This window comes from Streptomyces sp. NPDC002676 (assembly GCF_053592455.1).
In genome coordinates this window covers 1,004,688-1,116,050 of record NZ_JBSFVT010000001.1, presented here as the reverse complement: position 1 = coordinate 1,116,050, position 111,363 = coordinate 1,004,688, and the positions used below count along the sequence as shown (strand labels likewise).

Sequence of the window (111,363 nt, the reverse complement as noted above, 5' to 3'; positions counted from 1 at the left end):
TTCAGCGGCCCTCCGATGGCGACCTTCATCGTTCCGTACAACACCCGCGTGCCTCCTGTTTCCGTCGATCAGACCTTAACCCGGAGCACTGTCAATGACGCCGACGCCCCTGGTCGGTGTCAGTGCGGTCGCGTACGGTGAAGCACATGCCACTTCTCCCCGGAGCCGAGCCGTACCGCCACGAGGGCGGGGAGGTGGGGGTCCTCCTCTGTCACGGCTTCACCGGCTCACCCCAGTCGCTGCGCCCCTGGGCGGAGCACCACGCGGCCCGCGGCCTGACCGTGTCGCTGCCCCTGCTGCCCGGACACGGCACCCGCTGGGAGGACATGCAGCTCACCGGCTGGCAGGACTGGTACGCGGAGGTGGACCGCGAGCTGCGCCTGCTCACCGAGCGCTGCTCCCGGGTCTTCGTGGCGGGCCTGTCGATGGGCGGGGCCCTCGCCCTCAGGCTGGCCGCCCGGCACGGCGAGCGGGTCGCCGGCGCGATGGTCGTCAACCCGGCGAACAGGGTGCACGGCCTGTCGGCGTACGCCCTTCCGGTGGCCCGGCATCTCGTGCGGACGACGAAGGGCATCGCCAGCGACATCGCCAAGGGCGGCGCGGCGGAGCTGGGCTACGACCGGGTGCCGTTGCACGCGGCGCACTCCCTGCGGGTGTTCCTGCGCAGGCTGGACGGGGAGCTGCCCCAGGTGACCCAGCCCCTGCTGGTGCTGCGCAGCGCCCAGGACCACGTCGTGCCGCCGTCCGACCCGATGCGTGTGCTGAGCCGGGTGTCGTCCACGGACGTGACCGAGATAGTGCTGGAACAGAGCTACCACGTTGCGACGTTGGACTATGACGCGGACCGGATCTTCGAGGAGAGCCTTGCCTTCGTCGGCCGGCTCGTACCCAGTGTCGGCAAGGGCAAGGAAGGGACGGCGGCAGTTGGCTGAGCACGAGTCCGATCGCGAGGACCGCGAGCCGGACGAGCAGGGGGTGCCCTTCGACGAGGACGCCGCGTGGCGGGCCATCGTCGCCGGGTACGGCGAGGAGCCGCCGGATCCGCCGGGCGCCCGGCCGTTCAGGCCGGTGGAGGATCTCGCGCTGCCGGAGATGGTCACGGACGACTCCGCGGAGGAGCAGCCCGCCCGGCCGCTGGGCAGCTCGGTCTCGTTCGCGCCCGGCGTCGGCCCGCGCGACTACACGGCGCCCGAGCCGTCCGACGACGACTTCGACGAGGACGACGAGGGGCACTTCGTACCGCCCGAGCCGCCGCCGCTGCCGACCGCCGACACCACCGCCAGGTTCGCCTGGCTGGGCGTCATCGGCGGGCCGATCCTGCTCCTGCTGGCCGTGCTGTTCGGCTGGGAGATGACCTGGTGGCTTGCGACCCTCGGCATCGGCGGCTTCCTCGGCGGCTTCGTGACGCTGGTGGCGCGGATGCGGACGGACGAGGACGGGGACGACGATCCGGGTCGGGGTGCGGTTGTCTGAGCGCCGCTCATGCCGGTGAGATTCTGAGGGCGGCCAGGACCGGGAGGTGGTCCGTGGCCGCCCTCAGATCTGTCTCCGTGATGCCGGGGTGGCCGATCGGCACCCCGCAGCCCAGGACCTCGATGTCCTTGGTGGCGAAGATCGCGTCGATACGGCCGTGGGGCTCGGTATGCGTCCAGGTGTGCTCGCCGCCCCAGGGAGCCGTGGCCCGGCAGTCCTGGAGTTGTTCGGCGAGGCGGCGGAAGGTACGGCCGTCGGGGGGCTCGTTGAGGTCGCCGCCCGCGATCGCGTGCTCCACGCCCATTGCGGCGAGCCGGTCGAGGAGCATGCCGCCCTGCGCGTACCGCTCGTCCTTCTGGAGGCTGAGATGACAGCTGAGGACGCCGAGGCGGGCGCCGCCGATCCGGATCACCGCCGTGGCGAAGCCGCGCCGGTGGAGTCCGGGGGTGAGCGGGAGGAGGACGTCTTCCGTGCGCTCGACAGTGACGCGGAGGTTGCACAGGAGCGCCGGTCCCGCGGCTGTGGCGCCCCCGGTGAGGATGACCAGGCCCGAGGCCGCTGCCAGCCGCCCCAGTTTCTTGCGCCAGCGGAAGAAGCGGGGGGCTTCCTGGACGAGGACCAGGTCGGGGGCGCAGGCGGTGATGACTCTGGCCAGGGCGTCCGTGTCGTCGCGCATCGAGCGGACGTTGTAGCTCAGGACCCGGATGACGGCTGAACCGTCCGGTTCCGTACGGGAGTTGGGCAGCAGCATGACGGTCAACATACGACGGTGCCCGCCGTTCCGGGACCGGACGCGGCGGGCACCGTCAAAACGGGCTCACTACATGATCGGGTCGGGCTCCCGGGCCAGGTCCGCCGCTCCGACGAGGCCGGCCTTGTTGCCCAGCTCGGCCGCGATCACGTCGGCGACCGGGCGCCAGTTGCCGCCGACCAGCCAGCGCTTGTAGGACTTGCGGATCGGGTCGAGGACCAGTTCGCCCTCGTCGGAGAGGCCGCCGCCGATGATGAATGTGGACGGGTCGAAGAGCGAGGCAAGGTCGGCCAGGCCCGCACCGACCCAGCGGGCCAGCTCGCGGTACGAGTCCACGGCGACCGGGTCGCCCTGGCGGGCGGCGATGGAGATGTGCTTGCCCTCGATGCCGTCGGGGGTGCCGTCGCCGAGGGCGAGCAGGGTCTCGGCCAGGTCGGGGGTGGCGTTGGCGCGCTGCTTGGCGTAGCGGACCAGGGCGCGGCCGGAGGCGTACTGCTCCCAGCAGCCCTGCGAGCCGCAGCCGCACAGCAGGCCGTCCGGGACCATGCGGATGTGGCCGAACTCGGCGGCCACGCCGAAGTGGCCGCGGCGCAGCTTGTTGCCGATGATGATGCCGCCGCCGAGGCCGGTGCCGAGGGTGATGCAGATGACGTTGCGGTGGCCCTTGCCTGCACCGAACTTGTACTCGCCCCACGCAGCGGCGTTGGCGTCGTTCTCGACCACGACCGGGAGGCCCACGCGGGCCTCGACCTTCTCCTTGAGCGGCTCCTGACGCCAGAGGATGTTGGGCGCGAAGTAGACGGTGGAGCGCTGCCGGTTGACGTAACCGGCCGCACCGATGCCCACGCCGACGATCTCGTGCCCGGCGCGCGCGCCCTCGACGGCGGAGGCGATGGCGTCCACGATCGCCTCGGGCGTGCCCGGGGTCGGCACCTTGTGCGTCGAGAGGATGTTGCCTTCCTCGTCGACCACGCCGGCCGCGATCTTGGTACCGCCGATGTCGACGCCGATGGTGAGTCCCATGAATCCCTCAGTTCGGTCGAGCCCCGCTACGGCCAACCGTACCCGAGGCCCTGGCCGGGAAAGGGCTTCAGTCCAAGTCGATGCGTTGCCCCGGACCGGTGTCCTCGCCGGGGTCGCGGCGCTCGCTCCGGTCGCCCTTGAGGTCGGCCGCACCGGTGGTCCAGCGGGTCTCCTGGGTCTGGACGGCGGAGCGGTAGGCGGCGAGCAGCTCTGTGCCGGCCGCGGCCAGATGGTCGAAGACGTCCGGGTTGCGCTCTATGACGGGCTCCACGGCGGCCTTGGCCTGCTGGACGACCTGCCGTACGACCTGCTGGGCGGCGGGTCCGGCGAGGGTTCCGAGGAGCGGGGACCGGAGGCCGGACAGCTTGTCGGCGACCGTGTCCACGAGCTTCTTCAGCTCCTCGGCGGCGGAGCCGGGGGGCGGGCCGTTCTCGGCGCGGCGGCGGGCCTTCTCGGCGGCGAGGTCCTCGGCGCAGGCCTTGGCCCAGGCGTCGGCGTCGGTCGCCCGCGGCTGCTCCTCGAGGGGGTCGGGTGCGGGACGCTCTTCGCTCATGGCGGACTCCTGACTACGGTTCGCACCTTCGACGTTACCCGAACGGGCGTACGTGGTTCACCGTCCGGGCGCGGGCCACAGGCCGGGATCGGGGGCGAACCGGATGCGCAGCACGCCCTCGCGCAGGGCGGCTCCGGCGACCGTGCAGCGGCGCAGCGCGGACGGCAGCGGAACGATCCGGCGGAACGGGCCCGCCGTGATCACGAGTTCGTCGCCGCGCCGGATCAGGTCGAGCTGCTCGCGTATCGCGCCGGGCAGCGGGAGGTTCCAGACCAGCACGCCGTCCTCGGCGGTGGGGGTCCCCCCGCTCGGGCGAAGCCGGGAGTGGGGGAGGCCGGTGACGGGCCACTCGACCGGGTCGGGCACGGAGTTGACGCCGGGCACGGCGAGCGCGCCGAGGTCCTCCGTACCCTGCGGGTCGCGGCCCAGGTGGGGGACGGTGTGGACGTCGTACGACTGCTCCCAGTCGGCGACCGCCTTGCGCTGCTGGGCGAGGAGCCCCGCAAGCCAGGTGTCCGGCGCGGTCTCGGGCAGGACGCGGTTGGCGAGCAGGGCCTCGACGGGCAGGGCGCGCAGGGCGAGGCCGAGGGTGGCGGTGCGGACGGCGTCGGCGCCGGCCGGGCCGGGTTCGGCGACGAGCCGTACGGCGGTGTTCCGGTCGGTGAGGACGGCCTCGACGGCGGCGAGTTCGACGTCCCAGCGGGCCGCCGTCTCGTACAGCCAGTCGGCGGGCATGGGGACGCCGGCCAGCCGGCCGAGGACGGGGCGCAGGGCGCGGGCCGCCTGCCGCTCGGGCGGGAGCAGGCGGCGCAGATAGCGGCGCAGTTCCTCGGGGAGGGCGAGCAGGGCGAGGGCCTGCGACAGGGGCGGGAGGTCGACGACGAGGAGGTCGTAGCGCTCGGAGAGGACGGCGTCACGCAGCGCGCGCAGGAGGGACAGCTCCTCGGCGCCGGGCAGCGGGGTGACCTCCTCGGCGTCCAGCCGGGCCGCGCCGAGCAGGTCGAGGACGTTCTGGGCGCGGGTCTGGAAGGCGGTGAGGTCCTCGCGGAAGCGGTCGGCCGCGTCGGGCCGCCAGGTGGTGAGGTGCTCGGTGACCTCGGCGGGACGCGCTCCTGTCGCGGCGCCCAGGGCCGCGCCGAGGGTGTCGGTGCGGTCCGCGGTGAGGACGAGGGTGCGGACGCCCTCGCGGGCGGCGCGCAGCGCGGTGGCGGCGGCGACGGTCGTACGGCCGCTGCCGCCCGGGCCCGTGATCAGGATGGTGCGCATGAGGCTGAACGGTAACGGAGGGCGGCGGTGACCGGTGCTGCGCTTCCCGCTACTTCTCGCCCGACTCCACCCTCTTCTTCAGTCCCGCCAGCGCCCGGTCGATGATGACCTTCTCCGCCTTGCGCTTGATCATGCCGAGCATGGGGATCTTGACGTCGACGGTGAGCTGGTAGGTGACCTCGGTGGCCTGGGAGCCCGCCGGCTTGAGGAGGTAGGAGCCGTCCAGGGAGCGCAGCATCTGGGACTTCACCAGGGTCCAGGAGACCGCGTGCTCGCCGGTCCAGGTGTAGGCGAGGGTCTGGTCGTCCTTGATGGCACCGGCATCCATGACGAGACGCACCTGCTCGGCGCGGCCCCGGCCGTCGGTGGCGAGGACCTCCGCCTCCTTCACCTCGCCGGTCCAGTCCGGGTAGCGGGCGAAGTCGGCGATGACCGCCATGACCTCGGCCGGAGCCGCCTCGATCGTGATGCTCGAACTGGTGTGTTCCGCCATCGCCGTGGCTCCTCCAGATGCGGACCTAAGAGTGTGCAGCGTGAAGGCTACCGCGCGCCCGACCTGCCGCCTTCACCGCGTCCGCATCGTTGCTCCCTCACCATTCCAGCGCCCAGGGCCGGCCCGTCCCGGCGAAGTGCCCCACGTTCACGCACTCGGTCGCACCGATCCGCATCCGCCGGGCGAGCGGCTGGTGGACGTGGCCGAAGAGGGAGTAGCGGGGGCGGGTGCGCCGGATCGCGGCCAGCAGGGCGCGGCTGCCGCGCTCGAAGCGGCGCGCGACCGTGTCGTAGACCAGCTCGGGGACCTCCGGCGGGATGTGCGTGCACAGCACGTCGACCTCGCCGACCGCCTCGATCTTCGCCGCGTACTCCTCGTCGTCGATCTCGTACGGCGTCCGCATCGGGGTGCGCAGTCCGCCGCCGACGAAGCCGAAGGTCCAGCCGCCGATCTCCACCCGCTCGCCGTCCAGCACCGTGGTGCCCGGCCCGGCGTACTCGCTCCACAAAGGCGGCATGTCGACATTTCCGTAGGTGGCGTACGTCGGGGTCGGGAACGCCGCGAACATCTCGGTGTACTGCTTGCGCACGGCCTTCTCGATGGCGACGGCCCGGTCCGCGCCGAGGCCGCCCCACAGCCGGGCGCCGAAGTCGCGGGCCTCCTCGAAGCGGCGCGCGGTGCGCAGCTCGACGATGCGGTCGGCGTTCTCCTTGCCGAACAGGTCGGGGAAGATGCCGCGCGAGTGGTCGGCGTAGTCGAGGAAGAGCACGAGGTCGCCGAGGCAGATCAGGGCGTCGGCACCCTCGCCTGCGCGGGCCAGGTCACGGGCGTTGCCGTGCACGTCGCTGACCACGTGGACGCGTGTCCTTCGGTTCCCTGAGCGTGTGGATGCCATGGCGATCAAGCGTAGGCGTGTGCGATGTGCGTGAACAGTGGCGACCAGGCCTGCGGTTACTCGCCGGTCGGGAAAGGGGTGGACTACTGTGCGCAAAGGAACGCCAACCCGTGTGACGCAGCGAACATCTCGCCGGGACCCCCTGTCGGGGAAGCCATACCGACCGGTAACGTCCGGGCCGTCCAGTCGTGCTCTGGTTTTCAACATGTGAACGCCGCATGTGTTGACGGGAGCACCGCCCGAGCCTTGGACCGCACCGTCGCATCACACAGTGTCGTGGCGCCGGCGCCCTATGAGGAGCAGCAGTCTTGCGCGAGTTCAGCCTTCCGGCTTTGTACGAGGTCCCTGCGGACGGCAATCTGACCGACATCGTCCGCAGAAACGCCGCGCAGCATCCCGACGTCGCCGTCATCGCTCGTAAGGCGGGCGGCGCCTGGCAGGACGTGACGGCGCGCAAGTTCCTGGCCGAGGTGCACGCCGCCGCCAAGGGCCTGATCGCGGCCGGCGTGCAGCCGGGCGACCGGGTCGGCCTGATGTCCCGCACCCGCTACGAGTGGACGTTGCTGGACTTCGCGATCTGGAGCGCGGGCGCGGTCACCGTGCCGGTGTACGAGACCAGCTCGCCGGAGCAGGTGCAGTGGATCCTGTCCGACTCGGGCGCCACGGCCTGCATCGTGGAGCTGGACAACCACGCGGCGGCCGTGGAGTCGGTGCGCGACACGCTGCCCGCCCTCAAGCACGTCTGGCAGATCGAGGCCGGCGGCGTGGAGGAGCTGGGGCGGCTCGGGCAGGACGTCTCGGACGAGACCGTCGAGGAGCGCAGCTCGATCGCGAAGGCCGACGACCCGGCGACCATCGTCTACACGAGCGGTACGACCGGACGCCCCAAGGGCTGTGTGCTGACCCACCGCAGCTTCTTCGCGGAGTGCGGCAACATCGTGGAGCGGCTGCGCCCCCTGTTCCGCACCGGCGAGTGCTCGGTGCTGCTCTTCCTGCCGCTCGCGCACGTCTTCGGCCGGCTGGTGCAGATCGCCCCGATGATGGCGCCGATCAAGCTGGGCTGCGTTCCGGACATCAAGCACCTCACCGACGAGCTGGCCGCCTTCCGGCCGACGCTGGTCCTCGGCGTCCCGCGCGTCTTCGAGAAGGTCTACAACTCGGCGCGTGCCAAGGCGCAGGCGGACGGCAAGGGCGCGATCTTCGACAAGGCGGCGGACACCGCGATCGCCTACAGCAAGGCGCTGGACAGCGCCTCCGGCCCGTCGTTCGGCCTGAAGGTCAAGCACAAGGTCTTCGACCGGCTGGTCTACAGCAAGCTGCGCGCGGTCCTCGGCGGCCGGGGCGAGTACGCCATCTCCGGCGGCGCCCCGCTGGGCGAGCGGCTCGGCCACTTCTTCCGGGGCATCGGCTTCACGGTGCTGGAGGGCTACGGCCTGACCGAGTCCTGCGCGGCGACCGCGTTCAACCCCTGGGACCGGCAGAAGATCGGCACGGTCGGTCAGCCGCTGCCCGGCTCGGTGGTGCGGATAGCGGACGACGGCGAGGTGCTGCTGCACGGCGAGCACCTGTTCAAGGAGTACTGGAACAACCCGGGCGCGACGGCGGAGGCGCTGGCCGACGGCTGGTTCCACACCGGTGACATCGGCACCCTGGACGAGGACGGCTACCTCAGGATCACCGGCCGGAAGAAGGAGATCATCGTCACCGCGGGCGGCAAGAACGTGGCCCCGGCGGTGATCGAGGACCGGATCCGGGCGCACGCGCTGGTCGCGGAGTGCATGGTGGTCGGTGACGGGCGGCCGTTCGTGGGCGCGCTGGTCACCGTCGACGAGGAGTTCCTGGGCCGTTGGGCCGCCGAGCACGGCAAGCCGGCGGGCTCCACCGCGGCGTCGCTGCGCGAGGACCCGGATCTCATCGCTGCGATCCAGACGGCCGTCGACGACGGCAACGCCGCGGTGTCGAAGGCGGAATCGGTGCGGAAGTTCCGCATTCTGTCCTCCCAGTTCACGGAGGATTCGGGCCACCTCACCCCGTCGCTGAAGCTCAAGCGGAACGTGGTGGCGAAGGACTACGCGGACGAGATCGAGGCGATCTACGCGAAGTAGTACGGGTAGTACGCCTGTTGACGGTGTGTCATGGCGCGGTGTCCTCGACGAGGACCCGCGCCATGGTGCGTTCGGCGAGCGCGGTGATGGTGACGAAGGGGTTCACGCCGATCGAGCCGGGCACGAGCGAGCCGTCGGTGACGTACAGCCTCGAATACCCCTTCACGCGGCCGTAGTCGTCGGTCGCCCGGCCCAGCACGCAGCCGCCCAGCGGGTGGTAGGTGAAGTCGTCGGCGAAGATCTTGCTGGTCGAACCGAAGAGGTCGTACCTGTAGATCGTCGCGTTGGCCAGGTTGATCCGGTCGAAGAGCCTCTTGGCCATGCCCACCGACACCGCGCTCTGGGCGGGCGTCCAGCCGAGCTTCACCCTGCCGGACGCGGAGTCGTACGTGAACGAGGCCCGCTCCGGGTTCTTGGTGATCGCCAGATAGAGGCTGACCCAGTGCTCGAACCCCATGGGCAGCGGGGCGATCTCGGCGAAGACCGGGTTGTCGGCGTTGGCCCAGTCGTCGATGCCCATCACCGGCATGGTGGCCTGGTTCGCGCCGACGGTGTCCCACATGTGGTTGGCGCGGCCGAGCATGGTGTTGCCGTTGGTGCCCCAGCCGGCGCCCACGCTCGGGTCCAGGTCCGGCAGGGTGCCGGTGTCCCGGGCGCGGACGAGGAGTTCGGTGGTGCCGAGGCTGCCGCCGCCGAGGAACAGGTACGTGCAGCTGTACTGCTTGGTCTCGACGACGGTGCCGGTGTTGTCGATGCGGTCGGCGGTCAGGACGTACGACCCGTCGCCGGCCCGCGTGATCGCCCTGACCTTCTCCAGGGTGTGGAAGGTGACGTTGCCGGTGCCGAGGGCGGCGGCGAGGTAGGTCTTGTCGAGGCTGCGCTTGCCGTAGTTGTTGCCGTAGATGACCTCGCCGGCGAGCGCGGACTTCGTGGCCGTGCCGGCGGCCTCGCGCTGCATGTAGTCGAAGTCGTAGACGTTGGGCACGAAGGTGGTCTTCAGACCGGCGTTGGCGGCGGCCTTGCGGGAGGTGCGGGTGAACCTGTACCACTCGGTCGACTCGAACCAGGCCGGGTCGACGGTGTTGACGCCGAGCATGGCGCGGGCGCGCGGGAAGTGGTTGACGTACATGTCGTCGGCGTCGACGGTCGGGAACTGCTCGGCGAAGTAGGACCTGAGCGGGGTGACCGCCATGCCGCCGTTGACGAGGGAGCCGCCGCCGACGCCGCGGCCGACGTACACGGACATGTTGTCGTAGTGCACGCGGTCCAGGGCGCCGGGGTAGGGGTTGATGGCCTTGTTGACGACGTCCAGCCACAGGAAGGTGGCGAGGGGGGCCTCGGTGCGGGTGCGGAACCACATGGAGCGCTGGTCGGGGGCGCTGGTGGAGCAGAACACCTTGCCGTCGGTGCCGGTGGTGTTCCACAACCGCCCCATCTCCAGGACGAGGGTGCGGATGCCGGCCTGGCCGAGCCGGAGTGCGGCGACCGCGCCGCCGTAGCCCGAACCGACCACGATGGCCGGGGAGTTGTCGACGGCGGCCGGTTCGACGGCGTGGGCGGACTGGAGACCGATACGGGTGAGGCCGGCCGTGGCGGCGGCCTGGAGGGCGATCATGCCCAGGATGTGACGTCTGGTCAGCTGATGCTGCGTCAGTTTTGCTGTCATGCGCGCAGCATCGGCGGATTATCTCCTTCCGGCTAGAGGAGTTCCTTCAACTTCTCCGCCAAGAGGTCCCAGCGCCACTTTTCCTCGACCCAGCGCCTGCCCCGCTCCCCCATCCGGCGCCGTAGTTCCGCATCCTGGAGCAGGACGACGATGCGCTCGGCGGTGTCGTCCACGCAGTCGCCGCGTACGACCCAGCCGGTCTCGCCGTCCAGGACCGCGTCCGGCGCGCCGCCGGAGTCGCCCGCGACGACCGGGAGGCCGGTGGCGGAGGCTTCCAGGTAGACGATGCCGAGGCCCTCGACGTCGAGGCCGCCGCGGCGGGTGCGGCAGGGCATGGCGAAGACGTCCCCGGCGCCGTAGTGCGCGGGCAGCTCGGACCAGGGCACGGCGCCGGTGAAGCGGACCGAGGCCTCGACGCCGGTCTCGCGGGCCAGCCGGCGCAGGTCCCGCTCGTACGGGCCGCCGCCGACGATGAGCAGGACCGCGTCCGGCTCGGCGGCGAGGATGCGGGGCATGGCCTTGATCAGGGTGTCCTGGCCCTTGCGCGGGACCAGACGGGAGACGCACACCACGACGGGCCGGTCGGTGAGGCCGAGCCGCGCGCGCACCTCCTCGCCGCCGGAGGCGGGGTGGAAGGTCTTCTCGTCGACCCCGGGCGGCAGCTGCACCATCCGGCCGGCCGCGTGCGGGGTGAGCGCGGTGGCGATGCGGGAGCGGGTGTACTCGCCCAGATAGGTGATCGCGTCCGTCGACTCCCCGATCCGGCGCAGCAGTTGGCGCGCGGCGGGCAGCTGGGCCCAGCCGGCCTCGTGCCCGTGGGTGGTCGCCACCAGCCGCTTCGCCCCGGCCGCCCGCAGTGCCGGCGCCATCAGCCCGAGCGGCGCGGCGGCCCCGAACCACACCGAGGTGCAGCCGTGCTCACGCAGCAGCCCGACCGCCCGCCGGGTGGCCTGCGGGGTGGGCAGCAGCATGGTCGTACGGTCGCGTACGACGGTGAAGGGCTGCTCGGCGTCGAAGGCGGAGGTGGCCTCGACACCCTCCCGGCTCCGCTTCCAGGTGGAGGCGTACACGACGAGCCGCCCCGGGTCCAGCCGGAGGGCCATGTTGTGCAGGAAGGCCTGGATGCCGCCCGGCCGGGGCGGGAAGTCGTTGGTGACGATCAGGGTCTTGTGCATTGCTGCCGACCCTACCCAATCGCCGTTGCGCCGCACCCGGCCGCCGGGTCTGTGGCACGCGCACAGGCGGGCACGACATCATGTTCCCTCGACGCGGGAATCGAAGCGCGAATCGAACGTAGGGGGATCACGTGGAGACGAGGGGCACCGGTCGGTCCCTGCCATGGCTGCTCGCGACCTGGGGCGTCACCCGCGTGGTGCTGCTGCTGTTCGTCTTCCGGGTGTTCGTCTTCCCGGGCGCGGACGTCACTTTGGACGTGTCGGTGATCTATCAGGGCTGGTACGAGGTCCTGCGCCAGGGAACGTTTCCGCTGGACGACGTGACCTGGCAGTACCCGCCCGCCGCCGCCCTCGCGATCCTGTCCCCCGCCGCCCTGCCGTTCCTCTCCTACCCGCACGCCTTCTTCGTCCTGGCCTTCCTCGCCGACATGGCCGTCCTGTGCCTGCTCGGGTGTGCGGGCACCCATCCCGACCGCTCCACGCGCGGCGTCTGGATCTGGGTCGTGGGCCTGCCGCTGCTCGGCCCGACGGTGTACGCCCGCTACGACGTGATGGTGACCGCGCTCGCCGTGGCGGCGCTGCTCGCGGGCATCCGCCGGCCGCGTGTGCTGGGCGCGCTGGCCGGGCTCGGGGCGCTGCTGAAGGTGTGGCCGGCGCTGCTGCTGGTGGGTGCCGCGGGGCGCCGGGTGTGGGCGTCGGCGCTGGTCACCGCCACCGGGCTCGCGGCCCTGTTCTCGGTGTCCATGCCGGGCGCGTTCGCCTTCCTCGGCTTCCAGCGGGACCGGGGCACCGAGGTGGAGTCGCTGGGCGCCCTGGTCTTCCACGTGGCCCGGCACTTCGGCTGGAAGGGACAGGTGCTGCTCAACTACGGGTCGGTCGAGTTCCTCGGCCCGCACGTCGAGCTGGTCAGCTCTGTCGCGCTGGTGCTGACCGGGGCCGCCTTCGGCTGGCTGCTGCTGTGGCGGCTGCGCGCGACCCGGTTCACCGGGCAGTCCCTCGCGGACGCGGCGTTCACGGCGGTGCTGCTGTTCACGGTCACCAGCCGGGTGATCAGCCCGCAGTACCTGGTGTGGCTGGTCGGCCTGGCCGCGGTCTGCCTCTGTTTCCGGCCGAGCCGCATGACCGCGCCCGCGCTCATGGTGGTCGTGGCGTCCTTCGTGACGCTCCTGGAGTTCCCGATCGGCTTCTCGCACGTGGTGATGAGCGACTGGTACGGCATCACCCTGCTCCTCGTCCGCAACGGCCTGCTGCTCATCGCCGCCCTCACGGCGGCCCGCTCCCTGTGGCGCTCCACCGTCCTGCCCCTCCCGGACGCCCCGTTCCCGCCTCAGGCGACCCGTACGAGGGAGACCTCGACCTCCACCTGACGCCGCCCGCGCCACAGCAGTACGGCCACGGCCCCGCTCTGCACGGCCATGGCGAGGGCCGGCGCCAGGCAGATGCCGGGCAGGCCGAGGCCGGACAGGGCGTAGGCCAGCGGGACCTGGACGGCGGTGCCGAGCAGGGTCACCCGCAGCAGCGCGGGCGCCGACCCGCTGCCCTCGAAGACGCCGCCGAGCGCGATGAAGCACGCCATCAGCAGCAGGTAGGGGCCGATGCAGCGCAGGAACAGCACGCCCTGGTGGGCGACGGCGGGCCCGGCTCCGAAGGCGGCCATGATCCAGGGGGCGCAGGCGGCGAAGAGGGCCGCCGCCACGAGACCCAGCGTCCCGGAGACGAGCACCGCCTGCCGTCCGATGTCCCGGCGCGCGTCCACACCGGCGCCCCGGGTGTGGGCGGTGTGGATCGCGGCGGCCTGCCGTACCGAGTAGAAGGCCATGGTGGCGACGTACATGACCTTGTAGGCGATCGCGTAGGCGGCCACCGCGGCCACTCCGAGCCGCGCCACGATCGCCACCAGCACCAGGGCCCCGCCCTGGCGCACGGTGAAGTCGGCGGACATGGGCAGCCCGGTGCGCAGGGTCCGCCGCAGGGCCGCGCCGGCGGACTCCGCCGGCCGCGCGTCGGCGGCCCACCGCAGCGAGGCGTTCCGGCGCAGCACCCGCAGCCCGACCGCGAGGGCCGCACCGCGGCACAGCACGGTGGAGGCGGCGGCGCCCCGGACGCCGTAGAGGTGGATCAGGAGGGGGTCGCACAGCAGGATCAGCCCGTTGGCCAGCAGCGCGAGCCGCATCGGGGTCCGGGTGTCGCCGGTGCCTTTGAGGATGCCGTCGACGAGCTGCTGGGCGAAGAAGACGGCCATGCCCGGCAGGGAGATCGCGAAGTAGGCGGTGGCGAGGCGCAGGGCCGCCGGGTCGTCGCCCCCGAGCACCAGCCCGGCCAGTGGCTCACGCAGCAGCAGGCCGGCGGCCACGACCGCCGGGGCGACCAGCCCGAACAGGGCCCAGCCGCCGCGCACGGCGGCCCGTACGGCCCCGGGATCGCGGGCTCCCCTGGCGTGCGCGACGAGCACGGTCGTACCGGAGGCGAAGACCAGGGCGACGCCGAGGAGCACGTTCTCGGTGTTGGTCGTGACGGCCACGGCGGCGACGGCGGGACCACCGAGCCGGGAGACCCAGACGGTGTTGATGATCCCGGAGGCGACCGAAGCCAGGAGCGAGAAGTAGACGGGCCGGGCGAGCGAGACGAGTTGCCTGCGGTGAGTGTTCATCGAGACCCCCTCTTATCGAGCTACATCGTTTAGAGGTAGCTCGATAAGAGGTAGCATGGTCGTCACGTCCGCTGCAAGGAGGAGTCCGCGTGCTGGAGCTGTCGATCCTCGGCTTTCTCGCCGACGAGCCGCTGCACGGGTACGAGCTGAAGGAGCGCATCAAGGCGCTGAGCGGTCATGTCCGCCCGGTCAGCGACGGTGCCCTCTATCCGGCCATCAACCGGCTGGTCGCCGCCGGCAAGCTGGAGCAGCGCACCGAGGAAGGCGCGAGCGCCGCCCCTCGCCGGGTGCTGTCCCTGACCGAGAAGGGCCGCACGGAGCTGCTGGAGCGGCTGCGCAACCCCAAGCCGGCCGAGATCACCGACCACGTCCGCTTCAACACCGTGCTCGCTTTCCTGCACCACCTGCCCGAGCGCGCGGAACAGGCCGCGGTGCTGCGCCGGCGGCTGACGTTCCTGGAGACCCCGGCGAGCTTCTTCTACCGGGACGGTGCGCCGGTGCGTGCGGAGGAAGCCGGGGACCTGTTCCGCGAGGGCATGCTGCGGGTGGCCCGCGCCACCGGGGAGGCCGAGCGGGCCTGGCTGCGCGAGGCCATCGGCACGCTCAGCCGAGCTGAGCCCTGACGTACTGCCGCCAGCGCGCGGTGAACGCCTCCGGCGTGAGGCCGAGCTCCTTCTTCAGTGCCCCGGCAACCGCGCCCGCCCGCTCCTTGTGGGCGCCGACGGCCCGGTAGAAGGCGCCGAGCCGGGGCGGGCCCCACTGGTCGGCGATCATCCGGCAGGCCAGCCAGCCGCCCTCGTAGGCCTCGGCCAGCCGGGTCGGGGCCCCGCTGAAGCCGAAGTCCTCGTCGCCGGGGAGGGCCGACGGCAGGTGGCCGTCCTCGACCGCGTGGGCGAGTTCCGGCGCGATCTCGGTGGGCGAGCGGGAGGTGTCCAGGTAGCCGATCCAGTCGGCGTACCCCTCGGAGAGCCACAGCGGGGTGGCGGCGGTGGTCTGCGCCCGGGTGGCCACATGGGTCGTCTCGTGGGTGATGACGACCTGCCTGCCGAGGGAGCCGAGACCGCCGTACGCGTCCGGGTTGACGATCACCCGGTCCGCGGGGGCCCTGCCGGAGCCGCCCCCCTCGCCCGTGGTGACCGCGGCGATCCCCCGGTAGTTGGCGGCGGGCGCGCCGAGCAGGCCGGCCATGCCCTCCAGCGAGCGGGGCACGAGGAGGACGACCCGCCGGGTCCAGCCGGTGCCCCACCGCCGGGACACGGCCGGCACCGCGCGGTCGGCGAGCCGCACGAAATCCCTCAGGTCACCGACGCGCTGCCCGGTACCGAGGACCAGGCTGTGCGCGCCCCGGACGGCGGTCACCGTGCCCTGGTCCCACAGCTGCTGCCCGGCCCGCCGCGCGGGCCGGTCGGCGGTGACGTACCACTTGCCGTCGGCGGTGCGGCTCAGAGTGAGGGTGCGGCGGGCGCTGACCGGAGCCTGGTCGTAGCCCGCGACGCGATAGCGCAGCTCGGCCTCGGCGGTGGCGCCGGAGCCGGTGCCGCGCAGCCCGGTGACGCGGTAGGTCCAGGAGGTCAGCGGGAGGGCGCGCAGCCGGGTGTACTCGGTCCGGATGCCGGTCGCGGCGTACGCCGTCTCGTCGTGGTCCAGCAGCGCGGCCGACCTGCGGTCCAGCACCCGCTGCACCTGGGCCTGCGCCGAAGCGTCCGCCCGCTGCCCGGCGCAGCCGGCCAGGGGCGGCACGAGCAGCAGACAGAGCCCCGCCGCCGCGGTACGCCACGCCCGCCGGGCCCGTCTGCGAACAGCCATTTCCCGATCGTACGGCGCGCGGGCCCGGCTCAGGGACGGGTGACCGAGGAGACGGGCATCATCCCGACCGGGTCGTAGCGCACCGGAGCCCCCGGGTAGGGCGCGTGGATGACCTGGCCGTTGCCGACGTACATCGCCACGTGGCTGGCGTCGGATCGGTAGACGACCAGGTCGCCGGGGCGTGCCTGGGAGAGCGGGATCCGGTGGCCGGCGTAGCGCTGCTCCTGCGAGGTGCGCGGCAGGTGGATGCCGGCGTGTGCGTACGCCCACTGCATCAGGCCCGAGCAGTCGAAGCCGGAGGGGCCGTTGGCGCCCCACACGTAGGGGCGGCCGAGGGCGGAGCGGGCGGCGGCCAGCGCGGCGGCGGCGCGGGCGTCGGGGGTGCCGGCACCGCCGAGGTCGGGCAGGCCGTCGCGGCTGCCGCGGGAGGCGCGGTCCCAGGCGGCGCGGTCGGCGGCGGTCATCGCGTCGAGCAGCTGCCGGGCCCTGGCGAGCTTCTTCTCCACGGTCCGCTTGTGCGCGGCGACGGCCTTGCGGCTGCGCTCCAGCGCGGCGAGTTTCCCTGCGGCCTCGTTGCGCTCCTGGGCGAGTTCGCGCATCGCGGACTGCAACTCCCGGAGCTGCCCGGCCTGGTGGGCGCCGATGCGGTCGAGGGTGGTCGCCTTGTCGAGGTAGTCGGCGGGGTCGCCGCTGAGCAGCAGGGCGACGGCCGGGTCGATGCCGCCGGCGCGGTACTGGGCGCCGGCCAGCGAACCGAGCTGGTCCCGCATGGTGTTGATGCGCTGCTGCTGGCGGGCGATGTGGTCCTGGTCGTAGCCCACCTCGCGGCGCAGCGTGCCGGCCCGCTCGGCGGCCTTGTCGTAGGCCTCGGTCGCCTGCTCGGCCTGCTCGTAGAGGCGGTCCACCTCGGCCCGGGCGTCCGCGTGCGGCGCGGCGGTCGCCGGTACGGCGCCGAGTGCGCCGGCGGCTGCCGTCAGCACGCACAGGGCGGCGGCGCCCCGGTCGAACCCGGAGGGTGCACGGCGGCGATGAGAGCCCACGGGAAGCCAACGTCCTTCCGCTGACAACAGGTACCGCTCCCCCGGCGCCTGGGGACGGGGAGGCCCCGGCGCCGGGGAAACGCGGCAGACAGTAGCCGTGCGGAAGGGCCTCGGCCAAAGACCTCGGTGGCCACGCAAACGTGACGCCCCGCCTATGACGCAGGTCATGGGCGGGGCGTGGAGTCAGTTTCGCTTGTCAGGATTCGCCCGTTCGGGCGCCCCCTGTCAGCGTTTCACTGGATGCGGACGCCGAACTCGAACGTCATGTCGCTCATCGCCTCGTAGCGCACCACGGCACCGGTGTGCGGGGCGTGCAGCACCTGGCCGTTGCCCGCGTACAGGCCGACGTGGTGGTAGTCGCCGAAGAAGATGACCAGGTCGCCGACCTTGAGGTCGGACTGGTTGTAGATCCTCGTGCCCGCGTTGGCCTGGGCCTGGGAGGTGCGCGGGAGGGAGACGCCGGCCTGGGCGTAGGCCCAGGAGGTCAGGCCCGAGCAGTCGAAGGCGTTGGGGCCCGTGGCGCCGTAGACGTACGGCTTGCCTATCTGGCTCTGGGCGGCGGCGAACGCGGCGGCGGCGCGGCCGGAGGAGGGCGGGGCGTCACCGAGGTTCACCCGCTGGGTGGAGGAGCGGTTGGCGCGCTCCTGCTCGGCGGCGAGCTGCGCCTTCTCCTTGGCGGTCAGGGAGTTGAGCAGCTTCTGCGCCTCGGCGAGCTTGGCCTGGACTTCCGTCTTCTTCTTGCCCAGCTCGGTGCGGGTGGCCGCGAGGTCCTTGAGCTTCTCGGTGGCCTCGGCCCGCTCCTGGGCGAGTTCGCGCTGTTTGTCCTGAATCTTCTTCAGGGCCTCGACCTGCTGGCTGCTCAACTGGTCGAGCGTGGAGGCCTTGTCGAGGTAGTCGTCCGGGTTGGAGGACAGGAAGAGCTGCACCGAGGGGTCGATGCCGCCGGAACGGTACTGGGCGGTGGCCAGCGAACCCAGGCCGTCGCGCAGCTTGTTGAGGTCTTCCTGACCGCGGGCGACGTTGTCCTGGATCGTGGAGATTTCCTTCTGCAGCTTCTGCTGCTTCTCCTTGGCCCCGTCGTACTTCTCGGTGGCCTGCTCCGCCTGCTCGTAGAGCTTGTCGACCTTCGCCTTCACCTCGTCCTTGCTGAGCTTCTCGCTCGGCGCGGCATTGGCGGCGTTCGCGCTGAGAACGACGGCAGCGGCGGCTGCGGTGGTCAGCACGGTGACGCGCGTACGGCTCGGCTGCTTGGGTCGACGGTGGGACGCCACGGAGGCGAACTCCTTCTTGTGAGTGATCACCCGTTCGGAGGTTCGAGCCCCGACCCTAGTGACCCCCTCCTGATCAGATCAAATCCCCGCCGCAAAAAACCACGTGACGCAATGCATTCTTTGCACTCAACACACGTGCAGTGATGCTCGATTGACCCTATGTTGCGTACGAGGTCGGTCAATTCGGGCATTACGCATGTCCATTGGACCTTCAGGACAGTCGCTTCAGAAGTACCGCAGAGGCGACGGGCCGGGCACCGGCGCGCGCGACGCCGTCGGCCACCTCGCGGTCGGTGGAGGCGACGATGACCGGACGGCCGGGCGGCTCGGCGCGCACCAGCTGCCGGATCAGCTCGTCCGCGGTGACCCCCGGCTTGGAGAACAGCACGCGCACTCCGCGCGGCGGCGCGAGCAGCACCGGCGCGGCCAGTTCGGCGCCGTCGAAGACACAGGTCACCTCGGCGCCGGTCTGGGCGGCGAGCGCCGAGAGCTGGCCGAGGAGCCTGAGCCGCTGCTTCTCCAGCGGCATCTGCGGATAGCCGGTCTTGGTGACGTTGTAGCCGTCGACCACCAGATGCGCCTGAGGCAGCGCGAGCAACTGGTCAAGGATCGCGGGGTCGTTCTCGGACAGGGCCCGCGTCGCGATGTCCTTCGGGGTCATCCGCCCCGGCTCGACCGCGTCGACCGTCTCGGCCGGGCGCACGGAGACCGGCGGCAGGGCCAGCTCCCGGCGCAGGCCCTGGGTGGCGTCCAGCAGGGTGTCCAGCAGCAGCCGCACCCGCATGTCCTCCACGCTGCGGCCCTCGCGGGCCGCCTTGCGGGTCGCCTCCAGAGCGGCTTCCGCCTCGCCGAGGCGGCCCTTGAGCCGCCGGGTCTCGCTCTCGGCGGCCGAGATCTGCGCCTGTCCCTCGGCCCGTGCGGCCTCGGTCTCGCCCTGCAGCTTGCGCAGCGCGGCCTCCCCGCGCTTGACGTCGCTGAGCGCGGCGCGCAGCTTGCGGTGAAGCGATTCGGCTTCCTTCTTCGCCGACTCCAGCTCGGCGCGCAGCCGTTCGGTCTCCGTCCGCGTCTGCTCGCGGGCGTGCGCCAGTTCCTCGCGCAGCCGCTCCAGCTCGGCCCGGCTCTCCTCGTCGGCCCGCTCGGCGTCCGCGCGCTGGGCCTCCTCGCCGGCCGCGGTCACGAGCTTCACCCAGCCCGTGGGGCGCAGCACATAGGCCGCAGCCGCCACGTCGAGCGGGTCCGCGGCCGGGGGCGGGGAGCCGGAGTCGAGGGCGCCGGCGAGTTCCGGCTGCGCCTCTCTGAACTTCTCGCCGATCCGCTGCCGGAACAGCGGGTCGGTCTCCAGCGCCGCCGCCATCGCGTTCCCGGCGAACTTGGCCCGCCGGTTCGGGGCGAAACGGGCGTACTGCCTGAGCTGGGCGGGCAGTTCCGTCACCGTCAGACCGCCGAAGCCGTCCGAGACGATCTGCACGACCCGGCGGCGCACACCGTCGGGCAGCGGACGGTCAAGCACCTCAGCGGTGCCGTCGCCCGGCCCCCCGCCTGCGGTCTCCACCATCCGTCACACCCCAATACCTGTACGGGGCCGCCTCCCTCTCAGGAGTCGGCACCCGGCCGATCCACGAGTTCCACCTGATCCACCGCGTTGCACCAGCGGCAGCGCACCGACTCGATGGTCTCACTGACCACCTCGCGCTCCTCCACCGTCGGCTCACCGGCCAGATCGAGGTGGACGTACTCGACGACCTTCGACGAGCGGGTCACGTCGAACCGGGTGAGGTTGCCACAGAGGACGCAGCGCCATCGCGTCGTGGCGGTCGGCAGGGGAACCGTCATCGTGCCTGTTCGCTTCCTTCTCGTGCTGGTGCTCGTCTCGCTCCGCGCCGGTGCCCGACGCGTGTGGCTCGTAACCCTACGGCCTGGCGGGTACTCGTCGCCCGTCCGATCGCGGCGGCGAGGCAGTCTGCCAGCTTGCGTCCCGTTACGTCATGCTCTGTGTTCATGATCAGCAACCGGAGCACGGCGGCCGGCCGGACCCTCAGGGCCGTCCGGGGCGCCTCGGCACCCATGACGTACGGCCTCATCGCCCTGTGCGGCCTGATCTTCATACTGGGACCGGCCTCCGGGCTCACCGGGGCGTACGGCACAGGGGACGCGCTGTTCGCCGCGCAACGGGCGTACTTCCGGCACTGGGGCGTGGTCCCCTCCGACCTGTTCGAGGGGCCCGCCCGGGAGGCCCTCACCCCGGCCACGGCACTGTTCGTGCACGGCAGCTGGGTGCATCTGCTCGGCAACATGCTGTTCCTCTTCGTCTTCGGCGCACTGACCGAGGAGCGCATGGGCCGCGTCGAGTTCACCCTGTTCTACGTCGGCTGCGGCTACCTGGCGCTGCTCGGGTACGCCGCCGCCAACGCCACCTCCGGACAGTCGCTGGTCGGCGCCTCCGGAGCGATCTCGGCGGTCCTCGGAGCGTTTCTGTACCTGTTCCCGCGCGCCCGCGTCACCAGTCTGCTCCCTTTCCTGTTCTTCCTGCCGATGCGGTTCCCCGCGTGGATCGTGCTGCCGTTCTGGGCGGCGCTGCAGTGGGCGGCGGCGGGGCACTCCACGCAGGGGCCGGGGGTGGCGTACCTGGCGCACCTGGTCGGCTTCGGTCTGGGGTTCGTCTATGCGTGGGTGCGCTACGGACGTGGGACTAGAGTGAAAGCCACCCCAGCTCCGGTCACCGAGGGAGAGAAACAACCGTGATCACCGCGATCGTTCTGATCAAGACCAGCGTGGACCGGATCCCGGAGATCGCGGAGCAGGTCGCTTCGCTGGATTCGGTGAGCGAGGTGTTCTCCGTCACCGGTACGTACGATCTCATCGCCATGGTGCGGGTGCGGGAGCACGAGGATCTGGCCGAGGTGATTCCCGGGCGGATCAGCAAGATTCCGGGGGTCGAGGCCACGGACACGCACGTTGCGTTCCGGACGTATTCGCAGCACGACCTTGAGGCGGCGTTCTCGATCGGACTGGAGTCCTGACCGTCTGAACACCGCCTCACCAGGCACTGGGAAACTCACACCGCCGGTACGCAGCGGCCCTCCTGGGTCCGGTACGTCCACTGCGCGCCCTCGGTGATCAGTTCCTTCACCGCGGTGACGAAGCGCTCGACGTGTTCGTCGGGGGTGCCCGCGCCGAAGCTGACACGGATGGCGTTGAGGGACTTCTCGCCGGGTGCGGCTTCCGGCGCGCCGCACTCGCCCTGGGTCTGCGGGTCGCTGCCCAGCAGGGTGCGGACGAGCGGGTGGGCGCAGAAGAGGCCGTCGCGGACGCCGATGCCGTACTCGGCGGAGAGCGCGGCGGCGAAGTGGGAGCTGTTCCAGCCGTCGACGACGAAGGAGAGCACGCCCACGCGCGGGGCGTCGTCACCGAAGAGGGACAGCACCCTCACCTGCGGGACCTCCGCGAGGCCCGCACGGACCCGGGCGATCAGGTCCTGCTCACGGGCGACCAGGGTGTCCCAGCCGGCCTCGGTGAGCGCCTTGCAGGCCGACGCGATGGAGTAGGCACCGATGACGTTCGGGGAGCCCGCCTCGTGCCGGGCGGCGCTCTCGTGCCACTCCACGTCCACACCGCCGTCCTGGCGCCGGGTGACCTTGCGGCTGGCGCCCCCGCCCGCGAGGTACGGCTCGGCGGCCCGGAGCCAGTCGGCGCGGCCGGCCAGGACGCCGGAGCCGAAGGGGGCGTACAGCTTGTGGCCGGAGAAGGCGACCCAGTCGACGTCCAGGTCACGGACGCTCAGCGGGTGGTGGGGGGCCAGCTGGGCGGCGTCCAGGACGATCCGGGCGCCGTGGGTGTGGGCGGCGGCGGCCAGCTCGCGCACCGGCCACAGCTCGCCGGTGACGTTGGAGGCGCCGGTGACGCATACCAGGGCCGGGCCGTAGGGGTCCCGGTCGGCCAGGGCCCGCTCCAGGGTCTCGACGGCCTGCCGCGGGGTGCGCGGGGCGTTGAGGTAGGTGACCTGCGCGTCCTGCCAGGGCAGCAGGGAGGCGTGGTGCTCGGTCTCGAAGACGAAGACCTGGCAGTCGGCGGGGAGCGTGCGGGCCAGGAGGTTCAGGGAGTCCGTGGTCGAACGGGTGAAGATCACCTGGTCGGTCTCGCGGCAGTCGAGGAACTCGGCGACGGTCTTGCGGGCGTTCTCGAACAGGTCCGTGGAGAGCTGGGAGAGGTAGCCGGCGCCGCGGTGGACACTGCCGTAGTAGGGCGCGTAGGCCGCCACGTCGTCCCAGACGCGCTGGAGGGCGGGGGCGCTGGCCGCGTAGTCGAGCGCCGCGTAGGTGACTTCGCCGCCCGTGACGAGCGGGACGGTGACATCCCGGCCCAGAACAGGCAGAGGGGCACAAACAGACTGGTCGGCGGCAGCGGTGGAGACGGACATGGCGAACTCCCGTGAGAGGCAGGCGAGAAGAGCCCGTGAGAGACGGGCCGGAAAGAGAAAAAGGGGATGCGGAGGCGGGGCTCGGCGGCCCTATCGCATTCGCTTGCTCACGGAAGGCTCCCTCGATGACCAGGACCCCTGGCCCCACACTTGTCGAAAGCGTGCGAGGGGTCCGCGCTTGCCGTAGACCTCACTGCCTACGACCTGGTCTTCACCCGGGGCACCCCGCCACGGACGGAGGGTTGCCGGACAGTCGGCCGGGGCCTCATGACTGTCACTCATGACCTGGTACAGGAACGTACGGGAAATGATCGTCGTCCCGCAACCCGTGTCCGGATCGCGGGACGACATATGGAACTCGGTGGACGACCGGGCCTAGGCGTTGCTGGCGGACACCCAGCGCTCCAGCACCCGCTTGGCCGCCCCGGAGTCGATCGACTCCGCCGCCTTGTCCATGCCGGCCCGGAGCTGCTCGGCCAGCGGGGCGTCCGTCGGGTTCAGGGCGACCAGGGCCGCCGCCGAGTTCAGCAGGACGGCGTCGCGTACGGGGCCCCGCTCGCCGTCCAGCAGCCGGCGGGCGACGTCGGCGTTGTACGCCGGGTCGCCGCCCTGGAGCGCGGACACGGGGACCAGCTCGATGCCGACGTCCCGCGGGTCGAAGGACTGCTCGGAGACCTTGCCGTCCCGGACGACCCAGACGTGCGAGGTGGAGGTGGTGGTCAGCTCGTCGAGGCCGTCGTCGCCGCGGAAGACCAGGGAGGAGTTGCCGCGCTCGGCGAGCACCCCCGCGACGATCGGTGCCTCACGGGCGACGGCGACCCCCACCGCCTGTGCCTTCACCTTCGCCGGATTGGTCAGCGGACCGAGCAGGTTGAACACGGTCCGGATGCCCAACTGTCCGCGCGCCGCGCCCACATGACGCAGTGCCGGGTGGAACTTCACCGCGAAGCAGAAGGTGATGCCGGCCGCCTCGGCGACCTCCGCCACCCGCTTCGGGGTCAGGTCGAGGTTGACGCCCAGCCGCTCCAGGACGTCGGACGACCCCGATGCCGAGGACGCGGCCCGATTGCCGTGCTTGACGACCTTCGCGCCCGTGCCGGCGACGACGAGGGCGGACATCGTGGAGATGTTCACCGTCTTGGCTCCGTCGCCGCCCGTGCCGACGATGTCGACCGTCCGGCCGGGCACCTCGATCACGTTCGCGTGCGCATACATCGTCCGGACCAGGCCGGTGATCTCCTGCACCGTCTGTCCCTTGGCCCGCAGTGCCACGGCGAACCCGGCGATCTGCGCGTCGGTCGCCTCACCGCGCATGATCCGGTCCATCGCCCACGCGGTGTCGTCGGCACTCAGGTCCCGGCCGTCGAGCAGGCCGTTCAGCAGGGCGGGCCAGGAACGGCCCGCCGCGGTGTCGCCTCCAGCGGGGGTCACAGCGCTCATCAGCCGCTCCTAGTGAGTACCAGTACAGGGTCGTACAAAGTTGTACTCCCACCCTATCGATCCTCGAGCACAGCGAAGGGCCCCGTCCGTGTTGCGGACGGGGCCCTTCACCGTGGCGTGGCGACGCGGGGATCAGTGGTGGCCGTGACCGGCCGTGATCTCCTTGTATTCCTCGACAGTCGGCTTCTCGATCTGGTTGTCCTCGCCGTAGTAGGCGTTGCTGAGCTTGACGCGCAGCTTCTCGGACCCCTTCACCTTCCGCTCGACACCGTTCTTGTCGACCGTCGGGCCGAGCGCGAGCGGCTTGTACTGCTCGTGCGCCGTGAGCGTGTGCAGCTGCTCCTGGCTGAGCGGCTCGTGCACCTCGATGAACTCACCGTGCGGCAGGCGCTTGATGATGCCGGTCTCGCGGCCGTGCAGCACCTTCTCGCGGTCGCGGCGCTGCAGACCGAGGCAGATCCGCTTGGTGAGGAGGAACGCGATGACCGGTCCGACGAAGAAGCCGATCCGGACGAACCAGGTGACGGCGTTGATCGACAGGTCGAGGTGGGTGGCCCACAGGTCGTTGCCACCGCCGACCAGCGTGATCATGTAGATCGTGACCCAGGCGACACCGAAGGCGGTGCGCGTCGGCGCGTTGCGCGGGCGGTCCAGGATGTGGTGCTCGCGCTTGTCGCCGGTGAGCCAGGACTCGATGAACGGGTAGACCGCGATCGCCGCCAGGACCAGCGGGAAGAGGACCAGCGGGATGAACACGCCCAGGACGAGCGTGTGGCCCCACAGGTTGATCTCCCAGCCCGGCATGAAGCGGATCAGACCCTCGGCGAAGCCCATGTACCAGTCGGGCTGGGCGCCGGTGGACACCTGGTCCGGACGGTAGGGGCCCATGGCCCAGATCGGGTTGATCTGCGCGACCGCGGCGATGCCCGCGATGACACCGAAGACCAGGAAGAAGAAGCCTCCGGCCTTGGCCGTGTAGACCGGCAGCAGCGGCATGCCGACGACGTTCTTCTCGCTGCGGCCCGGACCCGCGTACTGCGTGTGCTTGTGGTAGAAGACCAGGATCAGGTGCGCCGCCACGAGGCCGAGCATGATGCCCGGCAGCAGCAGGATGTGGATCGAGTAGAACCGCCCCACGAAGTCGTGGCCCGGGAACTCGCCGCCGTAGAGGAAGTACGACAGGTACGTGCCGACGATCGGCACGGACAGGATCGCGCCCTCCATGAAGCGGACACCGGTGCCGGAGAGCAGGTCGTCCGGGAGCGAGTAACCGGTGAAGCCGGTGAACATGCCGCAGACGAACAGCGTGAAGCCGAACAGCCAGTTGACCTCACGCGGCTTGCGGAACGCGCCGGTGAAGAAGACGCGCATCATGTGCACGAACATGCCGGCGAGGAAGATCAGCGCGGACCAGTGGTGGATCTGCCGGACGAGCAGACCACCGCGCACATCGAAGGAGATGTGCAGCGTCGAGCTGAACGCCTCCGACATCAGCTGACCCTGCAGCGGCACGTACGAGCCGTGGTAGACCACCTCGTTCATCGACGGGTGGAAGAACAGGGTCAGGTAGACGCCCGTGAGGATGATGATGGTGAAGCTGTAGAGGCAGACCTCACCCAACATGAACGACCAGTGGTCGGGGAAGACCTTCCGCATGTTGCTGCGGGCCAGGGTGTAGAGCCCGACGCGGCCGTCGACCCAGTCGGCGACGCGCTGGCCGCCCGAGGCCTTCCCGCGCGAAGACTCAGTGGTGGTAGTACTCATCCGCGCTCCCAGAATGCAGGACCGACCGGCTCCTCGAAGTCGCCGAGCGCCTGGAGGTAACCCTCGTCGTTCACGCCGATGCGCAGCTGCGGCAGGGCGTGACCGGCGGGACCGAAGATGACTCGGGCCCCGTCGGAAAGGTCGAAGGTGGACTGGTGGCACGGGCACAGCACGTGGTGCGTCTGCTGCTCGTACAGCGAGATCGGGCAGCCGACGTGGGTGCAGATCTTCGAGAAGGCGACGATGCCCTCGTGCGACCAGTCGAGTTCCCGCTTGTCCTTGATGTTCTCCGGCTGCAGCCGGACGATCATCAGGGCCGCCTTCGCGATCTGGTTCTGGAAGTCCTCGTCGGTCTCCTCCAGGCCCTCGGGCTTGGCGAAGGTCAGCGAACCGACGGCGACGTCCTCGGGACGCAGCGGCTCGTTGGTGTTCATGTTGACGAGGAGCTTGCCCTTCGCCCACAGCGTGTGGCGCAGGGAGGTGCCGGGCAGCGGACCGAGGTCGCGCAGCAGCACGACACCGGCGAGCGGAACCACGGACAGCGCGCCGATCATCGTGTTGCGGATCAGCTTGCGCCGGCCGAGACCCGACTCCTGGGTGCCCAGCTGGAAGTCCTCGATGATCTTGGCCCGCGTCTCGGGATCGGCCTCGATCGCGTGCCGCTGGTCGGTGATCTCCACGTCGGACATCAGCGTGCGGGCCCAGTGGACCGCAGCCGCGCCGGTGCAGAACAGCGACAGGCCCAGGGTCAGACCCAGCGCGAAGTTCATCGCGCTGAGGTGACCGATCGGGAACACGAAGATCGACTTGTCCTTCGGGATCCCCACGTACGCGGCGATGAAGCCGACCGTGCCGATCATCGCCAGCGTGAACAGCATGGCGACCGTGCGCTCGGACCGCTTGGCGGCCCGCTCGTCGATGTCCTGGATCCGGTGCTCGTGCGGCGGCAGGCCCGGGTCCGCGAACGGGTTCTCCTCGTCCGCGACGGTTACCGCAGCGTGCGCGTGGTCCTGCTCAGCGGGCAGGTTCTCTTCTGGAATGTCTTTGCTACTCATGACTTCTTGGCCTTTGCGGTCCGAGCGGCGATCCACACGGCGACCGCGATCAGCGCGCCGAGACCGAAGATCCAGGCGAACAGACCCTCGCTGACCGGCCCGATGCCGCCCAGCTCCAGACCGCCAGGGTTCTCCGTCTTGTCGCCGTTGACCGCGTTCAGGTACGCGATGATGTCCTTCTTGTTCTTCGAGGACAGCGTGGTGTCCGGGAAGGACGGCATGTTCTGCGGGCCCGTCTGCATGGCCTCGTAGATGTGCTTCGGGTCGACGCCCTCAAGGCTCGGCGCGAACTTGCCCTTGGTGAGGGCACCACCCTTGCCGGTGAAGTTGTGGCACTGCGCGCAGTTGGTGCGGAACAGTTCGCCACCCTTGCCGATGTCCGCGCCGTCCGGGCCGTACTGCGCCTTCGTCGGCACGCTCGGGCCGGCGCCCAGCGACGCGATGTACGCGGCGAGCTGGTCGATCTGGGCCTGCGTGTACACGGGCTTCTTGCGCGGGATCTGGGCGCCCTGCGAGGTGGCCGCGGGCATACGGCCGGTGCCGACCTGGAAGTCGACCGCCGCAGCACCCACACCGACCAGGCTCGGCCCGTCGGAGGAGCCCTGGCCACCGGTGCCGTGGCAGCTGGCGCAGCCGACCTGGTAGAGCTTCTTGCCCTCCTTGATCGTCAGGGACTGGGCGGTTTCATCGGCCTGCGCCTTGCCCGCGGGTGCGAACGCGGCGTACAGCCCCCCAGTGGCCGCCAGCGCGAAGAGTAGGACGACGACCGCCGCCAGCGGATGGCGTCGTCGTGCGGAGAGCTTTTTCACGGATTACCCCGGTGTCAGGATCTTCTGCGTCGATGCTTCTGGAATGGATCGGTGGCCGTCTGCGGCCCGCCGACTTACTTGATCAGGTAGATCGTGGCGAAGAGGCCGATCCAGACCACGTCGACGAAGTGCCAGTAGTAGGACACGACGATGGCGGCGGTCGCCTGCTCGTGCGTGAACCTCTTGGCCATGTAGGTGCGGCCGAGGACCAGCAGGAAGGCGATCAGACCGCCCGTCACGTGCAGGCCGTGGAAGCCGGTGGTCAGGTAGAACACCGAGCCGTACGGGTCGGAGGACAGGGAGATCCCGTCCTTCTTCACCAGCTCCGTGTACTCGTAGATCTGACCGCCGACGAAGATGGCACCCATGACGAAGGTGAGGATGAACCAGCCACGGAGCTTCTTCACGTCACCGCGCTCGGCCGCGAACACGCCGAGCTGGCAGGTGAGGGAGGAGAGCACCAGGATCGTGGTGTTCGTCGCGGAGAAGGGCACGTTGAGCGCGTGCGCCATCTCCTTCCAGTGATCCGGTCCGGTCACCGATCGGAGGGTGAAGTACATCGCGAAGAGGGCCGCGAAGAACATCAGCTCGGAACTCAGCCAGATGATGGTTCCGACGCTGGTGAGGTTCGGCCTGTTGACCGACGGGTGCGCGTGCCCGGTTTCTACTGTCGTTGCTGTCGCCACGACCGACATTATGTCGGTCGCTTATCTCGCGCTCACTCCGGGGGGTGCCGTTCGGAGTGTTGCTGCCGTCCGAACCGGTGTTGACGTGGTGTTCATGGGAGTAACATCCGCCCCAAACGGCCCTGTCCGTACGACGCTGACGTCTCGGAGGAACAATGCAGCCGACCGCCACTGTGCTGGTCTACAGCGACGACTCCAACACCCGCGAACAGGTACGGCTGGCCACCGGGCGCAGGCCCGCACCGGACGTGCCCCAGGTCGAGTTCGTGGAGTGCGCGACTCCGGGCGCCGTCGTCAGGGAGCTGGAGAAGGGCGGCATCGACGTCTGCGTCCTGGACGGCGAGGCCGTGCCCATGGGGGGCATGGGGGTGTGCCGGCAGATCAAGGACGAGGTGTTCAACTGCCCGCCGGTGCTTCTGCTCATCGGCCGGCCGCAGGATGCCTGGCTCGCCACGTGGAGCCGGGCCGACGCGGCGGTCACCCTGCCGGTGGATCCGGTCGAGTTCGCCTCTGCGCTGGCTTCCCTGCTGCGTCAGCAGCGGTTGCTGAGCGCCTGACAGCTCGGGGCGCGGGGGTTCGTTCCTCGCGCCCCTCAGCCTGCTACAGCGCTGCCGGCTGGAGGCGCAGCGCGTCCGTCGAGGCCGAGCCGTCCGGTTGGCCGTTGACGAGGGCCGAGCCGGAGCGCCACTTCTTCCAGTCGACGTTCCAGTCGCCGAAGCCGTTGCCGAAGGGCTCCATGGGGTCGCCGTTGGAGTTGACGACCTTGACGATGTCACCCTCATGGATGGTGTTGAAGAACCATCTGGCGTTCTCGGTGCTCATGCCCGTGCAGCCGTGGCTGACGTTCGCGTAGCCCTGGGCGCCGGTGGACCAGGGGGCGGCGTGCACGAACTCGCCGGACCAGGTGACCCGGCTGGCGTAGTAGACCGGCAGGTCGTAGGAGTCGGAGCTGCCCTCCGCAATGCCGATCGTGGTGCTGCGCATGCGTACGAAGTACTGCTTGGCCAGGACCACCTTGACGCCGTTGCGGGTCTCGAAGCCGGGCTTGCCGGTGGTGACGGGGAGCTGCCTGATCGCCTCGTCGTCCTTGTAGACCGTCATCTTGTGCGCCGAGGCGTCCGTGACGGCCACGATCTTGTCGCCCGTGGTGAGCTTCAGCGGCTTGGAGGCGCCGCCCCACAGCCGGTCGCTGATTTTGATGCCGTCCAGGTTGCTGTGCACCTGGATGGTCGCGTGGGTGGGCCAGTACTCCTGGGGCCGGTAGTGGAGTTCCTTGTCGCTCACCCAGTACCAGGAGCCCTCCACGGCCGGCGTCGAGTCCACCCTCAGGGCGCGTTCCACGACGGCCCGCTGCGCCTTGCCCTTGATTTCCTGGTCCAGTTGGGCGGTGATGGGCTGTCCGACGCCGTACTGGCCCGCGTCCGGCCCGAACGTGACGTTCAGGCGCTTCTTGGCGGTCGGCATGCTGGTGTCGAAGCTGAGGACCTCACGGCCGGGGGCACCATCGTCGTCCTCCGTGCTCACCCGGACCGTGTAATGGGCGTTGGCGGCCAGCGGGGAGGTGCTGTGCCACTGGCTGCCGTCGGCGGAGAGTTCGCCCGCCACATAGCGCCCTGTGGCGTCCTGGGCGGTGACGTCCGTGATACGGCCGTCACCGTCGGAGGTGATCTCCAGGGGCTTGTCCGGGTCGGCCCGCTTCCCCGCACCGGTGGGGCCGTTGAACGAGATCTGGCCCGCTGCGTCGTACGGCTTGGCCGACAGGGGATTGCCGTCCGAACCGCAGGCGGTGACGCCCGCGCCGAGGGCGGTCACCAGCAGGGTGCAGCTGACGACGGTGCGGGTCCGCGGAGAGTGGTTCATATGATCACGCTATGAGCCGCTGACATTATGAGCGCGTCATGTAACCCGAACGAGGGACGGGCGCTGCGGCAAAGGGCTGGCGACGGCAGAGGCTGGAAGCGGCAAGAGCCCGGAAACGGCAAGAGCCCGGACGCTCCCTCAGGAGAGTCCGGGCTCTTGGTGCGCTCGGCGCGTGTCACCCGCTGCCGGATGTGCTACTGGGTGCGGTTCTCACCGTGGTAGTACTCGAACACCCAGCCGAACAGGCCCATCACGATGAACGGGGCGGAGAAGTAGATCAGCCACCAGCCGACCGCGACGCTGAGGAAGGCGATCGCACCGCCGAAGCCCAGCATGAGCGGCTGCCAGCTGTGCGGGCTGAAGAAGCCCAGCTCGCCCGCGTCGTCCGCGACGTCGGCCTCCTTGTCGTCCTGTGCACCCGCGTCGACCCGCCGGGCCGTGAAGCCCAGGTAGAAGCCGATCATGATGGACAGGCCGAAGGCCAGGAAGAGCGCAGTGGTACCGGCCGGCTCCTTCGACCACACGCCGTACACGACGGCCATGATCAGGATGAAGGCGCTCAGCCACATGAACATCCGGCCCTGGATCTTCACTTGCCGGCCTCCTTGCCGCCCGTAAGTGCGTCACCGGCGAAGGCCTGCTGCTCAAGCACAGCCAGCTGCGGGTGGTGCAGGTCGAACGCCGGGGATTCGCTGCGGATCCGCGGCAGGGTGAGGAAGTTGTGCCGCGGCGGCGGGCAAGAGGTCGCCCACTCCAGCGAGCGGCCGTAGCCCCACGGGTCGTCCACGCCGACCGGCTTGCCGTACTTGGCCGTCTTCCACACGTTGTAGAGGAACGGCAGGATCGACATGCCGAGCACGAACGAGCTGATCGAGGAGACCGTGTTCAGGGCGGTGAAGCCGTCGGCCGCCAGGTAGTCGGCGTAACGACGCGGCATGCCCTCGGCACCCAGCCAGTGCTGGACCAGGAAGGTGCCGTGGAAACCGAAGAACAGCGTCCAGAACGTGATCTTGCCGAGGCGCTCGTCGAGCATCTTGCCGGTCATCTTCGGCCACCAGAAGTGGAAGCCGGAGAACATCGCGAACACGACCGTACCGAACACCACGTAGTGGAAGTGGGCCACCACGAAGTACGAGTCGGAGACGTGGAAGTCCATCGGCGGCGAGGCCAGGATGACACCGGTCAGACCACCGAAGGTGAAGGTGATGAGGAAGCCCATCGCCCACAGCATCGGCGTCTCGAAGGACAGCGAGCCCTTCCACATGGTGCCGATCCAGTTGAAGATCTTCACACCGGTCGGGACCGCGATCAGGAACGTCATGAAGGAGAAGAACGGCAGCAGCACGCCACCGGTGACGTACATGTGGTGCGCCCACACGGTCACCGACAGACCCGCGATCGCGATGGTGGCCGCGATCAGGTTCATGTAACCGAAGATCGGGCGGCGGCTGAAGACCGGGATGACTTCACTGATGATGCCGAAGAACGGCAGGGCGATGATGTACACCTCTGGATGGCCGAAGAACCAGAAGAGGTGTTGCCACAGCAGTGAGCCGCCGTTGGCCGGGTCGAACACATGGGCACCGAACTTGCGGTCCGCCTCCAGGGCGAACAGCGCGGCGGCCAGCACCGGGAAGGCGAGCAGGACCAGCACACCGGTCAGCAGCACGTTCCAGGTGAAGATCGGCATGCGGAACATGGTCATGCCCGGCGCGCGCATGCAGATGATCGTGGTGATGAAGTTGACCGAGCCGAGGATCGTGCCGAAGCCGGAGAAGGCCAGACCCATGATCCACATGTCGGAGCCGATACCCGGGCTGCGGACCGCGTCCGACAGCGGGGAGTAGGCGAACCAGCCGAAGTCGGCCGCACCCTGCGGGGTGACGAAGCCGCCCACCGCGATCGTCGAGCCGAACAGGTAGAGCCAGTAGGCGAACATGTTCAGCCGCGGGAACGCCACGTCCGGCGCACCGATCTGAAGCGGCATGATCCAGTTCGCGAAGCCGGCGAACAGCGGCGTCGCGAACATCAGCAGCATCACGGTGCCGTGCATCGTGAACGCCTGGTTGAACTGCTCGTTCGACATGATCTGCAGGCCCGGCCGGGCCAGCTCGGCGCGCATGAGGAGCGCCATCACGCCGCCGATCAGGAAGAACGCGAACGACGTGACGAGGTACAGCGTTCCGATCGTCTTGTGGTCGGTGGTCGTCAGCCACTTCACCACGACGTTGCCGGGCTGCTTGCGCCTGACCGGCAGCTCGTTCTCGTACGAGGCCTCAGCTGCCGCGGCACCCTGGGGTTCGTTGAGGATGCTCACAGGTTGTTCGTCTCCCGGTTCTTCTCGTGGCTCGTCTGCGCGATGCCGGCGGGAATGTAACCGGTCTGCCCCTTCTTGGCGAGGTCCTTGAGGTGCTGCTCGTACCGCTTCGGGGAGACGACCTTCACGTTGAACAGCATCCGGGAGTGGTCGACACCGCAGAGCTCCGCGCACTTGCCGAGGAAGGTGCCCTCACGGTTGGGGGTCACCTGGAAGGCGTTGGTGTGGCCCGGGATGACGTCCTGCTTCATCAGGAACGGCACCACCCAGAAGGAGTGGATGACGTCACGCGAGGTGAGGATGAAGCGGACGGTCTTGCCCTTGGGGAGCCACAGGGTCGGACCGGGGTTGCCGGTCTGCGGGTTCCGCGTGCCCGGCGTGCCGACGTCGTAGACGCCACCGGCGTTCGCCGGGAACTCCTTCAGGAACCGGTCCGGAATGGCGGCCAGGTTCTTGTCGGTCTTGGCGTCACCCGTGGAACCGGGGACGTTCTCGACGTAGTTGAAGCCCCAGCTCCACTGGAAGCCGACCACGTTGACCGTGACGTCGGGCTTCTTGTCGGTGAGGCTGAGGAGCTTCGATTCGTCCCGGGCCGTGAAGTAGAAGAGCACCGAGATGATGATGATCGGGACCACTGTGTAGAGGGCCTCGATCGGCATGTTGTACCGGGTCTGCCGGGGGACCTCGACCTTGGTACGGCTGCGCCGGTGGAAGATGACGCTCCACAGGATCAGGCCCCACACCAGCACGCCGGTGGCGAGCGCGGCAGCCCAGGAGCCCTGCCACAGGGAGAGGATCCGCGGAGCCTCTTCCGTGGTCGGGGTGGGCATGCCAAGGCGGGGGAAGTCCTTGTATGTGCAACCGGTTGCGGTCGCCAGGACCAGGCCCGCGGTCAGTGCCTGCAGCAGCTTCCGCCGCATCGGGCGCCGCGGCGAGCGGTCGGAGCCGTTGGGACTCACGTAGCGCCTTCCCGAGAGTCTCGCCCGCGCGGTTGGCTGCGGCCTGCCTTCTCGCTGGTCGGTCGCCGCCCTGCGTCGGGCAGGGGTTTGGATGTTTATGCGGACCAAACCCTAGCCGACGCTCTCCGGGGGTTCGCGGGGAGGGGGGCATACGCGCCGCGTCTCACTCCGTAGGAGTGGGAATGGGCGCCTAATAGCTCGGGTTGTCGCAGTTTGCGCTGCGGGTGCGGGTGGGTTGTGGCTGGTCGCGCCCACGCGGCGGAGCCGCATGTCGGACACGGCCCCGCGCCCCTTGGGGAGTTGCAGGGCGGGCACGTTCTACCGTTGTTGTGTGTCCTACTTCGACGCTGCCTCCGCCGCTCCCCTTCACCCTGTCGCCCGTCAGGCGCTGTTGGCCTCTCTGGATGACGGGTGGGCCGATCCCGCTCGGCTGTACCGGGAGGGACGCAAGGCGCGGATGCTGCTGGATGCGGCTCGTGAGGCGGCTGCTGAGGCTGTGGGGTGCCGGGCGGACGAGGTGGTGTTCACCTCCTCCGGGACCCGGGCCGTGCACACGGGGATCGCGGGGGCGTTGGCGGGGCGGCGGCGGGTCGGGCGTCACCTGATCGTGTCAGCCGTCGAGCACTCCTCCGTACTCCATTGCGCCGAAACGCACGAGGCGGCCGGCGGCACGGTCACCCGAGTGGGCGTCAACCGGGCGGGAGCGGTGGATCCCTCGGCCTACGCCGCCGAGCTCCGGCAGGACACCGCGCTGGCCTGTCTGCAGTCGGCCAACCACGAGGTGGGCACCGTGCAGCCGGTGGCCGAGGTGGCCGAGGCGTGCCGGGCGGCCGGGGTGCCGCTGCTGGTGGACGCGGCGCAGTCGCTGGGGTGGGGGCCGGTCGAGGGTGACTGGTCGTTGCTCACGGGCAGTGCGCACAAGTGGGGCGGGCCGTCCGGGGTCGGGCTGCTCGTCGTACGCAAGGGCGTGCGGTTCGCGGCCCAAGGGCCGGTGGACGAACGGGAGTCGGGGCGGGCCCCCGGGTTCGAGAACCTTCCGGCCATCGTGGCCGCCGTGGCGTCGCTGCGGGCGGTGCGCGCCGAGGCGGCCCAGGAGGCGGTACGGCTGCGGGAGCTGACGGCGCGGATCCGGGCGCGGGTGCCGGAGCTGGTGGCGGACGTGGAGGTCGTGGGCGACCCCGAGCGCCGGCTGCCCGGGATCGTCACCTTCTCCTGTCTCTATGTCGACGGAGAGGCGCTGCTGCACGAGCTGGACCGGGAGGGCTTCTCCGTCTCGTCCGGCTCGTCCTGCACGAGCAGCACGCTGACGCCCAGCCATGTGCTGAAGGCGATGGGGGTGCTGAGCGAGGGCAATGTCCGGGTGTCGCTGCCGGCCGGGGTGGCCGGGGAGGACGTGGAGCGGTTCCTGGAGGTGCTGCCGGGGACGGTGGCAGGGGTCCGGGAGAAGCTGGGGGCACCGGCTCCCGCGACGCAGGTGCGGGCGCGGGAGCTGGTCGTCGACTCGCTCGGCAAGCGCTGCCCGATCCCGGTCATCGAGCTGGCCAAGGTGATCGGGGACGTGCCGGTGGGCGGCACGGTCCGGGTCCTCTCCGACGACGAGGCGGCCCGCCTGGACATCCCGGCGTGGTGCGAGATGCGGGGGCAGGAGTACGTCGGAGAGGAACCGGCGCAACGGGGTACGGCGTACGTGGTACGCCGGGTGAGCTGACTCAGCCGAGGTGCGCCCGGACCTCCCGGGCCGCGTCGTCCCCGTACGCCTTCGTGAACCGGTCCATGAAGTGCGCCCGGCGCAGCTGGTACTCCTGCGTGCCCACGGTCTCGATGACGAGCGTCGCCAGCATGCAGCCGACCTGCGCGGCGCGCTCCAGCGAGACGCCCCACGCCAGGCCCGAGAGGAACCCCGCGCGGAAGGCGTCGCCGACGCCCGTGGGGTCGGCCTTGCGCTCCTCGTCCGGGCAGCCGACCTCGATCGGGTCCTCGCCGACCCGCTCGATGCGCACGCCCCGCGCGCCGAGGGTGGTGACGCGGTGGCCGACCTTGGCGAGGATCTCGCCGTCGCTCAGGCCGGTCTTGGTCTCGATGAGGCCCTTCTCGTACTCGTTGGAGAAGAGGTAGGTCGCGCCCTCCAGCAGTATCCGGATCTCCTCGCCCTCCATGCGGGCGATCTGCTGGGAGAAGTCCGCGGCGAAGGAGATGTTCCGGGAGCGGCACTCCTCCGTGTGGCGGAGCATCGCCTCGGGGTCGTCGGCGCCGATGAGGACCAGGTCGAGACCGCCCACGCGGTCGGCGACGGTCTTCAGCTCGATCTGCCGGGCCTCGCTCATGGCGCCGGTGTAGAAGGAGCCGATCTGGTTGTGGTCGGAGTCGGTGGTGCACACGAAGCGGGCGGTGTGCAGGGTCTCCGAGATGCGGACCGACTCGGTGTCCACGCCATGCCGGTCGAGCCAGGCGCGGTACTCGTCGAAGTCGAAGCCGGCGGCGCCGACCAGGATCGGCCGCGTGCCGAGCTGGCCCATGCCGAAGGCGATGTTCGCGCCTACGCCGCCCCGGCGCACGTCCAGATTGTCGACCAGGAACGAGAGCGAGACCGTGTGCAGCTGGTCCGCGACGAACTGGTCGGCGAAGCGGCCGGGGAAGGTCATCAGGTGGTCGGTTGCGATGGAGCCGGTGACTGCGATGCGCACGGCGGACATTCTCCTGCGGGGAGGCGGGATTGACAGTTCACGCTACCCGCTCGGCGCGGGCTGCTGAAGCCGACAAAACTACCCGATAGTAGATCTTTCTTCGCGCACCCCGGCGTGTCTACGGTTCCGTCATGACGAACCTCAAGGTCGACTCCACCGCTCCGGCCGGCTTCGCCGGCGACCTCGCCGGCGACTTCGAGGGCGATCTCGCCTCGCTGCGCTGCGACTGTGCCCGGATGGCTCCGCACTGGAGGGTGCCCGAGCACGCCCAGGCCCGGCCGGTGCCTCCGTCGCTGATCCATGGCGTGTCCGTGCCGGCGCGCTCCGCCCGGCTGCTGGACGCCATGTCGGACTACGGCGACTGACGCGGGAGCGCGTCCGCCGGGAACCGTGCGCTCCCCTGCCGCGTCCCATCGCCGTCCCCCGTGACGGGGAGGCGGGACACGACCAGCGAGGAGCGAAGCTGTGAACACCGAGCGACCCGAGAATGACGATGCTGCCGGGGCGGCCAAGAGCGCGGCCCCGGCGGACGGCGACCCGGGCGAGGACGCGGGTCGGCGGTCCCGGCGCCACTCCGCCCTGGTCGTCGTCTCCGTCGCGGCGGCCGTACTGCTGATCGGTGGCAGCGGCGCGTACCTCGCCGCGAGGGGTGGCGGGCACGGCCGTACGAACCGCTCGGCGCCGGGGGACGGCGGCACTCCCCCGCCGCTCACCCTGGACGGCTGGGTGCCCGGGGCGCCGTACGGCGTGAAGTACGTGGCCTCGGGTGAGCTGCCGACCGGTCCGGGTTCGGCGGCCGTCTACGCGCCCGCCGGTGAAGTCGGCAAGGACGCGGTGGCCCGGCTGGCCAGGGCGCTCGGCGTCGAGGGGGCTCCGGTGGCCGAGGGCGGGCACTGGCGGGTCGGACACCCCGGGGACGGGCCGAGCCTCCAGGTGAACCGGGACGCACCCGGGAGCTGGACGTTCAGCCGGTACGCCCCCGGCACCGACGACTGCCGCAAGATCACCGTCTGCACGCACGACCCGGCCAACCCGGCCGGCCGCACCGTGAGCGTGGCGGCGGCGAAGAAGTCCGCGGTGCCCGTGCTGAAGGCGCTGGGGCAGGACGACGCGAAGATCGACGCGAGCCAGGTCATGGGCGCCCAGCGCGTGGTCGACGCCGATCCGGTGGTGGAGGGGCTCCCCACGTACGGCTGGACGACCGGGCTGATGGTGGACCGGCAGGGCGAGGTGGTCGGCGGCCACGGTCTGCTGAAGGCGCCGGTGAAGGGGGACACGTACCCGGTCCTGGGCGCGAAGAAGACGCTCGAGCTGATGAACGCGGCCCCGAAGGGCGACCACCGGATGGGCATCGGCGGCTGCGCCGCCCCCGTGCCGCTGAAGGACCGGCTGGAGAAGCCGTGCGGCGCGTCCAAGGCGGGTACGGCCTCCACGGTCACGGTCGGCAGGGCGGTGTTCGGGCTGGCCGCGCACTCGGTCCACGGGCGGCAGACGCTGGTGCCGTCCTGGCTGTTCGACGTACGGGGGTCACAGTCCGGGGCGCTGGACGCCTCCACGGTGACGTATCCGGCCGTGGACCCGAAGTACCTGGCGACGCCGAAGTCCAGGCCCGTACCCGGGCCGACATCGGACCCGAAGCACCGGAAGGTGCGGCGGGACGTGAGGGCGGACAGCTACCGCGCCGTCGGCCGGGAGCTGAGCGTGAACTTCTCGGGCGGGGTGTGCGCCGACTACAAGGCCTCGGTGAAGGAGAGCGACGGCAAGGTGACCGTCCGGGTCGTCGAGACCTCCCGGACGAACACGATCTGCGCAGCGGTCGCCGTGCTCTACGGGCAGACCCTGCGGCTGCACGCACCGCTCGACGGGCGGCAGGTGGTCGGTACGGACGGCAAGCCGGTCCCGAAGGCGGACCCGAGGTCGCCGCGACCGCACGCCCCGCGGGCGGCGCGCTAGCGGCCGATCCATACGCGAGAGGCGGCGGCCCCCTTCACAGGGACCGCCGCCTCTTGCGTCAGGCCTTGGCCGACTCAGCTCTTGGCCGACTCAGCTGAAGGAGTCGCCGCAGGCGCAGGAGCCGGTCGCGTTCGGGTTGTCGATCGTGAAGCCCTGCTTCTCGATGGTGTCCACGAAGTCGACGGTGGCGCCGCCCAGGTACGGAGCGCTCATGCGGTCGGTGACGACCTTGACCCCGCCGAAGTCCTTCTCCACGTCGCCGTCGAGCGAGCGCTCGTCGAAGAAGAGCTGGTAGCGCAGGCCGGAGCAGCCGCCGGGCTGAACGGCGACGCGCAGCGCGAGGTCGTCACGGCCTTCCTGGTCGAGCAGGGCCTTGACCTTGGCCGCGGCGGCGTCGGTCAGGATGATGCCGTCGGTGACGGTGCTGGTCTCGTCCGATACGGACATCTACATCTCTCCCGGGTTGTACGGAGACTGCTTGCCGACGAGTGCAACCGGCACTTCCGCGGATTCATTCCGGGCCGGGGCCATCGCGTGGGCGCGTTCTTGCTTCTTTCTTCATGCTCGCACATGCCGGACCAGGGGCACAGTGACCCCAGGGGCGCCATCGACGGAAGGGCGGCGGGATTCATGTCACATCGACGCTATGGCCGTCGTCAAACTGACGTGAAGCAGATATGATAGATAGCGTCAGTTAGACGAAAAGTAGAAAGGGTGCGTGTCGTGACGACCACCGCCCAGAGCCAGGACCTCGACGTTCAGCCGACTCCCCTCGCCCTGCTGCTGCTCGGCCGCGAGGCCGACCCGAAGAGCGAGCGGGGCGTCGAGTGTCCCGGCGACCTGCCCTCGCCGTCCGACCCGGACCTGGTCGCGCGCGCCCGTGCCGCCAAGGAAAAGCTCGGCGACAAGGTCTTCGTGCTCGGCCACCACTACCAGCGCGACGAGGTCATCCAGTTCGCCGATGTCACGGGCGACTCCTTCAAGCTGGCCCGGGACGCGGCGGCGCGCCCGGAGGCCGAGTACATCGTCTTCTGCGGTGTGCACTTCATGGCCGAGTCGGCGGACATCCTGACGTCCGACGACCAGAAGGTCGTGCTGCCCGACCTCGCCGCCGGCTGCTCGATGGCCGACATGGCGACGGCCGAGCAGGTCGCGGAGTGCTGGGACGTGCTCACCGAGGCGGGCGTCGCCGACCAGGTGGTCCCGGTCTCGTACATGAACTCCTCCGCCGACATCAAGGCGTTCACCGGCAAGCACGGCGGCACCATCTGCACCTCGTCCAACGCCAAGCGCGCCCTGGACTGGGCCTTCGAGCAGGGCGAGAAGGTCCTGTTCCTGCCCGACCAGCACCTGGGCCGCAACACCGCCGTCCGTGACATGGGGATGTCCCTGGACGACTGCGTGGTCTACAACCCGCACAAGCCGAACGGCGGGCTGACCGCCGAGGAGCTGCGGGCCGCGAAGATGATCCTGTGGCGCGGGCACTGCTCGGTCCACGGCCGCTTCAGCCTGGACTCGGTCAACGACGTGCGCGAGCGCATCCCCGGCGTGAACGTCCTCGTCCACCCCGAGTGCAAGCACGAGGTCGTGGCCGCGGCGGACTACGTCGGCTCGACCGAGTACATCATCAAGGCCCTGGAGGCCGCCCCGGCCGGCTCGAAGTGGGCCATCGGCACGGAGCTGAACCTGGTCCGCCGCCTGGCGAACCGTTTCGCGCCCGAGGGCAAGGAGATCGTCTTCCTCGACAAGACGGTCTGCTTCTGCTCCACCATGAACCGCATCGACCTCCCCCACCTGGTCTGGGCCCTGGAGTCCCTGGCCGAGGGCAAGCTCGTCAACCGCATCGAGGTCGACAAGGAGACCGAGGCGTTCGCGAAGCTCGCGCTGGAGCGGATGCTGGCGCTGCCGTAGCCTGCGGCGCCTTCGACGAAAGAGGCCCGGTCCGCATCCACCCGCGGACCGGGCCTTTCGTGCCGACGGCCGCGCTCAGTCCACCCGCGGGCGCACCAGCCCCGACTCGTACGCGATCACGACCAGCTGCGCCCGGTCCCGCGCGCCCAGCTTGCCCATGGCCCGGTTGACGTGCGTCTTCACCGTCAGCGGGCTGACCTCCAGGCGCTCGGCGATCTCGTCGTTGGAGTGACCGCCGGCGACCTGGACGAGGACCTCGCGCTCGCGGCCGGTCAGCGCCTCCAGCCGCGCCGAGCGGGCGGTGTCGTGGCCGTCGCCGTCGTCGCCCCGGGCGAGGAAGCGGGCGATCAGGCCCTTGGTGGCGACCGGGGAGAGCAGGGCCTCGCCCGCCGCGGCGACCCGGATGGCGCTGAGCAGCTCCTCCGGTTCACTGCCCTTGCCGAGAAAACCGGAGGCGCCCGCGCGCAGCGCCTCGACGACGTAGTCGTCGACCTCGAAGGTGGTCAGGATGACCACGCGGACCTGGCCCAGGGACGGGTCGGCGCTGATCAGGCGGGTGGCGGCTAAGCCGTCGGTGCCGGGCATCCGGATGTCCATGAGGACGACGTCCGCGCCCTGCTCCTTGGCCAGGCGGACCGCCTCGGCGCCGTCGCAGGCCTCCCCGACCACCTCCATGTCCGGCTCGGAGTCGACGAGCACCCGGAACGCGCTGCGCAGCAGTGCCTGATCGTCGGCGAGCAGGACACGGATCGTCATGCGGGCTCCCCCTGGGCCGTCGTACGGGTCGTGACCGGCAGGATCGCATGGACGCGGAAACCGCCGCCGAACCGGGGCCCCGTGGTCAGGGTGCCGCCGAGGGCCGCGACCCGCTCCCGCATGCCGAGCAGCCCGTGCCCGCCGCCGGCCTCCGGTTCACCGCCCGCGCCCGAGCCGTCGTCCAGGACCGTGACCTCGATGTCCGGTCCGACGCGTACGACGCTGACCTCGGCCTTCGCCTCCGGGCCCGCGTGCTTGCGCACATTGGTCAGGGCCTCCTGGATGATCCGGTAGGCGGCCAGGTCGGCGGCGGCCGGGAGTACGGTGCCCTGGTCGGCGCGGGCCACCTCGACGGGCAGGCCCGCGCTGCGGAAGGTGCCGACGAGTTCCTCCAGACGGGCGAGGCCCGGGGCGGGTTCGGTGGGGGCCGCGGGGTCGCCGGACTGGCGGAGCAGGCCGACGGTGGCCCGCAGTTCGTTCAGCGCGGAGCGGCTGGCCTCGCGGACGTGCGCGAGGGCCTCCTTGGCCTGGTCGGGCCGCTTGTCCATGACGTGGGCGGCGACCCCGGCCTGCACGTTGACCAGGGCGATGTGGTGGGCGACGACGTCGTGCAGATCACGGGCGATGCGCAGCCGCTCCTCGGCGACCCGGCGGCGCGCCTCCTCCTCGCGGGTGCGCTCGGCGCGTTCGGCGCGCTCCCGCATGGCCTGGACGACCGCGCGGCGGCTGCGCACGGCGTCCCCGGCGGTGGCGCCGATGCCGGTCCAGGCGAGCACGCCGAGGTTCTCCTGGGCGTACCAGGGCAGCGGACCGCCGAGCATGGCGGCGGCGGTCAGCACGGTCATGGTGAGCAGCCCGACCCAGAAGGTGGTGGTGCGGTCGGTGGCCGAGGCGACCGTGTACAGGGCGATGACGGCCGACATCGCGACCGGGGCGCGTGGATCGCCGGTGACGCACTCGACCAAGGAGACGGTGCCGGTGACGGCGAGGACGGCCATGCAGGCACGGCGGCGCAGGACGAGCGCCGCGGCGCCGACGGCCATCAGCAGGATGCTGAGCGGGGCCGGGGTGCGCATGACCCAGGTGGCACCGTTCTCGCCCCGGGGATCCACGAAGGACCCGGCGACCATGCACACCAGGACGCCCGCGGCGACGGCCGCGTCCAGCGCGAGCGGGTGGGCCTTCAGACCGCACCGGGCGCGTTCGAGAGTGCTCACGCAGGGAACAGTACGGGGCGGCGGCGGTTGCCGGAATCGGCCGAGCCGGACCTCACCGGCCGCCGGCCGTGGAGCGCTGTTCGCGGGCGGGGCGGCTGATCCCGGGCTGACCCGCACCACCCGGTCCACCCGGGCCGAGCGGGCTCAGCCCGGGATCAGTCCGTCGTCGCTGAGCATCTCCCGGACCTCCGCCAGGGAGGCGTCAGAGGCCGGGAGGATCAGTTCCGAGGGTTCCAGCGCGTCGTCCGGCAGCGGGGTGCCGAGCCGCCGGACGGCGTCCAGGAGGGTACCGAGCGTGCGCCGGAAGCCTGCCTCGTCGCCGCCCTCCATCTCCACCAGCAGCTCGTCGTCCAGCTTGTTCAGCTCGGCGAAGTGGGCGTCGTCCAGCCTCACCTGGCCTTCGCCCATGATCCGTACGATCACGTCGGCCTCCTCGGCTCGGGTCCCGGCGCCGGGCTACTGCTTGTCGAAGCGCGGGGTGTCCTGCGGCTGCTGCTGGGACTGCGCCTGGCCGGTGCCGCCCTCGATGGCCTGCTGCGGGGCGCCTCCGGCCAGCTCGGCCTTCATGCGCTGCAGCTCCAGCTCTACATCCGTACCACCGGAGATCCGGTCCAGCTCGGCGGCGATGTCGTCCTTGGCCATGCCGGAGGGATCGTCCAGGGCGCCGGAGGCGAGCAGCTCGTCGATGGCGCCGGCCCGGGCCTGGAGCTGGGCGGTCTTGTCCTCGGCGCGCTGGATGGCGAGGCCGACGTCGCCCATCTCCTCGGAGATGCCGGAGAAGGCCTCGCCGATACGGGTCTGGGCCTGGGCGGCGGTGTAGGTGGCCTTGATGGTCTCCTTCTTCGTGCGGAAGGCGTCCACCTTGGCCTGGAGGCGCTGGGCGGCCAGGGTGAGCTTCTCCTCCTCGCCCTGGAGCGTCGCGTGCTGCGTCTCCAGGTCCGTGACCTGCTGCTGGAGGGCGGCACGGCGGGACAGCGCCTCACGGGCCAGGTCCTCGCGGCCCAGCGCGAGCGCCTTGCGGCCCTGGTCCTCCAGCTTGGAGGACTGCTGCTGCAACTGGTTGAGCTGGAGTTCCAGGCGCTTGCGGGAGGTGGCCACGTCGGCCACTCCGCGGCGCACCTTCTGGAGCAGCTCCAGCTGCTTCTGGTACGAGTAATCCAGGGTCTCGCGCGGGTCCTCGGCCCGGTCAAGGGCCTTGTTCGCCTTCGCGCGGAAGATCATCCCCATACGCTTCATGACACCGCTCATGGGCTTCGCGCGCCCCCTTCTGACGGACTCCAGCTCACAGATCCTGCGACAGAACCCACAGTACGGGCCCTGCCTCCATTACCGCACTGTTCGGGGAGTGATGCGCTCATCCCCTAGGACGACTACGGACGGTGCGGCTCCGGCCCAGGGAGTAGGTGATCCCCTGCCGGAACGTCCCCTCTGTCCCCCTCCGGACGTCTGTACAGACGCCCGGTGTTGCCGGATCGTTCCCCGGTCGGCTGGGGTCCATGCCGGTGCAGCCCGTACCCTTGGGTTTTGTGTTCCGTAGCCGTGCCAAGGAAGAGAAGGCCCCCGCCGACAAGGCGCAGGTGACCGACTCCAAGCAGCCCCGTGACCCGCAGGCCAAGAAGGGCAGGCCCACGCCCAAGCGCAGTGAGGCCCAGGCCCAGCGCCGCAGCGTCGCCAGCACCCCGACGAACCGCAAGGACGCCGCCAAGCGCCAGCGCGAGGAGCGCCGCCAGGCGCTGGCCCGCCAGCGCGAGGCGCTGGCCAGCGGCGACGAGCGGTACCTGCCGGCCCGTGACAAGGGCCCGGTCCGCCGGTTCGCCCGGGACTGGGTCGACTCGCGGTTCAACGTGGCGGAGTTCTTCCTGCCGCTCGCCGTGGTGATCCTCGTGCTGACCGTCGTGCGGGTCCCCGCCATCCAGACGGTCGCGCTGCTGATGTGGCTGATCGTGATCGTGCTGATCGTGCTCGACGCGGCCTTCAGCGGCTTCCGGCTGAAGAAGCGGCTGGCCGAGCGCTTCCCGGGCCAGAACACCAAGGGCGCGGTCGCCTACGCCCTGATGCGCTCCCTCCAGATGCGCCGGCTCCGGCTGCCGAAGCCGCAGGTCAAGCGCGGAGAGCGGCCCTGAGCGCAGACGCTTTCACGGGCGGCGCGGCCGAGTCGTGGCTGAAGATGCTGGGCGGGCTGCGTGAGGTCGTACGGCAGGAGCTGGTGGCCCGGCAGCTGGACGAGCAGATAGCCGGGCGCTTCCCGGTCGGGCAGCGACTGCGCGTGCTCGACGTGGGCATGGGCCAGGGCACGCAGGCCCTGCGGCTGGCCCGGCTCGGCCACCAGGTGACGGGTGTCGAGCAGGACGCGACGATGGTCGCCGCCGCGCGCGAGGCCCTGGCCGCCGAGCCGGAGGGCATCCGCGAGCGGGTACGGCTGGTGCAGGGCGACGGCCGGGACACCGGCGTGCACTTCCTGCCCGGCAGCTTCGACGTGGTGCTGTGCCACGGCGTCCTGATGTACGTCGAGGATCCCGACCTGCTGGTGGGCGGGCTGGCCCGGATGCTCGCCCCGGGCGGGCTGCTGTCCCTCCTCGTGCGCAACGGCGACGCGCTCGCCATGCGGCCCGGCCTGTCCGGGGACTGGGCGGGCGCCCTGGCCGCCTTCGACACCACTGCTTATCGCAATCGCCTGGGCCTGGACGTACGCGCCGACCGGCTGGCCACCCTCACCGCCACGCTCGCCGGGATCGGGGCGCCGCTGCACGCCTGGTACGGCGTACGGGTCTTCACCGACACGGCGGCGGACGACGCGCCGATCCCCGCCGACCTGGACACCCTGCTGGCCGCCGAGGAGCGGGCCGGACGCACGGACCCCTACCGCCGGGTGGCCGCGCTGCTGCATCTGTGCGGGGTACGCGGCTGAGCCCGCTGGGCGAGCAGTGAGGAGGGGAGTGGGAGGGTGCCCCTCCTCACCTCGGTCAGCCCAGGGGCCTACGCGTCGGCGTGCAGGCTCATCGGGCCATAGATCTCGGTGCCGTCCTCGTACAGCCGCACCTGGTCCGCGCCGCCCTCCAGCAGCGCCTTCCACTGCTCCCCGATCCAGGACTCGGCGTCCCCCTGCGTGGTGAACTCCTCCGGCTCCACCGCGGGCTGGACCTCCGTCCCGTCGGCCTTCTCGAACCGCCACGTCCATGCCGCCATGTAGGCCTCCTTGTGATCCAACTCCTGCTGAGAGCCTAGTCGGATGCGCAAGACCTGCAGGGACTGTTGAAAGGGAGGGAAAATCAGTTCGTGGAAATCACTCTGCTCGGTACCGGAGCCCCCGCGGGACTGCCTCGCCCCGACTGTCCCTGTGCCGTCTGCGCGACGACGCTCGGGCCGAACGCGCGGGCGGCCACCGCGGTGTTGGTGGACGGGGCGCTGCTGCTCGACCTGACGCCCGGGGCGGCGTTCGCGGCGGCGCGGGCCGGGCATTCGCTGGGCGGGGTGGCACAGGTGCTGCTGTCGCATCCGCACGAGGGGCCGGTGGTGGACGTGCCGGCCGGGCTGCCGCAGCCGGGCCGGGTGCCGGACGGGCGGGAGTTGGCGCTGCTGACGGGGCATCGGGTGCGGGCCGTGGCGATGGACGCCGGCGGTACCGGGTACGCGGTGACCGGCCCGGACGGGCAGCGGCTGCTGTATCTGCCGCCGGGCGGGGCGCCGGCCGGTCTGGAGGAGGCGCGCGCGGAGACGTACCACATGATCCTCGCCGACGTCGTGGACCGCCCGGACGCGCTGGCCCGGCTGCGCGAGGTCGGCTCCCTCACGCCGACCACGGACGTCGTGGCCGTCCACCTCGACCACGACGTGCCGCAGGGCACGGAGCTGAGGCGGCGGCTGGCGGCGGCCGGGGCGCGGGCGGTGCCGGACGGTACGACGCTGGTGGTGGGCGCGTACGAGGAGGTGCCGGACGTGCCGCGCCGGACGCTGGTGCTGGGCGGAGCGCGCTCGGGGAAGTCGGTGGAGGCCGAGCGGCGCCTGGAGGCCTTCCCGGACGTGCTGTACGCGGCGACCGGCGGGACGCGCGGCGGAGACGGCGAGTGGGCGGAGCGGGTGGCCGCGCACCGGGAGCGGCGGCCGGGGTCGTGGCGTACGGCGGAGACGACCGACCTGGTGCCGCTGCTGGCCGAGGACGGACCGCCGCTGCTGGTCGACTGCCTGTCGCTGTGGCTGACGGACGCCATGGACGCGGTGGGGGCGTGGGACGACGCGGAGTGGGCGGGCGGCGGGGAGAAGGCGCTGCGGGAGCGGGTGCGGGAGCTGACGGAGGCGGTACGGGCCACCCGGCGGACCGTGGTCGCGGTGTCCAACGAGGTCGGCTCGGGCATCGTCCCCGCCACACCCTCGGGACGGCGCTACCGGGACGAACTCGGGCGGCTGAACGCGGCGTTCGCGGCGGAGTGCGAGCAGGTGCTGCTGGTGGTCGCCGGACAGGCGCTGGTGCTGCGGGGCTGAGAAGTCGCCGGCGGCGGCGTTACCGGGCGCCCTTGCGGGCGATGATGCGGGAGCTGACGGAGGCGGTACGGGCCACCCGGCGGACCGTGGTCGCGGTGTCCAACGAGGTCGGCTCGGGCATCGTCCCCGCCACACCCTCGGGACGGCGCTACCGGGACGAACTCGGAAGGCTGAACGCGGCGTTCGCGGCGGAGTGCGAGCAGGTGCTGCTGGTGGTCGCCGGACAGGCGCTGGTCCTGCGGGGCTGAGAAGTCGCCGGCGGCGGCGTTACCGGGCGCCCTTGCGGGCGATGATGCGGTACGCGTTCGAGAAGCGGGTGCGGCGGAGGACGGGGGCCAGGATGTGGTCCACGGCCGTGGCCGCGGCGAGGACCGGGGGTGTCGCCCAGCGCAGCGGGCCGTGGGCCAGGGCCAGGGAGACGGCCGCCGAGAAGTCGTAGGGGATGTGCGGGGCCCTGCGGTCGGTGGTGACGATCGTGCAGCCCTGGGTCTCCAGTTCCGTGTGGAGGTTGCCCAGGGGCATCAGGTGCAGGTGGCTCGGCTGGCCGTAGGGCAGCCACCACTTGCCCAGCAGGGTCGCGAACGCGCTGTGCGGGTCCGGGACTTCGACAAGGAGGTGGCCGCCGGGCCGGAGCGCGCCGAGGGCCGCGTGGAGTTCGGCGCGCGGGTCGGGGGTGTGCTCCAGGTGGTGGAACATGCTCACGACGTCGTAGCGGGAGCGCAGCCGGGCCCGCACCCGGGGATCGGTGAGCCGGCCCTGGTGGGCCTCCTCGACGCGGCCTGCGAGCCGGGCCCTCTCGACGCGGGGGGTGAGGTCGAGGCCGTCGAAGGAGGTGTAGACGAAGACCTCTTTCGCCGTCTCGGGAAAGCGGGCGTGCCCGGTGCCGACGTCCAGCCAGCTCTCCGGCTCGCACAGCGGCAGGATCGCGCGAGCCGCGGCCCGGTGCCGGCGGCGCACCGCCCGGGTGGAGAGGATGCGTTCGGCGAAGTCCTCCAGGTGGCCCTCGTAGAAGTCGCGGTGGTGGAAGGCGAGTCCCTCCGCCGTGAGCCGGGGGTTCTGGAAGGCGTGCCCGCAGTCGCGGCACTCGTCCACGACGAAGGTGCCGGGATTGCGCCGGCCGGGGGCCGGGCCGCGCAGCCGGGTGCGCAGCTGCCCGGAGCCGCACCAGGGGCAGTCCTCGCGGCGCGGCTCGTGGAACGGGCCGGCGGCCTGCGGGACAGAGGGTGTGGGGGGCGAGGTCGGCATGGGCGGCTCCCTGTGCGACATTCCGCTGTAAAGCGGAACGTATGGGATACCGATCTTGGGTGCAAAGACGTGGTGGGTGTGTGGTGGAGATGTGGCGCGGAGGCGCCGGTCCGCTGCCGGTACTGTTCGGCGAATGAGCAGCCTTAATCTGGACGACTTCACCGATCTGATCGAGCGCCCGGACGGCGGCGTGCGCCGTGACGCCGAGTCCCGGCGTGAGCGCCAGATCGTGCCGCCCGGGTCGCTCGGGCGCCTCGACGAACTCGGCGAGTGGCTCTGCGCCGCGCAGGGCACCGTACCGGTACGACCCGTCGAACGGCCGCGCGTGGTCCTCTTCGCCGGTGACCACGGCATCGCCTCCCTCGACGTCTCCGCGCGCCCCGCGGGCAGCGCCGGGGAGCTGGTGCGGGCGGTACTGGAGGGCGGCAGCCCGGTGGCGGTGCTCGCGCGGCGGCTCGGCGTGCCCGTGCGGGTCGTGGACATGGCTCTGGACTGCGCGCCGGACGCCTTCCCGGAGGAGGTCGTACGGCACCGGGTGCGGCGCGGCAGCGGTCGTATCGACATCGAGGACGCGCTGACGCTGGAGGAGGCCGAGGCGGCGTTCCGGGCGGGTGTCGCGGTCGCCGACGAGGAGGCCGACTCGGGGACCGACCTCGTGGTGCTCGGCGACGTGAGCGTGGGCGGGACGACGGCGGCTGCGGTGCTGGTCGCGGGGCTGTGCGGGACCGACGCGTCCGTGGTGACCGGGCGGGGCGGACTCGCGATCGACGACCTGGCGTGGATGCGCAAGTGTGCGGCGATCCGGGACGCGCTGCGGCGGGCCCGGCCGGTGCTCGGGGACCAGTTGCAGTTGCTGGCGACGGTCGGCGGGGCGGATCTGGCCGCGATGACCGGGTTCCTGCTGCAGTGTGCGGTACGGAAGCTGCCGGTGGTCCTCGACGGGGTCGTGGCCGCCGCGTGCGCGCTGGTCGGGCAGCGGATCGCGTTCCGGGCGCCGGACTGGTGGCTGGCGGGGCACGACAGCGGGGAGCCGGGGCAGGCGAAGGCGCTGGACCGGATGGCTCTGGAGCCGCTGCTGGACCAGGGCGTGAAGGTCGGCGAGGGCGTCGGCGCGCTGCTGGCGCTGCCGCTGGTCCAGGCCGCCGCCGCGCTGGCGGCCGAGCTGCCGGAGAAGCCGGAGGCCGGGAACGAGCCCGAGGACGAGAAGGAGCCCGAGGACGAGAAGGAACCGGAGGGGCAGGAGCAGCCGGAGGGGCAGGAGTAGAGGACAGGAGCAGCCGGAGGGGCGGGCGCAGCCGGCGGGGACCCGAGCCCGGCAAGGCCCGCCGGGCGATTAACGCGGCTCACAACCGGGGCGCCCATATGATCCTCCCTCATGGGAGATGCCCGAATTGCCGTTGTGCAGCAAGCCGAGCCGGAGCGGTCCAGTGAGCAGGGGCGGCCGGGCGGCGGGGCCTCTCGGCGTGCCGCCGCCTTCGCCGTCTGGTACTTGCGGGCCGTCGCCTTCGTCAACTTCCTCAGTGCGGCCTGGGTCTCGCTGGGCCAGGACGTGCGCCGGCACAACCAGGAGAACTACTTCACGCCGTACCTGCTGACGGCCGGCTTCGCCTCCGGGGTGTTCACCGCGTTCCTGGCGATCACCATGCGGCGCAGGAAGCGGGCCGCGTGGATTCTCAACCTCGTGCTCAGCGGGGCCTTCCTCGCGCTGTTCGCGTTCGCCATGGCGTTCCCGGAGATCCGGCAGTACGCGCAGAACTGGATCTCGCTGGTGCTGACGGCCGTCTTCGTCGGCGCGCTGCTCGTCGGCCGCCGGGAGTTCTACGCCAAGGGCGACCGGTCCAACCCGCGGCTCGCCGCGTCCGTCGCCGTCGGCGGCGGGCTGCTCGCCTCGCTGCTGGCCGGGCTGCTGGTGACGGTCACCAACCAGGCGCCGGACGCGGGCCGTTCGACCTTCCTGGAGCGCTGGCACTACGGCACCCTGCGGCTGGTGTCGGTGGCCGCCGACGAGAACCACTTCCCCGGCATCGCCCCGCCCAACTGGGTCAACGTGGCGATCAACGTGCTCAGCACGGTCCTCGTCCTCGCCGTGCTGTACGCCGCCTTCCGCTCCCGGCGGGCCGTCGACCCGCTCACCGAGGACGACGAGAAGCGGCTGCGGGCCCTGCTGGAGCGGCACGGCGACCGGGACTCGCTCGGCTACTTCGCGCTGCGCCGGGAAAAGAGCGTGGTGTGGTCGCCGACCGGGAAGGCGGCGGTCGCCTATCGCGTCGTCGGCGGGGTCAGCCTCGCCTCCGGGGATCCGATCGGGGATCCGGAGGCCTGGCCGGGGGCGATCACACCGTGGCTCGACCAGGCGCGGGCGCACGGGTGGATCCCGGCGGTGATGGGGGCGAGCGAGGAGGCGGGGACGATCTACGCCCGGCACGGTCTCGACGCCCTGGAGCTCGGGGACGAGGCGATCGTGGAGGTCGCCGAGTTCACGCTGGAGGGACGGGCGATGCGCACCGTCCGGCAGGCCTACAACCGGGTCAAGCGGGCCGGGTACGAGGTGCGGATCCGGCGGCACGAGGACATCCCGGTCAGCCCGGCGGACGAGATGGCGTACCTCGTCAGACGCGCGGACGACTGGCGGGACGGGGCGACCGAGCGGGGCTTCAGCATGGCGCTGGGGCGGCTCGGGGAACCCGAGGACGGGCAGTGCGTGATGCTGGAGTGCTCGGACGCCGAGGGCCGGCTGCGCGCGCTGCTCTCCTTCGTGCCGTGGGGGCCGCACGGGCTCTCGCTCGACCTCATGCGGCGCGACCGGGACTCCGACAACGGGCTGATGGAGTTCATGGTCATCGAGCTGCTGCGCCGGGCCCCGGAGCTCGGGATCACGCAGGTCTCGCTCAACTTCGCGATGTTCAGGTCGGTCTTCGAACGCGGCGCGCGCCTCGGCGCCGGTCCGGTGCTCAGGCTGTGGCGGTCGCTGCTCAGCTTCTTCTCCCGGTGGTGGCAGATCGAGTCGCTGTACCGTGCCAATGCCAAGTACCGGCCGATCTGGGAACCGCGGTTCCTGCTCTTCGAGAAGAGCGCGGACCTGCCACGCATCGGCCTCGCCTCGGCCCGCGCGGAGGGCTTTCTGGGGGGCCTGTCGCCGGAGTCGCGTCGTCCGCCCGCAGGGCGGGCCCCGCGGCGTCTGGTGCGTGCGATCGCAAGGCGCCGGAGCGGCCGCGATGGGGGTCCCCCCGCGCGAGCGTGTTCGAGCGTGGGGGAGGAGTCACGTGGACGCTCCGGCAACGCGGCTGGGGGTGCCCCCTCTGGGGGAGTGCGTGCCAGGCGTCGCGGGGCAGACGGGAATCCGGCGGCAGGCTCCGCGGCGCCGGGCCTGCCGAAGTGGCTGCACCGCAGGCATCTGGACACGCACCGATGAGGAACTCCCGATGAACACGCTCGCCCGGTGGGCCAGGGCCGAGTGGGAGCTGTTGTACGTCACGGCACGCGAGCCCCTGGCGAAGCGGGGTCTGCAGGCGCTGCCGATGACCGTCGGGGCGGTGTGCCTGACGGCGCTGCTGCAGGTCGTGCAGAACCAGCCGTGGGGCTACCGGCCCGTGCAGGGCCTGGGCGCAGTACGGGCCGCGGACCCACTGGTGCTGGCCCTGCTGCGCACTCCCCTGTCGCTGTTCGTGCCGGCGCTGGACCTGCCGGTGTGGGGCGCGCTGGCGCAGGTCCTGGTCGTGTTCGGGATCGCCGAGCTGTGCCTGGGCTGGTGGCGGACTCTGGTCATCGCGTACGTCGCCACGCTCGCCGGGACGCTGTACGCGCGCGTGGGCATCGCCCTCGGCCCGCACGCGCCGTTCGGACTGCCCGCCACGGACGCGCAGGTGGTGGACACCGGCCCGTCGGCGGCCGTCGTGGGGCTCGCGGTGTTCCTGGCCTGGCGGTACGGCGCCTATGTCACGGCGGGTGCGGTGACCCTGTCGATAGTGGTCGAGGTGCTGGTCAAGGAGAACCTGGCGGGCAAGGAGCACCTGGCCGCGCTGACCGCCGTGGGCGCGCTGTGCCTGGCGGCCGCGTTGCGGCACCGCCACCCGCACCGGTTCCGGCACCGGCTGCGGTCCGGTCACCGTCGGTGGGGCAGACGCACCGGGCGCGGGTCGGGCTTGCCGCCGATCCAGTCCTGAAGGGCGCGCCGTGGCCGTGCCCAGCGGCGGTCGTGGCGGTAGGCGCGCAGGGACGCCTTGGCGCGGGCGCGCGGGCGGTTGCCGTAGAAGCGGCGGGCCCACACGGAGCCGGGGCGGGCCAGCCGGACGGCGCCGAAGAGGGCGACGAGGGGCACGACCACCCCGAAGACGGCGAGGCGGGCCTTGCCCTTGCTCAGCGCGACGACCGAGAAGAGGAAGTTCCCGGCGATGTTGCTGATGACCGTGCCCCGGCTCTGGAGTTCCTCCTGGGACAGGTCGTTGACGCCGAACGGTGAGAACCCGGCGAGCAGCAGCCCGACCAGGGCCGCGGTGAGCACGACCACCTCGACGCTCTTGCGGCCCTCCTCGGTCCAGTAGACGTCGTGCAGGTGCAGGATCAGCGCGAACTCGTCCAGGACGAGGCCCGCGCCCATGCCGAAGAGGACGGCCGAGACGGCCCCTCCCACGCCCTGCCGGCCGGCGGCGACGGCCCCGAAGCCGCCGATGAGGGTGAGCAGGACCCCGGGGACGACATGGTGGATGTGCAGCCCGCCCGCCTTGACGTTGCCGAACGGGCCCTTTCCGGCCCGGATCAGCCGGGTGATGACCCGGGTGACCACGAAGGTGAGCACGAACGCGGTGAGGGCGAGCAGCAGCGGGAGCTTGCCCGGCTCGATGATGTTCCGCTGCAACCAATGCCCCATATGCGCACTGTATCCCGGCCCTTGGGGAGGGGCCCCGTGACTCCCGGGTACCCTGCGCCGGTGACCGAGACCCCTTCGACCTCGCGTTCGACCTCGCGCTTCGACGGCCTGCGCTTCGCATTCGGCACGCTCACCGTGCTGCCCGTCCCGGTGTACCGCTGGGACCGGCGGGCCGCACGCGGGGGCATGCTGGCCGCGCCGGTGGCCGGGCTGGTCGTGGGCGGCTGTGCGGCCGGGCTCGGGCTGCTGCTGCTCTACCTGGGTGCCGGCCCGCTGCTCGCCGCCGTCGCCTCCGCCGCCGTACCGGCCGCGCTCACCCGGGGCCTGCACCTGGACGGGCTCGCCGACACCGCGGACGGGCTGGGCAGCGGCAAGCCCGCTGAGGACGCGCTGCGGATCATGAAGCAGTCGGACATCGGCCCGTTCGGCGTGATCACCCTCGTCTTCGTGCTGCTGGCCCAGGTGGCCGCGCTGGCGCGGGCGTACGACGGCTCGTGGGCCGAGGGCGCGCTGGCCGCCGTCGTCTCGGCGAGCGCCGCCCGGCTCGCGCTGACCCTGGCCGCCCGCACCGGAGTGCCGCCCGCCCGCCCGGAGGGGCTGGGCGCGGCGGTCGCCGGGGTGGTGCCCCGGGGCACGGCGGTGGCCGTGGCGGCCGGGGTGGTCGCGGCGGCCGGGGCGGCGGGCGCCTGCCTCGGCGGGTACGAGAGCGCGCGCGCCGCGTTCGCCGTGATCGGCGCGGTGTTCGTGGCCGAACTCCTCCTCGGGCACTGCACGCGCCGCTTCGGCGGGGTCACCGGCGATGTCTTCGGTGCCCTCGCGGAGACGGCCGCGACCACCGCGTTGGTGGTGCTCTCCTTCGGCCGTTAGGATCTTCGCCCGTACACGGACAAGACGGGTGTGATCGGGGGATTTTCCGTGCTGAAGCTGCGCCGTGCCGTGGCCTGGTTCATCGACTTCGGGCTGGTGGTGGCAGCGGCCTCGCTGCTCGCCGTGCTCACCTTCCACCGGATCACCGCCCTCGTCACCGACGTGCCGGAGCTGGCCACGCGGGGCGGCTTCGACCTGCTGACCTCGCGCGGCGACGTCGTGGACGCCTCGCGGACGCTCGGTCTGTCGCTGTGGGACAAGGCGGTGCTGGACGTGGAGGAGGCCTTCGCGGCGCTGGTCGTCGTCACGTTCCTCTACCAGTGGGCCTGTCTCGGCCTGCTCGGCCGCACCCTCGGCAAGGGCCTGCTCGGTCTGCGGGTCAGCCCGCGCGTGTCCCGCCGCGCCGCGCGCCGGGCCGCCGTCACCACCGCCGCCGACGTCGCCGTGTACGCCCTGGCCTGCGTGCTGCTGATCGAGGGCCAGTTCATGCTCTCGGCGCTGGTGTGGGCGGCGGCGGTGCTGCTGTTCCTCGGCAACGCGCTGTCGGTCCTGCTGCCCAGCCGCCGCTCCCTCGCCGACCGGCTGGCCGGCACCTCGGTCGAGGGCGCGTTTCAGCGGGCCGGGGCCACTCCGTAGGGCAGCGTGCCCCAGGGGTGAGCGCCCGCGCCGGGCACCGCGCAGTGCACGGCGGCGCCCCAGGCACGGGCCGGCCCGGCCACATCGGCGCCGGGCGGAACGCCGTACACCAGGTGGCAGAGCCGGGTGCCCGGGTAGTTCCGGGGCTGGGCGGGGAGCCGGAGGTACGTCGTCCACAGGCCCTCGAAGGTGACCAGGAGCTCGGCGAGCGCCGCGTACGCGGGATGCGGCGGGGTGCCGTGGTTGAGGGCGATGGTGGCACAGCCCAGGGCCCGGGCCACCAGGGACAGCCGCTCGTAGTGCGGGAACTCGCCGGTGCCCGAGGCCACTTGGTCGTAGAAGCAGCCCTGGGTGCCGTACCAGGCGCGGTGGCGGGCCAGGTCGCGTACGACGTCGCCGTACGGCCGGTGGCCGTAGCCGGTGTCGACGTAGCCGAACAGCGTCACGCCCGCCGTCCGTAGTTGGTCGGCCGTCTCGGCGAAGGCCGGGTCGGGGCGGTCGCCGGGGCCGCTGGCCGGGTTGAGAACGACGCCGTACAGGCGGGGCGCGGCGTCACGGATCGCCGCCCATTCGGCGGGGCGGACGGACGGGTGCTCGTAGTACGGGACCAGCAGGGTGCTCATCGGTGCGCGGTCGCCCTTCCCAACAGTCCCCGGACGAGGGCGGCCTGGGCGAGCGCCGCGGCGCCGTACACGGCGAGGGCGACCACGTGCGGACCGGCCGCGTGGGTGAGCAGGGCGAGGGTCTGGGCGAGGGCCGCCGCGCAGCACACGGCGCTCGCGCCGAGGAGCGCGCCGAAGGACTGGAGCACCAGCCCCGTCCACAGCACCACACCGAGCGCGAGCAGCCCGGCGAGGCGTACGCCGGAGGGGGCGGGGGTGTGCGGCCACAGGGCGATGGTGGCGAGGGCGAGGGCGAGCAGGACGGCCAGGTAGCCGGAGAGGCAGCGGGCCAGGGTGGCGCCCGTGGCCCGCCGGAAGGCCCGCGCGCTGCCGCTGGCCCGCAGGGCGGCCAGACCGCCGCTGCGGAAGCGGTACAGCAGCCATTCGGCGGGTCCCATGCTGAGCGTGAGCGACACGGTCGCGGGGGCCGCGACACCGCTGCGCCCGGCTCCGGCCAGGATGTCGCCGAGGGCCGCGTAGACGACCAGGACGCCGCTGGCGAGGCCGAACACGGCGTAGGGCAGGGACGCCAGGAGACGGGGACCGCTCCCCTTCAGGGCGCTCGTCTTCAGGGCGCTGGTCTTCAGGGCGTTCGCCTTCGGGGCGCTGCCGTCCCGAGCCACCTCGAGGAAACCGAGCACAGCCACTGCGGTGAGCGAGGTAAGGAGGAGGAGCAGGCGCGCGGGCATCGGGATCGGGTGGGTCAGGGCCAACAGCGCGCCCAGTGTCATCGGGAGCAGAGCCGCCAGCAGGGCCCGGTCCCGGCCCATCACCAGCAAGGTCCCGGACGCGCCCAGGTAGCAGGACTGCCCGGCGGCGAACGCGACGGCCGCCGGGTGCCCGGTGCCCGCCGCGGCGAAGGCGGCCAGCGTGCCGAGGAGCATGCCCGCCGGGGTGCCGAACAGCAGGCAGCGGCGGGCGGCCGGGCGGTCGCCCAGGCCCAGCCAGGAGTAGGCGCGGTGGGCGAGCCCCTGGTTCCAGGCCCAGTCGCACAGGGCGCCGGCCAGCAGGGTGCGGGTGCCGGGCGGGAGACCGGAGACGTCGTGCGGGCCGGCGAGCAGCGGGGCGCCGAGGACGTAGGCGAAGCCGGGCAGGGCGAAGACCAGCCCGCGCAGCAGGCAGCCGGGCAGACCGATCCGCCAGGGGTCCGGGGGCGGGCCCTCCGGCTCGGGGTGGCGGCGCGGGGTGCGTGCGTACAACTCCTCGGCGAGCGCGAAGGAGTTGGCGACGCCGTAGCGTTCGCGGATCTGCTCGTCGGACAGGCCGTCGGACTCCAGCAGGGCCGCGATCTCGTCGGGGTGGACGGCGGCCGAGACGAACTCCTCAAGGTCCCGGGAGAGTTCGCCGATCGGGTCGGACTGGGCCCCGCCGGGTCTGCTGCGCCGGGGGACCGCGGGCAGCGTGCGGACTGCTTGGCTCACCAGGCGGTCCCGTCCGTGGCGACGGCCGCGTACCAGGGGTCGTGCAGTTCCGCGGTCCAGTCGGCGACCGTCTCGACGCTGGGCTCGTACCGCTCGGGGAGCCCGGCGAGTTCCTGGTAGATGGTGCGGAAGTTGTCCACCGAGCGGCGCAGGGTGAACCGGTCGACCACCCGCTGCCGGGCCGACTCCCCCAGCCGCAGCCGCCGTTCGTCGTCGCGCAGCAGGGTGAGCGCGGCGGCGGCCATCTTCTCGGGCTCGCGGGGCGGGACGACGAGGCCGGTGTCGCCGACGGCCTCGCGCACCCCGCCGACGTCCGTCGAGACCGTCGTACGGCCGCAGGACATGGCCTCGATGATGGAGAACGGGAAGCCCTCCGAGACGGAGGACAGCATCACGATGTGCCCGGCCGCGTAGGCGCGCCAGACCTCGCTGATGCGGCCCTCGAAGGTGAGGCCGTCGGTGACGCCGAGTTCGGCGGCGAGCTTCTCCAGACGGGTGTGGTAGGCCTCGCCGCCGGGCGGGACCGGGCCGAACAGGCGCAGCCGGGTCTCGGGAAGTTCGGCGCGGACCAGGGCGTAGGCGCGCAGCAGGGTCTCCAGGTCCTTGATGGGGTCGACCCGGCCGCACCAGGTGAGGGTGGGGGTGTCGGGTTCGGGTCCGGCGTGCGGGAAGGCGTACGGGTCGACGCCGTTGTAGACCGTGCGGATCCGGTCGGCGTCGGCGCCGCCGCGCTCCTCCCAGCGGCGGTTGTACTGGTTGCACGGTGTGATCAGATCGGCCGCGCGGTAGCCGTGTGAATTCAGTTCACGGTAGAAGCCGAGCATGAACGCCTTCACGGGCCAGCGCTGCTGGTCACGGCCGTAACCGAGGTAGCGCTCGCGCAGATAGATCCCGTGCTCGGTGAGCAGGAACGGCACGCCGTCGAAGTGACGGGCGGCGAGCGCGGGCAGGGTCGCCAGGCCGCTGCTGACGGCGTGCGCCACAGAGTCCTCGGGGATCCGCACCCCCAGCGGGCGCAGGGCGTGTTCCAGCAGGTCGGTGGCGGTCAGGGCGTCGTGCACGGTGGGCCGGGCCGCCGCCGTCGGCAGATGCGGCATCGTCCAGATCCATTGCAGCGAGCGCAGCGCGGACTCGCTGCTCAGGGCCGCCGCGAGGCGCCCCGCGCGGGCGAGTTCGGCCAGCTCGTACAGCGCCTCGCCGAAGTCGCAGCCCGCGGCCGGGTCGAGGAAGGACATGAGGAAGCGCTCGTAGGCGTCGGTGAAGCGGCGCCGGGCACTGCCGTACGGGGCGCGGGCCCGGCCGGGGCGGGGGCCCCAGGTGGGCACGTTGGTGTGCCGGTAGACGTTGGGCGGCAGCTCCCAGCTCACGGGTTCCCGGCCGCTGCCGGTGAGCGAGACGAGATGGAAGCGGACTTCCGGCATGCCCTTGACGAGTTGGTCGCACCAGGTGCTGACCCCGCCGTGGACGTGCGGGTAGGTGCCCTCGGTGAGCATGGTGATGTGACGGCCGTTGCGCATCGCGCAATCCCCCCTGTGCTGCTTCCCCCTGGCCTACGGCAGTTGCAGCGTGAGAGCGGACTGGAGCAGGCCCGGTGTCGCCCACGCCGAGCGCTCGCCGGCGTACGCCGTGCCGAACGTCGTCGTGCCCAGCAGCAGTTGCTGCTCGGTGCCCTCCGGTGCCGTCACCGGGATCTGGGTCCCGGCGGGTGCGGTGACCGTCACCGTGTCGCCGATCCGGTAGGCGGTGACCTTGCCGTTGGCCAGCACGGTCTGCCACTTGGCCCGGTTGCTCAGCTCGGTGCCGATCGCGCTCTCCCGCAGGTTCACGATCGGGGTGTTGGCGGCGAACAGCGCCTGGTAGTCGGCGAGGACGCGGTCGAGGACCGGGTAGAGGATGCGGTCCTCGGCCAGGTTGGACTGGTGGGCGTAGTGCGGGCGCGGGTCGTTGCTCAGCACGTGCCCGAGATCGGTGTGCGCCTCGGCGGGCACGATGTGGTCGGTGTAGCCGGTGGCGGTGTCCAGCGGACGGTCCAGGCAGGTGGAGGTCGGGTTGTTCTCGCACAGCCCGCTGCCGCCGTCCGCCCTGGACGTGTAGACCCAGTTGTACTCGTCGGCCATCTCGGCCCTGGTGCCGGCGTTGTAGTACACGTTCATCGGATAGCGCGGCACGGTGAGCGTGCCGCTGCCCACGGCCCGCTGCTCGGGTTCGCGGGAGTTGTCCGAGCCGGTCCACTTCACGCCGTTCGCGGCCAGGGCGGGCGCGAGGTTCGGGTTGTCGTCGGGCTGCTGCGGCAGGGTCTTCAGGCCCGAGTGCTCGCCGGTGACGAGTTCGCTGCGGTCCACGGAGAGGCCGTGCCGGAGGGCCCAGCTGTAGTTGTCGTAGACCTCGGCCGAGATGTCGGAGCGGCTCACCCAGCGCGTCGAGCCGTCCGCGTTCTTCGCGCAGCTCCACGGGACGGTCGAGGTGTCCTGCACGCAGCCGAGGAACTCGTGCGTGTAGGTGTGGTTCACCCAGCGGTACGCGGCCCGGTCCGCGAGCAGCTGGTCGGTCAGGGCGTCGGTGCCGCCGTGCTCGCTCTTCCACTCCTCCCCGGCGCCCGCGTTGAAGAGCAGGTCCAGGGTGAAGCCGTGGCTGCGTTCCCAGGAGGCCGCGTACCGGGCGTCGGCCGCGGTCATACGGATCTCGGTGGTCGTGTCGGTGCCGCCGGCGGAGCAGTCGAGGTCGCCGGGCGTGCACTTGCGCACGGTGTCCCAGCGGGCGTCGGGCGCGAAGACGTCGTCCACGTGCACGGCGAAGTAGTTGCGGGCCTGGCCCAGGTGCACGCCCTGGGTCAGCCACTCGACCATGCCGCGGGCCAGCACCCGGAACTGCTGCTGGTACTGGTTGTAGGCGAAGGTCACCACCAGCTCGCGGCGCCCGTCGTGGGCGTACTCGCCGAGCAGGCTGCCGGTGCCGGTGCCGCCGGGGACCGGGGTGTCCACATAGCTGGTGAAGCCGGTGCGGGACCGGGCGACATAGCCGTAACTCTCCTGCACCGAGGACGAGTTGTCCTCGAAGGAGAAAGCGCCGGCGAGATACCCGAAGGGCCCCGCCTGGCCCGCGGCGGTGACGGTCGCCGTCCGCCCGTCGAGGCCGCCCGCGTAGCCGCCCGCGTCGGTGTAGTCGAGGCCGACCTCGGGGTGGGCCCAGGTGTAGGCGTCGAGCTGCGGGATGCCGTACGTCCGCTCGTACGACTCCAGGGCGGTCTGCTCGGCGGAGCCCGCGCCGAACGGGGCCTCGTCCGGCAGGACCACGCCCTGGAACTTCGCTCGGGGCCGGCCGCCCACGGTGTCGCTCAGGAAGGCGTCGGTGAGGGTGGGCCGGCCGCTGTCGCCCAGGTCGACGGTGGTGTACGGGACGCCCTCGTTCCTCAGCTGTGCCGTGATCGCGGCGACCTGGCTGCCGCCGTCGTCGACCACCAGCACCCTCAGGTCGATGCGCGGCTCGGCCGCCGCCCCCGCCCCGGGCGCGGCGAGCCCCAGGGTGATCAGTCCCGCCGCCGAAGCGGTGACGGTCGCGGTTCTCCAGCGGCGCGCGCGGTGTGCCATGACGGGTTCCTCCCCCAGCGGGTCCCCGGGGCCGAACCCGCGCGGGACCGTGAAATCAAGCGAAACGGCGGCCGAACGGCCCACCGGAACGCGACGAGTGTGGCTCAGGGCACCGGTGTGCCGGGGGCGGAAGTTGCGACGACGCCACGGACAGGTGAACGGCCGTAGGAATGAGCGAACGGGCGTACGCGCGTAGTCTCGTCCCGGGTGTTCGCCGACAGGGTGAAGGCCCCGGTGCCACGTATCCCCAGGCCTGGACCTAGGGTCGGCTCTCGGGCCCGGTCGACCCACCCCACATCGGCCACAGCAACTTCACATCGGAAGCGAGAATTCACCACCGTGACTGCTCTGACTCTCAGCACCGCCGCGGCGCCCGGCCTCCGGGCCGACGCGATCGTCATCGGCGTCGCCAAGGGCGCCAAGGGTCCCGTCGTCGCCCCGGGCGCCGAAGCCGTGGACAGCGCGTACGACGGCAAGCTGGCCGGTCTCCTGGAGACCCTCGGCGCCTCGGGTGCCGAGGGCGAGCTGACGAAGCTGCCCGCCCCGGCCGGCTTCAAGGCGCCGCTCGTGCTGGCGGTGGGCCTGGGCGCGCAGCCCGAGAAGGACGCCGAGTACGAAGCCGAGGCGCTGCGCAAGGCCGCCGGTGTGGCCGCCCGTGCCCTCGCCGGCGCCAAGAAGGCCGCGTTCGCCCTGCCCGTCGACGGCCCCGACGCCATCGGCGCGATCAGCGAAGGCGTGCTGCTCGGCGCGTACTCCTTCGACGCCTACAAGGAGAACGGCAAGGACGGCAAGGCCAAGAACGGCAAGGCGCCGCTCGCCGAGGCCGCGCTGCTCGGCGGCAAGCCGCGCGACGCGGCCCACAAGGCGGCCGTCGCCCGCGCGCTCGCGGTCGGCGAGGAGCTGAACCGCGCCCGTGACCTGATCAACATGCCGCCGAACGACCTCACCCCGGAGGCCTTCGCCGCCGTCGCCCAGACCGCGGGCAAGGAGCACGGCATCAAGGTGCAGGTGCTCGACGAGAAGGCCCTGACCAAGGGCGGCTACGGCGGCATCCTCGGCGTCGGCGGCGGCTCGGTCGCGGCCCCGCGCCTGGTCAAGCTGTCGTACACGCACCCGGCGGCGGAGAAGCACCTGGCCTTCGTCGGCAAGGGCATCACCTACGACTCGGGCGGCATCTCCCTGAAGCCCGCCGGGCACAACGAGACGATGAAGTGCGACATGAGCGGCGCCGCCGCCGTGTTCGCCGCGGTCGTCGCCGCCGCGCGGCTCGGCCTGGAGGTCAACGTCACCGGCTGGCTGGCGCTGGCCGAGAACATGCCCTCCGGCAGCGCCACCCGTCCCGGTGACGTGCTGCGCATGTACAGCGGCAAGACCGTCGAGGTGCTCAACACCGACGCCGAGGGCCGGCTGGTCCTGGCCGACGCGCTGTGGGCGGCCTCGCTGGAGAAGCCGGACGCGATCGTGGACGTCGCCACGCTGACCGGCGCGATGATGCTGGCGCTGGGCAGCCGGACGTTCGGTGTCATGGCCAACGACGACGCCTTCCGCACCGCGGTGTACGAGGCGGCGGAGGAGGTCGGCGAGCCGGCCTGGCCGATGCCGCTGCCGGAGCACCTGCGCAAGGGCATGGACTCCGCGGTCGCCGACATCGCCAACATGGGCGAGCGGATGGGCGGCGGCCTGGTCGCCGGCCTCTTCCTGCGCGAGTTCATCGGCGAGGGCATCACCTGGGCGCACCTGGACATCGCCGGGCCGGCCTTCAACGAGGGCGGCGTGTTCGGTTACACGCCGAAGGGTGGTACGGGCAGCGCGGTGCGGACGCTGGTGCGGCTCGCGGAACTCACCGCGGCCGGTGACCTCGGCTGAGGTTGATTGCTTTGCCGTAACGGCTCCGGGGTGTTCTTCACTCCGGAGCCGTTTTGTCCGGTTGCCCTCTCCCAGTGCGATGTGTCACACCCTGGCCCCGCGTCTCGTCCGCCTCGAACAAGTGCAAAGATGGAGCCCGGCAGGACAGGGCCCCCACCGAAGGGCCGAAGCATCAAGCGGCCGGACACCAGCCGCCTGTCGGTCATCGAAGACCGGCTCACGGCGCACATGCATGGAGGACGTGACGTGGCGAACGACGCCAGCACCGTTTTCGACCTAGTGATCCTCGGCGGTGGTAGCGGTGGTTACGCCGCGGCCCTGCGCGGGGCGCAGCTGGGCCTGGACGTCGCCCTGATCGAGAAGGACAAGGTCGGCGGCACCTGCCTGCACCGGGGTTGCATCCCCACCAAGGCCCTGCTGCACGCGGGCGAGATCGCCGACCAGGCCCGCGAGAGCGAGCAGTTCGGTGTCAAGGCGACCTTCGAGGGCATCGACGTCCCGGCCGTCCACAAGTACAAGGACGACGTGATCTCGGGCCTCTACAAGGGTCTGCAGGGCCTCATCGCGTCCCGGAAGGTGACGTACATCGAGGGTGAGGGCCGCCTGTCCTCCCCCACCTCCGTGGACGTGAACGGCCAGCGCATCCAGGGCCGCCACGTGCTGCTGGCGACCGGCTCCGTGCCGAAGTCGCTGCCCGGCCTGGAGATCGACGGCAACCGGATCATCTCCTCCGACCACGCCCTCGTCCTGGACCGCGTGCCGAAGTCCGCGATCATCCTCGGCGGCGGTGTCATCGGCGTCGAGTTCGCCTCGGCGTGGAAGTCCTTCGGTTCCGACGTCACGGTCATCGAGGGTCTGAAGCACCTCGTCCCGGTCGAGGACGAGAACAGCTCGAAGCTTCTCGAGCGCGCGTTCCGCAAGCGCGGGATCAAGTTCAACCTCGGCACCTTCTTCCAGAAGGCCGAGTACACCCAGGACGGCGTGAAGGTCACCCTGGCGGACGGCAAGGAGTTCGAGGCGGAGGTCCTCCTCGTCGCCGTCGGCCGCGGGCCGGTCTCCCAGGGCCTGGGCTACGAGGAGGCCGGGGTCGCGACGGACCGCGGCTACGTCCTCGTCGACGAGTACATGCGGACCAACGTTCCGACCATCTCCGCCGTCGGTGACCTCGTCCCGACCCTCCAGCTCGCGCACGTCGGCTTCGCCGAGGGCATCCTGGTGGCGGAGCGTCTGGCCGGTCTGAAGGTCGTTCCGATCGACTACGACGGTGTCCCGCGGGTGACGTACTGCCACCCGGAGGTCGCCTCCGTCGGTATCACCGAGGCCAAGGCCAAGGAGATCTACGGCGCGGACAAGGTCGTCGCTCTGAAGTACAACCTGGCGGGCAACGGAAAGAGCAAGATCCTCAAGACCGCGGGCGAGATCAAGCTCGTCCAGGTCAAGGACGGTGCCGTCGTCGGCGTCCACATGGTCGGCGACCGCATGGGTGAGCAGGTCGGCGAGGCCCAGCTGATCTACAACTGGGAGGCGCTGCCGGCCGAGGTCGCTCAGCTCATCCACGCCCACCCGACTCAGAACGAGGCGCTCGGCGAGGCCCACCTGGCGCTCGCCGGCAAGCCGCTGCACTCCCACGACTGAGCCTTCGGTCAACGGGCGCGACGACACAGACTTCCGTAATTCGTAAGGAGCAACCGAAACCATGGCGGTTTCCGTAACCCTTCCGGCGCTCGGTGAGAGCGTCACCGAGGGCACTGTCACCCGCTGGCTGAAGGCCGAGGGCGAGCGCGTCGAGGCCGACGAGCCGCTGCTGGAGGTGTCGACCGACAAGGTCGACACCGAGATCCCCTCGCCCGTCTCCGGTGTCCTGTCCTCCATCAAGGTCGCCGAGGACGAGACCGTCGAGGTCGGCGCCGAGCTGGCCGTGATCGACGACGGCACGGGCGCGCCTGCTGCCGCCCCGGCCCCCGCCGCTGCCGAGGCCCCGGCTCCGGCCGCCGAGCCCGCCCCGGCCCCGGTCGCCGAGGCCCCCGCGGCTCCGGCCCCCGCTGCCGCCCCCGCCGCGGCCCCGGCCGGTGCCGCCGTCGGCACCGACGTGGTCCTGCCCGCGCTCGGTGAGTCCGTCACCGAGGGCACCGTCACCCGCTGGCTGAAGGCCGTCGGCGAGACCGTCGAGGCCGACGAGCCGCTGCTCGAGGTCTCCACGGACAAGGTCGACACCGAGATCCCGGCGCCCGCCTCCGGCGTGCTCCTGGAGATCGTGGTCGGCGAGGACGAGACCGCCGAGGTCGGCGCCAAGCTCGCCGTCATCGGCGCCCCGGGTGCCGCTCCGGCCGCTGCCCCTGCCCCGGCCGCCCCGGCTCCCGCCGCCGCTGCCCCGGCCGCTCCGGCCCCGGCTCCGGCCGCCCCCGCGGCTCCGGCTGCCCCGGCCCCCGCCGCCCCGGCTCCGGCGCCCGCCGCCGCTGCCCCGGCTCCGGTGGCCCCGGCCGCTCCGGCTCCGGTCACCCCGGCCCCCGCCGCCGCTCCGGCCGCCGCCCAGGCGACCGACGAGGGCGCGTACGTCACCCCGCTGGTGCGCAAGCTCGCCGCCGAGAACGGCGTCGACCTGGCCACCGTCACGGGCACCGGCGTCGGCGGCCGTATCCGCAAGCAGGACGTCATCGCCGCCGCCGAGGCCGCGAAGGCCGCCGCCGCCGCTCCGGCTCCCGCCGCTGCCGCTCCGGCCGCTGCCGCCGCGAAGAAGGCCCCGGCGCTGGAGGTCTCCCCGCTGCGCGGCCAGACCGTCAAGATGCCTCGCATCCGCAAGGTCATCGGCGACAACATGGTCAAGGCGCTGCACGAGCAGGCGCAGCTGTCGTCGGTCGTCGAGGTCGACGTCACCCGCCTGATGCGCCTGCGCGCCCAGGCCAAGGACTCCTTCGCCGCGCGCGAGGGCGTCAAGCTCTCCCCGATGCCGTTCTTCGTCAAGGCCGCCGCGCAGGCGCTGAAGGCCCACCCGGTCATCAACGCCAAGATCAACGAGGCCGAGGGGACCATCACCTACTTCGACTCCGAGAACATCGGGATCGCGGTGGACTCCGAGAAGGGCCTGATGACCCCGGTCATCAAGCACGCCGGCGACCTCAACATCGCGGGCATCGCCAAGGCCACGGCGGAGCTGGCCGGCAAGGTCCGCGCCAACAAGATCACCCCGGACGAGCTGTCCGGCGCGACCTTCACCATCTCCAACACCGGTTCGCGTGGCGCGCTGTTCGACACGATCATCGTGCCGCCGGGCCAGGTCGCGATCCTCGGTATCGGTGCCACGGTCAAGCGTCCGGCCGTCATCGAGACCGAGGAGGGCACGGTCATCGGCGTCCGCGACATGACCTACCTGACCCTCTCCTACGACCACCGCCTGGTCGACGGCGCCGACGCGGCCCGTTACCTGACGGCGGTCAAGGCGATCCTGGAGGCGGGCGAGTTCGAGGTCGAGCTCGGCCTGTGACGGGGTCGAGGATCTCAACGAAGTAGAGCTCGGCTGTAACCCCCTGGCACCCTGTGCCTTGTACGACGCCCCGTCCGGAGCCACTCCGGGCGGGGCGTTCGTGTTTGCCGGCACACGTTGCGTGTAAGTCTCGTCTCACCTGCAGAAAAGCACCCCCGTCGGCCCTACCCGCGGAGCGAACCGGCCTTATTGTCTAAACGTCAAAGCCCTCCCTAAGGAGCCCTCATGACCGCGCCCGTCGTCCACTCGCTGCGCGAACAGATCCGCGAGCACATCGTGGAAGGAATCGTCAGCGGGCGCTGGCAGCCGGGCGAGCGCATCGTGGAGCGGCGTATCGCCACCGAGCTGGAGGTCAGCCAGACCCCGGTCCGCGAGGCACTGCGCGAGCTGGAGTCCCTCCGCCTGATCGAGTCCGCCCCCAACAAGGGCGTCCGCGTACGCAATCTGACCGCGGCCGACCTGGAGGAGAGCTACCCCGTCCGAGCCGGCCTGGAGGCCATCGCGGCGGAGCTGGCGGCCGACCGCCTCGCCGAGGACTGCTCGGCCCTGGAACCGCACGTCCTCGCCCTGTACGAGGCCGACCGCAAGGCCGACGGCACGGCCCAGGTCCGCCACACCGTCGGCTTCCACCGCGAGCTCGTGCGCGCCGCGCACAACTCGGTGCTGCTGCACACCTGGGAGGGCCTCGGCATCGAGGTCTTCACGGCGCTGTCCATCCGCTGGCTGGGCACGGTGCAGCAGTCGTACGCGGAGGAGCACGAGGAGCTGGTGCAGGCGTTCAAGCGACGGGATCCCCGTATCGCCGAGCTGGTGAAGGCACACGTCCTGGGCTGTGCCCCGCGGGCTTGATTCAGTCGAGCATCCTCACGCTCACCTGCGAAAACCTCCCCAAAACACGGCACCGGGTGCCCATATCGAAGGCACTCGGTGCCCACTTTCTCCAAATCGAGAGGTTTTCCCCCTCAACCCTTTGATCGATCATCGATCAGGGAGTTACAGTCGCCGACGGACTTCCACCGAAGTCCGCTGCCCTGTCCTGCCAAAGACCAAGGGCACCCCGAAACCCTCACAGGGAACCCCCTTCGACTGAGGAAGGCGGCGACATGACCGACCCCAACGCCATCCAGCCGAGCGCGCTCGACCAGCTCCCGGACCGCGACCCGGAGGAGACCGCCGAATGGCAGGCCTCCCTGGACGCCGTGGCCAGGGAGGCCGGGCCGCACCGTGCCGCGTACCTGATGCGCCGCACGCTGGAGCGTGCCGAGGCGGGCGGCATCGCGCTGCCGAAGCTTCTGGAGACGGACTACGTCAACACCATCCCCACCTCCGCCGAGCCGGGCCTGCCCGGTGACCCGGAGATGGAGGCCCGCATCACCGCGTGGAACCGGTGGAACGCCGCCGCGATGGTGACCCGGGGCAGCAAGTACGGCGTCGGCGGCCACATCGCCACCTTCGCCTCCGCCGCCTGGCTGTACGAGACCGGCTTCAACCACTTCTTCAAGGGCAAGGAAGCCCAGGATGCCGCCGGCTCCGGCGACCAGCTGTACATCCAGGGCCACGCCTCCCCCGGCATCTACGCCCGCGCCTTCCTCGACGGCCGCCTGAACGAGGCGCACCTCGACAACTTCCGCCAGGAGGCCGGCGGCAACGGCCTGCCCTCCTACCCGCACCCGCGCCGCCTGCCCTGGCTGTGGGAGTTCCCGACGGTGTCGATGGGCCTCGGCCCGCTCTCCGCGATCTACCAGGCGCGCTTCAACCGCTACCTGACCAACCGCGGCATCAAGGACGTCTCCGCCTCGCACGTGTGGGCGTTCCTCGGCGACGGCGAGATGGACGAGCCGGAGTCGACGGCGGCCCTCGCGCTCGCCGCCCGTGAGGAGCTGGACAACCTCACCTTCGTCATCAACTGCAACCTGCAGCGCCTCGACGGCCCGGTCCGCGCCAACTTCAAGATCGTGCAGGAGCTGGAGGCCCAGTTCCGCGGCGCCGGCTGGAACGTCATCAAGACGCTGTGGGGCTCCGCCTGGGACGAGCTGTTCGCCCTCGACACCACGGGCGCGCTCGTACGCCGCCTGCGCGAGGTGCCGGACGCGCAGATCCAGACGTACCAGACCCGCGACGCCGCCTACATCCGCGCCGACTTCTTCGGCAAGGACCCGGCCCTCGCCGAGATGGCGAAGCTGCTGAGCGACGACAAGATCCTCGAGTGCTTCCACCTCTCGCGCGGCGGCCACGAGGCCCGCAAGGTCTACGCCGCGTACAAGGCCGCCGTCGAGCACAAGGGCGCGCCGACCGTGATCCTGGCCCAGACGGTCAAGGGCCACACCCTCGGCGAGGGCTTCGCGTCGAAGAACGCCAACCACCAGATGAAGAAGCTGACGGTGGACGAGTTCAAGACGATGCGGGACCTGCTCGGCCTGCCGATCAAGGACAGCGACTTCGCCGACGGCGTGGTCCCCTACGGCCACCCGGGCGCCGACTCCCCCGAGGTCCGCTACCTCCAGGAGCGCCGCGCGGCCCTGGGCGGCCCCGCCCCGGCCCGCCGTACGCACGCGCTGGCCCCGCTGCCCGCCCCCGCCGACAAGGCCTTCGCCTCCTTCGACAAGGGCTCCGGCTCCCAGAACGTGGCCACCACCATGGCCTTCGTCCGTCTGGTCAAGGACCTGGTCCGCGACAAGGAGACGGGCAAGCGCTGGGTGCCGATCGTCCCCGACGAGGCGCGCACCTTCGGTATGGAGTCGCTCTTCCCCTCCCTCGGCATCTACTCGCCCAAGGGCCAGACGTACGAGCCGGTCGACCGCGACCAGCTGATGTACTACAAGGAGGCCAAGAACGGCCAGATCCTCAACGAGGGGATCACCGAGGCCGGTTCGATGGCCGACTTCATCGCCGCGTCGACCGCGTACGCGACGCACGGCGAGGCGATGATCCCCTTCTACATCTTCTACTCGATGTTCGGCTGGCAGCGCACCGCCGACCAGATGTGGCAGCTCGGCGACCAGCTCGGCCGCGGCTTCCTCGTCGGCGCGACCGCGGGCCGTACGACCCTGACGGGCGAGGGCCTCCAGCACGCCGACGGCCACTCCCCGGTCATCGCCGCGACCAACCCGGCCGCGCTGACGTACGACCCCGCGTTCGCCTACGAGATCGCGGTCATCGTCAAGGACGGTCTGCGCCGCATGTACGGCGAGGCGGCCCCGGGTGAGGACCCGAACGTCTTCTACTACCTGACGGTCTACAACGAGCCGCTGCCGCAGCCCGCCAAGCCGGCCGGTCTCGGCATCGACGAGGGCATCGTCAAGGGCCTGTACCGCTTCAACACGGCGGAGTCCGCGGGCGTCACCGTCCCGGCCAACGCCCCGCGCATCCAGCTGCTGGGCTCCGGTACGGCGATCCACTGGGCCCTTCAGGCACAGCAGCTGCTGGCCGAGGAGTGGGGCGTGGCCGCCGACGTGTGGTCCGCGACCTCCTGGTCGGAGCTGCGCCGGGACGCCATGGAGGCCGACGCGGCCCTGCTGCGCGGCGAGGAGCGCGTGCCGTTCGTCCGCCAGGCCCTGCAGGGCGCCGAGGGCCCGGTCCTCGCGGTGTCCGACTACATGCGCCAGGTCCCGGACCAGATCGCGCAGTGGGTCGAGCAGGACTACTCCTCGCTGGGTGCCGACGGCTTCGGCCTCTCGGACACCCGCGAGGCCGCCCGCCGCCACTTCGGCGTCGACGCCCAGTCGATCGTCGTGGCGGCCCTGGCCCAGCTCGCCAAGCGCGGCGAGGCCAAGGCCACGGCGGTGAAGGAAGCCCGCGAGAAGTACGGGCTGTAAGAGCAGACCAGTGAGGCCCCCGCTCCGGCGGGGGCCTCACTGCATGATGGCGGTATGCGCGCAGCCCGCCTCATCAAGATGGTGCTCCTCCTCCAGTCCCGCCCCGCCATGACCGCCGCCGAACTCGCGCGGGAGCTGGAGGTTTCGGAGCGGACCGTCACGCGCGACGCGCAGGCGCTGTCGGAGGCCGGGGTGCCGGTGTACGCCGACCGGGGGCGGGCCGGGGGGTACCGGCTGGTCGGCGGGTACCGGACGCGGCTGACGGGGCTGGCGCGGAGCGAGGCGGAGGCGCTGTTCCTGAGCGGGGTGCCGGGGGCGCTCAGGGAGATGGGGCTGGAGGATGCCGCCTCCGCGGCCCGGCTGAAGGTCTCCGCCGCGCTGCTGCCCTCCCTGCGGGACGCCCCGGACAGCGCCGCTCAGCGCTTCCACCTGGACGCTCCGGCCTGGTTCCGGGAGCCGGAGACGCCCGCACTGCTGCCCGTGATCGCGGAGGCGGTGTGGGACGACCGGCGAGTGCGCGCCGCCTATCGGCGCGGGGACGCGGAGGTCGAGCGGGAGTTGGAGCCGTACGGGCTCGTGCTCAAGGCGGGCGTCTGGTACCTGTGCGCCCGGGCGGCCGGAGGTGACTCCTTCCCGACCTTCCGCACCTACCGGATCGACCGCTTCACCTCCGCCGACGCCCTCGCCGACCGCTTCACCCGCGACCCGGAGTTCGACCTGCCCGGCCACTGGGCGGCGCAGGCCGAGCGGTTCGCCCGGTCGATCCTGCGCGCCGAGGTCGTCGTGCGGCTCTCCCCCGAGGGCGTGCGCAGGCTGCCGTACGCGGTCGATCCCCTGGCCGCACGCGAGGCGCTCAGGGCTGCGGGCGAGCCGGACGCCGAGGGGTGGGTGACGCTGACCCTGCCCGTGGAGTCCGAGGAGGTGGCGCACACGCAGCTCACCGCGCTGGGGCCGGAGGCCGAGGTGCTGGCGCCGGCGGGACTGCGGGAGCGGTTCGCGGCGGATGCGGCCCGGATCGCGGAGCTGTACCGCCGGCAACGATCTGTCGATAACGATCCGCCGCACGAAGCCGTACTTCGCGGTACTCCACGTGCGCCCCACCCGCTCAGGACCGATGCTTGACCCGTGATGGAAGAGTCGGAGTTCTGGGAGCTGGTGGACGGCGCCCGCGAGGCCGCCGAGGGCGACCCCGAGGAGCAGGCCGACGTGCTCGTGGAGCGGCTGCTCCAGCTGGACCCCGAGTCGGTCCTGGACTTCGCCCGTCACTTCGAGTCCCGGTACAACCGCGCCTACCGCTGGGACCTGTGGGGCGCCGCCTGGGTGCTGCTGGACGGGGCGAGCGACGACGCGTTCGACTTCTTCCGGTGCTGGCTGATCGGGCAGGGCCGGGAGGTCTTCGAGGGCGCCCTGCACGAACCGGACGCGCTCGCCGACCTGCTCGGCGACTTCGACGAGGAGATCGACGGCGACGGCGAGGAGCTGGGGTACGCGGCCGACGAGGCGTACGAGCAGCTGACCGGCACGGTCGCCCCCGACCTCGGCATCGCGCCGGGGCCCGCCGAGCCGGAGGGCACCCCGATCGACTTCGAGAAAGAGGCGGTCCTCGCCGAGCTCTATCCCAGACTCTGGGAACGGTTCAAGGACTGAATCCGCCGCTGAATCCGTCACGGAAATCGACCTCCAGGCAACGACCTCCGGGCAACGACCTCCGGGCAACGACCTCCGGCTATGACTTCGCGGCGGGCGCGCGGCCCTGGAGACGGGCTGCCGTCTCCCTGATCTCCGGGAGGCGTGCGGTCAGGGCGGCGCCGGGGCAGGTGGTCATGTAGCCGTCGTTGTGGCCGGCCACGGCGGGCAGGATGGCGGCGGTGCCCGCCGGGAAACGGCTCAGGCTGTTGCTGGAGAGCAGACGGGCGTAGCCGCGCGGGTCCACGTCGGCGAGGCCGAGCTTCCAGGCGGCGAGGGCGGCGATCGCGTCGGTCATGGCCTGCGGCACGGTCTCCCCTTCGGTGAAGGTGCCGAGGGCGGCGATGCCGGCGGTGCGGTGGTTGAAGCCCTGGGTGTGGGCGCCGATGACGGGCCGCTCGACGCCTCCGGCGCGGCCCTCGTAGATGGTGCCGCAGCGGTCGACGAGGAAGTTGTAGCCGATGTCGTCCCACTGGCGGGCGCCGGTCTGGCCCGTGTACAGGTGGCGGATGATGTCGGGCACGTCGGCGCAGTCGTAGAGGTTCGGCGAGTCGGTGTGGTGGATGAAGACGGCGACCACGCGGTCGTCGTAGCGCGGGGGCGGCTGGACCCGCCGGGTGGTGCTGTCCAGCCAGACGGAGCGGGGCACGATGTGCGGCTGGGCGGCGCGGTGGGCCGCCGGCTGGGCGGCAGGGGCCCGGACCGTGTCGGCGGGGCGGTCGAGGTCGACCGCGGCGACCTCTTCGACACCGCGGGCGCACAGGGCCAGCGCGACGACGGCGGTCAGGGCGGGCAGACAGCCGAGCACCACCAGCACGGGGCGGGGTATGCGGCGGGTTCTTCGAGCAAGAGGCATGGTCCCACTGTCGGACTGTCCCGCCGTGCCCGCGATGTGCACTGTGCCACCTGGCGGAACCATCATCCGGGTTCAGGACGTTTCTGGTGATACATGCTCGACACAGATGGATACAGGCTCGCGCGACTGATCGTCGGGCCCGTCCCGCCCGTATGAGGGGGCCCGAGAGGAAGGCGGCTCCGTGGACCTGCTCGACCTGTTGCTCGTCCTGGTGATGCTCGGCTACGCGGTGTCCGGTTACCTGCGCGGACTGGTGGCCGGCTGCGTGTCGCTGGCCGGGTTCGTCGGCGGCGCGGCGGTCGGTGTGTGGGTGCTGCCGTGGGTGACGGGCCTGGTGGCGCGCGGGTCGACGGCGGCGATCGTGCTCGCGGTGCTGACGGTCCTGGTGCCGGCGGTGGTGGGGCACGAGCTGGCGGGCCGGCTGGCGCTGCGGCTGCGCGGGGAGCTGGACCAGGGCCCGCTGCGGGTGGCGGACGGGCTGGGCGGGGCGGTGGCCAACTCGGTCGCGGTACTGATCGTGGCCTGGGTGGCGGCGAGCGTGCTGGGCGCGTCCGCGTCGCCGATGCTGACGACGGCGATCCGGAACTCGACGCTGCTGGGCGCGGTGCAGCAGGCGATGCCGGAGACCACGCCCGGGTGGTTCTCGCGGGCCACGTCCGCGCTGACGGAGGCGGGGTTCCCGCAGGTCTTCAACCCGTTCGAGAACGAGTCGACGGCCCGGGTGGCCCGGCCCTCCGGCGACAGCGTCACGCCCGCCGCGACGGACGCCGCCCGGCTGAGCACGGTGAAGATCGAGGGCGCAGCCGGGAACGAGGGCCGGGAGGGCAGCGGCTTCGTGTACTCCACGGGGCATGTGATGACCAACGCGCACGTGGTGGCGGGCATCGACCGCCCGAGCGTGCGGGTGGGCGGGACCGGCCCGTCGTACGCGGCCCGGGTGGTGCTCTTCGACCCGGACCGGGACGTGGCGGTGCTGTATGTGCCGGGGCTGCAGGCGCCGGTGCTGCGCTTCGACACGAGCGCGGTGCGCGGGGACGCGGCGGTGGTCGCGGGCTATCCGCAGGACGGGGGCCTGAACCTGCAGGCGGCGACCGTGGCGAACCGGGTGCGGGCGAGCGGCCGGAACATCTACGGCGACCGCACGGTCATCCGGGAGATCTACTCGATCCGTTCGACGGTCCGGCCGGGCAACTCGGGCGGACCGCTGCTGACCACCGACGGCCGGGTGTTCGGCGTGGTCTTCGCTCGGTCCACCTCGGACGCCGAGACGGGGTACGTGCTGACGGCGGACGAGGTGGCGGGCGACGCGTCGCTCGCGGCATCGGCGACGGTGCCGGTGGACACGGGCGAGCTGGTCAGTTCATAGCGGTCGTCAGCTCGTGGGGGTCACAGGGCACGACCCATGAAGATGTCGTCCACGTACGCGCCCTGGAGCAGGAACTCCTCCGGCAGCACGCCCTCCACCACGAAGCCCTCGGACTCGTAGAGCCTGCGCGCCGGGGTGTTGTGCCCGAGCACGCGCAGGGTGAGGCGCCGCGCGCCGCGCCTGCGCGCCTCCTCGACCGCGGCCCTCAGCAGCGCGCGGCCGACGCCCTTGCCGCGGGCGTCGTCGGCGACGGCCAGGCCCTGGATCTGGCGCACGTGCGCGTTGGAGGCGAGCCGGGTCGGGTGGCCGAGGCGGGTGTAGCCGACGAGGCGCCCGTGGAGTTCGGCGACCAGGAAGTCGTCCGGGGTGTGGCGCTCGTCGAAGATCGGGCTGTACGGCGGCTGCGGTTCGGGGGACACCGCGTGCAGGGTCGACCAGGTGGCCCGGTCGAGGGCGGACAGTTCCTCTTCGTCGTCGGCGACGGCGATGCGGGTGGAGAGCTGTTCGGACATGGCGGTCACCCTATGACGGCCGTTCGGGAAACCCGCCGGGATTTACGGGGATCCGGCTCGCCGGACGGCATGCTGGGCTCATGCCACTTTCACGAATCGCGGTGGCCGGGGCGTCCGGTCTGATCGGCAGCGCGCTGGTGCGGTCCCTGACCGCGGACGGGCACGAGGTGGTGCGCCTGGTCCGCCGTGCCGCGCGGGGAACGGACGAGGTCTGCTGGGACCCGGAGGGGCGGTACGTGGACGCGGCCGGGCTGGCGGGCTGCGACGTGGTGGTCGATCTGGCGGGGGCCGGGGTGGGCGACCGGCGCTGGACGGCGGAGTACAAGCGGCGGATCCGGGACAGCCGGGTGCTGGGCACGGCGGCGCTGGCCGAGGCGGTGGCCGCGCTGCCCGAGCCGCCGCGGGTCTTCGTGAGCGGCAGCGCGATCGGCTTCTACGGCGACACCGGGGACCGGGCCGTGGACGAGGACGCGCCCGCGGGCGAGGGTTTCCTGCCCTCGCTCTGCGTGGAGTGGGAGGCGGCTGCGGCACCCGCGCAGGAGGCCGGCGTACGGACGGTGTTCGCGCGGACGGGTCTGGTGGTGGCCCGCAGCGGCGGGGCCTGGGGGCGACTGTTCCCGCTGTTCAGGGCGGGGCTCGGGGGGCAGTTGGGCAACGGGCGGCAGTACTGGTCGTACATCGCGCTGCACGACGAGGTCGCCGCGCTCCGGCATCTGATCGACAACGAGGCGCTGTCCGGGCCGTTCAACCTGACCGCGCCCGAGCCGCTGACGAACCGCCAGATCACCGAGGCGATGGGGCGGGTGCTGCACCGGCCGACGCTGTGCGCGGTGCCCGCGCCGGTGCTGCGGGTGGTGCTGGGCGAGATGGCCGGGGACGTGCTGGGCAGTCAGCGGGTGCTGCCGAGGCGGCTCTTGGAGTCGGGGTTCGGGTTCGCGTTTCCGGGGATCGACGACGCCATTCGCGCCGCGAGTTGAGCGTGTGACCGTATGCGACCGCCATGCGACCGTGCTCTGTCGATGCGCGACTGATTATGACCGAGCACAGGCCTAACCTCGACGCGAACTGGAGTATCGCTGGAGCTCGTTGGGGGCATGACGTCTCCACCGGCCAGCGCAACCACAGGAGGGCCTCGTGCTTGAGCCCGCGAACCAGGTGGACGTCGTCATCGTGGGAGCCGGCACCGCCGGTCTCTCGGCGGCTCACCGGCTGACCAGCGCAGGAGTCACGACCGCGGTCCTGGAGGCCGCCTCCTGCCCGGGCGGACGCATGTCGACCGAGAAGATCGACGGCTTCCGGCTCGACCGCGTCGGACAACTGCTGTCGACGTCCCATCCCGAACTCCGCCGCGCTCCGGGCCTCGACGGCCTGGTGCTGCGCCGTTTCGCTCCCGGGGTCCTGCTGCACCGCGACGGCCGCCGGCAGCACGCGGGCGCTCCGGCGGGCGCAGGGAGCACACGGGGCGCACTCCATGTGGTGCGCGCCCTCGCGAGCGCCCCCAGGGGTACGGCGGTCTCGCCCGGCCGGTCCGCGGCCCCGCTGGGCGGCGCGGTCGACCAGGCCCGGCTCGGCGCCGCGCTGGGGAGGATCGCCGGCACGCCCGTGGAACGCCTCCTGGCCCGCCCCGAACTGCCCGCCGCGCAGGCCCTCGCGGCCCGCGGGGTGCCCGCCCGCACGGTCGACGGCTTCCTGCGCCCGCTGCTCGCCGCCCTGTTGTGCGACCCGGAGCTGACCACGTCCAGCAGGTGCGCCGACCTCGCGCTGCGCGCCTTCGCGAGCGGCCGGCTGTGCGTGCCGGAGGGCGGTGCGGAGGCGCTGCCGGAGCTGCTGGCCCGCGCGCTGCCGCCCGGCACCGTGCACACCGGGGTGCGGGTCACCTCCGTGTCCACCACGTCGGTGACCACCGCCGAGCACGGGGAGATCCGCTGCCGGGCGGTGCTGCTGGCGACCGACGCGCGCGCCGCGGCCGAGCTGCTGCCGGGCCTGCGCGTGCCGGACTTCCACCCGGTGACCGTGGTCCACCACACCACGGACGAGCCGGCGGCGGCCTTCTCGACGGGCACCTCGCTGCTGCTGGACGCGGACCGCGGCGGGCCGGTCGCGCACACGGCGGTGCTGAGCAACGTGGACCCGAGCCGGGCGCCCGCCGGCCGGGTGCTGATCTCCTCGACCGTGCTGGGCCCGCCGCAGGACGGGATCGACACCGCGGTACGCATCCACCTCTCCCGGCTCTACGGCGTCTCGACGCGCCGCTGGGAGACGCTGGCGGTGCATCACACCCCGGAGGCCGTACCGGCGATGCGCCCCCCGCACGACCTGCGCCGCCCGGTCCGCCTGCTGGCCGGCCTGTACGTCTGCGGCGACCACCGCGACACCAGCACGGTCCAGGGCGCCCTGCACTCCGCCCACCGCGCCGCGTCGGCCGTTCTGGCGGACCTGGGCGCGGCGGGCTCGATGCACACCGCGGACCCGGCCCCGACCCTGCCGAGGGCGGCATGACCCACCCGAACCCTGCTCAGCCCAGCGCCGCCACCTTCTCCCGGTAGCCCCGGGCCGGGGCCGCGTCCTTGTACGGCTCCAGGCGGCGCTCGAAGTCCCTGACGTACTCGATCGCTCGGGCGGACCGCATCTCGGCGGCCTGCCCGGCGGCTTCCGCGGCCAGCACGCAGGCCTGGTCGAGTTCGCCGAGGCCGAGCCGGGCGGTGGCGAGGACGACCCGGCAGAACAGGCGGCTGCGGGCGTAGGCCGGGGCGCGCAGCTGGAGGGAGCGTTCGGCGTGCTGGGCGGCTGCGCGGAACTGCTGAAGGTCGCGGTGGCAGTGGCCGAGCTCGTCGGCCAGCTGGGCCTCGTCGAAGAACGTGGCCCAGTACGGCACCTCGTCCCCGGGCCGGGCCGCCTCCAGGGCGCGCTCGGCCCGCACCAGTGCGCCGGTGCACGCCCGCACCTCGCCCAGGACACCGTGCGCCCGCGCTTCGCAGGCGTGCAGCAGCGCCTGCACTACCGGCGGGGCGCCGGTGCCGACCCCCTGCTGGGCGACCCGCGCGAGCTGGACCGCCTCCCTGCCGTGCCCGAGGTAGACGGCCTGGCGGCTCATGGTGACCAGGACGTAGGAGCCGTAGGCCCGGTCGCCGGCCGCCTGGGCGAGCCGCAGGGCCTGGACGAAGTAGCGCTGGGCGAGCCCGTGCGCGGCGATGTCGTACGACGTCCAGCCTGCGAGCCGGGTGAGGTCGGCCGCGGCGGCGAACAGGCGGCGGCCGGTCTGCTCGGCGTAGCTGCCGCGCAGCATCGGCTCGCACTCGTGCTCCAGGTAGCGCACGAGGGCCTGCCGGGCGTGGCCGCCGCCGAACTGGTCGTCGAGGGTGCGGAACAGCCCGCCGACCGAGCGCAGCGCCGAGATGTCGCCGGCGCTGACCCGGTGGCCGGGGGCCCGCTCGGCGTGCGGGCGCGGCCGGGGCGTGAGCATCACGGGCTGCGGCAGGGTCCTGAGGATGCCGGTGCGGCCCTGGGCGGGCACCCGGGGTGCCGGCTCGCGGGCCACCTTGTCGTCGGCCTTGCCGATCAGCCAGTCCCGGCTGGGCACGACGAGCCCCGCCGGGGTGAACGCGATCTTGCGCAGCTCGGCATGGCTGCCGGAGTCCTTGCGCCACAGCCCGCTGACGATGTCCACGGCCTCCTCGGGGGTGGCCGCGAACTCCAGCCCGGCGTACACCGGCGCACAGGCGTCCAGGCCGAGATCCTGGGCCGTGAGCCGGCGCCCGAGCCGGCGTGTGAAGACCTCGGCGATCAGGGCGGGGGTCGTGCCGCGGGGCTGCTGGCCGCGCAGCCACCGGGTGACCGAGGTCTTGTCGTATCTGAGGTCCAGCCCGTGTTCCAGGCCGAGCTGGTCGACGCGACGGGCCAGACCCGCGTTGGAGAACCCCGCTTCTGCGATGAGCGCGGCGAGCTGGCGGTTGGGGGTGCGCTGCGCGGGTCGTTCCGTCATCTGCTGTGCGGTCTCCTGCCTTCCAGGCCTCTGAGGTGCCGGGATTGCCTGTGAGCAGCCCTTTCGGCCTCACGAACGGCGCGAATGTAGCGGAGAGTGAGCAGGCGGTCGCACGCTTCGACGTGTATTCATCCGATCGTGTGAGGATTGCCCACAGGGCTGACGTACCCCGACCGGACGTACAGTGGCGTGGGCGCTTTACGTGCCTGACACACCCATCCCCGTCGCCGGGGAAGCCGAGGGAGGCGCTTGCCGTGAGTGAGTTGCGGTTCGTCCGCATGGGGTTCGGCGCGGATGCCGTGGAGTACCAGGAGGCCTGGGACGAGCAGCGCCGGGTGCACGCGGCCCGGTTCGCCGACGAGGCCCCCGACACCGTGCTGCTGCTGGAGCACCCCCCGGTGTACACCGCCGGCCGCCGCACCGCGGACAACGAGCGCCCGCTGGACGGCACCCCGGTCGTCGACGTGGACCGCGGCGGCAAGATCACCTGGCACGGCCCCGGCCAGCTGGTGGGCTACCCGATCCAGAAGCTGCCCCGCCCGGTGGACGTCGTCGCGCACGTCCGGCGCCTGGAGGAGGCACTGATCCGCACCTGTGCCGAGTTCGGCCTGGAGACCACCCGGGTCGAGGGCCGCAGCGGCGTCTGGGTGCTCGGCGACCCTCTCGAACAGCGCCCCGGGCTCGGCGGACTCTCCCTCGACTTCGACCCGCGGCTCACCGACGAGGAGTTCGACCCCCGGCTGAACGGCCCCGAGTACGCCCCCTCCAACGCGGGCCAGCGGCGCGAGGACCGCAAGATCGCCGCGATCGGCATCCGGGTCGCCAAGGGCGTCACGATGCACGGCTTCGCCCTCAACGTGAACCCGGACAACGCCTGGTTCGACCGGATCATCCCGTGCGGCATCCGCGACGCCGGCGTCACCTCGCTGGCCAACGAGCTGGGCCGGGACATCTCGATCGAGGATGTCCTGCCGGTGGCCGAGCGCCACCTGAAGGACATCCTGGAGAACGCGGACCTCAAGCCGCGTGTGATCGAGAAGGCAACTGCCTGATCTGGGGAATGTGCCCTGCGGGTACGAGGTTGGCCTCACAAGCAGGGCTCAGTTAACACGGGCGTACGCTGGTGTACGCCGAAGAATCGAAGATTACTCAAGCAATCAGCAGGGAGCCGGTCGTGTCCGCAGTCGCACCCGACGGACGCAAGATGCTGCGCCTGGAGGTCCGCAACAGCCAGACCCCCATCGAGCGCAAGCCCGAGTGGATCAAGACCCGGGCGAAAATGGGTCCCGAGTACACGGAGATGCAGAAGCTCGTGAAGAGCGAGGGTCTGCACACGGTCTGCCAGGAAGCCGGCTGTCCGAACATCTACGAGTGCTGGGAGGACCGCGAGGCGACCTTCCTCATCGGCGGTGACCAGTGCACCCGGCGCTGTGACTTCTGCCAGATCGACACCGGCAAGCCCGAGGCGCTCGACCGTGACGAGCCGCGCCGCGTCGGCGAGTCCGTGGTCACCATGGACCTGAACTACGCCACCATCACCGGCGTCGCCCGCGACGACCTGGAGGACGGCGGCGCCTGGCTGTACGCCGAGACCGTGCGCCAGATCCACCAGCAGACCGCGGAGCGGGAGAGCGGCCGTACCAAGGTCGAGCTGCTGGCCCCCGACTTCAACGCGGTCCCGGAGCAGCTGGCGGAGGTCTTCGCCTCCCGCCCCGAGGTCTTCGCGCACAACGTGGAGACCGTGCCCCGGATCTTCAAGCGCATCCGCCCCGGCTTCCGCTACGAGCGCTCCCTGAAGGTCATCACCGAGGCCCGCGACTTCGGCCTGGTCACCAAGTCCAACCTGATCCTCGGCATGGGCGAGACCCGCGAGGAGGTCAGCGAGGCGCTGAAGCAGCTGCACGACGCGGGCTGCGAGCTGGTCACCATCACCCAGTACCTGCGCCCGTCCGTGCGCCACCACCCGGTGGAGCGCTGGGTGAAGCCGCAGGAGTTCGTGGAGCTGAAGGAGGAGGCCGAGCAGATCGGCTTCTCCGGTGTGATGTCGGGCCCGCTGGTCCGCTCCTCGTACCGGGCCGGCCGCCTCTACCAGATGGCGATCGAGAAGCGGGGCACGTACGTCGCCACGCAGGCTGTGTGAATTCGCGCACAAGTAATTACCGGCCAGTAATGGCCGAGTCGACGCGGTCCTGACCGTCCTCGCTGATGAGGGCGTACGTCAGGGCCGCGTCAGTGTTTCAAGGCTCCGCCAAGGCTCGGCGTCAAGGTTTCATTGGTGTTTGACCGGTCGGACACGCCCTGGTAACACCAATCAGTGACCCTGACATCACAGGACGTACACCCGTACCGAGGGGGGACCTCGATCATGCAGGCCGCGCACGTTCGCGCCACCGCCATCCCGTCCTTCACCGACGCGCTCCGCGCCGTCGAGTCCCTGCTCATGAGCGGCGGTCAGCGCACCGCCCGCCGCAACGCCTGGACCTCCGTCCTGGAGGACCGCCGCCGTGCGAAGGACCGGGTCGAGACGCAGCGCGTCCTGGACCAGGCCGCCGCCCGCTCCTGACCTCGCAGGCCCGGGGACTCGCGGGCACTGGCGTCGTCGGCACTCCCGAGGCCACGTAGACTTCGTGGCATGGCGAGGAAGGAACCCGCGGCGGACGCCGCGAACGCAGGGCGACTGAAGCAGATCGCTCTCACGTACAAGATGACCCGCAAGGCCGACAAGACGATCGGTCTTGTACTCGCGGCCGTCGGCATCGGCACGCTCGGTGTCTTCCTCGCGATCGGATTCCTGATCGGTCACCCGGTCTATCTGGGCATCTTCGGCCTGCTGGTCGCCCTGCTGACGACGGCGATCGTGTTCGGCCGCCGTGCCGAGCGGGCCGCCTTCGGTCAGATGGAGGGCCAGCCGGGCGCCGCCGCGGCCGTGCTGGACAACATCGGCCGGGGCTGGACGACGACGCCGGCGGTGGCGATGAACCGCAGCCAGGACGTGGTGCACCGCGCGGTCGGCAAGGCCGGCATCGTGCTGGTCGCCGAGGGCAACCCGAACCGGGTGAAGAGCCTGCTGGCCGCCGAGAAGAAGAAGATGAACCGCATCGTGGCGGACGTGCCGGTGCACGACGTGATCGTGGGCGACGGCGAGGGCATGGTCGAGCTGAAGAAGCTGCGCACGACCATGCTGAAGTTCCCGCGCGTGCTGACCGGCGCCCAGGTGACGGCCACCAACGACCGGCTGCGCGCCCTGGGTGACCTGATGAGCAACATGCCGCTGCCCAAGGGGCCCATGCCCAAGGGCATGCGGATGCCGAAGGGCCGCTGAGGCGTCACCGACGTCAAAGCGGACGTCGGAACCGATTTCAGAGACGGCGGAACTGGGGGCCGTAGTGGCCCGGTGCGTCGGGGATCTTGATCTCCATCAGCTCCACGGCAGGGGCCTCCAGTCCGCGCATGGCGTGGATCGCCGCGCCCAGTGAGCGCCCGCCGCCGTCGCCCCAGGCCGCGTCGAGCGCGTCCAGCACGGCGTTGTACGTGCTGTCGAACTGGTCCAGCAGCCGCTGGACCCGCGCCGGCGGGTGGGGCCAGCCGCCGGCCGGAACCCGGGCCATGGGGTGCGCGGCGGGGAAGGGCACGGCCGGGCCGGTGAAGCGCCAGCCGCCGCCACCCTCGCGCAGCCGCCGCCCGTGGTAGATCTCGCCGAAGGCGTAGTAGTGCGCCGGGTGGTCGTCCTTGAAGGCATCGTCCGGGGAGCTGTCGGTGCCCTCGCCCTGCTCCTTGATGATCTCCAGTGAGTGCTCGACGTCGTCGAGACTCCGGACCGGCTGCAGTACGTCAGAGCCGATCCGGCTGGACAGCTGACCCCGCGTCGACAGTTGCGGAGCCACGACCTTGAACGCCCGCAGCAGGTGGCCGTAGAAGTCGCCGATGCTGGGCGCGTCGCGTGTCGCGTCCGACTCGCGGGTGAGCGGGATGTCGGGGGCCTCGATGGCCATCATCACGTCGTGCACGAAGGACCTGGTGAGGCCCGACAGGTACACGTTCACCCCGCGGTGCACACCGCCGGGCAGCGGTCCGGGATAGGCGAGCGCCGCGTCCTTGATCCGCGGCCGGCCGCCCACGGCCACGAGCAGGTTGCAGACGACACCCAGGTGGTACATCTCGTCGAGGACGACGCGCCGGATCAGCCGCGCGGCTTCGCAGCCGGGATCCTTGACCGACCACAGGGCGCACAAGTACGGCGGGATGGTGGACAGTTCGAGCGCCACGGCGACCTGCAGGGCCTTCCTGAGCCAGTCGACTCCCCGGTGGGTCTCGAGTACGGCCAGCAGGTGTGCCACGGAATGGCAGCCGGGCGGGTCGGGCGGCCCGCCGGCCGGCAGCGCGGCGGCCTGCGCGGGCTCGGCGGCGGCCACCGGCGCGGTGGCCGCCAGGGCTGCCGACGCCAGGAAGCTCCTGCGTCTGAACGGGGCGGGTGCCAGGCCGTCCGAACCGTCCGCCGCTGCCCTCGTACCGGTCACCGCCGCCTCCGCTCCCAGCCTTGTCCCCGCCCCGGTCCGAGACGTCCGGGAACCTTCGACAGCGGGCGAAACTAGCAGCCGGGGCCGCCGTTCCCGGGGTGCACAGGCCGGGGGCTGGAGGACACGCCGCCGAATGGCGCATCCGGCTGGTCATCGGCTCATGCACTCCTAGCCTTCAGAGTGTGACAAAACGCCATATCACATACCTCACATGCACCACGGCGCTTCTCACCGTGGCCTGCGGCAGCACCGCGGCCTCGGCCGCCCACCGGACCCATGTGGTGCATCCGGGTCAGTCGATCCAGAAGGCAGTGAACGCCGCCGAGCCCGGCGACACGGTGCTCGTGCTCGGCGGCACGTACCACGAGAGCGTCACGGTGAACACGCCGGGAGTGACCCTGCGGGGCGTGGGCCCCGGTACGGTGATCATGCCGACGGCCGCCCAGACGGCCGCGGCGGCCACGGCGAGCGCAAGCGCGACCGCGACCGCGACCGCGACCCCGAAGGCCACGCGAAGCGCCGTGCAGGCCTCCGTCAGCTGTCCCGACGGCGGCAACGGCATCTGTGTCGTCGGGACGAAGGGCACCACCCTCAAGGACGTCACCGTCACCGACCTGACCCTGAAGGGCTTCCCCCGGATCGGCCTGTGGTCCATGGGGACCGACCATCTGACCGTGAGGCGGGTCGTCGCCGACAAGAACGGGCAGTGGGGCATCGCCCAGGAACACTCCACGCGCGCCGTGTTCCAGCAGAACGTCGCCCGGAACAACGGTGACGCGGGCCTGTTCCTCGCCAACGACGTGAAGGCCGAGCAAGGTGCCATGGACACCCAGGGCACGGTGGTCGACCGGAACAACCTGGAGGGCAACCGGGTCGGCATCACGGTCCGCCGACTGCGCAACGTCACCGTCAAGCGCAACTCCATGACCGGCAACTGCACGGGTGTGTTCGTCGTCGGCGACGAGAACAAGCCGAAGACGTCCGCCGTGACCGTCATCGACAACCGCGCCAACCAGAACAACAAGTACTGCAAGAAGACCGCCCGGCTGCCCTTCCTGCAGGGCTCCGGCATCGTCCTGACCGGCGTCGACGACACCCTGGTGACGCGGAACGTGGTCCACGGGAACTCCGGCACCTCTCCCCTCTCGGGCGGCATCGTCCTGTTCAAGAGCATGGTGGGCGTCACGAGCGAGCGGAACCGGATCACCGGCAACCAGCTGGCGGCCAACACCCCGGCGGACCTCGTCAACCAGGAGGCCACCAAGAGCGCCAACACCTTCCAGGGCAACTCCTGCCGGGCTTCCAAGCCCGCGGGTCTGTGCTGACCGGACGGCCGTAACCCACCCACGCAAGGAAAGAAGGCGGCACATGACCGCGCCAACTGCCCCTCCGCCGTCGATGCGGCTGAGAGAGCTCGTGTTCGGGGCGGCCTGTGCCGCCGCCGTCCGTACGGCCGCCCGGCTGGGCGTCGCCGACGCACTCGGGGACGCCCCCATGACCGTGGAGTACCTCGCCGCCGCGGTGAAGACCGAGCCGAAGCCGCTGCGCCGGCTGCTGCGCGCTCTGTCCTGCTACGGCGTCTTCGCCGAGCGGCCTGACGGAACGTTCACTCACACCGACATGTCCCGGCTGCTGCGCGAGGACGACCCCAACAGCCTGCGCTACATCTCCCTGTGGTGCACCGAGCCCTGGACCTGGGACGCCTGGCCGAAGCTGGACGAGGCGGTGCGCACCGGGAAGAACGTCGTCGAGGACCTCTACGGCAAGGAGTTCTTCGTCTACCTGAACGAGGACGCCCCGGAGTCGGCCGACGTCTTCAACCGCGCGATGACGACGTCCAGCGAGCAGTCGGCGCGCGAGGTCGCCGCGCTCCTGGACCTGTCCGGCAGCAGGTCCGTCGCGGACCTCGGCGGCGGGCAGGGGCACGTGGTGGCGAGCCTGCTGGACAAGTACCCGGCGATGCAGGGCTATCTGCTGGATCTGCCGAGGGTCGTGGAGAATGCCCTGCCCCGGCTGCGCACGGGCGGCGATCTCGCGGACCGGGCGCACATCGTGCCCGGCGACGTGCGCGTGTCCGTCCCGGTCAAGGCCGACGTCTACATCATCAAGAACATCCTGGAGTGGGACGACCGGTCCACCGCCCGGCTGCTGCGCAACGTCGTCGAGGCGGGCGGTCCCGGAACTCGGGTCGTGGTCATCGAGAACCTCGTCGACGACACCCCGTCGATGCGCTTCAGCACCGCCATGGACCTGCTGCTCCTGCTGAACGTCGGCGGGGCCAAGCACACCACCGACAGCATGACGGCGCGGCTGACGGACGCGGGCCTGACCATCGACGGCATCCGGCCGGTCAACCCCTATCTGCACGCGTTCGACTGCACGGTTGCACAGTGAGCCGACTCCCTGCGGAACACACCGGTGCCGGGCCCGCGTCCGTCGCGGGCCCGGCACCGGTGTGTTCCGGCCTCGGCTCAGGCGCCGGCGTCGCGCTCCCAGAGGTAGAAGCGCTGGGCCATCGCGTCCTTCGGGGACCGCCAGGTCTCCGGGTCGTACGCGCTGACGTAGGCCGAGAGGCGGTCGCTGACATCCTTGAACTCGGGGTGCGAGGTGACCTTGGCGATGGCCGGTCCGGGCTCGCGCTCGGACTCGATGAGGTGCATGTACACATCGCCGAACTGGAAGAGGCTGCGCCGCACGATTCCGACGAGGTGCGGCAGCTCTCCCCGGTCGGAGTCCGCGAACACCTTGGCGATGTCGGGGGCGGAGCCCGGGGCCATGCGGGCGACGATCAGGGCCTGGTGCACGTGTGTCTCCTCCGTCCGGCTCAGTCGGCCAGGACCGAGGCGGGCCGCTGACCGGCCGCCGCCCGCTCGATCTTGTCCCGGATCAGACCCATCTGGATCTTGGAGTTCTTGTTGATGTTGTCGGTCATCCAGGCGTCGTCGACGGGCGCGTCCGGCTTCATCTCGAAGTCCTGCGTCCAGACCATCCGGGTGCCGGCCGGTACCTCCTCGTACTGCCAGTGGATGTTCATGTAGGCGAAGGGGCCCGTCTCCACGCGGCGGGCCTTGACGGCGAGGTGGGCGCGGTCCGTCTCCCGCTCCGAGACCCAGCTCCACACCTTGCCGTTGTCGTCGGGGTGCATGGTGAGCCGGAAGGTGGTCTTGTTCCCCTCCACGGCGAGGATCTCGGCGGTGGCGTACTCGGTGAACAGCTGCGGCCAGTTCGCCACGTCGTTGGTCATGTCCCAGACCAGGTCGACGGGCGCGGCGATGGTGATCTCGTTCTGGGTGTGTCCGGACATGTCAGGCTCCCGCGGGCAGTGCGCTGTTGACGAGGTCGAGGAACTGGCGGGGCGTCTTGCAACGCTCCGCGTCGGGGGGCATCGGCGCTCCGTGCCGGTTCTCCAGCTCGCCGACGATGCCGAGCAGACCGAGCGAGTCGACGCCGATGGCGTCGAAGCCGGTGTCGCACCGCTCCTGGAGTTCGTCCGGCGGGACGGTGACTCCGGCGGCCTTCTTCATCAGCTCGGACAGCTCTTGCACGGTGATGCGGTCACTCATAGGTTCCCTCTCCTTCGGACGTGCTCCGGACGCCCCGTCACGAGGCTCCGGCGGCGCCGTGCCGCAGCACGAGCGCCGAGTTCGACCCCATGAGTCCCCGGCTGAGGACCAGCGCCGTACGCAGTTCGGCGGCGCGGGCGCGGCCGGTCACGAGGTCGAGGTCGTGGCAGATGTCGAAGACACCCGGGGTGGGCGGGATCAGGCCGTGTTCGAGCGCGAGCACCGCCGCGGCGGTGTCCAGCACGGGTGCCGCGCAGTAGCCGCGGCCGATCCCGGTCTTGGGCGCCGTGACGGGCACGCGCCGGCCGTGCGCGCCGAGCGCGTCGGCGATGGCGAGGGCCTCCGCCCGGTCGGCCTCCGGCACGCCGAGGGCGTCGGCGAAGACGACGTCGACCTCCTCCGGGGCGCACCCCGCCTCGTCCAGGGCGCCGCGGATCGCGTGCGCGAGCCCTTCCCTGGACTCCGCCCAGCGGGAGGCGCCGGTGAAGGTCGCCGCGTGTCCGTCGAGGGTGGCCCGCACGGGCAGCCCTCGCCTCTCGGCCGAGGCCGCCGCCTCCACGACGAGCATGGCGCCGCCCTCGGCCGGTACGAAGCCGCAGGCGCCGTCGGTGAACGGGCGGTAGGCGCGGGCCGGGTCCGCCTCGGGGCTCAGCTCCTCGTAGCCGAGCTGGCACACCATCGAGTAGGGGGCGAGGGGCGCCTCGGTGGAGCCGGCCACGATCACGTCGGTGCCGCGCCGCACGGCGCGGGCCGCGTGGGCGAGCGCGTCCAGGCCGCCGGCCTCGTCGGCGGCGACCACCGAGCAGGGGCCCTTGAAGCCGCGCCGGATGGAGATCTGGCCGGTGCTGGCCGCGTAGAACCAGGCGATGGACTGATAGGGGCCGACGAACCGGCTGCCCTTGCCCCACAGTTGCTGCAGCTCCCGCTGGCCGAACTCGCCGCCGCCGGAACCGGCAGCGGTGACCACGCCCACGGACATCGGCGCGGCTTCGGTGTCGGCCCGGCCGAGCCGGGCGTCCTCCAGCGCGAGGTCGGCCGCGGCCATGGCGAAGTGCGTGAAGCGGTCGGTCTGGACCAGGAAACGCTCCTCGACCGCCGCCGTCGGCTCGAAGTCGCGGACCTCGCCGGCCACGCGCAGCGGCAGGTGTTCACAGCCCTCGCGGGTGACCCGGTCGAGGACGCTGATGCCCTCCTTGACCGACTTCCAGTAGGTCTCCGTGCTGGTTCCGTTGGGTGCGACCACGCCGATGCCGGTGACGGCCGCGCGCCGCGAATGCGGTTCGCTCATCGTGTCCTCATCCCCCTGCCAGGTTCAGGTTCGTCGGGTCAGTACCACCGCGGACTGGAAGCCGCCGAAGCCGCTGCCCACGGACAGAACACCGTGCAGCGTCCGCTCACGGGCGGTGCGCGGCACGTAGTCCAGGTCGCACTCGGGGTCGGGGGTCTCGTAGTTGGCGGTGGGCGGTACGACCTGGTGGGCCAGGGCCAGCACGCAGGCCACGACCTCTATCGCGCCGATGGCCCCGAGGGAGTGGCCCACCATGGACTTGATGGAGCTCATGGGGGTGTCGTAGGCGTGCTGTCCCAGGGCCCGCTTCACCGCGGCGGTCTCGTGGCGGTCGTTCTGCCGGGTGCCAGAGCCGTGCGCGTTGACGTAGTCGATGGCGGTGGGGTCGAGGCGGGCGTGGTCGAGGGCGACCTCGATCGCCTGGGCCATCTCCAGGCCCTCGCTGGTCAGACCGGTCATGTGGTAGGCGTTGCCGAAGGTGGCGTAGCCGCCCAGTTCGCAGTACACGTGGGCACCGCGGGCCCGGGCGTGCTCCAGCTCCTCCAGGACGAGCACCGCGCCGCCCTCGCCCATGACGAAGCCGTCACGGTCGTTGTCGAAGGGCCTCGACGCGTGCGCGGGGTCGTCGTTGTTGGGGGACGTGGCCCTGATCGCGTCGAAGCACGCCATGGTGATCGGTGAGATCGGCGAGTCCGAGGCACCGGCTATGCAGACGTCGGCGCGGCCTTCCTGGACGGTGTGGAAGGCGTAGCCGACGGCGTCCAGGCCCGAGGTGCAGCCGGTGGACACCGTCTGCACCGGCCCCTGGGCGCCGAAACGTTCCGCCACCGCCGAGGCGAGGGTGCTGGGCGAGAACGCCCGGTGCAGCTGCGCACCCGCCTGCCGATGGTCCACGTCCCAGCGCTGCCCGGCGCTGCTGACCAGGACGTAGTCGTGCTCCAGGCGGGTGGTGCCACCGACGGCGGTGCCGAGCGAGACACCGACCCGCCAGGGGTTCTCCCGGCCGAGGTCGAGACCGGAGTCCCGGACCGCCTCCTCCCCGGCGACCAGGGCGAACTGTATGTAGCGGTCCGCCCGTTCGACCTGCTCGGCGTCGAGTCCGTACGCCGCCGGGTCGAAGTCGCACTCGGCCGCTATCCGCGACCGCAGCCCCGCCGGGTCGAAGAACGTGATGCCGCGCGTCGCCGTACGGCCTGCCGAGAGCAGGTCCCAGAACGCCGGTGCCCCGATCCCGCCCGGGGCGACGACGCCTATGCCGGTGACGGCCACCCGCCGGGTCATGAACGGACCTTCGCCCGGTCGGCCGGCTCGGCGGCGACGACGGCCGAAAGTGGTGTCTCCTCCGTGTCGACATGGCCGAGGCTCGGACGCGGGGCCAGCGGCCCCAGGTGGAAGACGATCCGCGCCTCCACGTTGCCCACGTTGCGGAACCGGTGGCGCATGTGGGCGGGGATCATCAGCCCCTGCTCCGGCTGGAGCGGGTGCGGCTCGCCGTCCAGGTCCACCTCCAGCTGCCCGCAGACGACGTACACGAACTCCTCGGAGTACGGGTGGTAGTGCTCGCCGATGCGGTCGCCGGGCTGCACGATGGCCACGCCCATGAAACCGCTGGTGGAGCCCACCGTGGCCGGGGTGAGCATGGCGCGCAGATCACCGCCGCGCCGGGTGTTGGGCTCGACCTCGCTGAGGTCCACGATCTTCGGAAGGGGTTTGATCACGACGTTCCTCCGTGGGTGTGCTGCGCCTGGTGGGGTTCAGGCGTCAGGCGAGCGGCGGTCGGTGATGGACTCCATGCGGACGGCGTCGGCCGCGAGCAGTTCCTTCAGCTCGGCCGCGGGACCGGACTTGGCGCCGGACTTCGGCAGGCCGGCTTCGACGCTCTCGCCGTCGCGTACGTCGATCAGCCGTACGACGACGTCGTCGCGCTGGAAGATCGTGCTGCGCAGGACCGGGCTCGCATGGTCCTCCGCCGCCTGCGCGTCCTGCTTGGCGAGCAGCTCGGCCAGCCGCATCCCGCGGCCCGGCCGGGCCGGGTAGTACAGCGCGTGCCGTCGGCCCTCGGGGAGCTCGTCCGCGGTGACGTGGTGCACGGCCGGCAGCGCCGCCCGGGTGAAGAACATCCGCGCGGAATCCTGGTCGTCCAGGTCGCGGTCCTGCTCCAGGTACGGGTTGATGGCCTGCTCGACGGCCCGCACCTCGGGCTGCCGGGCGACGTGGCGCAGGGCCGCGAGCAGGTCGCCGCGCACCTCGATGGCCCGGACCACCCGGTTGCCGTGCATGAACAGGGAGGTGCGGCACAGCCGGGTGGTCTCGTCGACGCGCGGCTCGGGCGAGGCGTAGTTCGCGAGGATCTTCGCGACCTCGGACTCGCTGCCCGGCTTGACCGTGAAGGTGAGCGCGTGCCGGAGCACGCCGTCGCCGATCCGCGGCAACGTCTGGAGCCGGCGCCCGGGCCGGGCCGAGGCCGCCTCGGTGCCCGTCTCGCGGACGACGTGGAAGCGCAGCGAGCGGGTGTCCCGGACACAATGGTGCAGCGGCTCCACCATCCGGACGTGCTCCTCGCTGTTCACCCATGCGAGGAACGGCGGGGCGCTCTCCCACTCGCTCGTGATGAGCCATTGGGAGGGATTCTCGATCGACTGGCACAGCTGGTCGCTGACGTGGCCGGGCACCGAGGCAACCTGGTTGCACAGTTGCTCATAGGCCTCCAGAAACTGCTGCTGGGCGCCGTCGTAGACGTCCACCAGAAGGACGACCCGCAGGTGGGAGCCGTCGAACACGGACTGGGAGACCCGCTTCGACGCCTGCCGTCTCAGCTGTTCCGAATGTTCCGCCGTGGTGGTCATGCTGCACACATCTCCTAACGGGGCAGAGGCGGACGTCGGCCGCCGATGACGCGACGTCAGCGTTTTTTGATCCTGTTCCGGTCCGCCGTTACGCGCGACTCGCGTGAACCAGGCGGGTGATTAGGCGCGCCGAACCCCTCGTACGCCCCCTCGCACAGGGCATGGAAAATCAGACACCTCAGATATCTCTGATTCATCCGACATATCCGATACGCCCGACACCCTCATTCCTGCCTCTGGAGTCGTTGATGCAGCAGAAAGCCGATCACCAGGTGTCCGTCCTCGTCGTGGGCGGCTCTCTCGTAGGCCTGTCGCTGTCCCTGTTCCTGGGCCGTCTCGGCGTACGGCACATGCTGGTCGAGCGGCATTCCGGGACCTCGATGCACCCGCGCGGACGCGGCAACAACGTGCGGACGATGGAGCTGTTCCGGGTGGCCGGCATCGAACCGGACATCAAGACGGCGGCCTCGCTCCTCGCCGAGAACCACGGCATCCTGCAGACCCCGACCCTGGTCGGTGACGCCGGGGAGTGGCTGTTCAAGGAGATCGACCCGGGCGGCGGGCTCGCGAAGTTCAGCCCCACGGGGTGGTGCCTGTGCAGCCAGAACGACCTGGAACCGGTGCTCCTGAAGCACGCCCGCGCGCTCGGCGGCGACCTGCGGTACTTCCACGAGCTGGAGTCCTTCGCACAGGACCCCGAAGGAGTGACGGGCTACGTCCGGGACCGCGACACCGACGAGCTGTACAGGGTCCGCGCGGACTACCTGGTCGCGGCCGACGGCCCGCGCAGCCCCGTCCGCAACCGGCTCGGCATCGGGCAGAGCGGCCCCGGCGACCTCTTCGCCAACGTGAGCGTGACCTTCCGTTCCAAGCTGCTCGCCGACACCGTCGGCGACCGGCGCTTCATCTGCTGCTACCTCACCGACCCCGAGGCCGACGGCGCCCTGCTGCCCGTCGACAACAAGGAGAACTGGGTCTTCCACGCCCCGTGGCACCCCGAACACGGCGAGAGGCTGGACGAATTCACCGAGGACCGGCTCCGGCGGCACATCAGCCATGCCGTCGGCGTCCCCGACCTCGACGTCGAGATCACCGGCAAGGCGTCCTGGCGGGCCGCCGAACGCGTCGCCGACGCCTACGCGGCCGACCGGGTCTTCCTCGCCGGCGACTCGGCCCACGAGATGTCACCGACCGGCGCGTTCGGCTCCAACACCGGCATCCAGGACGCCCACAACCTGGCCTGGAAGCTGGCCGCCGTCCTCGGCGGCTGGGCCGGACCCGGGCTGCTGGAGACCTACGGCACCGAGCGCCGGCCGGTCGCGCTGACCACCAGCGCCCGCGCCTCGGCCCGCTCCGTGGAGCACAGCCACCCCGGCTTCGCGCCCGCCCCCGGCATCGGCGCCGGGAAGCGCGGCGGCATCCTCAACGTCGTCCTCGGCTACCGCTACCCGCAGGGCGCGGTCCTGGGCGCCGACCCGGACCAGCCGGTCGTACCCGAGGGGCTGCGCCTGACCGGCGAGCCCGGCAGCCGGGCCCCGCACCTGTGGCTGCGCCGCGGGGGCGAGCGGCTCTCCACGCTCGACCTCTACGAGCGGTCCCTGGTGCTGCTCAGCGACGCCGCCTCGGCCGCGGGCACGGCCTGGCACGCCGCCGCCCGCCGTATCGCCGACGCGCAGGGCCTGCCGCTGGAGGCGTACCGCATCGGTGCGGGGGCGCAGGCGGAGCTGTCGTACGACGCGGACGACGACTGGGCCACCGTGCACGGGACGACGGCCGACGGGGCGGTGCTGGTGCGGCCGGACGGCTACGTGGCCTGGCGCGCGCCCGGGGCGGTACGGGATCCTCAGGCCGAGCTGCGGGAGGTCCTGGCGGCGGTGCTCCGGACCCGCTGACCCCCTGCCGTACTACGTCAGATCCGTACTTCGACCGTCTGCGCGAGCCGGTCGTGCAGACCTCGGCCGTCCCGGTCCCAGACCAGGGCCGGGATCGCCAGGCAGAGCAGGAACGTGCGCAGCAGGGAGCGCAGCGGGTTGACCGTGCCGGTCCGCAGGGCCACGACCCGGAGGCCGAAGAGGCGCTTGCCCGGGGTGAAGCCGAGCGTGCCGACCGTGAGAGCGCTCCACACGAAGAAGACGATCAGTGCCCAGTTGCCGGTGCCGCGGCTGTAGCCATGTGTGATCAGGCTGTATGCGATCAACACGCACAGTCCCCAGTCGACGACCAGCGCTCCGAGGCGCCTGCCGGGCCGGGCGATCGAGTTCGGTCCGCTCTCCGGGAGGCCGAGCTGCTCGCCCCGGTACCCGAAGTCGGCACCGGCGTCTTCCAGCGCCGCGCGGGGGCCGGAGAGCCACGATCCGATTACTCGCCTGTTGTCCACCCGTCCACGGTACTGCCCAGGAAATCGGCAGGGTCCCACAGGGGTGTGTCGGGGCTACGGTGGAACGGTGGCCGGTTAACTTCTGCGAAACAAACGGGTCACGCCCGAGAAATCACCCGTCCCTAGGGTCGAGACCAGCGTGTGCCACCGCACTGGCCGCACGAACGATCTACCGCCCCGGCGAGGACGGTCGGGAGTAGGAGGAGCTGGATGTTCCAGAACGCCGACGAGGCCAAGAAGTTCATCGCGGACGAGGACGTCAAGTTCGTCGACGTCCGGTTCTGCGACCTGCCGGGCGTCATGCAGCACTTCACGGTGCCCGTTGAGGCGTTCGACCCGGACGAGGAGCTGGCCTTCGACGGCTCGTCGATCCGCGGCTTCCAGGCCATTCACGAGTCCGACATGGCGCTGCGCGCCGACCTGTCCACCGCCCGCGTGGACCCGTTCCGCCGGGACAAGACCCTCAACATCAACTTCTTCATCCACGACCCGATCACGGGCGAGCAGTACTCCCGTGACCCGCGCAACGTGGCGAAGAAGGCGGAGGCGTACCTGGCGTCGACCGGTATCGCGGACACCGCGTACTTCGGCCCCGAGGCCGAGTTCTACGTCTTCGACTCCGTCCGCTTCGCGACCGGCGCGAACGAGTCCTTCTACCACATCGACTCCGAGGCGGGTGCCTGGAACACCGGCGCCCTGGAGAACAACCGTGGGTACAAGGTCCGCTACAAGGGCGGCTACTTCCCGGTCCCGCCGGTCGACCACTTCGCCGACCTGCGCGCCGAGATCTCCCTGGAGCTGGACAAGCAGGGCCTGAAGGTCGAGCGCCAGCACCACGAGGTGGGCACCGCCGGCCAGGCGGAGATCAACTACAAGTTCAACACGCTGCTCGCCGCCGCCGACGACCTCCAGCTCTTCAAGTACATCGTGAAGAACGTGGCCTGGCGCAACGGCAAGACCGCGACCTTCATGCCGAAGCCGATCTTCGGTGACAACGGCTCGGGCATGCACGTGCACCAGTCGCTGTGGAGCAACGGCGACCCGCTGTTCTACGACGAGGCCGGTTACGCGGGCCTGTCGGACACCGCCCGCTACTACATCGGCGGCATCCTCAAGCACGCCCCGTCGCTGCTGGCCTTCACCAACCCGACGGTGAACTCGTACCACCGTCTGGTGCCGGGCTTCGAGGCGCCGATCAACCTGGTGTACTCGCAGCGCAACCGCTCGGCTGCGATGCGTATCCCGATCACGGGTTCGAACCCGAAGGCCAAGCGCGTCGAGTTCCGCGCGCCCGACTCCTCCGGCAACCCGTACCTGGCCTTCTCGGCCCTGCTCCTCGCGGGCCTGGACGGCATCAAGAACAAGATCGAGCCGGCCGAGCCGATCGACAAGGACCTCTACGAGCTGGCTCCCGAGGAGCACGCGAACGTGGCCCAGGTCCCGACCTCCCTCGGCGCCGTCCTCGACGCCCTCGAGGCCGACCACGAGTTCCTCCTCCAGGGCGACGTGTTCACGTCCGACCTGATCGAGACGTGGATCGACTTCAAGCGCACGAACGAGATCGCCCCGCTCCAGCTGCGTCCGCACCCGCACGAGTTCGAGCTGTACTTCGACGTGTGATATCACCCCAGGTCAGAGCGGCTTTCCGCTCCCCTGGGCCGTCTGTGGGCCGTCGGCCGTGTCCTTCCCCGCTGGAAGGGCACGGCCGACGGCCCGTTTCGGGCCCCGTGTCGCGAACGGCGGGCGAGAGCCACGGCCCCGCCGCCGCTCAGGTCAGCGCATCGGCTTCGCCGGGGCCGGTGACCGCATCCGGTACGCCGAACGCGGCGTCGATGGCCTTACGGGCACGGTCCCGACTGTTCGGCATGAGGTGCGTATATGTCCGGAGCGTGAATCCCGGGTCGGAGTGACCGAGGTACTCGGCCAGGGCCTTGATGTTCTCCCCCGAGTCCAGCAGCACCGATGCGTAGTAGTGCCGCAAGGCATGCATGCCGTGTTCACGCGACGGCTTGAACCGCTCTCCAGGCACCCGTTCCGGGATGACGCCGGCAGCAATCAGGGCGGGCTTCCACAGGTACATGTTGAAGTAGTTCCGGTTCAGCGCCTTACGCTCCCGCGAGTAGAACAGCAACTTCGCTGTGACCGGCGGGCCGTCCGGGGTCTTCCACGGCAAAGTGACGTCGATAGGGGGCCGACGTGTGATGTGCGCAGCAAGCGCATCCGACACCACGTCAGGCAGCGGCACGTCTCGCAGCTTGCCGCCCTTGGGCGGGGCGAACACCATCTGCGGGCCGACCAACTTGACCTGTCGCACAACGTGCACCGCTCCCCCGACGAAGTCGACTTCGTCGACAGCAAGCCCGAAAATCTCGCCCTGCCGCAAACCGCACCCGGCACCGACGTCGACGGCCGTCGCGTATTGGCTCGGTAGTCCGTCCCGGACGGCGACCACCCGGTCACGCGTCCACGGCTTGATCTTCCGCCGGTCCAGCTTGGGCGCCCGCACGGAGCCTGCGCGGCAGGGGTTCCGGGCCAGAATGCCGTCGTCCACGGCGGCGCCGAACACAGCGGAGACGTTCGCGAAGACCGTCCGCTGATACGACGCTGCCATCCCGGAGTCTGCGAGGGCCCGTGCCCACGTGCGGATATGGGCCGGTTGGAACGCGCTCAGGGAGCGAGTACCGATGTAGGGGAAGGCGTGCAGCCGGAACCTCAGCTCCATGTTCACGATGGTGGAAGGGTCCGTGGTCTGAGATGCCAGCCACTGAGTGGCGAACTCCCTGAACGTCTCCTTGCCGGCCGATGGATCGACGTACTGGCCACGGGTCATGTCAGCCGCGATCTGCGTCAGCCACGCCTCTGCGAGTCGCTTCTGTTTGTCCGGGAAGGACTTGCTGCGTTCGCTTCCGTCCGGGGCGACGTAGCGGGCCCGGTAGCGCAAGCCCGTCCCGTACCGGTCGGTCTTTGCCCTGATCGTCTTACCGTTGGAGGCCGTCTCGGTCTTGTACCAACGGTCTTGGATGTGGCCAGCCATACGGCGGCGTTCCTCTCGACATGCAGCAGGGCGAGCCGCCCGCAGCGGCTCTCCCTGCTGTCTTGGGGGTGGTTGGCTACGCGGCGTCCTGGCAGGCGCTCTTGCGCTGGCTGACGTAGGCGCGCACGTCGGCCGGGTCATAGCGGAGGTGCTTACCGATCCGGAAGCCGGGCGGTCCGGTGCGCTTCCTGCGCCACTGGTAGACGGTTTCGAGCGGCACGCCGAACATGTCGGCGATGTCGTCGGGGGTGAGGTACCGGTCTGGGAGACCACCGCGGAGGGTCATGCGGGGGTCGCTCGCGACAAGGGTCGGCACGTTGAGACCTCCAGAGAGGGCGGAGCCTGCGAATGAAGTTGGATTCAGTGGCCCAGCAGCCTGCGTCTGTCCGAGGTTCGGATTTCTGCGTCATGGCGTCACGCACGTCATTTGCGGCTCTGACCTGCGGTTACGCGGTGACGCGGGCAGCTCGGGACGTGTCACAGGGCGGGGCGGGGCTCTGTCACCCGTGACACGGGTGACGCGGGATGACGCAGCTTTGGCGGTCTGCGTCATCGCTGTAGCCGCTGGTCAGGGATCGGTTTCGGGTGGCTGGTGACGTGGGTGACGCAGCGTCTCTTCTCTTAGGAAAAAGAGAGGGGCGGTGTCTGTGGTGGTGCGGTGCGGCTCAGGACGTAAAGAAGGAGCCGCCTTGCGGCGCGGCTTGTGCAACGGCGGCGGTGCCGCCGGAACAGCAAGAGGAGCACGCCTGGCCCGGGGTGCTCCTCTTGCTTTTTCGGCGCGGCGCCGGGTGGCGCAGGTTCAGAACGCCGCTTCCTGCTCGTGCGGGGACGGGAGCGGGGGGCGGGTCATCTCGATGTAGCGGGCGGAGCGGGTGCGGCCCCAGTCGATGAGGACACCGCGTGCGGCGAGGGTCGGCTGCAGCCGCTTGAGCCGGTCGGAGAGCACCTTGCCCGTGGTGGGCCAGCCCTTGGGCAGGGGGCGGCACTCCTCGCCGCTGTAGAGGTTGGTGAGGCAGTGCAGCCACTCCGATGACGTCATGCGGACTTCCGTGCCCGCGTCGAGCCCGGCGGCGTGCTTCAGGACCGTCTGAGCCAGCAGGTCTCCTTCGATGACGTCGTCGTTGAGGTCGTCGAGGCTGGCCCGGTAGGCGTTAAGCGCGCCGAAGCCGGTAGCCGCATCGAGCTGCGCGCACAGGTGAGCGAAGTCGGCCATCCGCAGGTCGGTGGGGGTATCCGCCTGGGCGGCCCGCACCTTCACCGTCAGGTCCAGCAGGGAGCCGAGAACGACCGGCAGGATCTCCGCGTACTCCGCCCACAGCTCCGCCTCGGTCCGCCGTACCCGGGGCCGCACGAGACGGAGCGGGAGGAGCCGTTCGGCGAGGTCCGGGCGGATGACGCCGACATCGATGCCGGTCAGGAGCATGGGGCGCCGGTAGCGGGAGCGGACGACGTCGCCGTCGGTGAAGAGCGCGCGCTTGATGCTCTCGGCGCCGGTAACGATGCAGCACATGAGGTCGGACAGGTCCGGGGGCAGGTGGGAGAGGTTGTCCAGGGCGGTGACCCATCCGGCGGCCACGGCCGTGATCATGTTCTCCTCGTCCTTCGGTGCCCGGCGCAGGTCGCCACTCATCCCTTCGATGATCCGCACCAGCATCCGGCCGCCGGTGGACTTGCCTGCCCCTTGGGGCCCGGTGAGGAATGGTGCGGGGACGGGCACGGACGGTTCCAGGCAGCCGATGAGCCAGGCGAGGGCCAGGCACTCGATCTCGGCGCTGGCGAAGTTGCACAGGCGGAGTAGGAGGTCGATGCCCTTGCCGTTGGTGTCCCGGGCGGGCAAGGGGAGTTCGCCGGTGAGCTGGGTGCGCCGCCAGCAGACTTCCTGCGGGTCGGGGGTGAGGATGTCCCAGCCGGTGGGGTGGATGCGGACGGACTTGCCGTCGTCGCGGCCCAGGTCGAGCCAGGTCGCACCGTCGAACCCGGGGGCGACGCGGATGTGGGTGGGCTGTACGTCCTCGGTCAGAGCGAGTGCTTCGATCAAGTCCAACGCCTCCTTGAGTGCCGTGCCGTTGAACACGCCGACCCCGTCCTTGAAGAGGCCGACCATGAGTTCCTGCCGATGGCTGCCGGTCGTGCCCTGGGAGCGGATGGGCCGGGCGACGGGGTGGCCGTTCTTCTGCGCGTAGACGGTTCCGTCGATGGTGCGGAAGTACCGGAAGTGCGCTTGCGCGTAGTCGGTGATGATCTGGCGGGCCGGAGTCTTCTCGTCCTCGGACATCGCTACATCCCCAGTGCGGTTCGGGCGTTGGTCCATGCGGCGGTGCAGTGACGGGGCGATTCGCCCTTCGCCTGCGCGGCGGTGAACAGGCGCGCGACATGAGCGTCGGTGAGGCAGCCGCACCAACCGTGCGTCGACAGCACCGCCAGGAAGGTGCGGTACACGGTGGCGTGCACCGCGTCGGAGGCTTCGGTGATGCGCTGTTCCGCCATGGCGATTCCACGGTCCAGATAGGCCGGCGTGCGGTGAGGGCACTCCCCGCCCCCGACCGTGGCGGGCACGGTGATGGCCGCCGTCCGGACTGCGGTGGGCTCCTTCAGGGCCAGTGCGCGGACGACGTCCGGCAGCGCCGTGATGTGGCCGGCGCCGAATCCAAGCCACCGGGTGTACGCCATGGTGGATTTGATGTCGACGCCGGGCCGAACGGCATTGGCAGACTGCATGGCGCCCTGGTAGAGCCAGTGCTCGCCCCGGGTCGTCGGCACCGTCCGTGTGGCAGGGAGGGTCTCGCGGGCCCACACGATGGCTTCTGTGTCGTCGAGGTCTACGACGGTGAGGCCGGCGCCGCCGGGGTGGTAGGCCACAGTCGCCGCGTCCCGCCACGCCCGCGCCCATGTCGATGAGTTGATGACACCGGGGTCGGTGGTGGCGGCGGCCCAGCCGTGGCAGGGCGCCGGGCAGGCGCAGGGGCCCGGGATCTTCATGTTCGGCCGGCCACCACACGCATTCTGTGCGCATGCCGGGCAGTTCCCGAACGGCACCTTGCCCGCCCGCAGGGGCAGCACCGGGACGTCGGCCGCCGCGAGGTGCAGAGCAGTACGCAGATGGCTGGTGGTCATGCGGCGGCCCTCCCGTCCAGGGCGAGGAACTGGGTGGCGATCCACTGGGAGTAGGCGGGAGGTACGGCCTGCCGGGCTTCGATGTTGGTCATCCACGTGCAGCCCATGGCGTCGGCGTAGGCCCGCTCGCCCTTGTGCTCGAACGCCAGCAGCCCCTTGCGGTGCCAGCAGGGCGGGACCAGGTCCCCGCCCCCGCCCCAGGACGTCTCGAACGCGCGGTGACGGCGGACGCTGAGGCCGAACTGGGTGCCGCACAGCAGGTAGTCCGGCCTCAGCGGAGCCTCGGGAACGTTCTCGATGACCCACGGCAGCCCGGAGGCTTCCAGGCGCGCACGGCCGGGGGTGAGCAGGTCGGGGTGGTCCGCCCGGTTTCCCCGCCAGGCGGTGACCCTGGCGAAGTGCTGGCACGGCCATGAGGCGTGGACCAGGTCGAAGCCGTCCAGCGGGAAGGTGAGGGCGTCGCCCTGGTGGAAGGTGAAGGGGTAGTTCGGCTGTGGGCGGTTGTCGACGCCGACGACGTCGAACCCGGCGAGGTAGTAGCCCATGGACAGGCCCCCGGCACCGCAGCACAGATCCAGCACCCGCAGCCCGTTCGGCCGCCGCAGCGGCAGCACACGCGCGCTCATGCGGCCACCCCCAAGCGGTCCGTGGCTAGCAGGGTGAGGGCGGCGGTGCCGATGTGCTGGGTGTAGGCCGGGGGGATGCATTCGCGGATGCCGTCGCGGTTCATCCATGGCACGCCCAGCACGTGGCGGGCCAAGTCGACGCCGGAGAAGTTGCCGACGAACTGCCCGAAGTGGCCCGGCGGGACGGGGCGCCCCATCTTGGCCTGCGGCACGGTGTGCGCGGGGTGCGCGGGCTGGTCCAGGCGGAAGCCTCCGCCGGTCTCGAAGAACCGGTGCCGGTAGGTCTCCACGCTGAACATCGGCCCGCACAGCATGACCGGCTCGCGCAGCTTGGGCACGGCGCCGCCGACGTTCTCGATGATCCACGGCCGTCCGGTGGTTTCCAGGGCGCTGCGGGTGGGGGCGATCAGGTCGGGGTGGGTGTTGCCGCGGAGGCGCTGGCAGTCGCTGTCGTGCTGGCACGGCGGTGAGGCGTGGATGAAGTCGAACTCCGCCCCGTGCGCGAGGACGAACGCGACGGCGTCGGCCTGGGCGAACCGGAACGGGTAGCGGGGCTGCGGGTCCATGTCGACGCCGGTCACGTCGAACCCGGCATCGGCGTAGCCCTTGGCAGCGCCGCCCTGGCAGCAGTACAGGTCCAGCAGGCGCGGCCGACGGCCGCGGACTCGCCGGAATGGGGTAGGCAGGGGCATGCTGGTTGTCTCCAGTTCTGTGCTGGACGGAGACCGAAGCGGGCCGGGTTCTTTGGCGAGAGTCGGCCCGCTCCGGGCAAGTTGGGCTGCTGCAGGTCTGGTTGGGGCTTGGGGTTCGTATTTCTGCTGGTTGAGACCGGTTGTCAGCGCGGCGGACTACTGTGTCTGGCCAAACCGGACCGCTAGGCGTCGGTGGACGACCAGACAGGGGGCAGGCAGCCATGGCAACTACATGGTTTGTGCTGGCAGTTGGTGCCGAACGCGTGCACGGCGGGAACGACGGCTACGACGACGACCCGGCCCGGCACTACAGCTGGGACAGCACCGTTCCCCAGCACGCCAACCTGACCGCAGGCGACGTGATTGCGCTGTGGGACAAGAAGAAGCTGCTCGGCATATCCGTCATAGAGCGGATAGACGTTGGCAGCGAGATCAAGAGCACCTACTTCCACCGCAAGTGCAACAAGGCATCCTTCAAGCCGCTCAAAACCGGTGACCAGCGGTGGTGGTGCGCCACATGCCGGGAGAGGTTCAACGATCCCGGCACCCGGACAAGGGCTGTCACGACGTACAGGTCCCACCACAGCAGGGCCTGGCAGGACCTGAGCGGCCGATTGACCGGTCCCCAGGTGCGTGCCCTGTGCGACAAGCCGGCGTCACAGCACGCCATGCGTCCCGCCCGCTGGGAGAAGGTGCGCGCCGCCCTGCTGGCCGCAGGCGCTCAAGTTCCTGCGGCCATCACCGACAGCGCACGTGTGGTCATCCGGGGCGGACACCGCCGCACTTCCGTCGAAGTGCGCCTAGGACAAGCACTGTTCCGTAAGCGCCTGCTGGAAGAGCAGGGCGAAGTGTGCGCGTTCAGCGGGCCTGCTCCGGCCGCCGCGCTCGAAGCCGCGCACCTGTACAGCTATGCCGAATCCGGTGAGCACCACGAATACGGCGGACTGCTGCTGCGACGCGACCTGCATCGTCTGTTCGACCTGGGCCACATAGCCGTGAACCCCGACACGGTCACGATGGACGTCAGCGACGACATCCGGAGTTATCCGCTGTACGGCCAGATGGACGGGCAAACACTGGCCCTGACCCTGCACCCGAAGCATCGCGTGTGGCTCGGAGCCCACTGGGACATCCACCGTCGCGACAAGGAGCGGCACAAGGCGCTGCAGCCCGATCAGCCGTAGAAACGGTTGCGCTTGATCACGGCCTTGCGGATGTTTACCGTGGTCCCGGCCTTGTGGCTCTTGGCAGTGAAGACCTGGGCGGCGATGAAACCGCCGAAGAGGACGGCGGCCAGCGTGATGAGCTGGGTGATGAGCGCGGTCAGGGCGGTGATGAACGTGGTCAGCATCAGCAGTCCGCCGCACACGGCCAGGAACCCGACACCCCCGAGGGCGATGTTCACCGCCGCACGGGAGACGACCGGCTTCGTTGCGACCGGCTCGGGCTGCACGGGGCTGACCGCGTAGCCGGTGACAACCCGCCCGTCGGGCAGGACCACACTCGCCACCGCCGGAACCGCGTCCGGCTGCACCGGCACGAGCGGCACCGACATGGCGATGGGGGTGGGCCGGTGGACCTCGACGGCCCGCTGTGCGGGCACGCGAGGGGCGTTCTCGGGGTACATGCGGAATCCCTTCCAGTGCTTGGGTAGGGAGGCGGAGGCACCCCCTGCGGGGTGCCGTGTGGAGGGGGTTTCGGGGGTGCTGACCTGCGCGCCTCCCTGACTCCCTGATGGATCATCTGTGCTGGTCAGGGCCAGGGAGGTGGGTCAGGGAGGCGGTCAGGGAGTTCTCCCTGCCTCCCTGACCCGACACCGGTCGCCTCCCTGTCACTCGGACGCGGAAGCGGAACCCTCACCGTCGCGGTTGGCGAGCGCGGCAGTGACGCGGTCACGGGCCACGACCATGCGACCGTCGGACTTGTACGGCTCGGCGCCGGCGTCGTCCAGGACGCGCTTGAGGTCGACGAACGACCACTTGCCGTAGGCGTCCTCGTTCAGCGCGGACAGCCGCTTGATGACGTCCTGGGTGCGCACGCGGTCATCGCTGCCGAGCACCGCGAGGATGTCGGCGAGCGGGTCGCGCTCCTCACCCCGCTCGATGACGTGCAGGGTCGTCAGGCCGTTGCGCAGGGTCTTGGCACGCTCGGCGACCTCGGCGGCCGGGTCGTCGTCGATGAAGTGGGTGCGCACCGTGATGGACGACTGCCCCTTGGGCATGTCGATGCCGTCGGAGGCGACCACCAGGGTTCCCTTGTCGAGCCCCTGCCGGAGCAGGTGCGGGGCGGCGCCGTCGTCAACGGCCTTGTCGCCCAGCGCCATCCTCGACTGAGACTCCGTGCCCAGTACGAGGGAGGCGCGAGTGTGGGCACCCTCGCGGACCAGCTTGGGAAGGTTCTGGTCGGTGGGGTCCTGGGTGCCCTGCCACATCAGCACGTCAACCGCACGACCCTGGTTGTGGATCTTGCGGACGGCCATGAAGTACCGAGAGGTGGCCTTGGCGCCGCCGTAGGGCTTCTTGTCCTCGTCGACGGCCGGGCACATGAACGCCACCTGTGCCTCGTCCACCAGGACGATCAGCGGCCGGAAGACAGCCGTCGGGTCGGTGCGGCGCACCTCCATGCGGCGGTTCATCTCATTCACCGCGTCCTCAACCATCTCGGTGACCTGGATGACGTGGTCATCGGTCGGTCCCTGAATGAGGACGTCGGCGATACCGTCGAACATGGCCCAGTCGCCCACACCCTTGAGGTCTCCCAGCCAGAACTGCACCGACCGGTCCAGCGCCAGCCACAGCGCCAGGGCGCGCAGGGAAGCGGTCTTACCCTGGTTCGAGCGGCCCGTGATCAGCAGGTGGCGCTGATACACGCTCAGCTCAGCCGCGTCGCCGCGCAGGTCCTGGCCCCACGGAGCCTTGCCGGTCTTGTAGTTCGCGGTCAGCGTCTCGTCCGTGACCAGCGGGGACGGCCCGATCGGCTCGTCCAGGGCGCCGGAGTCGGCGATCCACAGCCGTACGGTGCGGGCGGCCGGCGGGATGGTGATGAACACCTCGTGCTCGTGCCGGGTCAGGTTCTCCGCCAGCTTGCGCCGCCGGTTCTGTACCTCGATCGTCGACACCCCGGACGGGAGCGTGACGTCGACCTCGACCCCGCATCCGGCGATCGTGATCGGGGACAGCATCGACGCGCCCGCGTCGCCCATCTCCTTGATGGCGTTGCGCAGCGCCGGCACCCCGAGGTCACGCAGGGCCTTGACCACGATGGACGGGGTGATCGGCTCACCCTCGCCGGAGCGGACGTTGGCCGGCAGCGCCCACTGGGGTGCGGCCTGCTGCTTGCTGCCGACCGCCCACAGGGCGAGCAGGGCGAACAGCGGACCCAGCACGGTGGCATACGGCCAGACGACCTGGACGATCCGGATCAGGGTGGCGATGAAGTCGATGGTGGCCTTGAGCGGGGTGATGACGTCGGTGACGTCGTGGTTGTTGATGGCCATCACGACCCCGAGCGCGACCAGCACACCGATGCTCATGCCGACGCCGACCCCGACGCCCTTGGCCGCGTCGAGGGGGGAGTGGAGCAGGTCCATGCGGCGGCGGTGGCGGGCCTCGCGGAAGCGCTGCAACCGCTCCTCCCACTCCTGTGCCACCTCGTAGTTCCCGGCAGCCTCAGCGGCCCGGAGCATGCGCTCGTAGCGGGCGCCGGTCTTGCCGTCCCAGGTGCGGCGGGCCACGATCCGGCCCCCGTTGAAGATGTAGAGGCCGTGGCGGGCCACCGCGCGCACGGTCGTCGTGGTGGTCTCGTGCGTGACGGCCGTCCGGATGGCGCGGCCGGAGCGCACCCACAGCGGCACGGGCGCTGACGGTGCGGGGTCGGGCACCACGGTCAGCGTGGTCACGCTCGCCTCATCGGCGATCGGGTCGGTGTTCTTGTGCAGGTGAACGACGTTCTCGGTCATGCTCGGATTACTCCTGACTGCCCTGATCAGGGCGGGAGTTGAGAGAGAAGTGCCGGGGCGGTCGGGTCCGTGGCATGGACGGCCGCCCCGGCATTCGAGGCGTGCGGGCCGCGCGTCAGGCGGCGGGAAGAGCGCGCGGCGGGAGCGTGGTCACCACCAGCGGGATTCCTTCTTGGGCACGAGGTGGGGGCAGCCGTTGACCATGTGGTCCACGCACTGCGGGCAGTCCTCGCGCGGGCCGAGGTGGCGGTGTACGCGCTTGTCGTGGGCGTGCTGCCAGCACTGCGGGCACTCACCAGGAGGCGTCTGCTGTGCCGTCATGGTCACAACCACCCGGAGGACTTCTTCGCGGCCTTGGCGGCGGCGGCCTCGTTCACGACGCGCTGCCGCTCGGTCTTCAACGCGGCGATCTCCGTGACCAGCCGGGTCTCCGCGCTCTGCCAGGCGGTGTCCATCCGCCGGTCCGCACGGGAGGTGCCATTGCCCCGGTGCAGGCTGCGCGCGCCGGACACGACCGCGCCCAGCACAGCGCGGCGCTCGCTCCCGCTCAGCGGCCACATCTCGCGGTTCTGAACCGCCTGCAACTTGCGTTCGTTCTGCTGGATCGCCTTGTCCAGGCGGCGGGTGTCGGGCTTGCCCATCACGCACTCCTAAGCGAGGTGGAGGGGGAAGCCGCAGGGCACGCAGGTGCCGAGCGACGAGGGGATGACGTAGCCCGCATCCGTGCGGCACTGCGGGCAGATCCGGCGGGCCCGGTTCGCCTTCGCCAGCGCCGCCCATCGCTCCGGCGTCATCGGACGCACCGGCTTGGCGAGGTCGACGCGGTACAGGTACGCGACCAGCGGAGGCCGGCGGCGACGCGGGCGTTCGAGCCGAGCCGCCACCGGCTGACCGCCGGGCCGCAGCCCGCGCGCCCTGAGCTGACGACGGGTGGCGTATCCGTCCGGGGCGAACCGCCACCGGTAGACGGGCAGTACTGCCATCACGCGGCCCGTTCGGCGAGCAGCGCGTCACGGAGCTTGCGCGCGTTGGCCGGGGAGACGTGCAGGACGCGGCGGATGCCCTCAGCCGTCACCTTCGCGTCGGGCCAGTCGGCCGTGACGGCCCGTGCCTCGGTGAGGAGCTGTTCCGGGGTGCGCCGGGTCCGGGGTGCCTTCGCAGCGTCCGGAACTCGATACGTCGCCCGACGCTGCCTAGTCGACTCAGCTGCCACCGACCGGCGCACGGCCTGCCGGGTCGGGGTCGACTCGACCGGGGCCGCAAGCGCGGGGATCGGCTTGAGTGGCAGGGTCGACTTGCCCGCGTCCGCTGGGACCGGGTCGGGTACCGGGAGGCGGGTCAGGGTGATCGTGACCGGGGTCGATTCCGGCTGGTCAGCCGTAGACCGAATCCTCTCGGTCTCGGTCGATTCCTCCGCATTCGTGCTCGCGGTGGTCGCCGGCCCGATCGGGTCGACCGGCGGCAGCGCCGGCGGATCGGTCGGGGTGGTGAACATGCCCGCCAGCGCGGCATCCGCACCCGCCGTGACACGCTCACGCTGCACATCGAGCAACCGCGTGCCCAACGTGTGGTCACCGGTGCCGACCCTGCGGGCCAGACGCCACGACTTCCCCTCGGACCACTTCTTCACCCAGTCGCTGGGGTGGTTGGCGGCGACGGCCCGGTGATAGGCCAACTGCCGCACGACGGCCGCCGCGCGGGCTTCTGCTTCGGCGTCGTGGCCGTCGGTGTGGACGACGATCCGCCGCGCCAGGAACGCCATGCCCTCAGCGGACACGCACATGCCCATTGGGGTCACGGCGTAGATCACGGTACGGCCGGCGTCCGGGCCTGCCATCGCGGCCATGACGGACGCGGCGGCGGGCAGCGCCCACAGTCCCAGCCGGACGACCCGGGGTGAGGACTGGCCCAGCATGGTCAGGCCGAGCAGGACCAGGCCGAGAACGGCGGTGGCGCCCTCACCGGCCGCGACCGCACCGAGCGCGGTACCGGTGCCGTAGGCGTGGCCGATGTTGCTGAACGTGCCGTACCCGCCGATGCCGCCGACCGCAGCCATGATGACGAACGCCGCTCCGAGGACGATTCGCTGCGGGGTGGTCAGCTCCTTGTGGTTCATGCCGCACCTCCGTTCACGCCGTGGTGGCGGTAGGTGGTCGGCGGCTTCTTCGCGAGCTGCTTACGCAGGTAATCGGTGTGCCAGCCAAGCCCCCAGTCGGCGTCCGGCGGCTCGCCCAAGGCGCCGGTCAGGGCAACGACCGCGTCCAGCACACGGTCTTCCAGCAGGCGCAGGAACGCTTCGCGATCGCCGAAGGTGGCCGGTGCGGGAATGTCGATAGCGTCCAAAACCGCGGCCAGGAACTCGCGGGTGTCGGGACTCACGCCACGCCCCCCGGCAGCGTCATGCCGACGGTCCGGTTGGCCAGGGCGCGCCGCGCGTCCAGCACCCGGCGGCGGGCCCGGCGGATCCGGCGCTCGTCCAGCTCGGTGGGCGTGCGGTCCAGGGTGGTGATCTGCGCGTCGAGCAGGTCGACGTCCGCCAGGATCAGCGGCATCTCCTGCTCGATCGCGTCCAGCTCCGCGGCCGTCGGCTCCATGAAGTCGGCGAACGCGGTAACAGCGTCCTGAACAGTGACGATGTGGTTCATTGGGTCGTGTTCTCCCTTGCAGGTGGAACGGCCCGAACAGCGGCTCCCGGGTGGCACCCCGGGAGCCGCGCGCCGTTGTGGTCAGTTCTCGTACGAGTGGTGCGAGTGCCAGCGGACGGCCGCGCGCTACTTGGCCTTGGCCTTGTTGACGTGCTGCTGGCCCATCTGCTGCGCACGGAAGGCGCTCTCGGTCTCCCAGCCCTGGGCACCGCAGGTGCACCGGTACTGGTACTTACGTCCGCCCCGGGCGGGCACGACGAGGAAGCTGTGCCTGTTGCCGAACATGCGGTTTCCTCTCCGGGTGATGCGCTGGTGGAGTCGGTAGACCCCGGCTCCCCGCGCTCCCGCACGTCCAGCGCCGCAGCAGCGGGCCGTACGCGCGGGAGAGGCAGCCGGCCGCAGCGTCAGGCGCTGCGAAGCCAGGAAGCGGACCGGAAAGCTGTGCGGGGCGCCACCGGCCGGTCCATCACGGCGACACCCAAGTTCTTCGTCGGCTGTGCACGGGGCCCCTACGTGGAAGCGGACGTGGACAGGTCTCCTTCGGGAGCGCGCTCCCGTTTCAGGCGTATGGAGACGTGACCTTTCGGTCTAAGCCCTCGGGTTAATGACCAGGACCCCGGCGCCCTCGGCCCGCTCTGTCCCGGGCCCCTAGCCGCAGCGTGGAAGGCAACCCAAAGAAGGCCCTTCCATCTCACTGTCCTAGGACTGCGAGCGGCCTGAGAGGACAATGGCACGCAGTCCTAGGACAGTCAACAGTCCTGGGACTGTGCTTCACTGGGGGGCATCGAAGGGAGTTCGGCTGTGGCACCCAAGTGGCGTGAGTTGGCGGATCGGCTCGCGGAACAGATCAAGAGCGGCGAGTACGCGCCCGGGGACCAGTTGCCCCAGATCAGGGATCTGGTCGAGGCTGGGGAAGGCTCCAAGTCCACGGTTCATCAGGCGTACAAGGCGCTTGAGGCTGAGGGGCTGGTGACGTCGTCACGGGGGCACGGCACGGTCGTGCGTCCGCGCACCCCGCTCAAGCGGCTCGGCATCGCCCGGTACGACAAGGTGAAGTGGCGCGACGGCGATGAGGTCGCGTTCATCGCTGACCGTGTCGCGTCCGGGCGTACGTACAAGCGCAACGAGCAGACGCAGACCGTGAGCCGTGTCGAGGCGAGCGGTCTCGTCGCGGAGGGGCTCGGCGTGCCAGTCGGCTCCGAGGTGTACGCGCGTGCCCGCCTCGTGAAGGAAGGCACTCAGCCGACCCACACCCTGACCAGCTACTACCGGCCGGAACACGTCGAGGGGACACGCATCGTTGACCCCACCCCCGGCCCGGCCGGCCGTGGCGGCGGATACCGGGTGCTGTACGACGCGGGGTACGAGATCGACCACATGAAAGAGGCGCTGTTCGCGCGCGCCCCCACGGCCGACGAAGTGAAGCTTCTACAGCTTCCAGTCGGTGAACCCGTGGTGGAGCTTCATCGGACCACCTACACGGCGGATGGCACGGTGGTTGAGTTCGCTGTTGGTCTCCACTCGGCTTCCCGGTTCGCGTGGGAGTACGAGTTCAAGGTTCCCGATTCCGCCCGTGACCAGGACGAGGAAGGTTCGCCGTGATCTCCGTACAGGACTGGGAGGACACTCAGCTTCTTTGGGACTACCAACAGATGCGGCACGAACCGCGCCCCTGCTCGGTCGGTATCGGGTTGGGCAGCCACGACCTGGGGGTAGCCGACACCACTGTCGACCTGTACCGGCGGGGCATGATGCCGCTGATCGTCTTCACGGGGGCGACCAGTCGAACCACGAAGGACCGGATGCCGCGCGGGGAAGCAGAGCACTACCAGGACCGTGCACTTGAGCTCGGCGTGCCAGCGGACGCCATCCTTGTCGAGCCTCACGCCCGGAACACCGGGCAGAACATCACTCTGTCCCGTGCCCTGCTCGAAGAGCGCGGGATTGCTGTGACTTCCGTGCTTCTCGTCAGCAAACCGTATGAGGAACGCCGAGCCTATGCCACCGCCCGAAAGCTGTGGCCTGAGGTGGAATTCGTCAGCGCGTCTACACCCATGACGCTCTCCGAGTACGTTGATTCGATCCAGGACGCGCACCTTGTCATCGACATGCTGGTCGGTTCGCTACAACGCCTGCTGCTCTATCCGGCTGAGGGATTCATGATCTCGCAGCACGTGCCCGACGACGTGATTCGAGCGTACGAGCGGCTTGCGTCGCGGGGTTTCACAAGCCGACTCGTTGCTTGACGGGGCCCGCCTCCCCCATGACCACTGGGGCCCGCCTCCTCCATGACCACTAGCGACCAACAACGACCACGAGGGCGCGGCAGTCGGCCGCGCCCTCGTGGTATGTCCGTCCAGCTAAACCCAGGTGTCCAGCCACATCCGCGATCTCCACGAGTCGATCGGGATCGCCGTGCCCGTGTACAGGGGCCAGAAAAGACAGAGGGAGGGGACTTTGGGGGAGAACCCTAGGGATCTGGAGCACGAGGACGGCATCGTCTGGACCGAGGGCATCGAACAGTCCGTTATGTTCGGCACCCCCGTTGAACTCTCCGTCTCGACTCGTCGTCCAGTGCCGTGGCGCGGCAACGGACGTCGAGTTCAGCAAGCGTGTGGGCACAGGTGTCGGTGGCGGGGAACCGAGGTTGGCTGCGGGCTATTGGATCCCTCAGAAGAGAGGAAGCTGCCCGGGAAATTGCGGCACGACATACCGTGGTGGCGTGCCGAAGAATCTATCATATTCGGTCGCGCAATTGCGCAGAGGTTGCAAATCCGGGTCGCTTTCGTGCCACCGGATGACGGGGCGCGCTCTCGGATCGCGACAAACCATCGCCAGTTGGCTTAGTGCCGCCTTTTTGCAATCTTCCTTCCATGCATTGCTTTCAGTTCCATTAAAAAGAGAACTCATCTCCAGGGCCCGAGAGAAAAAGCATGCAGAATTATAATGTGCAATCCAGCCAATTCCCCTCCTGTGGGCCAATCGCTTATAGTTCTTCCGGGTGAAGGAAGCGCTCTGGAAATCGTTGACTATCAATCTGCACTTCCCCGACAGTACTCGACGGCCACCAATGTGATGAAGCATCTCATCAATGAGCTTCCACAGCTCGGCATTTATAGCTGCGAGAGCCATCGCGGGTGTGGGTATGCGGCGAATTTTCTCATAGCGACGCTTAAGTGCTTTCAGTCGCATGACGGTTTCGCTTATTTCTATGGTCTTGAGGTAGCGTTTGCGTTCAGTTGTAAGTCGGTGACTGACCACTCGACGCTTGTTCCAACTCTTCCAGTAAAAGCGCTCTCCTGCGTTCCGGTATCCTGGCCGGGAAGCGCAAATTCGCTTCACAAAAATCTTCCGCCACAGTAGCCGCTCTTCCCTGAGCTCGCTGAGTATTTTCGCCTCCCTCTTCACCCAGTGCTCATCTTCGTCACTCTCCGGTATGTCGATCCAGTTGGCTATTGCGATCGCCATACGGTAGCCGACTTCCACGGACTCGGGCCAAATATCTCTGCAGGCTTCATACTCAGATATTGCCTTCAGGTAATGCTCCTGCGCCGCGCGTCCGTCGGTCACTGCAAGCTCATTGCCCATCAGTTCATGCAATTGCGCCTTCGCGGACCGCAGCGCCAGATTTCCAGGGGCGAGGGAAATTCCCTGCATGTACGATTTAAGCGCCTCTTCGTACTCTTCCTGATCTTGAAGCCCGACCCCCCGCCTATATTCCTTGTACGCCTCGCTCTTGTTGCCCCAACTGTCCCATCGTGGGATATTGTTCAAGAACTTTCGTTGGCCTCTTATTTTGTGGAGACAGTAGGATCCGATCTCTTCAACTAGCTCCTCTTCTTTCGGTCGCTCGACGATATGAGCCGCGATCAGACGTCCTTTGGGCTTCCGTATTATTTCGATCCCTATTGAATGCCATGGGAGCGTCGGAGTGTCGTCATCCAACCGCTGCGTGGGGGTTAGGAAGACCTCGTACTGTGGCTCATCGCTCGCGGCTTTTGAAATCAGCGTAGCTATAGCACCCTCGGGAGATTCCGAGGTTCCCGAAGGAACGGGTGGTGTGGAAGGCCTGAGTCCGCCGGGACTGCTAATTGTGGGAATTTGCACATCTCCGGATATGTAGCGCTTTACGCATGCAGCCAATTCCTCCGCCCTTTCATCCGCCTGACTCCCATTGTTCGGCAATGACCCCGACACCTGGACAACTACTGGAATATTTCCGCCATGGGGGCGGACTGCCCAGTTGATTGCGCGGACTATGTACCAGAAAATGGCCAGCGCCCCCAAGAGCCATAGGGGTGCGAGGATGAGAGCAACGACTTCGCTGCCAATGGAAGCGACTGGCATGGCAAATCCCAGGAAATCGAAATCTTTCAATGAGCTCAGCATTCGAAATAGCTGAAATGTTGCATTCTGCTGGAAAGGTGGCGGTGAGATCCTGTACACGCCCCTGCCCATTATCCTGGCTCCATGAACTTGTCGCCACTTGGGGAGAGTCTGGAACCCGTTTCACGGCTGATGTTCAACCCTGACCAGCAGAAGTTCGATCTGCGCTTTTGGCGTGACGGCGAGCTGCATGAACCGTGTCGGTGTCCCCGGCAGGGGAGTGGTCGTCGCGTCGGCTATGCAGTGCTCTGCGATGCCCCGGTGGCGATGTTCCGGGCAGTTCGTTTGGTAGGTCTTCTGGGCCTAGAGGTACCGCTCAGAATGAGTCCATGAAGGTGGACTCGCTGAGTGCGCTTGGCGAGCGCCGTTGCCTGAGGCCGCGGCGGTCGACAGGGGGAAGTCTCTTGGTCGTCGTGGACGAGGTGTGGACAGTCGGGAGCAGTCTCTGGATGGGTACCTGAGTTTCGCCAGGTCTGTAAATCTACCGGCTTCGCCTTCCCAGGTTCGAATCCTGGCGCCGCCACACGGGCCCTTATCGCGCAGTCTGGCGATCGAAGCGTTGCCTCACGCTGGGACACCCCGTCTCGACCTGTACGGGACGGGGCCGGGGACAGGACCCAGCCGCACCCGGAGGGCACAACGAGGGCACAACGGCTTCGGACCGGTCCAACGGCAACCAACGCCAACAAACACCATTTTTCCTGGTCAGCGCCGTAGCTTGACAGTCTCCGCAGATGATGCGCGAGAGGGCGGCACCCCCGCACAGGGTGCTGCCCTGCCGACGGTGATAGGAGCCAGTGGCGCGGCGTTCATGTGCTCAGTGACCCCGCAATCCAGGCGACCAGCCCGTCAGGCTCGGGGACGGCGTCGGATCCTGCCAGCCTTCAGGCGCGGGGTGTCTCTCCCGCCATCCCCCGCCAGTAGGCGAGGTTGCTGCGGGCGGCCAAGGTGTGGGGGTGGTCCTCACCCAGTGCCCACAGCTGGTCGGCCAGGA

Annotated in this window: 107 protein-coding genes, 1 pseudogene and 1 riboswitch (1 of these 109 cut by a window edge); of the genes and pseudogenes, 42 read left to right on the top strand and 66 right to left on the bottom strand. The window is 70.7% G+C overall.

Annotation, left to right across the window (positions count from 1 at the left end; translation table 11 throughout):
- On the bottom strand, positions 1-29 hold the 5' portion of the coding sequence (locus ACWD3E_RS05305; protein ID WP_451386499.1) for a lysophospholipid acyltransferase family protein. It extends 703 nt beyond the left edge of the window; 29 of the gene's 732 nt are visible here — the first part of the coding sequence; its start codon is at positions 27-29; its stop codon lies beyond the left edge, outside the window.
- 117 nt (positions 30-146) lie between these two features.
- Between ACWD3E_RS05305 and ACWD3E_RS05300 the strand changes: the two genes are divergently transcribed.
- Both ACWD3E_RS05300 and ACWD3E_RS05295 read left to right on the top strand, forming a co-directional pair.
- On the top strand, positions 147-932 hold the full coding sequence (locus ACWD3E_RS05300; RefSeq protein WP_451386173.1) for an alpha/beta hydrolase: 786 nt from the start codon (positions 147-149) through the stop codon (positions 930-932).
- Positions 925-1,473, top strand: a complete 549-nt coding sequence (locus tag ACWD3E_RS05295; protein WP_451386172.1) for a hypothetical protein — start codon at positions 925-927, stop codon at positions 1,471-1,473. The genes ACWD3E_RS05300 and ACWD3E_RS05295 overlap by 8 nt, the downstream gene beginning before the upstream one ends.
- Before the next feature lie 7 nt (positions 1,474-1,480).
- Here the strand turns inward: ACWD3E_RS05295 and ACWD3E_RS05290 are convergent, their stop codons facing one another.
- The 6 genes from ACWD3E_RS05290 to ACWD3E_RS05265 all read right to left on the bottom strand — a co-directional run bounded on the left by ACWD3E_RS05290 (position 1,481) and on the right by ACWD3E_RS05265 (position 6,454).
- On the bottom strand, positions 1,481-2,236 hold the full coding sequence (locus tag ACWD3E_RS05290) for an endonuclease/exonuclease/phosphatase family protein (RefSeq protein ID WP_451386171.1): 756 nt from the start codon (positions 2,234-2,236) through the stop codon (positions 1,481-1,483).
- A gap of 57 nt (positions 2,237-2,293) precedes the next feature.
- Positions 2,294-3,247: an ROK family glucokinase gene (locus tag ACWD3E_RS05285; RefSeq protein WP_451386170.1), complete on the bottom strand. Its 954-nt coding sequence runs from the start codon at positions 3,245-3,247 to the stop codon at positions 2,294-2,296.
- 67 nt (positions 3,248-3,314) lie between these two features.
- The gene (locus tag ACWD3E_RS05280) at positions 3,315-3,800 is read right to left on the bottom strand and encodes a DUF5304 domain-containing protein (protein ID WP_451386169.1); all 486 of its coding nucleotides are present in this window, start codon (positions 3,798-3,800) and stop codon (positions 3,315-3,317) included.
- 57 nt (positions 3,801-3,857) lie between these two features.
- A complete protein-coding gene (locus ACWD3E_RS05275; protein ID WP_451386168.1) occupies positions 3,858-5,066 on the bottom strand; it encodes an ArsA family ATPase in 1,209 nt (402 codons plus the stop codon).
- Positions 5,067-5,115: 49 nt separating this feature from the next.
- A complete protein-coding gene (locus ACWD3E_RS05270) occupies positions 5,116-5,559 on the bottom strand; it encodes an SRPBCC family protein (RefSeq protein WP_451351651.1) in 444 nt (147 codons plus the stop codon).
- A gap of 97 nt (positions 5,560-5,656) precedes the next feature.
- Positions 5,657-6,454 carry a metallophosphoesterase family protein gene (locus ACWD3E_RS05265; protein ID WP_451386167.1) on the bottom strand — a complete coding sequence of 266 codons (798 nt, stop codon included), beginning with the start codon at positions 6,452-6,454 and terminating at the stop codon, positions 5,657-5,659.
- Between the two features lie 308 nt (positions 6,455-6,762).
- Between ACWD3E_RS05265 and ACWD3E_RS05260 the strand changes: the two genes are divergently transcribed.
- On the top strand, positions 6,763-8,559 hold the full coding sequence (locus ACWD3E_RS05260) for an AMP-dependent synthetase/ligase (RefSeq protein ID WP_451386166.1): 1,797 nt from the start codon (positions 6,763-6,765) through the stop codon (positions 8,557-8,559).
- Positions 8,560-8,587: 28 nt separating this feature from the next.
- On the opposite strand, the gene ACWD3E_RS05255 is transcribed toward ACWD3E_RS05260, so the two are convergent.
- Together ACWD3E_RS05255 and ACWD3E_RS05250 are read right to left on the bottom strand one after the other, a co-directional pair.
- Positions 8,588-10,225, bottom strand: coding sequence for a GMC oxidoreductase (locus ACWD3E_RS05255; protein ID WP_451386165.1), 1,638 nt, complete (start codon positions 10,223-10,225; stop codon positions 8,588-8,590).
- 32 nt (positions 10,226-10,257) lie between these two features.
- The gene (locus tag ACWD3E_RS05250; protein WP_451386164.1) at positions 10,258-11,400 is read right to left on the bottom strand and encodes a glycosyltransferase family 4 protein; all 1,143 of its coding nucleotides are present in this window, start codon (positions 11,398-11,400) and stop codon (positions 10,258-10,260) included.
- Between the two features lie 131 nt (positions 11,401-11,531).
- On the opposite strand from ACWD3E_RS05250, the gene ACWD3E_RS05245 reads away from it, so the two are divergent.
- Positions 11,532-12,767: a glycosyltransferase 87 family protein gene (locus ACWD3E_RS05245; protein WP_451386163.1), complete on the top strand. Its 1,236-nt coding sequence runs from the start codon at positions 11,532-11,534 to the stop codon at positions 12,765-12,767.
- On the opposite strand, the gene ACWD3E_RS05240 is transcribed toward ACWD3E_RS05245, so the two are convergent.
- Positions 12,728-14,050 (bottom strand): MATE family efflux transporter, encoded by a 1,323-nt coding sequence (locus ACWD3E_RS05240; RefSeq protein WP_451386162.1) that lies wholly within the window; start codon positions 14,048-14,050, stop codon positions 12,728-12,730. The two genes, ACWD3E_RS05245 and ACWD3E_RS05240, sit on opposite strands and share 40 nt — an antisense overlap.
- An 89-nt stretch (positions 14,051-14,139) precedes the next feature.
- On the opposite strand from ACWD3E_RS05240, the gene ACWD3E_RS05235 reads away from it, so the two are divergent.
- Positions 14,140-14,673 carry a PadR family transcriptional regulator gene (locus ACWD3E_RS05235; protein WP_451386161.1) on the top strand — a complete coding sequence of 178 codons (534 nt, stop codon included), beginning with the start codon at positions 14,140-14,142 and terminating at the stop codon, positions 14,671-14,673.
- Here ACWD3E_RS05235 and ACWD3E_RS05230 read toward each other — a convergent pair.
- From ACWD3E_RS05230 to ACWD3E_RS05210, 5 genes are all read right to left on the bottom strand, one after another.
- On the bottom strand, positions 14,654-15,856 hold the full coding sequence (locus tag ACWD3E_RS05230; protein ID WP_451386160.1) for a hypothetical protein: 1,203 nt from the start codon (positions 15,854-15,856) through the stop codon (positions 14,654-14,656). The two genes, ACWD3E_RS05235 and ACWD3E_RS05230, sit on opposite strands and share 20 nt — an antisense overlap.
- 29 nt (positions 15,857-15,885) lie before the next feature.
- Positions 15,886-16,896, bottom strand: a complete 1,011-nt coding sequence (locus ACWD3E_RS05225) for an NlpC/P60 family protein (RefSeq protein ID WP_451386159.1) — start codon at positions 16,894-16,896, stop codon at positions 15,886-15,888.
- Between the two features lie 233 nt (positions 16,897-17,129).
- Positions 17,130-18,167: an NlpC/P60 family protein gene (locus ACWD3E_RS05220; protein ID WP_451386498.1), complete on the bottom strand. Its 1,038-nt coding sequence runs from the start codon at positions 18,165-18,167 to the stop codon at positions 17,130-17,132.
- Positions 18,168-18,378: 211 nt separating this feature from the next.
- Positions 18,379-19,722, bottom strand: coding sequence for an NYN domain-containing protein (locus ACWD3E_RS05215; protein ID WP_451386158.1), 1,344 nt, complete (start codon positions 19,720-19,722; stop codon positions 18,379-18,381).
- Positions 19,723-19,760: 38 nt separating this feature from the next.
- Positions 19,761-20,000: a hypothetical protein gene (locus ACWD3E_RS05210; protein WP_451351663.1), complete on the bottom strand. Its 240-nt coding sequence runs from the start codon at positions 19,998-20,000 to the stop codon at positions 19,761-19,763.
- 165 nt (positions 20,001-20,165) lie between these two features.
- Between ACWD3E_RS05210 and ACWD3E_RS05205 the strand changes: the two genes are divergently transcribed.
- A complete protein-coding gene (locus ACWD3E_RS05205; RefSeq protein ID WP_451386157.1) occupies positions 20,166-20,909 on the top strand; it encodes a rhomboid family intramembrane serine protease in 744 nt (247 codons plus the stop codon).
- Positions 20,906-21,187, top strand: coding sequence for an Lrp/AsnC family transcriptional regulator (locus ACWD3E_RS05200; protein ID WP_451351665.1), 282 nt, complete (start codon positions 20,906-20,908; stop codon positions 21,185-21,187). Before ACWD3E_RS05205 ends, ACWD3E_RS05200 begins: the two co-directional genes overlap by 4 nt.
- 35 nt (positions 21,188-21,222) lie before the next feature.
- Here the strand turns inward: ACWD3E_RS05200 and ACWD3E_RS05195 are convergent, their stop codons facing one another.
- From ACWD3E_RS05195 to ctaE, 6 genes are all read right to left on the bottom strand, one after another.
- Positions 21,223-22,584 carry an aminotransferase class V-fold PLP-dependent enzyme gene (locus ACWD3E_RS05195; protein ID WP_451386156.1) on the bottom strand — a complete coding sequence of 454 codons (1,362 nt, stop codon included), beginning with the start codon at positions 22,582-22,584 and terminating at the stop codon, positions 21,223-21,225.
- Between the two features lie 169 nt (positions 22,585-22,753).
- Positions 22,754-22,870: riboswitch (SAM riboswitch) on the bottom strand.
- An 89-nt stretch (positions 22,871-22,959) separates the two neighbouring features.
- On the bottom strand, positions 22,960-24,024 hold the full coding sequence (gene trpD, locus ACWD3E_RS05190) for an anthranilate phosphoribosyltransferase (protein ID WP_451386155.1): 1,065 nt from the start codon (positions 24,022-24,024) through the stop codon (positions 22,960-22,962).
- Between the two features lie 132 nt (positions 24,025-24,156).
- Positions 24,157-25,788 (bottom strand): cytochrome bc1 complex cytochrome b subunit, encoded by a 1,632-nt coding sequence (gene qcrB, locus ACWD3E_RS05185; protein WP_451386154.1) that lies wholly within the window; start codon positions 25,786-25,788, stop codon positions 24,157-24,159.
- Positions 25,785-26,843 carry a cytochrome bc1 complex Rieske iron-sulfur subunit gene (gene qcrA / locus ACWD3E_RS05180; RefSeq protein ID WP_451386153.1) on the bottom strand — a complete coding sequence of 353 codons (1,059 nt, stop codon included), beginning with the start codon at positions 26,841-26,843 and terminating at the stop codon, positions 25,785-25,787. The genes qcrB and qcrA overlap by 4 nt, the downstream gene beginning before the upstream one ends.
- On the bottom strand, positions 26,840-27,652 hold the full coding sequence (gene qcrC / locus ACWD3E_RS05175; protein WP_451386152.1) for a cytochrome bc1 complex diheme cytochrome c subunit: 813 nt from the start codon (positions 27,650-27,652) through the stop codon (positions 26,840-26,842). Before qcrC ends, qcrA begins: the two co-directional genes overlap by 4 nt.
- Before the next feature lie 74 nt (positions 27,653-27,726).
- Positions 27,727-28,347, bottom strand: coding sequence for an aa3-type cytochrome oxidase subunit III (gene ctaE, locus ACWD3E_RS05170; RefSeq protein ID WP_451351671.1), 621 nt, complete (start codon positions 28,345-28,347; stop codon positions 27,727-27,729).
- 146 nt (positions 28,348-28,493) lie between these two features.
- Here ctaE and ACWD3E_RS05165 point away from each other — a divergent pair, with 146 nt between their 5' ends.
- Positions 28,494-28,895 (top strand): hypothetical protein, encoded by a 402-nt coding sequence (locus tag ACWD3E_RS05165; protein ID WP_451386151.1) that lies wholly within the window; start codon positions 28,494-28,496, stop codon positions 28,893-28,895.
- Between the two features lie 43 nt (positions 28,896-28,938).
- On the opposite strand, the gene ACWD3E_RS05160 is transcribed toward ACWD3E_RS05165, so the two are convergent.
- The 4 genes from ACWD3E_RS05160 to ctaC all read right to left on the bottom strand — a co-directional run bounded on the left by ACWD3E_RS05160 (position 28,939) and on the right by ctaC (position 33,474).
- A complete protein-coding gene (locus ACWD3E_RS05160; RefSeq protein WP_451386150.1) occupies positions 28,939-30,198 on the bottom strand; it encodes an Ig-like domain-containing protein in 1,260 nt (419 codons plus the stop codon).
- Between the two features lie 194 nt (positions 30,199-30,392).
- The gene (locus tag ACWD3E_RS05155) at positions 30,393-30,791 is read right to left on the bottom strand and encodes a cytochrome c oxidase subunit 4 (RefSeq protein WP_451386149.1); all 399 of its coding nucleotides are present in this window, start codon (positions 30,789-30,791) and stop codon (positions 30,393-30,395) included.
- The gene (ctaD, locus tag ACWD3E_RS05150; protein ID WP_451386148.1) at positions 30,788-32,515 is read right to left on the bottom strand and encodes an aa3-type cytochrome oxidase subunit I; all 1,728 of its coding nucleotides are present in this window, start codon (positions 32,513-32,515) and stop codon (positions 30,788-30,790) included. Before ctaD ends, ACWD3E_RS05155 begins: the two co-directional genes overlap by 4 nt.
- A complete protein-coding gene (ctaC, locus tag ACWD3E_RS05145) occupies positions 32,512-33,474 on the bottom strand; it encodes an aa3-type cytochrome oxidase subunit II (protein WP_451386147.1) in 963 nt (320 codons plus the stop codon). The genes ctaD and ctaC overlap by 4 nt, the downstream gene beginning before the upstream one ends.
- A gap of 331 nt (positions 33,475-33,805) precedes the next feature.
- Here ctaC and ACWD3E_RS05140 point away from each other — a divergent pair, with 331 nt between their 5' ends.
- Entirely contained in the window at positions 33,806-35,182 is a 1,377-nt protein-coding gene (locus tag ACWD3E_RS05140) for an aminotransferase class V-fold PLP-dependent enzyme (RefSeq protein WP_451386146.1), read from the top strand.
- Between the two features lies 1 nt (position 35,183).
- On the opposite strand, the gene ACWD3E_RS05135 is transcribed toward ACWD3E_RS05140, so the two are convergent.
- The gene (locus ACWD3E_RS05135) at positions 35,184-36,158 is read right to left on the bottom strand and encodes a carbohydrate kinase family protein (protein ID WP_451386145.1); all 975 of its coding nucleotides are present in this window, start codon (positions 36,156-36,158) and stop codon (positions 35,184-35,186) included.
- Between the two features lie 131 nt (positions 36,159-36,289).
- Between ACWD3E_RS05135 and ACWD3E_RS05130 the strand changes: the two genes are divergently transcribed.
- Both ACWD3E_RS05130 and ACWD3E_RS05125 read left to right on the top strand, forming a co-directional pair.
- Entirely contained in the window at positions 36,290-36,523 is a 234-nt protein-coding gene (locus ACWD3E_RS05130; RefSeq protein WP_451386144.1) for a hypothetical protein, read from the top strand.
- Positions 36,524-36,623: 100 nt separating this feature from the next.
- Positions 36,624-38,111, top strand: a complete 1,488-nt coding sequence (locus ACWD3E_RS05125) for a hypothetical protein (RefSeq protein WP_451386143.1) — start codon at positions 36,624-36,626, stop codon at positions 38,109-38,111.
- A gap of 90 nt (positions 38,112-38,201) precedes the next feature.
- Here ACWD3E_RS05125 and ACWD3E_RS05120 read toward each other — a convergent pair whose 3' ends face one another.
- Positions 38,202-38,558 (bottom strand): iron-sulfur cluster assembly accessory protein, encoded by a 357-nt coding sequence (locus ACWD3E_RS05120; protein WP_076089244.1) that lies wholly within the window; start codon positions 38,556-38,558, stop codon positions 38,202-38,204.
- 267 nt (positions 38,559-38,825) lie between these two features.
- On the opposite strand from ACWD3E_RS05120, the gene nadA reads away from it, so the two are divergent.
- Positions 38,826-40,022 (top strand): quinolinate synthase NadA, encoded by a 1,197-nt coding sequence (nadA, locus tag ACWD3E_RS05115; protein WP_451386142.1) that lies wholly within the window; start codon positions 38,826-38,828, stop codon positions 40,020-40,022.
- A gap of 75 nt (positions 40,023-40,097) precedes the next feature.
- Here nadA and ACWD3E_RS05110 read toward each other — a convergent pair whose 3' ends face one another.
- From ACWD3E_RS05110 to ACWD3E_RS05095, 4 genes are all read right to left on the bottom strand, one after another.
- Positions 40,098-40,778, bottom strand: coding sequence for a response regulator (locus tag ACWD3E_RS05110; protein ID WP_451386141.1), 681 nt, complete (start codon positions 40,776-40,778; stop codon positions 40,098-40,100).
- Positions 40,775-41,995 carry a sensor histidine kinase gene (locus tag ACWD3E_RS05105; RefSeq protein ID WP_451386140.1) on the bottom strand — a complete coding sequence of 407 codons (1,221 nt, stop codon included), beginning with the start codon at positions 41,993-41,995 and terminating at the stop codon, positions 40,775-40,777. Before ACWD3E_RS05105 ends, ACWD3E_RS05110 begins: the two co-directional genes overlap by 4 nt.
- A 144-nt stretch (positions 41,996-42,139) precedes the next feature.
- The gene (gene pspAA / locus ACWD3E_RS05100; protein ID WP_451386139.1) at positions 42,140-42,418 is read right to left on the bottom strand and encodes a PspA-associated protein PspAA; all 279 of its coding nucleotides are present in this window, start codon (positions 42,416-42,418) and stop codon (positions 42,140-42,142) included.
- 33 nt (positions 42,419-42,451) lie between these two features.
- On the bottom strand, positions 42,452-43,243 hold the full coding sequence (locus ACWD3E_RS05095; protein ID WP_451386138.1) for a PspA/IM30 family protein: 792 nt from the start codon (positions 43,241-43,243) through the stop codon (positions 42,452-42,454).
- A gap of 278 nt (positions 43,244-43,521) precedes the next feature.
- Here ACWD3E_RS05095 and ACWD3E_RS05090 point away from each other — a divergent pair, with 278 nt between their 5' ends.
- Complete coding sequence (locus tag ACWD3E_RS05090) at positions 43,522-44,118, top strand: DUF3043 domain-containing protein (protein ID WP_451386137.1); 597 nt, start codon at positions 43,522-43,524, stop codon at positions 44,116-44,118.
- Between the two features lie 83 nt (positions 44,119-44,201).
- Positions 44,202-44,903, top strand: a complete 702-nt coding sequence (locus tag ACWD3E_RS05085) for a class I SAM-dependent methyltransferase (RefSeq protein ID WP_451386497.1) — start codon at positions 44,202-44,204, stop codon at positions 44,901-44,903.
- A gap of 68 nt (positions 44,904-44,971) precedes the next feature.
- Here the strand turns inward: ACWD3E_RS05085 and ACWD3E_RS05080 are convergent, their stop codons facing one another.
- On the bottom strand, positions 44,972-45,181 hold the full coding sequence (locus tag ACWD3E_RS05080; protein WP_451351687.1) for a hypothetical protein: 210 nt from the start codon (positions 45,179-45,181) through the stop codon (positions 44,972-44,974).
- Positions 45,182-45,271: 90 nt separating this feature from the next.
- Between ACWD3E_RS05080 and ACWD3E_RS05075 the strand changes: the two genes are divergently transcribed.
- Together ACWD3E_RS05075 and ACWD3E_RS05070 are read left to right on the top strand one after the other, a co-directional pair.
- Complete coding sequence (locus ACWD3E_RS05075) at positions 45,272-46,474, top strand: bifunctional adenosylcobinamide kinase/adenosylcobinamide-phosphate guanylyltransferase (RefSeq protein WP_451386136.1); 1,203 nt, start codon at positions 45,272-45,274, stop codon at positions 46,472-46,474.
- A gap of 32 nt (positions 46,475-46,506) precedes the next feature.
- Positions 46,507-46,722 (top strand): annotated as a pseudogene (locus ACWD3E_RS05070) (bifunctional adenosylcobinamide kinase/adenosylcobinamide-phosphate guanylyltransferase); the annotation flags it as partial.
- 19 nt (positions 46,723-46,741) lie between these two features.
- On the opposite strand, the gene ACWD3E_RS05065 reads toward ACWD3E_RS05070, so the two are convergent.
- Positions 46,742-47,719 carry a class I SAM-dependent methyltransferase gene (locus ACWD3E_RS05065; protein WP_451386135.1) on the bottom strand — a complete coding sequence of 326 codons (978 nt, stop codon included), beginning with the start codon at positions 47,717-47,719 and terminating at the stop codon, positions 46,742-46,744.
- Between the two features lie 133 nt (positions 47,720-47,852).
- Between ACWD3E_RS05065 and cobT the strand changes: the two genes are divergently transcribed.
- From cobT to ACWD3E_RS05050, 3 genes are all read left to right on the top strand, one after another.
- Positions 47,853-48,983: a nicotinate-nucleotide--dimethylbenzimidazole phosphoribosyltransferase gene (cobT, locus tag ACWD3E_RS05060; protein ID WP_451386134.1), complete on the top strand. Its 1,131-nt coding sequence runs from the start codon at positions 47,853-47,855 to the stop codon at positions 48,981-48,983.
- A 111-nt stretch (positions 48,984-49,094) separates the two neighbouring features.
- Positions 49,095-51,131, top strand: a complete 2,037-nt coding sequence (locus ACWD3E_RS05055) for a phosphatidylglycerol lysyltransferase domain-containing protein (RefSeq protein ID WP_451386133.1) — start codon at positions 49,095-49,097, stop codon at positions 51,129-51,131.
- A gap of 10 nt (positions 51,132-51,141) precedes the next feature.
- On the top strand, positions 51,142-51,882 hold the full coding sequence (locus ACWD3E_RS05050) for a hypothetical protein (RefSeq protein ID WP_451386132.1): 741 nt from the start codon (positions 51,142-51,144) through the stop codon (positions 51,880-51,882).
- Here ACWD3E_RS05050 and ACWD3E_RS05045 read toward each other — a convergent pair.
- The gene (locus tag ACWD3E_RS05045; RefSeq protein ID WP_451386131.1) at positions 51,822-52,586 is read right to left on the bottom strand and encodes a hypothetical protein; all 765 of its coding nucleotides are present in this window, start codon (positions 52,584-52,586) and stop codon (positions 51,822-51,824) included. The two genes, ACWD3E_RS05050 and ACWD3E_RS05045, sit on opposite strands and share 61 nt — an antisense overlap.
- 60 nt (positions 52,587-52,646) lie before the next feature.
- Between ACWD3E_RS05045 and ACWD3E_RS05040 the strand changes: the two genes are divergently transcribed.
- Both ACWD3E_RS05040 and ACWD3E_RS05035 read left to right on the top strand, forming a co-directional pair.
- On the top strand, positions 52,647-53,453 hold the full coding sequence (locus tag ACWD3E_RS05040) for an adenosylcobinamide-GDP ribazoletransferase (protein ID WP_451386130.1): 807 nt from the start codon (positions 52,647-52,649) through the stop codon (positions 53,451-53,453).
- Between the two features lie 48 nt (positions 53,454-53,501).
- Positions 53,502-54,089: an RDD family protein gene (locus ACWD3E_RS05035; RefSeq protein ID WP_451386129.1), complete on the top strand. Its 588-nt coding sequence runs from the start codon at positions 53,502-53,504 to the stop codon at positions 54,087-54,089.
- Here the strand turns inward: ACWD3E_RS05035 and ACWD3E_RS05030 are convergent.
- Genes ACWD3E_RS05030 through ACWD3E_RS05015 form a run of 4 tightly spaced genes read right to left on the bottom strand, consistent with a single transcriptional unit; the run spans position 54,065 to position 59,759 of the window.
- The gene (locus tag ACWD3E_RS05030) at positions 54,065-54,712 is read right to left on the bottom strand and encodes a spherulation-specific family 4 protein (RefSeq protein WP_451386128.1); all 648 of its coding nucleotides are present in this window, start codon (positions 54,710-54,712) and stop codon (positions 54,065-54,067) included. The two genes, ACWD3E_RS05035 and ACWD3E_RS05030, sit on opposite strands and share 25 nt — an antisense overlap.
- Entirely contained in the window at positions 54,709-56,172 is a 1,464-nt protein-coding gene (locus ACWD3E_RS05025) for a hypothetical protein (protein WP_451386127.1), read from the bottom strand. Before ACWD3E_RS05025 ends, ACWD3E_RS05030 begins: the two co-directional genes overlap by 4 nt.
- Positions 56,169-57,689 (bottom strand): GT4 family glycosyltransferase PelF, encoded by a 1,521-nt coding sequence (gene pelF / locus ACWD3E_RS05020; RefSeq protein WP_451386126.1) that lies wholly within the window; start codon positions 57,687-57,689, stop codon positions 56,169-56,171. Before pelF ends, ACWD3E_RS05025 begins: the two co-directional genes overlap by 4 nt.
- 33 nt (positions 57,690-57,722) lie before the next feature.
- The gene (locus ACWD3E_RS05015) at positions 57,723-59,759 is read right to left on the bottom strand and encodes a hypothetical protein (protein WP_451386125.1); all 2,037 of its coding nucleotides are present in this window, start codon (positions 59,757-59,759) and stop codon (positions 57,723-57,725) included.
- A 339-nt stretch (positions 59,760-60,098) separates the two neighbouring features.
- Here ACWD3E_RS05015 and ACWD3E_RS05010 point away from each other — a divergent pair, with 339 nt between their 5' ends.
- From ACWD3E_RS05010 to ACWD3E_RS04980, 7 genes are all read left to right on the top strand, one after another.
- Positions 60,099-61,625: a leucyl aminopeptidase gene (locus ACWD3E_RS05010; RefSeq protein ID WP_451386124.1), complete on the top strand. Its 1,527-nt coding sequence runs from the start codon at positions 60,099-60,101 to the stop codon at positions 61,623-61,625.
- A 246-nt stretch (positions 61,626-61,871) separates the two neighbouring features.
- A complete protein-coding gene (gene lpdA, locus ACWD3E_RS05005) occupies positions 61,872-63,260 on the top strand; it encodes a dihydrolipoyl dehydrogenase (RefSeq protein WP_451386123.1) in 1,389 nt (462 codons plus the stop codon).
- Positions 63,261-63,321: 61 nt separating this feature from the next.
- Positions 63,322-65,106 carry a 2-oxoglutarate dehydrogenase, E2 component, dihydrolipoamide succinyltransferase gene (gene sucB, locus ACWD3E_RS05000; protein WP_451386122.1) on the top strand — a complete coding sequence of 595 codons (1,785 nt, stop codon included), beginning with the start codon at positions 63,322-63,324 and terminating at the stop codon, positions 65,104-65,106.
- Between the two features lie 225 nt (positions 65,107-65,331).
- Positions 65,332-65,955 (top strand): GntR family transcriptional regulator, encoded by a 624-nt coding sequence (locus tag ACWD3E_RS04995; RefSeq protein ID WP_094218213.1) that lies wholly within the window; start codon positions 65,332-65,334, stop codon positions 65,953-65,955.
- A 254-nt stretch (positions 65,956-66,209) separates the two neighbouring features.
- The gene (gene aceE, locus ACWD3E_RS04990; protein ID WP_451386121.1) at positions 66,210-68,921 is read left to right on the top strand and encodes a pyruvate dehydrogenase (acetyl-transferring), homodimeric type; all 2,712 of its coding nucleotides are present in this window, start codon (positions 66,210-66,212) and stop codon (positions 68,919-68,921) included.
- A gap of 54 nt (positions 68,922-68,975) precedes the next feature.
- Positions 68,976-70,043 (top strand): helix-turn-helix transcriptional regulator, encoded by a 1,068-nt coding sequence (locus ACWD3E_RS04985; RefSeq protein ID WP_451386120.1) that lies wholly within the window; start codon positions 68,976-68,978, stop codon positions 70,041-70,043.
- A gap of 6 nt (positions 70,044-70,049) precedes the next feature.
- On the top strand, positions 70,050-70,568 hold the full coding sequence (locus tag ACWD3E_RS04980; RefSeq protein ID WP_451386496.1) for a DUF4240 domain-containing protein: 519 nt from the start codon (positions 70,050-70,052) through the stop codon (positions 70,566-70,568).
- A gap of 79 nt (positions 70,569-70,647) precedes the next feature.
- Here ACWD3E_RS04980 and ACWD3E_RS04975 read toward each other — a convergent pair whose 3' ends face one another.
- Positions 70,648-71,463 carry a peptidoglycan recognition protein family protein gene (locus ACWD3E_RS04975; RefSeq protein ID WP_451386119.1) on the bottom strand — a complete coding sequence of 272 codons (816 nt, stop codon included), beginning with the start codon at positions 71,461-71,463 and terminating at the stop codon, positions 70,648-70,650.
- A gap of 181 nt (positions 71,464-71,644) precedes the next feature.
- On the opposite strand from ACWD3E_RS04975, the gene ACWD3E_RS04970 reads away from it, so the two are divergent.
- Complete coding sequence (locus ACWD3E_RS04970; RefSeq protein WP_451386118.1) at positions 71,645-72,829, top strand: MarP family serine protease; 1,185 nt, start codon at positions 71,645-71,647, stop codon at positions 72,827-72,829.
- A gap of 20 nt (positions 72,830-72,849) precedes the next feature.
- Here the strand turns inward: ACWD3E_RS04970 and ACWD3E_RS04965 are convergent, their stop codons facing one another.
- A complete protein-coding gene (locus tag ACWD3E_RS04965) occupies positions 72,850-73,341 on the bottom strand; it encodes an N-acetyltransferase family protein (protein ID WP_451386117.1) in 492 nt (163 codons plus the stop codon).
- An 80-nt stretch (positions 73,342-73,421) separates the two neighbouring features.
- On the opposite strand from ACWD3E_RS04965, the gene ACWD3E_RS04960 reads away from it, so the two are divergent.
- Positions 73,422-74,318 carry a TIGR01777 family oxidoreductase gene (locus ACWD3E_RS04960; RefSeq protein WP_451386116.1) on the top strand — a complete coding sequence of 299 codons (897 nt, stop codon included), beginning with the start codon at positions 73,422-73,424 and terminating at the stop codon, positions 74,316-74,318.
- A 157-nt stretch (positions 74,319-74,475) separates the two neighbouring features.
- A complete protein-coding gene (locus tag ACWD3E_RS04955) occupies positions 74,476-75,840 on the top strand; it encodes an NAD(P)/FAD-dependent oxidoreductase (protein WP_451386115.1) in 1,365 nt (454 codons plus the stop codon).
- A 16-nt stretch (positions 75,841-75,856) separates the two neighbouring features.
- Here the strand turns inward: ACWD3E_RS04955 and ACWD3E_RS04950 are convergent, their stop codons facing one another.
- Positions 75,857-77,323: a regulator gene (locus ACWD3E_RS04950; protein ID WP_451386114.1), complete on the bottom strand. Its 1,467-nt coding sequence runs from the start codon at positions 77,321-77,323 to the stop codon at positions 75,857-75,859.
- A 254-nt stretch (positions 77,324-77,577) separates the two neighbouring features.
- On the opposite strand from ACWD3E_RS04950, the gene lipB reads away from it, so the two are divergent.
- From lipB to ACWD3E_RS04930, 4 genes are all read left to right on the top strand, one after another.
- Complete coding sequence (lipB, locus tag ACWD3E_RS04945) at positions 77,578-78,375, top strand: lipoyl(octanoyl) transferase LipB (RefSeq protein WP_451386113.1); 798 nt, start codon at positions 77,578-77,580, stop codon at positions 78,373-78,375.
- Positions 78,376-78,497: 122 nt separating this feature from the next.
- Entirely contained in the window at positions 78,498-79,463 is a 966-nt protein-coding gene (gene lipA, locus ACWD3E_RS04940) for a lipoyl synthase (protein WP_451386112.1), read from the top strand.
- A gap of 225 nt (positions 79,464-79,688) precedes the next feature.
- Positions 79,689-79,886: an SCO2195 family GlnR-regulated protein gene (locus tag ACWD3E_RS04935; protein ID WP_451386495.1), complete on the top strand. Its 198-nt coding sequence runs from the start codon at positions 79,689-79,691 to the stop codon at positions 79,884-79,886.
- 69 nt (positions 79,887-79,955) lie between these two features.
- Entirely contained in the window at positions 79,956-80,645 is a 690-nt protein-coding gene (locus tag ACWD3E_RS04930) for a DUF4191 domain-containing protein (protein WP_451386111.1), read from the top strand.
- Between the two features lie 37 nt (positions 80,646-80,682).
- Here the strand turns inward: ACWD3E_RS04930 and ACWD3E_RS04925 are convergent, their stop codons facing one another.
- Positions 80,683-81,840: a ferritin-like domain-containing protein gene (locus tag ACWD3E_RS04925; protein WP_451386110.1), complete on the bottom strand. Its 1,158-nt coding sequence runs from the start codon at positions 81,838-81,840 to the stop codon at positions 80,683-80,685.
- Between the two features lie 182 nt (positions 81,841-82,022).
- Between ACWD3E_RS04925 and ACWD3E_RS04920 the strand changes: the two genes are divergently transcribed.
- The gene (locus ACWD3E_RS04920; RefSeq protein WP_451386109.1) at positions 82,023-83,165 is read left to right on the top strand and encodes a right-handed parallel beta-helix repeat-containing protein; all 1,143 of its coding nucleotides are present in this window, start codon (positions 82,023-82,025) and stop codon (positions 83,163-83,165) included.
- A gap of 73 nt (positions 83,166-83,238) precedes the next feature.
- Positions 83,239-84,234 carry a methyltransferase gene (locus ACWD3E_RS04915; protein ID WP_451386494.1) on the top strand — a complete coding sequence of 332 codons (996 nt, stop codon included), beginning with the start codon at positions 83,239-83,241 and terminating at the stop codon, positions 84,232-84,234.
- 77 nt (positions 84,235-84,311) lie between these two features.
- Here the strand turns inward: ACWD3E_RS04915 and ACWD3E_RS04910 are convergent, their stop codons facing one another.
- The 7 genes from ACWD3E_RS04910 to ACWD3E_RS04880 are packed head-to-tail and all read right to left on the bottom strand — an operon-like array spanning position 84,312 to position 89,537.
- The gene (locus ACWD3E_RS04910; protein WP_451351716.1) at positions 84,312-84,644 is read right to left on the bottom strand and encodes a TcmI family type II polyketide cyclase; all 333 of its coding nucleotides are present in this window, start codon (positions 84,642-84,644) and stop codon (positions 84,312-84,314) included.
- Positions 84,645-84,664: 20 nt separating this feature from the next.
- Positions 84,665-85,144, bottom strand: coding sequence for an SRPBCC family protein (locus ACWD3E_RS04905; RefSeq protein WP_451386108.1), 480 nt, complete (start codon positions 85,142-85,144; stop codon positions 84,665-84,667).
- Between the two features lies 1 nt (position 85,145).
- On the bottom strand, positions 85,146-85,403 hold the full coding sequence (locus tag ACWD3E_RS04900; protein ID WP_451386107.1) for an acyl carrier protein: 258 nt from the start codon (positions 85,401-85,403) through the stop codon (positions 85,146-85,148).
- Between the two features lie 37 nt (positions 85,404-85,440).
- Positions 85,441-86,691: a ketosynthase chain-length factor gene (locus ACWD3E_RS04895; protein WP_451386106.1), complete on the bottom strand. Its 1,251-nt coding sequence runs from the start codon at positions 86,689-86,691 to the stop codon at positions 85,441-85,443.
- A 24-nt stretch (positions 86,692-86,715) separates the two neighbouring features.
- Positions 86,716-87,972, bottom strand: coding sequence for a beta-ketoacyl-[acyl-carrier-protein] synthase family protein (locus ACWD3E_RS04890; protein ID WP_451386105.1), 1,257 nt, complete (start codon positions 87,970-87,972; stop codon positions 86,716-86,718).
- Positions 87,969-88,409, bottom strand: a complete 441-nt coding sequence (locus ACWD3E_RS04885; protein ID WP_451351721.1) for a cupin domain-containing protein — start codon at positions 88,407-88,409, stop codon at positions 87,969-87,971. The genes ACWD3E_RS04890 and ACWD3E_RS04885 overlap by 4 nt, the downstream gene beginning before the upstream one ends.
- Positions 88,410-88,445: 36 nt before the next feature.
- The gene (locus tag ACWD3E_RS04880; RefSeq protein WP_451386104.1) at positions 88,446-89,537 is read right to left on the bottom strand and encodes a SchA/CurD-like domain-containing protein; all 1,092 of its coding nucleotides are present in this window, start codon (positions 89,535-89,537) and stop codon (positions 88,446-88,448) included.
- A 248-nt stretch (positions 89,538-89,785) separates the two neighbouring features.
- Here ACWD3E_RS04880 and ACWD3E_RS04875 point away from each other — a divergent pair, with 248 nt between their 5' ends.
- Positions 89,786-91,429 carry an FAD-dependent oxidoreductase gene (locus tag ACWD3E_RS04875; protein ID WP_451386103.1) on the top strand — a complete coding sequence of 548 codons (1,644 nt, stop codon included), beginning with the start codon at positions 89,786-89,788 and terminating at the stop codon, positions 91,427-91,429.
- A gap of 17 nt (positions 91,430-91,446) precedes the next feature.
- Here ACWD3E_RS04875 and ACWD3E_RS04870 read toward each other — a convergent pair whose 3' ends face one another.
- Positions 91,447-91,914, bottom strand: a complete 468-nt coding sequence (locus ACWD3E_RS04870) for an RDD family protein (protein WP_451386102.1) — start codon at positions 91,912-91,914, stop codon at positions 91,447-91,449.
- Between the two features lie 210 nt (positions 91,915-92,124).
- Between ACWD3E_RS04870 and glnA the strand changes: the two genes are divergently transcribed.
- Positions 92,125-93,534, top strand: a complete 1,410-nt coding sequence (gene glnA, locus ACWD3E_RS04865) for a type I glutamate--ammonia ligase (protein ID WP_451386101.1) — start codon at positions 92,125-92,127, stop codon at positions 93,532-93,534.
- A 148-nt stretch (positions 93,535-93,682) separates the two neighbouring features.
- On the opposite strand, the gene ACWD3E_RS04860 is transcribed toward glnA, so the two are convergent.
- From ACWD3E_RS04860 to ACWD3E_RS04835, 6 genes are all read right to left on the bottom strand, one after another.
- Positions 93,683-94,948 carry a tyrosine-type recombinase/integrase gene (locus tag ACWD3E_RS04860; RefSeq protein ID WP_451386100.1) on the bottom strand — a complete coding sequence of 422 codons (1,266 nt, stop codon included), beginning with the start codon at positions 94,946-94,948 and terminating at the stop codon, positions 93,683-93,685.
- A 76-nt stretch (positions 94,949-95,024) separates the two neighbouring features.
- Positions 95,025-95,234: a helix-turn-helix domain-containing protein gene (locus tag ACWD3E_RS04855; protein WP_451386493.1), complete on the bottom strand. Its 210-nt coding sequence runs from the start codon at positions 95,232-95,234 to the stop codon at positions 95,025-95,027.
- 513 nt (positions 95,235-95,747) lie between these two features.
- The gene (locus ACWD3E_RS04850; protein ID WP_451386099.1) at positions 95,748-97,223 is read right to left on the bottom strand and encodes an ATP-binding protein; all 1,476 of its coding nucleotides are present in this window, start codon (positions 97,221-97,223) and stop codon (positions 95,748-95,750) included.
- Between the two features lie 2 nt (positions 97,224-97,225).
- On the bottom strand, positions 97,226-98,062 hold the full coding sequence (locus tag ACWD3E_RS04845; RefSeq protein WP_451386098.1) for a bifunctional DNA primase/polymerase: 837 nt from the start codon (positions 98,060-98,062) through the stop codon (positions 97,226-97,228).
- Complete coding sequence (locus tag ACWD3E_RS04840; RefSeq protein ID WP_451386097.1) at positions 98,059-98,688, bottom strand: DNA cytosine methyltransferase; 630 nt, start codon at positions 98,686-98,688, stop codon at positions 98,059-98,061. Before ACWD3E_RS04840 ends, ACWD3E_RS04845 begins: the two co-directional genes overlap by 4 nt.
- Positions 98,685-99,380, bottom strand: coding sequence for an SAM-dependent methyltransferase (locus ACWD3E_RS04835; RefSeq protein ID WP_451386096.1), 696 nt, complete (start codon positions 99,378-99,380; stop codon positions 98,685-98,687). The genes ACWD3E_RS04840 and ACWD3E_RS04835 overlap by 4 nt, the downstream gene beginning before the upstream one ends.
- Positions 99,381-99,601: 221 nt before the next feature.
- Here ACWD3E_RS04835 and ACWD3E_RS04830 point away from each other — a divergent pair, with 221 nt between their 5' ends.
- Positions 99,602-100,564 carry an HNH endonuclease gene (locus tag ACWD3E_RS04830; protein WP_451386095.1) on the top strand — a complete coding sequence of 321 codons (963 nt, stop codon included), beginning with the start codon at positions 99,602-99,604 and terminating at the stop codon, positions 100,562-100,564.
- On the opposite strand, the gene ACWD3E_RS04825 is transcribed toward ACWD3E_RS04830, so the two are convergent.
- The 9 genes from ACWD3E_RS04825 to ACWD3E_RS04785 form a co-directional block, all read right to left on the bottom strand.
- Positions 100,555-101,007: a hypothetical protein gene (locus ACWD3E_RS04825; RefSeq protein ID WP_451386094.1), complete on the bottom strand. Its 453-nt coding sequence runs from the start codon at positions 101,005-101,007 to the stop codon at positions 100,555-100,557. The two genes, ACWD3E_RS04830 and ACWD3E_RS04825, sit on opposite strands and share 10 nt — an antisense overlap.
- A 204-nt stretch (positions 101,008-101,211) precedes the next feature.
- A complete protein-coding gene (locus ACWD3E_RS04820) occupies positions 101,212-103,338 on the bottom strand; it encodes an FtsK/SpoIIIE domain-containing protein (protein WP_451386093.1) in 2,127 nt (708 codons plus the stop codon).
- A 150-nt stretch (positions 103,339-103,488) separates the two neighbouring features.
- On the bottom strand, positions 103,489-103,659 hold the full coding sequence (locus tag ACWD3E_RS04815) for a pRL2-8 (protein ID WP_451386092.1): 171 nt from the start codon (positions 103,657-103,659) through the stop codon (positions 103,489-103,491).
- Between the two features lie 2 nt (positions 103,660-103,661).
- On the bottom strand, positions 103,662-103,979 hold the full coding sequence (locus tag ACWD3E_RS04810; protein ID WP_451386091.1) for a hypothetical protein: 318 nt from the start codon (positions 103,977-103,979) through the stop codon (positions 103,662-103,664).
- Between the two features lie 9 nt (positions 103,980-103,988).
- Entirely contained in the window at positions 103,989-104,321 is a 333-nt protein-coding gene (locus tag ACWD3E_RS04805; protein ID WP_451386090.1) for an RRQRL motif-containing zinc-binding protein, read from the bottom strand.
- A complete protein-coding gene (locus ACWD3E_RS04800) occupies positions 104,321-105,454 on the bottom strand; it encodes a conjugal transfer protein (RefSeq protein ID WP_451386089.1) in 1,134 nt (377 codons plus the stop codon). The genes ACWD3E_RS04805 and ACWD3E_RS04800 overlap by 1 nt, the downstream gene beginning before the upstream one ends.
- On the bottom strand, positions 105,451-105,717 hold the full coding sequence (locus ACWD3E_RS04795) for a hypothetical protein (RefSeq protein ID WP_451386088.1): 267 nt from the start codon (positions 105,715-105,717) through the stop codon (positions 105,451-105,453). The genes ACWD3E_RS04800 and ACWD3E_RS04795 overlap by 4 nt, the downstream gene beginning before the upstream one ends.
- Positions 105,714-105,983 (bottom strand): DUF6284 family protein, encoded by a 270-nt coding sequence (locus ACWD3E_RS04790; RefSeq protein WP_451386087.1) that lies wholly within the window; start codon positions 105,981-105,983, stop codon positions 105,714-105,716. Before ACWD3E_RS04790 ends, ACWD3E_RS04795 begins: the two co-directional genes overlap by 4 nt.
- 126 nt (positions 105,984-106,109) lie before the next feature.
- Positions 106,110-106,268: a hypothetical protein gene (locus tag ACWD3E_RS04785; RefSeq protein ID WP_451386086.1), complete on the bottom strand. Its 159-nt coding sequence runs from the start codon at positions 106,266-106,268 to the stop codon at positions 106,110-106,112.
- A 516-nt stretch (positions 106,269-106,784) separates the two neighbouring features.
- On the opposite strand from ACWD3E_RS04785, the gene ACWD3E_RS04780 reads away from it, so the two are divergent.
- On the top strand, positions 106,785-107,585 hold the full coding sequence (locus tag ACWD3E_RS04780; protein ID WP_451386085.1) for a GntR family transcriptional regulator: 801 nt from the start codon (positions 106,785-106,787) through the stop codon (positions 107,583-107,585).
- On the top strand, positions 107,582-108,229 hold the full coding sequence (locus tag ACWD3E_RS04775; protein WP_451386084.1) for a YdcF family protein: 648 nt from the start codon (positions 107,582-107,584) through the stop codon (positions 108,227-108,229). Before ACWD3E_RS04780 ends, ACWD3E_RS04775 begins: the two co-directional genes overlap by 4 nt.
- A gap of 424 nt (positions 108,230-108,653) precedes the next feature.
- Here the strand turns inward: ACWD3E_RS04775 and ACWD3E_RS04770 are convergent, their stop codons facing one another.
- The gene (locus tag ACWD3E_RS04770) at positions 108,654-110,429 is read right to left on the bottom strand and encodes a hypothetical protein (RefSeq protein WP_451386083.1); all 1,776 of its coding nucleotides are present in this window, start codon (positions 110,427-110,429) and stop codon (positions 108,654-108,656) included.
- Positions 110,430-111,363: the final 934 nt, after the last annotated feature.

Excerpts from the sequence above, each read along its gene's own strand:
- ACWD3E_RS05300 (WP_451386173.1), top strand. The coding sequence starts at position 147 with ATGCCACTTCTCCCCGGAGCCGAGCCGTACCGCCACGAGGGCGGGGAG.
- ACWD3E_RS05290 (WP_451386171.1), bottom strand. The coding sequence starts at position 2,236 with ATGTTGACCGTCATGCTGCTGCCCAACTCCCGTACGGAACCGGACGGT.
- ACWD3E_RS05285 (WP_451386170.1), bottom strand. The coding sequence starts at position 3,247 with ATGGGACTCACCATCGGCGTCGACATCGGCGGTACCAAGATCGCGGCC.
- ACWD3E_RS05280 (WP_451386169.1), bottom strand. The coding sequence starts at position 3,800 with ATGAGCGAAGAGCGTCCCGCACCCGACCCCCTCGAGGAGCAGCCGCGG.
- ACWD3E_RS05275 (WP_451386168.1), bottom strand. The coding sequence starts at position 5,066 with ATGCGCACCATCCTGATCACGGGCCCGGGCGGCAGCGGCCGTACGACC.
- ACWD3E_RS05270 (WP_451351651.1), bottom strand. The coding sequence starts at position 5,559 with ATGGCGGAACACACCAGTTCGAGCATCACGATCGAGGCGGCTCCGGCC.
- ACWD3E_RS05265 (WP_451386167.1), bottom strand. The coding sequence starts at position 6,454 with ATGGCATCCACACGCTCAGGGAACCGAAGGACACGCGTCCACGTGGTC.
- ACWD3E_RS05255 (WP_451386165.1), bottom strand. The coding sequence starts at position 10,225 with ATGACAGCAAAACTGACGCAGCATCAGCTGACCAGACGTCACATCCTG.
- ACWD3E_RS05250 (WP_451386164.1), bottom strand. The coding sequence starts at position 11,400 with ATGCACAAGACCCTGATCGTCACCAACGACTTCCCGCCCCGGCCGGGC.
- ACWD3E_RS05240 (WP_451386162.1), bottom strand. The coding sequence starts at position 14,050 with ATGAACACTCACCGCAGGCAACTCGTCTCGCTCGCCCGGCCCGTCTAC.
- ACWD3E_RS05230 (WP_451386160.1), bottom strand. The coding sequence starts at position 15,856 with ATGGCTGTTCGCAGACGGGCCCGGCGGGCGTGGCGTACCGCGGCGGCG.
- ACWD3E_RS05215 (WP_451386158.1), bottom strand. The coding sequence starts at position 19,722 with ATGGTGGAGACCGCAGGCGGGGGGCCGGGCGACGGCACCGCTGAGGTG.
- ACWD3E_RS05210 (WP_451351663.1), bottom strand. The coding sequence starts at position 20,000 with ATGACGGTTCCCCTGCCGACCGCCACGACGCGATGGCGCTGCGTCCTC.
- ACWD3E_RS05205 (WP_451386157.1), top strand. The coding sequence starts at position 20,166 with ATGATCAGCAACCGGAGCACGGCGGCCGGCCGGACCCTCAGGGCCGTC.
- ACWD3E_RS05195 (WP_451386156.1), bottom strand. The coding sequence starts at position 22,584 with ATGTCCGTCTCCACCGCTGCCGCCGACCAGTCTGTTTGTGCCCCTCTG.
- trpD (WP_451386155.1), bottom strand. The coding sequence starts at position 24,024 with ATGAGCGCTGTGACCCCCGCTGGAGGCGACACCGCGGCGGGCCGTTCC.
- qcrB (WP_451386154.1), bottom strand. The coding sequence starts at position 25,788 with ATGAGTACTACCACCACTGAGTCTTCGCGCGGGAAGGCCTCGGGCGGC.
- qcrA (WP_451386153.1), bottom strand. The coding sequence starts at position 26,843 with ATGAGTAGCAAAGACATTCCAGAAGAGAACCTGCCCGCTGAGCAGGAC.
- ctaE (WP_451351671.1), bottom strand. The coding sequence starts at position 28,347 with ATGTCGGTCGTGGCGACAGCAACGACAGTAGAAACCGGGCACGCGCAC.
- ACWD3E_RS05165 (WP_451386151.1), top strand. The coding sequence starts at position 28,494 with ATGCAGCCGACCGCCACTGTGCTGGTCTACAGCGACGACTCCAACACC.
- ACWD3E_RS05160 (WP_451386150.1), bottom strand. The coding sequence starts at position 30,198 with ATGAACCACTCTCCGCGGACCCGCACCGTCGTCAGCTGCACCCTGCTG.
- ACWD3E_RS05130 (WP_451386144.1), top strand. The coding sequence starts at position 36,290 with ATGACGAACCTCAAGGTCGACTCCACCGCTCCGGCCGGCTTCGCCGGC.
- ACWD3E_RS05120 (WP_076089244.1), bottom strand. The coding sequence starts at position 38,558 with ATGTCCGTATCGGACGAGACCAGCACCGTCACCGACGGCATCATCCTG.
- ACWD3E_RS05110 (WP_451386141.1), bottom strand. The coding sequence starts at position 40,778 with ATGACGATCCGTGTCCTGCTCGCCGACGATCAGGCACTGCTGCGCAGC.
- ACWD3E_RS05095 (WP_451386138.1), bottom strand. The coding sequence starts at position 43,243 with ATGAGCGGTGTCATGAAGCGTATGGGGATGATCTTCCGCGCGAAGGCG.
- ACWD3E_RS05080 (WP_451351687.1), bottom strand. The coding sequence starts at position 45,181 with ATGGCGGCATGGACGTGGCGGTTCGAGAAGGCCGACGGGACGGAGGTC.
- ACWD3E_RS05065 (WP_451386135.1), bottom strand. The coding sequence starts at position 47,719 with ATGCCGACCTCGCCCCCCACACCCTCTGTCCCGCAGGCCGCCGGCCCG.
- cobT (WP_451386134.1), top strand. The coding sequence starts at position 47,853 with ATGAGCAGCCTTAATCTGGACGACTTCACCGATCTGATCGAGCGCCCG.
- ACWD3E_RS05055 (WP_451386133.1), top strand. The coding sequence starts at position 49,095 with ATGGGAGATGCCCGAATTGCCGTTGTGCAGCAAGCCGAGCCGGAGCGG.
- ACWD3E_RS05050 (WP_451386132.1), top strand. The coding sequence starts at position 51,142 with ATGAACACGCTCGCCCGGTGGGCCAGGGCCGAGTGGGAGCTGTTGTAC.
- ACWD3E_RS05045 (WP_451386131.1), bottom strand. The coding sequence starts at position 52,586 with ATGGGGCATTGGTTGCAGCGGAACATCATCGAGCCGGGCAAGCTCCCG.
- ACWD3E_RS05030 (WP_451386128.1), bottom strand. The coding sequence starts at position 54,712 with ATGAGCACCCTGCTGGTCCCGTACTACGAGCACCCGTCCGTCCGCCCC.
- pelF (WP_451386126.1), bottom strand. The coding sequence starts at position 57,689 with ATGCGCAACGGCCGTCACATCACCATGCTCACCGAGGGCACCTACCCG.
- ACWD3E_RS05015 (WP_451386125.1), bottom strand. The coding sequence starts at position 59,759 with ATGGCACACCGCGCGCGCCGCTGGAGAACCGCGACCGTCACCGCTTCG.
- sucB (WP_451386122.1), top strand. The coding sequence starts at position 63,322 with ATGGCGGTTTCCGTAACCCTTCCGGCGCTCGGTGAGAGCGTCACCGAG.
- ACWD3E_RS04995 (WP_094218213.1), top strand. The coding sequence starts at position 65,332 with ATGACCGCGCCCGTCGTCCACTCGCTGCGCGAACAGATCCGCGAGCAC.
- aceE (WP_451386121.1), top strand. The coding sequence starts at position 66,210 with ATGACCGACCCCAACGCCATCCAGCCGAGCGCGCTCGACCAGCTCCCG.
- ACWD3E_RS04985 (WP_451386120.1), top strand. The coding sequence starts at position 68,976 with ATGCGCGCAGCCCGCCTCATCAAGATGGTGCTCCTCCTCCAGTCCCGC.
- ACWD3E_RS04980 (WP_451386496.1), top strand. The coding sequence starts at position 70,050 with ATGGAAGAGTCGGAGTTCTGGGAGCTGGTGGACGGCGCCCGCGAGGCC.
- ACWD3E_RS04975 (WP_451386119.1), bottom strand. The coding sequence starts at position 71,463 with ATGCCTCTTGCTCGAAGAACCCGCCGCATACCCCGCCCCGTGCTGGTG.
- ACWD3E_RS04965 (WP_451386117.1), bottom strand. The coding sequence starts at position 73,341 with ATGTCCGAACAGCTCTCCACCCGCATCGCCGTCGCCGACGACGAAGAG.
- ACWD3E_RS04960 (WP_451386116.1), top strand. The coding sequence starts at position 73,422 with ATGCCACTTTCACGAATCGCGGTGGCCGGGGCGTCCGGTCTGATCGGC.
- ACWD3E_RS04950 (WP_451386114.1), bottom strand. The coding sequence starts at position 77,323 with ATGACGGAACGACCCGCGCAGCGCACCCCCAACCGCCAGCTCGCCGCG.
- ACWD3E_RS04935 (WP_451386495.1), top strand. The coding sequence starts at position 79,689 with ATGCAGGCCGCGCACGTTCGCGCCACCGCCATCCCGTCCTTCACCGAC.
- ACWD3E_RS04930 (WP_451386111.1), top strand. The coding sequence starts at position 79,956 with ATGGCGAGGAAGGAACCCGCGGCGGACGCCGCGAACGCAGGGCGACTG.
- ACWD3E_RS04915 (WP_451386494.1), top strand. The coding sequence starts at position 83,239 with ATGCGGCTGAGAGAGCTCGTGTTCGGGGCGGCCTGTGCCGCCGCCGTC.
- ACWD3E_RS04905 (WP_451386108.1), bottom strand. The coding sequence starts at position 85,144 with ATGTCCGGACACACCCAGAACGAGATCACCATCGCCGCGCCCGTCGAC.
- ACWD3E_RS04900 (WP_451386107.1), bottom strand. The coding sequence starts at position 85,403 with ATGAGTGACCGCATCACCGTGCAAGAGCTGTCCGAGCTGATGAAGAAG.
- ACWD3E_RS04895 (WP_451386106.1), bottom strand. The coding sequence starts at position 86,691 with ATGAGCGAACCGCATTCGCGGCGCGCGGCCGTCACCGGCATCGGCGTG.
- ACWD3E_RS04890 (WP_451386105.1), bottom strand. The coding sequence starts at position 87,972 with ATGACCCGGCGGGTGGCCGTCACCGGCATAGGCGTCGTCGCCCCGGGC.
- ACWD3E_RS04880 (WP_451386104.1), bottom strand. The coding sequence starts at position 89,537 with ATGACCACCACGGCGGAACATTCGGAACAGCTGAGACGGCAGGCGTCG.
- ACWD3E_RS04875 (WP_451386103.1), top strand. The coding sequence starts at position 89,786 with ATGCAGCAGAAAGCCGATCACCAGGTGTCCGTCCTCGTCGTGGGCGGC.
- glnA (WP_451386101.1), top strand. The coding sequence starts at position 92,125 with ATGTTCCAGAACGCCGACGAGGCCAAGAAGTTCATCGCGGACGAGGAC.
- ACWD3E_RS04860 (WP_451386100.1), bottom strand. The coding sequence starts at position 94,948 with ATGGCTGGCCACATCCAAGACCGTTGGTACAAGACCGAGACGGCCTCC.
- ACWD3E_RS04855 (WP_451386493.1), bottom strand. The coding sequence starts at position 95,234 with ATGACCCTCCGCGGTGGTCTCCCAGACCGGTACCTCACCCCCGACGAC.
- ACWD3E_RS04850 (WP_451386099.1), bottom strand. The coding sequence starts at position 97,223 with ATGTCCGAGGACGAGAAGACTCCGGCCCGCCAGATCATCACCGACTAC.
- ACWD3E_RS04845 (WP_451386098.1), bottom strand. The coding sequence starts at position 98,062 with ATGACCACCAGCCATCTGCGTACTGCTCTGCACCTCGCGGCGGCCGAC.
- ACWD3E_RS04840 (WP_451386097.1), bottom strand. The coding sequence starts at position 98,688 with ATGAGCGCGCGTGTGCTGCCGCTGCGGCGGCCGAACGGGCTGCGGGTG.
- ACWD3E_RS04835 (WP_451386096.1), bottom strand. The coding sequence starts at position 99,380 with ATGCCCCTGCCTACCCCATTCCGGCGAGTCCGCGGCCGTCGGCCGCGC.
- ACWD3E_RS04830 (WP_451386095.1), top strand. The coding sequence starts at position 99,602 with ATGGCAACTACATGGTTTGTGCTGGCAGTTGGTGCCGAACGCGTGCAC.
- ACWD3E_RS04825 (WP_451386094.1), bottom strand. The coding sequence starts at position 101,007 with ATGTACCCCGAGAACGCCCCTCGCGTGCCCGCACAGCGGGCCGTCGAG.
- ACWD3E_RS04820 (WP_451386093.1), bottom strand. The coding sequence starts at position 103,338 with ATGACCGAGAACGTCGTTCACCTGCACAAGAACACCGACCCGATCGCC.
- ACWD3E_RS04815 (WP_451386092.1), bottom strand. The coding sequence starts at position 103,659 with ATGACGGCACAGCAGACGCCTCCTGGTGAGTGCCCGCAGTGCTGGCAG.
- ACWD3E_RS04810 (WP_451386091.1), bottom strand. The coding sequence starts at position 103,979 with ATGGGCAAGCCCGACACCCGCCGCCTGGACAAGGCGATCCAGCAGAAC.
- ACWD3E_RS04805 (WP_451386090.1), bottom strand. The coding sequence starts at position 104,321 with ATGGCAGTACTGCCCGTCTACCGGTGGCGGTTCGCCCCGGACGGATAC.
- ACWD3E_RS04800 (WP_451386089.1), bottom strand. The coding sequence starts at position 105,454 with ATGAACCACAAGGAGCTGACCACCCCGCAGCGAATCGTCCTCGGAGCG.
- ACWD3E_RS04790 (WP_451386087.1), bottom strand. The coding sequence starts at position 105,983 with ATGAACCACATCGTCACTGTTCAGGACGCTGTTACCGCGTTCGCCGAC.
- ACWD3E_RS04785 (WP_451386086.1), bottom strand. The coding sequence starts at position 106,268 with ATGTTCGGCAACAGGCACAGCTTCCTCGTCGTGCCCGCCCGGGGCGGA.